Annotated in this window: 97 protein-coding genes, 1 tRNA gene, 1 other RNA gene and 5 pseudogenes (1 of these 104 running past the window's edge); 39 read left to right on the top strand and 65 right to left on the bottom strand. The window is 62.1% G+C overall.

Going from position 1 to position 90,573, the window contains the following annotated elements:
• Positions 1-103: 103 nt before the first annotated feature.
• A complete protein-coding gene (locus AC1RTB_RS11365; protein WP_492882016.1) occupies positions 104-310 on the top strand; it encodes a hypothetical protein in 207 nt (68 codons plus the stop codon).
• A gap of 638 nt (positions 311-948) precedes the next feature.
• Here the strand turns inward: AC1RTB_RS11365 and AC1RTB_RS11360 are convergent.
• A pseudogene (locus AC1RTB_RS11360) lies at positions 949-1,906 on the bottom strand (IS110 family RNA-guided transposase).
• A 190-nt stretch (positions 1,907-2,096) separates the two neighbouring features.
• Between AC1RTB_RS11360 and AC1RTB_RS11355 the strand changes: the two are divergent.
• A pseudogene (locus AC1RTB_RS11355) lies at positions 2,097-2,246 on the top strand (IS110 family transposase); the annotation flags it as partial.
• A gap of 393 nt (positions 2,247-2,639) precedes the next feature.
• Here AC1RTB_RS11355 and AC1RTB_RS11350 read toward each other — a convergent pair.
• The 9 genes and pseudogenes from AC1RTB_RS11350 to AC1RTB_RS11310 all read right to left on the bottom strand — a co-directional run bounded on the left by AC1RTB_RS11350 (position 2,640) and on the right by AC1RTB_RS11310 (position 10,353).
• A pseudogene (locus AC1RTB_RS11350) lies at positions 2,640-3,723 on the bottom strand (IS3 family transposase).
• Between the two features lie 28 nt (positions 3,724-3,751).
• Positions 3,752-3,934 (bottom strand): annotated as a pseudogene (locus AC1RTB_RS11345) (hypothetical protein); the annotation flags it as partial.
• Positions 3,934-4,062, bottom strand: a pseudogene (locus AC1RTB_RS11340) (transposase domain-containing protein); the annotation flags it as partial. The pseudogenes AC1RTB_RS11345 and AC1RTB_RS11340, both read right to left, overlap by 1 nt.
• Positions 4,010-4,681, bottom strand: a complete 672-nt coding sequence (locus AC1RTB_RS11335; protein ID WP_492943814.1) for a class I SAM-dependent methyltransferase — start codon at positions 4,679-4,681, stop codon at positions 4,010-4,012. The gene AC1RTB_RS11335 and the pseudogene AC1RTB_RS11340, both read right to left, overlap by 53 nt.
• Before the next feature lie 120 nt (positions 4,682-4,801).
• Positions 4,802-5,227 carry a GtrA family protein gene (locus AC1RTB_RS11330; RefSeq protein ID WP_492882018.1) on the bottom strand — a complete coding sequence of 142 codons (426 nt, stop codon included), beginning with the start codon at positions 5,225-5,227 and terminating at the stop codon, positions 4,802-4,804.
• A complete protein-coding gene (locus AC1RTB_RS11325; RefSeq protein ID WP_492882019.1) occupies positions 5,227-6,039 on the bottom strand; it encodes a class I SAM-dependent methyltransferase in 813 nt (270 codons plus the stop codon). Before AC1RTB_RS11325 ends, AC1RTB_RS11330 begins: the two co-directional genes overlap by 1 nt.
• Before the next feature lie 60 nt (positions 6,040-6,099).
• Positions 6,100-7,251 carry a glycosyltransferase family 2 protein gene (locus tag AC1RTB_RS11320; protein WP_492882020.1) on the bottom strand — a complete coding sequence of 384 codons (1,152 nt, stop codon included), beginning with the start codon at positions 7,249-7,251 and terminating at the stop codon, positions 6,100-6,102.
• 83 nt (positions 7,252-7,334) lie between these two features.
• On the bottom strand, positions 7,335-9,395 hold the full coding sequence (locus AC1RTB_RS11315; protein WP_492882021.1) for a hypothetical protein: 2,061 nt from the start codon (positions 9,393-9,395) through the stop codon (positions 7,335-7,337).
• A gap of 754 nt (positions 9,396-10,149) precedes the next feature.
• Entirely contained in the window at positions 10,150-10,353 is a 204-nt protein-coding gene (locus AC1RTB_RS11310; protein WP_492882022.1) for a hypothetical protein, read from the bottom strand.
• Between the two features lie 390 nt (positions 10,354-10,743).
• Here AC1RTB_RS11310 and AC1RTB_RS11305 point away from each other — a divergent pair, with 390 nt between their 5' ends.
• Positions 10,744-11,484 (top strand): class I SAM-dependent methyltransferase, encoded by a 741-nt coding sequence (locus tag AC1RTB_RS11305; protein ID WP_492882023.1) that lies wholly within the window; start codon positions 10,744-10,746, stop codon positions 11,482-11,484.
• A gap of 7 nt (positions 11,485-11,491) precedes the next feature.
• On the opposite strand, the gene AC1RTB_RS11300 is transcribed toward AC1RTB_RS11305, so the two are convergent.
• The 3 genes from AC1RTB_RS11300 to AC1RTB_RS11290 all read right to left on the bottom strand — a co-directional run bounded on the left by AC1RTB_RS11300 (position 11,492) and on the right by AC1RTB_RS11290 (position 12,889).
• Entirely contained in the window at positions 11,492-11,740 is a 249-nt protein-coding gene (locus AC1RTB_RS11300; RefSeq protein WP_492882024.1) for a hypothetical protein, read from the bottom strand.
• A 57-nt stretch (positions 11,741-11,797) separates the two neighbouring features.
• Positions 11,798-11,873 (bottom strand) — tRNA-Lys (locus AC1RTB_RS11295).
• A 101-nt stretch (positions 11,874-11,974) separates the two neighbouring features.
• Positions 11,975-12,889 (bottom strand): PhzF family phenazine biosynthesis protein, encoded by a 915-nt coding sequence (locus tag AC1RTB_RS11290; protein ID WP_492882025.1) that lies wholly within the window; start codon positions 12,887-12,889, stop codon positions 11,975-11,977.
• A gap of 181 nt (positions 12,890-13,070) precedes the next feature.
• Between AC1RTB_RS11290 and AC1RTB_RS11285 the strand changes: the two genes are divergently transcribed.
• Genes AC1RTB_RS11285 through AC1RTB_RS11275 form a run of 3 tightly spaced genes read left to right on the top strand, consistent with a single transcriptional unit; the run spans position 13,071 to position 16,296 of the window.
• On the top strand, positions 13,071-14,369 hold the full coding sequence (locus tag AC1RTB_RS11285; protein WP_492882026.1) for an efflux RND transporter periplasmic adaptor subunit: 1,299 nt from the start codon (positions 13,071-13,073) through the stop codon (positions 14,367-14,369).
• Positions 14,370-14,377: 8 nt separating this feature from the next.
• Positions 14,378-15,088: an ABC transporter ATP-binding protein gene (locus AC1RTB_RS11280; RefSeq protein WP_492882027.1), complete on the top strand. Its 711-nt coding sequence runs from the start codon at positions 14,378-14,380 to the stop codon at positions 15,086-15,088.
• Positions 15,085-16,296, top strand: a complete 1,212-nt coding sequence (locus tag AC1RTB_RS11275) for an ABC transporter permease (protein ID WP_492882028.1) — start codon at positions 15,085-15,087, stop codon at positions 16,294-16,296. The genes AC1RTB_RS11280 and AC1RTB_RS11275 overlap by 4 nt, the downstream gene beginning before the upstream one ends.
• A 2-nt stretch (positions 16,297-16,298) precedes the next feature.
• On the opposite strand, the gene AC1RTB_RS11270 is transcribed toward AC1RTB_RS11275, so the two are convergent.
• The 3 genes from AC1RTB_RS11270 to AC1RTB_RS11260 form a co-directional block, all read right to left on the bottom strand.
• On the bottom strand, positions 16,299-16,706 hold the full coding sequence (locus tag AC1RTB_RS11270) for a cupin domain-containing protein (protein WP_492882029.1): 408 nt from the start codon (positions 16,704-16,706) through the stop codon (positions 16,299-16,301).
• A 153-nt stretch (positions 16,707-16,859) separates the two neighbouring features.
• Positions 16,860-17,573: a hypothetical protein gene (locus AC1RTB_RS11265; RefSeq protein WP_492882030.1), complete on the bottom strand. Its 714-nt coding sequence runs from the start codon at positions 17,571-17,573 to the stop codon at positions 16,860-16,862.
• 10 nt (positions 17,574-17,583) lie between these two features.
• Positions 17,584-18,696, bottom strand: a complete 1,113-nt coding sequence (locus AC1RTB_RS11260; protein WP_492882078.1) for an endonuclease/exonuclease/phosphatase family protein — start codon at positions 18,694-18,696, stop codon at positions 17,584-17,586.
• 165 nt (positions 18,697-18,861) lie between these two features.
• Here AC1RTB_RS11260 and AC1RTB_RS11255 point away from each other — a divergent pair, with 165 nt between their 5' ends.
• From AC1RTB_RS11255 to AC1RTB_RS11245, 3 genes are all read left to right on the top strand, one after another.
• Complete coding sequence (locus AC1RTB_RS11255; protein WP_492882031.1) at positions 18,862-19,368, top strand: BA14K family protein; 507 nt, start codon at positions 18,862-18,864, stop codon at positions 19,366-19,368.
• 138 nt (positions 19,369-19,506) lie between these two features.
• The gene (locus AC1RTB_RS11250) at positions 19,507-20,136 is read left to right on the top strand and encodes a BA14K family protein (RefSeq protein WP_492882032.1); all 630 of its coding nucleotides are present in this window, start codon (positions 19,507-19,509) and stop codon (positions 20,134-20,136) included.
• A 103-nt stretch (positions 20,137-20,239) separates the two neighbouring features.
• Positions 20,240-20,530: a PilZ domain-containing protein gene (locus AC1RTB_RS11245; RefSeq protein WP_492882033.1), complete on the top strand. Its 291-nt coding sequence runs from the start codon at positions 20,240-20,242 to the stop codon at positions 20,528-20,530.
• A gap of 308 nt (positions 20,531-20,838) precedes the next feature.
• On the opposite strand, the gene ilvC is transcribed toward AC1RTB_RS11245, so the two are convergent.
• From ilvC to AC1RTB_RS11225, 4 genes are all read right to left on the bottom strand, one after another.
• Complete coding sequence (gene ilvC / locus AC1RTB_RS11240) at positions 20,839-21,858, bottom strand: ketol-acid reductoisomerase (RefSeq protein ID WP_492882034.1); 1,020 nt, start codon at positions 21,856-21,858, stop codon at positions 20,839-20,841.
• A gap of 23 nt (positions 21,859-21,881) precedes the next feature.
• Positions 21,882-22,535: a TetR/AcrR family transcriptional regulator gene (locus tag AC1RTB_RS11235; protein ID WP_492882035.1), complete on the bottom strand. Its 654-nt coding sequence runs from the start codon at positions 22,533-22,535 to the stop codon at positions 21,882-21,884.
• Between the two features lie 269 nt (positions 22,536-22,804).
• Positions 22,805-24,649, bottom strand: a complete 1,845-nt coding sequence (locus AC1RTB_RS11230; RefSeq protein ID WP_492882079.1) for a potassium transporter Kup — start codon at positions 24,647-24,649, stop codon at positions 22,805-22,807.
• A gap of 187 nt (positions 24,650-24,836) precedes the next feature.
• The gene (locus AC1RTB_RS11225; RefSeq protein WP_492882036.1) at positions 24,837-25,577 is read right to left on the bottom strand and encodes a pyridoxine 5'-phosphate synthase; all 741 of its coding nucleotides are present in this window, start codon (positions 25,575-25,577) and stop codon (positions 24,837-24,839) included.
• Positions 25,578-25,708: 131 nt separating this feature from the next.
• Here AC1RTB_RS11225 and AC1RTB_RS11220 point away from each other — a divergent pair, with 131 nt between their 5' ends.
• Entirely contained in the window at positions 25,709-26,098 is a 390-nt protein-coding gene (locus AC1RTB_RS11220) for a SpoIIAA family protein (protein WP_492882037.1), read from the top strand.
• 47 nt (positions 26,099-26,145) lie between these two features.
• Positions 26,146-27,018 carry a hypothetical protein gene (locus AC1RTB_RS11215; protein WP_492882038.1) on the top strand — a complete coding sequence of 291 codons (873 nt, stop codon included), beginning with the start codon at positions 26,146-26,148 and terminating at the stop codon, positions 27,016-27,018.
• A gap of 143 nt (positions 27,019-27,161) precedes the next feature.
• Here the strand turns inward: AC1RTB_RS11215 and AC1RTB_RS11210 are convergent, their stop codons facing one another.
• From AC1RTB_RS11210 to AC1RTB_RS11200, 3 genes are read right to left on the bottom strand one after another with little or no spacing between them, the layout of a single operon-like run.
• Positions 27,162-28,289 (bottom strand): ATP-dependent DNA helicase, encoded by a 1,128-nt coding sequence (locus AC1RTB_RS11210; protein WP_492882039.1) that lies wholly within the window; start codon positions 28,287-28,289, stop codon positions 27,162-27,164.
• Between the two features lie 47 nt (positions 28,290-28,336).
• The gene (locus AC1RTB_RS11205) at positions 28,337-28,723 is read right to left on the bottom strand and encodes a type II toxin-antitoxin system VapC family toxin (protein ID WP_492882040.1); all 387 of its coding nucleotides are present in this window, start codon (positions 28,721-28,723) and stop codon (positions 28,337-28,339) included.
• Positions 28,723-28,986: a type II toxin-antitoxin system VapB family antitoxin gene (locus AC1RTB_RS11200; RefSeq protein ID WP_492882041.1), complete on the bottom strand. Its 264-nt coding sequence runs from the start codon at positions 28,984-28,986 to the stop codon at positions 28,723-28,725. Before AC1RTB_RS11200 ends, AC1RTB_RS11205 begins: the two co-directional genes overlap by 1 nt.
• A 164-nt stretch (positions 28,987-29,150) precedes the next feature.
• Between AC1RTB_RS11200 and AC1RTB_RS11195 the strand changes: the two genes are divergently transcribed.
• Positions 29,151-29,666: a GNAT family N-acetyltransferase gene (locus AC1RTB_RS11195; protein ID WP_492882042.1), complete on the top strand. Its 516-nt coding sequence runs from the start codon at positions 29,151-29,153 to the stop codon at positions 29,664-29,666.
• 23 nt (positions 29,667-29,689) lie between these two features.
• Here AC1RTB_RS11195 and AC1RTB_RS11190 read toward each other — a convergent pair whose 3' ends face one another.
• Genes AC1RTB_RS11190 through AC1RTB_RS11175 form a run of 4 tightly spaced genes read right to left on the bottom strand, consistent with a single transcriptional unit; the run spans position 29,690 to position 31,950 of the window.
• Entirely contained in the window at positions 29,690-30,046 is a 357-nt protein-coding gene (locus AC1RTB_RS11190; protein ID WP_492882043.1) for a nitrile hydratase accessory protein, read from the bottom strand.
• A complete protein-coding gene (gene nthB / locus AC1RTB_RS11185; protein ID WP_492882044.1) occupies positions 30,033-30,692 on the bottom strand; it encodes a nitrile hydratase subunit beta in 660 nt (219 codons plus the stop codon). Before nthB ends, AC1RTB_RS11190 begins: the two co-directional genes overlap by 14 nt.
• On the bottom strand, positions 30,689-31,306 hold the full coding sequence (gene nthA, locus AC1RTB_RS11180) for a nitrile hydratase subunit alpha (protein ID WP_492882045.1): 618 nt from the start codon (positions 31,304-31,306) through the stop codon (positions 30,689-30,691). Before nthA ends, nthB begins: the two co-directional genes overlap by 4 nt.
• Before the next feature lie 47 nt (positions 31,307-31,353).
• Complete coding sequence (locus AC1RTB_RS11175) at positions 31,354-31,950, bottom strand: LysE family translocator (protein ID WP_492882046.1); 597 nt, start codon at positions 31,948-31,950, stop codon at positions 31,354-31,356.
• Positions 31,951-32,177: 227 nt separating this feature from the next.
• On the opposite strand from AC1RTB_RS11175, the gene AC1RTB_RS11170 reads away from it, so the two are divergent.
• Positions 32,178-32,936, top strand: a complete 759-nt coding sequence (locus tag AC1RTB_RS11170; protein ID WP_492882047.1) for a hypothetical protein — start codon at positions 32,178-32,180, stop codon at positions 32,934-32,936.
• A 42-nt stretch (positions 32,937-32,978) separates the two neighbouring features.
• Here the strand turns inward: AC1RTB_RS11170 and ilvN are convergent, their stop codons facing one another.
• Both ilvN and AC1RTB_RS11160 read right to left on the bottom strand, forming a co-directional pair.
• Positions 32,979-33,551, bottom strand: coding sequence for an acetolactate synthase small subunit (ilvN, locus tag AC1RTB_RS11165; protein ID WP_492882048.1), 573 nt, complete (start codon positions 33,549-33,551; stop codon positions 32,979-32,981).
• 76 nt (positions 33,552-33,627) lie between these two features.
• Entirely contained in the window at positions 33,628-35,412 is a 1,785-nt protein-coding gene (locus tag AC1RTB_RS11160; protein ID WP_492882049.1) for an acetolactate synthase 3 large subunit, read from the bottom strand.
• A gap of 365 nt (positions 35,413-35,777) precedes the next feature.
• Here AC1RTB_RS11160 and AC1RTB_RS11155 point away from each other — a divergent pair, with 365 nt between their 5' ends.
• Positions 35,778-37,604: an ATP-binding protein gene (locus tag AC1RTB_RS11155; RefSeq protein ID WP_492882080.1), complete on the top strand. Its 1,827-nt coding sequence runs from the start codon at positions 35,778-35,780 to the stop codon at positions 37,602-37,604.
• Positions 37,605-37,649: 45 nt separating this feature from the next.
• Here the strand turns inward: AC1RTB_RS11155 and AC1RTB_RS11150 are convergent, their stop codons facing one another.
• From AC1RTB_RS11150 to minC, 4 genes are all read right to left on the bottom strand, one after another.
• Positions 37,650-37,961 (bottom strand): hypothetical protein, encoded by a 312-nt coding sequence (locus tag AC1RTB_RS11150; RefSeq protein ID WP_492882050.1) that lies wholly within the window; start codon positions 37,959-37,961, stop codon positions 37,650-37,652.
• 132 nt (positions 37,962-38,093) lie between these two features.
• Complete coding sequence (gene minE, locus AC1RTB_RS11145; RefSeq protein ID WP_492882051.1) at positions 38,094-38,357, bottom strand: cell division topological specificity factor MinE; 264 nt, start codon at positions 38,355-38,357, stop codon at positions 38,094-38,096.
• Positions 38,354-39,169, bottom strand: a complete 816-nt coding sequence (gene minD / locus AC1RTB_RS11140) for a septum site-determining protein MinD (RefSeq protein ID WP_492882052.1) — start codon at positions 39,167-39,169, stop codon at positions 38,354-38,356. The genes minE and minD overlap by 4 nt, the downstream gene beginning before the upstream one ends.
• A 19-nt stretch (positions 39,170-39,188) precedes the next feature.
• The gene (gene minC, locus AC1RTB_RS11135; protein WP_492882053.1) at positions 39,189-39,887 is read right to left on the bottom strand and encodes a septum site-determining protein MinC; all 699 of its coding nucleotides are present in this window, start codon (positions 39,885-39,887) and stop codon (positions 39,189-39,191) included.
• A gap of 361 nt (positions 39,888-40,248) precedes the next feature.
• Between minC and AC1RTB_RS11130 the strand changes: the two genes are divergently transcribed.
• Positions 40,249-40,785: an ATP-binding protein gene (locus tag AC1RTB_RS11130; protein WP_492882081.1), complete on the top strand. Its 537-nt coding sequence runs from the start codon at positions 40,249-40,251 to the stop codon at positions 40,783-40,785.
• Between the two features lie 42 nt (positions 40,786-40,827).
• Here the strand turns inward: AC1RTB_RS11130 and AC1RTB_RS11125 are convergent, their stop codons facing one another.
• Complete coding sequence (locus AC1RTB_RS11125) at positions 40,828-41,619, bottom strand: GGDEF domain-containing protein (RefSeq protein ID WP_492882054.1); 792 nt, start codon at positions 41,617-41,619, stop codon at positions 40,828-40,830.
• Between the two features lie 75 nt (positions 41,620-41,694).
• A complete protein-coding gene (miaA, locus tag AC1RTB_RS11120; RefSeq protein ID WP_492882082.1) occupies positions 41,695-42,642 on the bottom strand; it encodes a tRNA (adenosine(37)-N6)-dimethylallyltransferase MiaA in 948 nt (315 codons plus the stop codon).
• On the opposite strand from miaA, the gene serB reads away from it, so the two are divergent.
• Both serB and AC1RTB_RS11110 read left to right on the top strand, forming a co-directional pair.
• Positions 42,632-43,519: a phosphoserine phosphatase SerB gene (serB, locus tag AC1RTB_RS11115; protein ID WP_492882055.1), complete on the top strand. Its 888-nt coding sequence runs from the start codon at positions 42,632-42,634 to the stop codon at positions 43,517-43,519. The two genes, miaA and serB, sit on opposite strands and share 11 nt — an antisense overlap.
• A complete protein-coding gene (locus tag AC1RTB_RS11110; protein ID WP_492882056.1) occupies positions 43,516-44,088 on the top strand; it encodes a GNAT family N-acetyltransferase in 573 nt (190 codons plus the stop codon). Before serB ends, AC1RTB_RS11110 begins: the two co-directional genes overlap by 4 nt.
• Positions 44,089-44,099: 11 nt before the next feature.
• Here the strand turns inward: AC1RTB_RS11110 and AC1RTB_RS11105 are convergent, their stop codons facing one another.
• From AC1RTB_RS11105 to AC1RTB_RS11065, 9 genes are all read right to left on the bottom strand, one after another.
• Entirely contained in the window at positions 44,100-44,360 is a 261-nt protein-coding gene (locus AC1RTB_RS11105; RefSeq protein ID WP_492882057.1) for a toxin-antitoxin system HicB family antitoxin, read from the bottom strand.
• The gene (locus AC1RTB_RS11100; RefSeq protein WP_492882058.1) at positions 44,357-44,779 is read right to left on the bottom strand and encodes a putative toxin-antitoxin system toxin component, PIN family; all 423 of its coding nucleotides are present in this window, start codon (positions 44,777-44,779) and stop codon (positions 44,357-44,359) included. Before AC1RTB_RS11100 ends, AC1RTB_RS11105 begins: the two co-directional genes overlap by 4 nt.
• A 66-nt stretch (positions 44,780-44,845) precedes the next feature.
• Entirely contained in the window at positions 44,846-46,354 is a 1,509-nt protein-coding gene (locus tag AC1RTB_RS11095; RefSeq protein ID WP_492882059.1) for a DegQ family serine endoprotease, read from the bottom strand.
• Between the two features lie 124 nt (positions 46,355-46,478).
• The gene (locus AC1RTB_RS11090) at positions 46,479-46,664 is read right to left on the bottom strand and encodes a DUF2065 domain-containing protein (protein WP_492882060.1); all 186 of its coding nucleotides are present in this window, start codon (positions 46,662-46,664) and stop codon (positions 46,479-46,481) included.
• Positions 46,665-46,667: 3 nt separating this feature from the next.
• Entirely contained in the window at positions 46,668-47,609 is a 942-nt protein-coding gene (gene hflC / locus AC1RTB_RS11085; RefSeq protein WP_492882061.1) for a protease modulator HflC, read from the bottom strand.
• Complete coding sequence (hflK, locus tag AC1RTB_RS11080; RefSeq protein WP_492882062.1) at positions 47,609-48,712, bottom strand: FtsH protease activity modulator HflK; 1,104 nt, start codon at positions 48,710-48,712, stop codon at positions 47,609-47,611. The genes hflC and hflK overlap by 1 nt, the downstream gene beginning before the upstream one ends.
• A gap of 149 nt (positions 48,713-48,861) precedes the next feature.
• Positions 48,862-49,380: a dihydrofolate reductase gene (locus AC1RTB_RS11075; protein WP_492882063.1), complete on the bottom strand. Its 519-nt coding sequence runs from the start codon at positions 49,378-49,380 to the stop codon at positions 48,862-48,864.
• A 42-nt stretch (positions 49,381-49,422) separates the two neighbouring features.
• Entirely contained in the window at positions 49,423-50,448 is a 1,026-nt protein-coding gene (locus AC1RTB_RS11070; RefSeq protein WP_492882064.1) for a DUF4424 domain-containing protein, read from the bottom strand.
• A 90-nt stretch (positions 50,449-50,538) separates the two neighbouring features.
• A complete protein-coding gene (locus AC1RTB_RS11065) occupies positions 50,539-50,976 on the bottom strand; it encodes an Lrp/AsnC family transcriptional regulator (protein ID WP_476782027.1) in 438 nt (145 codons plus the stop codon).
• A gap of 129 nt (positions 50,977-51,105) precedes the next feature.
• Here AC1RTB_RS11065 and rocF point away from each other — a divergent pair, with 129 nt between their 5' ends.
• Both rocF and ocd read left to right on the top strand, forming a co-directional pair.
• Positions 51,106-52,026: an arginase gene (gene rocF, locus AC1RTB_RS11060; protein ID WP_492882065.1), complete on the top strand. Its 921-nt coding sequence runs from the start codon at positions 51,106-51,108 to the stop codon at positions 52,024-52,026.
• Positions 52,026-53,078, top strand: coding sequence for an ornithine cyclodeaminase (gene ocd / locus AC1RTB_RS11055; RefSeq protein ID WP_492882066.1), 1,053 nt, complete (start codon positions 52,026-52,028; stop codon positions 53,076-53,078). Before rocF ends, ocd begins: the two co-directional genes overlap by 1 nt.
• 4 nt (positions 53,079-53,082) lie before the next feature.
• Here the strand turns inward: ocd and AC1RTB_RS11050 are convergent, their stop codons facing one another.
• Together AC1RTB_RS11050 and AC1RTB_RS11045 are read right to left on the bottom strand one after the other, a co-directional pair.
• Positions 53,083-54,261 (bottom strand): acetate/propionate family kinase, encoded by a 1,179-nt coding sequence (locus tag AC1RTB_RS11050; RefSeq protein ID WP_492882067.1) that lies wholly within the window; start codon positions 54,259-54,261, stop codon positions 53,083-53,085.
• 5 nt (positions 54,262-54,266) lie between these two features.
• Entirely contained in the window at positions 54,267-56,654 is a 2,388-nt protein-coding gene (locus tag AC1RTB_RS11045) for a phosphoketolase family protein (protein WP_492882068.1), read from the bottom strand.
• Between the two features lie 214 nt (positions 56,655-56,868).
• Between AC1RTB_RS11045 and AC1RTB_RS11040 the strand changes: the two genes are divergently transcribed.
• The 4 genes from AC1RTB_RS11040 to AC1RTB_RS11025 are packed head-to-tail and all read left to right on the top strand — an operon-like array spanning position 56,869 to position 61,432.
• Positions 56,869-57,447 carry a hypothetical protein gene (locus AC1RTB_RS11040; RefSeq protein ID WP_492882069.1) on the top strand — a complete coding sequence of 193 codons (579 nt, stop codon included), beginning with the start codon at positions 56,869-56,871 and terminating at the stop codon, positions 57,445-57,447.
• Between the two features lies 1 nt (position 57,448).
• On the top strand, positions 57,449-58,111 hold the full coding sequence (locus AC1RTB_RS11035; RefSeq protein WP_492882070.1) for an ABC transporter ATP-binding protein: 663 nt from the start codon (positions 57,449-57,451) through the stop codon (positions 58,109-58,111).
• Positions 58,104-58,787 carry an ABC transporter ATP-binding protein gene (locus AC1RTB_RS11030; protein WP_492882071.1) on the top strand — a complete coding sequence of 228 codons (684 nt, stop codon included), beginning with the start codon at positions 58,104-58,106 and terminating at the stop codon, positions 58,785-58,787. The genes AC1RTB_RS11035 and AC1RTB_RS11030 overlap by 8 nt, the downstream gene beginning before the upstream one ends.
• Entirely contained in the window at positions 58,784-61,432 is a 2,649-nt protein-coding gene (locus AC1RTB_RS11025) for an FtsX-like permease family protein (RefSeq protein WP_492882072.1), read from the top strand. Before AC1RTB_RS11030 ends, AC1RTB_RS11025 begins: the two co-directional genes overlap by 4 nt.
• 10 nt (positions 61,433-61,442) lie before the next feature.
• Here the strand turns inward: AC1RTB_RS11025 and AC1RTB_RS11020 are convergent, their stop codons facing one another.
• On the bottom strand, positions 61,443-62,237 hold the full coding sequence (locus tag AC1RTB_RS11020) for a thymidylate synthase (RefSeq protein ID WP_492882073.1): 795 nt from the start codon (positions 62,235-62,237) through the stop codon (positions 61,443-61,445).
• A gap of 148 nt (positions 62,238-62,385) precedes the next feature.
• Complete coding sequence (locus AC1RTB_RS11015; RefSeq protein WP_492882074.1) at positions 62,386-62,697, bottom strand: DUF2853 family protein; 312 nt, start codon at positions 62,695-62,697, stop codon at positions 62,386-62,388.
• 183 nt (positions 62,698-62,880) lie between these two features.
• On the opposite strand from AC1RTB_RS11015, the gene ssrA reads away from it, so the two are divergent.
• Positions 62,881-63,240, top strand: a transfer-messenger RNA (tmRNA) gene (gene ssrA, locus AC1RTB_RS11010).
• A gap of 114 nt (positions 63,241-63,354) precedes the next feature.
• The gene (locus AC1RTB_RS11005) at positions 63,355-63,912 is read left to right on the top strand and encodes an AAA family ATPase (protein WP_492882075.1); all 558 of its coding nucleotides are present in this window, start codon (positions 63,355-63,357) and stop codon (positions 63,910-63,912) included.
• Positions 63,913-63,931: 19 nt separating this feature from the next.
• Here AC1RTB_RS11005 and AC1RTB_RS11000 read toward each other — a convergent pair whose 3' ends face one another.
• A complete protein-coding gene (locus AC1RTB_RS11000) occupies positions 63,932-65,074 on the bottom strand; it encodes a GGDEF domain-containing protein (RefSeq protein ID WP_492882076.1) in 1,143 nt (380 codons plus the stop codon).
• A gap of 195 nt (positions 65,075-65,269) precedes the next feature.
• Positions 65,270-66,475, bottom strand: a complete 1,206-nt coding sequence (locus tag AC1RTB_RS10995; protein ID WP_492943812.1) for a multidrug effflux MFS transporter — start codon at positions 66,473-66,475, stop codon at positions 65,270-65,272.
• Between the two features lie 169 nt (positions 66,476-66,644).
• On the opposite strand from AC1RTB_RS10995, the gene AC1RTB_RS10990 reads away from it, so the two are divergent.
• From AC1RTB_RS10990 to AC1RTB_RS10965, 6 genes are all read left to right on the top strand, one after another.
• Complete coding sequence (locus tag AC1RTB_RS10990) at positions 66,645-67,298, top strand: TetR/AcrR family transcriptional regulator C-terminal domain-containing protein (protein ID WP_492881369.1); 654 nt, start codon at positions 66,645-66,647, stop codon at positions 67,296-67,298.
• A 152-nt stretch (positions 67,299-67,450) separates the two neighbouring features.
• Positions 67,451-67,990, top strand: coding sequence for an SspB family protein (locus tag AC1RTB_RS10985; RefSeq protein WP_492881370.1), 540 nt, complete (start codon positions 67,451-67,453; stop codon positions 67,988-67,990).
• Positions 67,991-68,007: 17 nt separating this feature from the next.
• A complete protein-coding gene (locus AC1RTB_RS10980; RefSeq protein ID WP_492881371.1) occupies positions 68,008-68,199 on the top strand; it encodes a DUF4169 family protein in 192 nt (63 codons plus the stop codon).
• Positions 68,196-68,432 (top strand): ribbon-helix-helix domain-containing protein, encoded by a 237-nt coding sequence (locus AC1RTB_RS10975; RefSeq protein ID WP_492881372.1) that lies wholly within the window; start codon positions 68,196-68,198, stop codon positions 68,430-68,432. The genes AC1RTB_RS10980 and AC1RTB_RS10975 overlap by 4 nt, the downstream gene beginning before the upstream one ends.
• 83 nt (positions 68,433-68,515) lie before the next feature.
• The gene (locus AC1RTB_RS10970; RefSeq protein WP_492881373.1) at positions 68,516-68,764 is read left to right on the top strand and encodes a BrnT family toxin; all 249 of its coding nucleotides are present in this window, start codon (positions 68,516-68,518) and stop codon (positions 68,762-68,764) included.
• A complete protein-coding gene (locus AC1RTB_RS10965) occupies positions 68,761-69,066 on the top strand; it encodes a BrnA antitoxin family protein (protein WP_492881374.1) in 306 nt (101 codons plus the stop codon). Before AC1RTB_RS10970 ends, AC1RTB_RS10965 begins: the two co-directional genes overlap by 4 nt.
• 30 nt (positions 69,067-69,096) lie before the next feature.
• Here AC1RTB_RS10965 and AC1RTB_RS10960 read toward each other — a convergent pair whose 3' ends face one another.
• From AC1RTB_RS10960 to AC1RTB_RS10945, 4 genes are all read right to left on the bottom strand, one after another.
• Positions 69,097-72,996, bottom strand: a complete 3,900-nt coding sequence (locus tag AC1RTB_RS10960) for an AsmA family protein (RefSeq protein WP_492881375.1) — start codon at positions 72,994-72,996, stop codon at positions 69,097-69,099.
• Positions 72,997-73,192: 196 nt separating this feature from the next.
• Positions 73,193-73,717 carry a hypothetical protein gene (locus AC1RTB_RS10955; protein ID WP_492881376.1) on the bottom strand — a complete coding sequence of 175 codons (525 nt, stop codon included), beginning with the start codon at positions 73,715-73,717 and terminating at the stop codon, positions 73,193-73,195.
• A 77-nt stretch (positions 73,718-73,794) separates the two neighbouring features.
• Positions 73,795-74,250, bottom strand: coding sequence for a GNAT family N-acetyltransferase (locus tag AC1RTB_RS10950; RefSeq protein ID WP_492881377.1), 456 nt, complete (start codon positions 74,248-74,250; stop codon positions 73,795-73,797).
• Positions 74,251-74,417: 167 nt separating this feature from the next.
• On the bottom strand, positions 74,418-75,833 hold the full coding sequence (locus tag AC1RTB_RS10945) for an FAD-binding oxidoreductase (protein ID WP_492881378.1): 1,416 nt from the start codon (positions 75,831-75,833) through the stop codon (positions 74,418-74,420).
• Positions 75,834-75,944: 111 nt separating this feature from the next.
• Here AC1RTB_RS10945 and AC1RTB_RS10940 point away from each other — a divergent pair, with 111 nt between their 5' ends.
• Together AC1RTB_RS10940 and AC1RTB_RS10935 are read left to right on the top strand one after the other, a co-directional pair.
• Positions 75,945-76,424 carry a thioesterase family protein gene (locus AC1RTB_RS10940; protein ID WP_492881379.1) on the top strand — a complete coding sequence of 160 codons (480 nt, stop codon included), beginning with the start codon at positions 75,945-75,947 and terminating at the stop codon, positions 76,422-76,424.
• 148 nt (positions 76,425-76,572) lie between these two features.
• Positions 76,573-76,770 carry a hypothetical protein gene (locus AC1RTB_RS10935; protein WP_492881380.1) on the top strand — a complete coding sequence of 66 codons (198 nt, stop codon included), beginning with the start codon at positions 76,573-76,575 and terminating at the stop codon, positions 76,768-76,770.
• A 37-nt stretch (positions 76,771-76,807) separates the two neighbouring features.
• Here AC1RTB_RS10935 and AC1RTB_RS10930 read toward each other — a convergent pair whose 3' ends face one another.
• The gene (locus AC1RTB_RS10930; protein ID WP_492881381.1) at positions 76,808-76,930 is read right to left on the bottom strand and encodes a hypothetical protein; all 123 of its coding nucleotides are present in this window, start codon (positions 76,928-76,930) and stop codon (positions 76,808-76,810) included.
• A gap of 85 nt (positions 76,931-77,015) precedes the next feature.
• Here AC1RTB_RS10930 and AC1RTB_RS10925 point away from each other — a divergent pair, with 85 nt between their 5' ends.
• Together AC1RTB_RS10925 and AC1RTB_RS10920 are read left to right on the top strand one after the other, a co-directional pair.
• Positions 77,016-77,708: a hypothetical protein gene (locus tag AC1RTB_RS10925; protein ID WP_492881382.1), complete on the top strand. Its 693-nt coding sequence runs from the start codon at positions 77,016-77,018 to the stop codon at positions 77,706-77,708.
• A gap of 13 nt (positions 77,709-77,721) precedes the next feature.
• The gene (locus tag AC1RTB_RS10920; RefSeq protein WP_492881383.1) at positions 77,722-78,150 is read left to right on the top strand and encodes a hypothetical protein; all 429 of its coding nucleotides are present in this window, start codon (positions 77,722-77,724) and stop codon (positions 78,148-78,150) included.
• A 141-nt stretch (positions 78,151-78,291) separates the two neighbouring features.
• On the opposite strand, the gene AC1RTB_RS10915 is transcribed toward AC1RTB_RS10920, so the two are convergent.
• Both AC1RTB_RS10915 and AC1RTB_RS10910 read right to left on the bottom strand, forming a co-directional pair.
• Positions 78,292-78,933, bottom strand: a complete 642-nt coding sequence (locus tag AC1RTB_RS10915; protein ID WP_492881384.1) for a DapH/DapD/GlmU-related protein — start codon at positions 78,931-78,933, stop codon at positions 78,292-78,294.
• 42 nt (positions 78,934-78,975) lie between these two features.
• Positions 78,976-79,464 carry a CreA family protein gene (locus tag AC1RTB_RS10910; RefSeq protein ID WP_492881385.1) on the bottom strand — a complete coding sequence of 163 codons (489 nt, stop codon included), beginning with the start codon at positions 79,462-79,464 and terminating at the stop codon, positions 78,976-78,978.
• 119 nt (positions 79,465-79,583) lie between these two features.
• Here AC1RTB_RS10910 and AC1RTB_RS10905 point away from each other — a divergent pair, with 119 nt between their 5' ends.
• From AC1RTB_RS10905 to AC1RTB_RS10890, 4 genes are all read left to right on the top strand, one after another.
• Entirely contained in the window at positions 79,584-79,787 is a 204-nt protein-coding gene (locus AC1RTB_RS10905) for a hypothetical protein (protein WP_492943811.1), read from the top strand.
• 38 nt (positions 79,788-79,825) lie between these two features.
• The gene (locus AC1RTB_RS10900) at positions 79,826-80,404 is read left to right on the top strand and encodes an SCO family protein (protein ID WP_492881387.1); all 579 of its coding nucleotides are present in this window, start codon (positions 79,826-79,828) and stop codon (positions 80,402-80,404) included.
• 20 nt (positions 80,405-80,424) lie between these two features.
• Positions 80,425-81,297, top strand: a complete 873-nt coding sequence (locus AC1RTB_RS10895; protein WP_492881388.1) for a 50S ribosomal protein L11 methyltransferase — start codon at positions 80,425-80,427, stop codon at positions 81,295-81,297.
• A 111-nt stretch (positions 81,298-81,408) separates the two neighbouring features.
• Positions 81,409-83,238 (top strand): aminopeptidase P family protein, encoded by a 1,830-nt coding sequence (locus tag AC1RTB_RS10890; protein ID WP_492881389.1) that lies wholly within the window; start codon positions 81,409-81,411, stop codon positions 83,236-83,238.
• A gap of 47 nt (positions 83,239-83,285) precedes the next feature.
• Here AC1RTB_RS10890 and AC1RTB_RS10885 read toward each other — a convergent pair whose 3' ends face one another.
• The 8 genes from AC1RTB_RS10885 to AC1RTB_RS10850 form a co-directional block, all read right to left on the bottom strand.
• Entirely contained in the window at positions 83,286-83,582 is a 297-nt protein-coding gene (locus AC1RTB_RS10885) for an AzlD family protein (RefSeq protein WP_492881390.1), read from the bottom strand.
• Positions 83,579-84,328, bottom strand: coding sequence for an AzlC family ABC transporter permease (locus tag AC1RTB_RS10880; protein WP_492881391.1), 750 nt, complete (start codon positions 84,326-84,328; stop codon positions 83,579-83,581). The genes AC1RTB_RS10885 and AC1RTB_RS10880 overlap by 4 nt, the downstream gene beginning before the upstream one ends.
• A 126-nt stretch (positions 84,329-84,454) precedes the next feature.
• Positions 84,455-85,045: a 3'-5' exonuclease gene (locus tag AC1RTB_RS10875; protein ID WP_492881392.1), complete on the bottom strand. Its 591-nt coding sequence runs from the start codon at positions 85,043-85,045 to the stop codon at positions 84,455-84,457.
• 8 nt (positions 85,046-85,053) lie between these two features.
• The gene (gene ligA, locus AC1RTB_RS10870; RefSeq protein WP_492881393.1) at positions 85,054-87,207 is read right to left on the bottom strand and encodes an NAD-dependent DNA ligase LigA; all 2,154 of its coding nucleotides are present in this window, start codon (positions 87,205-87,207) and stop codon (positions 85,054-85,056) included.
• Positions 87,208-87,337: 130 nt separating this feature from the next.
• Positions 87,338-87,655, bottom strand: a complete 318-nt coding sequence (locus tag AC1RTB_RS10865; protein ID WP_492881394.1) for a HigA family addiction module antitoxin — start codon at positions 87,653-87,655, stop codon at positions 87,338-87,340.
• Between the two features lie 9 nt (positions 87,656-87,664).
• On the bottom strand, positions 87,665-87,955 hold the full coding sequence (locus AC1RTB_RS10860; RefSeq protein ID WP_492881395.1) for a type II toxin-antitoxin system RelE/ParE family toxin: 291 nt from the start codon (positions 87,953-87,955) through the stop codon (positions 87,665-87,667).
• 63 nt (positions 87,956-88,018) lie between these two features.
• The gene (gene recN / locus AC1RTB_RS10855) at positions 88,019-89,695 is read right to left on the bottom strand and encodes a DNA repair protein RecN (protein WP_492881396.1); all 1,677 of its coding nucleotides are present in this window, start codon (positions 89,693-89,695) and stop codon (positions 88,019-88,021) included.
• A 10-nt stretch (positions 89,696-89,705) separates the two neighbouring features.
• Positions 89,706-90,573, bottom strand: partial view of an outer membrane protein assembly factor BamD gene (locus AC1RTB_RS10850; RefSeq protein ID WP_492881397.1) — the 3' portion only. The gene runs 2 nt beyond the window's last position; the window shows 868 of its 870 coding nt (coding positions 3-870); its start codon straddles the right edge of the window (only 1 of its three bases is visible, at position 90,573); its stop codon occupies positions 89,706-89,708.

Genomic DNA, 90,573 nt, shown 5'->3' with positions numbered 1-90,573 from the left:
CCCATGAAGAACCTGGCCCATAGCGCATCCCTTGATTCGAACGATAAGGATGCCCCATCAAAGCCTGGGATCAAACATCTAAGCGGTCCCTCGGCCACCGGACATGCTGGATGACGGCGGTGACGCCGTCCACCAACTCGTGGCGACAACGGTTGACCAGCGTCCCGACGGTCCGGACGCGCTGAAGACAATGGTCTTGGCACGCGACGTTGAGCATGCCCGTTCTATCCAGATCATCAAGGAATTGCAGCATCATCGCATCATCGCTTGGGCCGTCGTGCCTACACTCTGCCGGAAGACCAGCTTCTGAGCTTCTGCCGGGGGCTTGAGGCAGTCCAGCAGATCGAGGCTTCCGAGCAACTTTCGGAAAACCGAGAGCGGACGATGCAGAGGTTTCAATCGGCCGACAGCTCGCAACGCTTCGTATTTCAGCAGTCCGAAATCTCTTCGTTGCATATCGGCCTCACGCCATGGCGCAGTGGAAAGCCGTGACCGGCGCGACGGCCTCATTTCTCAACGCAGACTCTTCTGTGATCGTTGCTGAATAACGAACAACGTGGCATCATGGCAACTCCCCGATCTTGGCGTGCAACGTTTTCACGTCGATCGACGGATCGGACCTTCCCGCCGTGCCGAACACGTTCGCGGCCCATTCCAAAGGCTACTTTCGCCAACACGTGATGTGGTTCGAGTGCACTTGACCTGATATGGTTGTCTAATCGCAGTTGGGACGTCAAGCGAGAAGTTTGTTGAGACGACGCTGCCGGGCGCATGGTTGTCTTCGCGGTCGAAAGAGATCGCCGCATGATGGAGCTTCGCGGGACGAGCCTTCAATGTGGACGATGCACTTGCTGAGACAGCAGTGCAACCGCATCAGCGGAATGGCTCGGCTCACGTCCCGGCAGGGACGTTTCGGGCGTTCAGATTCTGAACGCTATTCGTAAAATCTCACGCTGCGGCTCCTGCATTTGGATCGAAGAACTCACCTGTCTTGAGCATCGCATGCATGATCACCGTTAGTTTGCGCGCCACAGCCACGGCGGCCCGTTTGAAGCCAATCCTCCCCCGGAGCATGAGACCCCATGTGCGCAGGTTGCGGCGGTCGCCGCGCCGGGATATATGGCCGTCATAGTCGACTTCCCCGGATTGGTAGCGCCGAGTGGTCAGGCCGACCCAAGCACCAGCGGACCGGGACTTCCTGAAGTTGTCGGGGTCCTCAATAGCTGCAGTGAAGGAGGTGGCGGTGATCGCTCCGACGCCTGGGATCGACATGAGGATACAGCAGGCCTGGCTCTGGCGCGCCTCTCGGACGAGCTGACGGCCGAGTTCGGCGGCGCGGGTGCGAATACTGCACCATGCTTCCAGCATCGGCAGCACGATGGATGTAAGCCCATGCTGATCGACTAGAAGGCGTCGGACGTTCTTCTCGAAGGTGCTTCCCTTTCCGACCGGACCGACGAGACCGAAGATTTTCATGACACCGCGGATCTGGTTGGAAAGCTCGGTGCTGATCCGAAACAGCCGGGTTCGCGTCGCGACCAGCGTGCGGGTCAGCATGCTGTCGAATCCTTTACCCGCGCCTCCCGAAAGAAACCGACCTCCGCGAGATGCGCCAAACCATCGGCGTCGTTAGCATCCGTCTTGTTCGCCGCCAATCGAGCGCCGCCTTGGCATGGCGGGCATCGATGCAGATGGCCGGCAGCCCCTCCGCACAGAGCGCGTGATAGAACCACACCGGGGCCGTCTCGAACACAACGCGTCTCACCGCCGGTGCCCGCTTGCGGATCTGCTCGGCAATGACCTTGGGATCAGAAGCGCACTTCCCGCGCCAGATGCGTTTGCCTCCACGGCGGATCGAAACTGCCGTCTCTTTCATCGACACGTCCAGACCGATATATTCTTCCATGGCTGTTCTCCATTCGATGCTTGGGCCCGGCGTCCAGTCGTGAGCCCGTATTTCCATCCTATCGGGGAACAGCCACCCTCCAAGTTTATCATTTGCTCTCAGGGCGACGCGGTTTCCGCGATTACGCCATGTGGACGGTCTCCGCTACCTTTTGCGCGCCGATCCAGGGTTCCTATTCCGGGCCGATTGACAGATTCTTGCTTGGCATCGCTCGAATGAAATGAGCCGACGCCTCGAGACAATTCCTGGAATCAGCCCGATCACTGCAAGCGCGATCGCCCCGACCGTGACAGACGTCGTCGCTGTTGCCCTGGCGAATAAAATGGCGCGGATCGTCTAGGCATCGATGACGACGGGCAGGCGCTTTGAAGCTGCCGTCACCCTTTGAGGTGGTCGCAGAGGATGCAGAGATTGGTGAGGTGCTCATGGTGTGATGGCGAACGGTCGAGCCGGGATCGGACAGACCCGATCAGTGGGTGCCGCTTGAAAGCGCGATGACCTGTCTGGGATCCGATCAGCGGACTACATCGGGGCCAGCGGCATGAACGCGCCGCAATCAAGGGCCGTATACATGCCTGCACCCCGACCAATGGTCAGTAGCGCCGAAACGCCCTTGCCACACGGAGGCCCTCCATACATGCCACTGAACTTTCATCCAGCGGCGATAGAGCCTCGGCCGTTGTGATCCGAACCCATTCTTTGGACCGCCGGAAGGTGGAGTTTCCCGGCTATATCACGATGGCGGGCTGGTGGCGCCATCGGGATTGATCAACGAGATCGGGACCTTGTGTCCGATTGCGCCATGTGGGCGCACCTCGTTGTAGTATCTTCGCCAATCCTCCAACTTTTTGGCCGCGTCGGCAAGCGTCAGGAACCAGGGGGCATTCAGGCACTCCGCCCTGAAGCGGCCGTTGAAAGCTTCGATGTAGCGTTGTCCGTTGGCTTTCCCGGTCGCGAGAAGCCGAGCGTGACGCCCTTGGTGTAGGCCCACAGATCGAGGTCGCGGGAGACGAACTCCGTGCCCTGATCGTCTTCGGATAGCCGATCCGCGGGCAGACTTGTTCCAGCGTCCTGACCACGTCCTCTGCTCGGTAACTGAAGCGCGGGTCGAGCACCGGCACGTAGCGCGAGAACGTATCGACGACCGTCAGGACGCGGATTTTCTTACCTGTCGCGAGGTGGTCGTGAACGAAGTCCATCGCCCACACGTCGTTGGGCTCGACGGCCGGCTGGCGATCGTCTCGCGGTTTCGCCTTCACCCGCCTTTTCGGTGTCTTGTTCCTCAGTTGAAGCCCTAAATCCCTGTAAATCCGATAGGTCCGCTTCTGTTGATGTCCCAGCCCTCGCGCGTGACGTGCACACGCCGGTAGCCATAACGAACCCGCGTGGCACAGATGTCTTTGATCCGAGCTTCGATACCGGCCTGATCGCGGCGACGGGACTTGTAGTGATAGGTCGAGGTGTCGAACTCCAGAACCCGGCATGCTCGCCGGATCGACACGTTCCACTCAGTACAAGTGTCCGCCATCAGCTCGCGTCTGCGACCAGGCCTCACAGTTTTCGGCGGATCACGTCCTGCAGCATCTCCTTGTCCAGCGACAGGTCGGCGACCAGCTTCCTCAGCTTGCCGTTCTCATCTTCCAGCTGCTTCAGTCGCTTCATCTCCGTCGGCAGCAGCCCGTCATATTTCTTTTTTCAGTTGAAGTAGGTTGCCTGGCTGATCCTCGCGCGGCGGCAGATCTCCGCCACCGGAATGCCGTCCGCTCCCTGCTTCAGAATGAACGAATTCTGTGCGCCCGCAACTTCGATGCCTTCATCGCTTTCCGCTCCTCTCAGTTCAGATCACAGTTCATCAATGCCATCGTCGGCCCGAGCGGTGTTGGCCTCGTCCGTGCCATCGTAGACGCTGATGATACTGCCGTAGGAGAGATTGTCGTCGTTGCTGGCGATCGCCTGAAGGAGTTCAGGATCCCCACCGAGCAATTTCGCGACGTGGTTGATGAGGAAGACGTAGGTGACCGTAGCCATCAAGTGGCCTTGGCGTAGGTGGCATCGGCAGCCGTCCAATTCCATGGCAACAATTTATCGAGACGGTTGATCTTGTCATCGTGGATGTGGTCGAGCACGTCGGCCAGATAGGCCTGCGGGAAGCCCCCCACTCGTCTTGGTGTCGCGGGACCGCTTGCGGCCCACGAGAATAAGGTTGCTTTTCAGCCCGAACAATCGGGCCGACGCTGCCTCGAAGTCCCAGCCGCCAAGCCCTTTCGCCGCGTTCTCGAGCTCGGAGCGCGACATAAGGTTGAGGTTCTTCTCCTGCGCCAGTTCATGCTGGCCGGCCTTTGCCAATAGTCTCCGGAACCAGGGTTTCGGTAGCCAATGCAGCAACGGCACCTGCGTGTGAAACTCAACCGGAAACCACCGGTTGGGCGTTGTCAGGAAGATGCCTTTCCTGGATACACGGACGCATTCCGAGATCATCCGCTGCTGGTTGTCGAGGTGACCAACATGTTCCAGCACGGCGGAGGAATGGACATAGTCGAACGCTCCGTCCTCGAACGGCAGGTTCAGAGCGTCGGCGGACACGAAGCGGAGACCTGGATAAAGATCTTCCAAGAAGCGCGCGTCGTCGATGCCCGAGGCGGTGATGCGGTGCTTGTGGGGATAGAGCGCCTCGAAATAATTCGACGAGGCATAGGTTTTGTCCGCGGTGACCCCGATGTCGAGCACGGTGTCGCTTTCGCCGGGTTGAAAGGTCGCGAGGAAACGGTCGAACATCCCAAAGCGCGCCCGGTTGGCGATCCGGATCGTAAAGGAATCCGGCGCGGCCAGGTTGTATTGCAGGTTGGGATTGCAAGCCATTCTGTCGCTCCTACGGATCCGGACGGCCTGCTGGCCTTACGGCCGGCCCGCCGGGACTTTCGTTTGTGGGCCCGATTGCGCCGATGGGGCGAATACCCACGTCAGCGAGATGCAGAAGCTCGCGAGGCCCGCCAGCAGCGTCGCGATCAGCGACGGGCCGAACCTACCAAAATCGTTCAGCGGTTTAAGCCAGAGAGTGAGAAAATACACAGCTACCATCCCGGCTAGATGCAGCGCGAAATAGCGGGGAAGCGACCTTCGATGGTTGCCCGTGGCCCGGAACGCGACGTTGCGCTGCAGGAAATAGCCGATGCCGAAGCAGATCGCATAGGTCAAAACCAACGCGGAAAACAGCGGCAGGCCGGCGACATCCAGGAGGGCATAGTTGACGGCGAAAAAGAGAACCGCGCAAAGCGCTCCGACCAGACCGAAACGGAAGAATTTGGCAAGAACCGGATTCATCAGGGTTTCCTGAAGACCGTGATCATATCACCATAAAGGCCAGCTTCATGCTCTTCGCCGGCATCTGTCCATGATGTGACCTGCGAGACGGTCTCAAGACCCGTTTCAGTCATAAACCGCCGAATGTCGTCGACGGTGACGTTGGAGCGCCAGCCGCCGCTGCTCCCGCCTTGCGTACCATGATGGATCACGCCGATGCCTCCGGACTTCAGCACGCGGGCGAACTCCCCGAAATAGGACCTGAACTCGGTGTCGTTGATATGGACGAAGACGTCGAAGGACCAAATGCCGTCGATCGAGGCTGAATCGACGGACTTGAGGTCGAGCCCATTGCCGAGTTCGAATCGCGCATTCGAATGGGACGCGAAGCGCTGCCGGCACTCGGCCACGCAAGTCTCGGAAATGTCGATGCCCACCAAATGCCCGACGCGCCCGACGAGATATTCCGTCCACCGCCCTGCGCCCGGACCGATCTCCAGCACATTCTGCAAGCCGGGGAAGTAGGGATCAATGAAGGTCCTGACGACCGAGTCCTTCCAGCCGGCCGACGGCGTCCATTCATCGCCCTTCGCGCTCCAATCCCAATTCTCCCAGATAAGCTTGTTTGCGGCACGGCTGTTCATGCCGGGGAGCCGCTTTGCCTTGCGCAACTCATCGGATTTCCGGAAGCCGAAGGAGGACAGGCTAGTGCCGAGATAGGAAATTCCGAGAAAAAGGAAATAAAGTGGGCCGTTCTCGCGGATGGAGATCATAATCAGCTTGGACTTCGTACCTAAACCAATCCGCCTGCGGTTTTCGACGATGTCTTTCATCTGATCACTTCTCTTCTCTTGTCTTCTTCAGACCGCCAGTTGCCCGCCATACCACAGAGATCAGCGGGTGGGAATATCCACGATCGCCGACAGGAAAGCAGTGAGCGCAAGCTGGATGCCGATCGCCGTCGCCGTCAGCGAAAGGATCAGGACACGCAGCACATTTGCATATTCGAGCGGTCCGAAGCCGATCGAAGCCCAGCGGACGACGCACCAGCCGAAACCGATCGCGCCGATCAGCGCGAGCGCGCCGCCGGCCAGCAGGAGCCTTTCGAGGGTTGCAGCGTCGAGCATCGACGAAAAGCGACGCGATGGGGGAATAAGCTTGTGCGCGGTCGCGAACTTTCGCGCCGTGACCGCAAACGAAATGCTTTGCACGCCAAGCAGGATCGCGACGCAGGCGACCAGGAAGGTATGGATGTCGAAGCCGACGCCGGCAACGAAGATTGGCCCGGGTAGAAGCAGGAGGGCGCCGGCGATGCCACCGATCAGAAGCGCCAGACCAGGGTACAGGAACAGCCATTTCGGGCTGTACATCAATAGAAAGCTCAGATGGCGCCATCCGTCGCGCCATGTGCGCAGATGCGGCGGTCGGGAACGCCCATCCGGCTTCAGCGTCGTCGCCACCTCGTCGATCCGATAATCGGAAAGGGCAGCGCGCACGACCATCTCGGAAGCGAACTCCATACCTGTGGTGCGCAGATTGAGGGCCTGGATACGGTCCCGGTTGAAGCCGCGGAGGCCGCAATGAAAATCGCCAACCTTGATAGAGAAGAACGTGCGGCCAAGCCAGCTCAGCACAGGATTGCCGAGGTATTTGTGAAGAAATGGCATGGCACCGGGGGCGACGCCTCCCTTGAAGCGGTTCCCGATAACCAGATCGGCGCCATCCCGAAGCTGTTCGACAAAGGGGAGAAGATTGGTGAAGTCGTAGGAGTCGTCGGCATCCCCCATGATGACGAAGCGGCCCCTGGCGGCGGCGATCCCGCCAATCAGGGCCGCGCCATAGCCGCGCATCTCGATGGGAGCGACGCGCGCGCCCTCGGCCGCGGCGATCTCGCGCGATCCGTCGGTCGACCCGTTGTCGGCGATCAACACCTCCCCGCTCACCCCGTGGCCGGCCAAGAACGCCTTCGCCTTGCGGATGCAAACGGCAAGCGTCTCCGCCTCATTGAGACATGGCATGAGGATCGTGAGTTCGAGGTCACCCATGGGGCACTGTATTCCTTAAGCATCTAACCGGCGTTGTTTGATACCGAGCAACGAATCACCTCGGCCACTCAAGAACGAGAAGATCAATCGCCGTCATACGGGACTTCCGTCAATTCGGAGCAGCGTCTCTCCCCGAATATCTTTGCTACGCCATAAATGGAAAGCAGAGCGGCAAACCAGGTCCAATAAACGGTGGGAAGCGAATAATTGAGACCGGTTGCTGGGAAGGAGCTGATATGGATGACGCCTAGAATGGCCGTACGGCTAAGCGCCAGGGTCCAAAGTAGCAGAGCTGCTATCCACAGCGGCTCCAGACCTTTCCTCATTACCGTAAGGGTGAGCAGGAAGAATGCGGCAAGACCTGCGGCAAACACCAATGGCGAGATGACTGAAAACACCGCCGTCAGCACTTTCCGCAGAGATTCCGCAACAACGGTGGCTTCACGATCGGCGCCCGGAGACGCGCCGCCGTCGATAGAGTCGATAGAATCGATGTTGAGGGTGGCGCTTCCGCTTGCGATGTTCATTCCCCGGTCTTTGTCCAGAGCTAAATGAATCGCGGACATGGAAGGCCTTGCGGCTTCGAGCGAGCAAACATTCCCGGGACATTCGTAACGCAGCTCGAAGCGGTTGAAGTCGGCCCCCTCGCCAAATGCAGTTTCGAGGTCGGGACTTGAGTCACGCCGGACAAATGGGAATTCGCGCTTGCTGTCGGGCGTCGTTATACTCAGCGTGGGCCACTCCGCGGACTGAGGATCGTAGAACCACCCCCTGGCGGTCCATGTCTGGGCTGTCGACCACCCGGCATGCAAGGGATAGTTGAGGAAGCGCCAAATTTGCGTGGAGCGCTCGTCTTCCACCGGTCGCCAGCGAGCTCCCTCCGGAGATACGCCGACCAGACTCACTATCTTGCTTAAATCGAAGAGCGTCGCGGGGAGCTCCCGCAGCTGGGAGTTCGTGATACCGGGAACGTAGCTGATGAACTTTTGACGGCATTCGATTTTGCCTACTTCGCATGCCGCGTGGATTTCACTGGCAATGGCTCCGAACCCCTGGGAGGCGGCATCGGGACTTGCGTAGAGGTTCTGAGCGGCGGCGGCGTCGCGCAATGCCCACACGAACCAACCGCCGGCAAACTGACCACATGTCGTGGGATAGAGGCCACAACCGTATTTCTCCCACCGGTACAACGAACGACCGGGAAACAGTTCTGAGAGCACAGGCCTGGCGGTCACGCTTACCGCCGCTGCCTGCTCCAGTGCGGCCATGCTGACCGGAATGAACGGCTGCACCGGGCCGACATCGATCGACTGTAGGGCGTTGAGCGCGGAGACGAAATTCTTTTCCTTGATGTCGACGCCGATGAAAGCATCATAGGCGAGCCAATTACTCGTCAGGTATGCGGTGTGCACCAGCAGGAATGCGCCGGTTGCGAGCGCCGCACGCACGACCACGGGCCTTAATCCACGCCAGTTCCACGGCTGCATCCAGGCGACGGTCAATACGGCAAGGCTTAGAGCGGGCAGGAGCAGGACGCCCTCTTCGCGCGTGAGCCAAGCCCACCCCGTCGCCAGGCCCAGAGCCAGGCTATGCCAGATCCACCATGACCTCGTTTGCGGAACCAGAAAAGTAAGGATGAATTGACTCGCGACGAGCAGCATCAATGCCCAATAAATCTGGTCCCGGATGACGAATTGAACGTGGTCAACGAACGCCGCCGGGTTCAACGACAGCAATGCAAGTGCGGCAGCGGCAAGGACATGTGACCGTGTCAGCCGGTAAACTGCCCATCCAGCCCCCATCAGGCCCAAGCTCTGGAACAAGGCGTGAGCAAGGGAGACCGGAAGACCAGACCAAGAGGCCTGAGCCAGGAAGAATGGATAGCCCGGGCCTTTCGCCAACGTATATTGATCGAAGGCTCCAAGCCACTCTCCGCTGGCGATGGACATGCCGAGACGGATGAAGAGCGCATCGTCGTGGTTCGCATCGACACGCAGCGAGAGCGGTATGTTGACAACCAGCCACAGCCTCAGGACCAGAACCAGGATGAGGCTGGCCGCAAGCAGCAGGTAAAAGTGAAGCCGGCGTTGCCGCTTAAGGTTCGCATCAAACGGAAGCCCGCAATCGGCACTGGATGTCGGCAATCGGCGAAGCCTTTGAGCGTCAAAAATCTACTGAAGCTGACATAAACACCCAGAGAGCCCGATCACCATGTTCAGGCTCAGCAAGAGTTACAACTCCATTTGCCGCTGACTAGTGTGGAAAAGATAAGGTGTCAACGGGATCGGTTTCAAGCCGTTCGCTGGCCGGGTGAGCGCCGTGCTGTTGGCCACCGGTCGGCGACATTTCGCGGACGATTGATACCAGCGAGCTGTTCGTTTGTCCGATGCATCAGCGCCAGGTCCACGGCAGGAACGAGCCGAGGCTGAAAGCGGCTGCTGCTGTTCGCCGTCAGCACCTCTGTCCCAGATTTGAGGTTGTGATTTAAGGAGGGTTTTGGTCTCGTCGTCATGACGAATCCTCAAGTGCCGAAAAGCCTGCCGAGCAGGTGGTAAAAGATATTCGCCAGGCGACCCGTCGGCATTTTTCTGCGGAAGATCCGGATCGTGCTGGACCGTTTACGGGGCGAAGACACCTTCAGCGCTAAGCTGACGGTGACGACCACTAAGCTTGAAGAGACGCAGGACCAATTGCTTTCAAGACTTGATGTACAGCGGACGGAGGTCAGGGCAAATCTCAACGCAACCCGAAAAAGGGTTGGCAACTGGGCGCCGTCTGAAGCAGGCCCTCGTGCCAAGGCATTTGCGAAGGCGCTTTTTGCCACAGTGGCGGGAACCCGGCGCGCCCTTTCCTCAACCTCTGTAGCCGGCATTGGTCGCTGAATTTCAAGATCGGAAGCTAACGACTCGGCCCTCGACTCCCAAAGCTCCGCGCATTCTCGACTGCTTGCAGAGCCGGGGAAGCCCATCCGATCGCCAACCGCTTGCCGAACTCGGTGCAATCGATCTTGCCGGCCATGAAGGCTTCATAGCCACGGCGCTTCAGTAGGTGCAAGGCAAGCAGGTCCTGCAAGTCGGCGTTGAATTCCTGCGCGCCGGACATCGATGAGTGTCGCCCGCATGAACTGCGCGGCACCTGCCGCCGAGGACGCCTTGTCAGAACCGAACTTTTTAGCCAAGCCTTTGTAGACCACGTCTTCTGCGCGTCGATCAGCTGATCAGGTCGCCCAGCGTCATCTTCGTGATGGGTTTGGAAAGGCCGACCTGGCGATTGCCGAAGATCGTCTCGTAGCACTCAGGAGGGGCTTTGCCGGCGTCTGTTCGCTAAATGAAGTCGAGCAGAAGCGCCGCTCCGGCAGGAACGGTGTTGTCCATCGAATTTCCTTCAGCTTGGGAGTAAAATTGACAGCATGGTGGGGGAGACAGTTGCTTAAATGACTGGCACTAGGCGATGTGACGCGTTATGCGTCAGTTGCCTTTGGGAGGGTATCCGGTGCAGCCGCCAGCTAATTCGAAACGCATATTTCCAGGACATTGTCCGATCTGCGAACGCGCAGCGATTTTTACCTGTGACAACGACTGGTATCGCGACTCACTGATATGCAACACATGCCCAGCCGGCTCAGTGCCGCGGGAGCGCGCCCTAGCCCTTGTATTGAACGAGGTTCGACCGGACTGGCGGAATCTCGCCATTCATGAAAGTTCCCCCGCACCCCGTGGCATCTCCAGTAAGCTCGCCAGCGAAGCCCCCGGATACATCGCTTCGCAATACTTCCCGAACCACAAAGCCGGCGAGATGGTTGATGGCTTCCGCAACGAAGACTTGGAAGCATTGACGTTTGGCAACGACATGTTCGACCTGACCGTTAGCCTCGACGTCATGGAGCATGTTTACCACCCAGACAAAGTGCTCAAGGAGATACACCGCACTCTCAAATCTGGCGGCCACTACATCTGCACTTTCCCGGTTCGTAAATGGCAGACTACCGCCACAGAACGGCGCTTTAGACTCCTGCCGGATGGCTCCCGCGATGACCTCAAAGTCCCTGAGATCCATGGCAATCCAGTGAGCGGTGAAGGCTCCATCGTCACTGTGGACTGGGGGTACGATTTACATCAGGAGATCGCAAACTGGGTGCCGATGGACGTCAGGGTTTACCGTTTCAGCGACAAAACCCATGGCATCATGGGCGAGTACACCGAGGTGATTGTTTGCCGCAAGACTGCATCTTAAAAGCTGGCTAACCCCATACCAGCTCAGGCAATTCCGCGATGAACACCTCGATTGTGGGCAGAGGCCGCTGGCCGTGGGTCACCTTGTCGAATTCTGCGTAGGCATACGCCCACACCGCGTCGCGCCGGGCAACGAACCACTCTGCCTCTGCCTTCCAAGCAGGGTAGGTGCTGCCAGCATAGGTTGCGATCGATACCGCACTGTCGTAACTGCGTTCCCCAGCCTTAGCGGCGAGGTGGGCCACGATTGCAGCCATTCCGCGTCTGTTCCAGCGAACCAAACCCGCAACATATTGCAATGTAAGGGGAAAAAGTGGTGGGTGCGACAGGGATCGAACCTGTGACCCGCTGATTAAGAGTCAGCTGCTCTACCAACTGAGCTACGCACCCACACAGTCGTTTCAACGACCGTGGCGGCATATAGCCATACCATTTTTCCCTGTCCACCCCCTCCGGCGCTTTTTCTTCACGTCGGCAAGAATTCCGGCAAATCAGGCGTAAATAGTGCCCTCCGCGGTCTTCACGGCGTGCCCGCCAATGCGTGCGGCGACAAGATTTCCGCCCGAGACGTCCAATTCGAGCCTGATTCGTGACGGCCGGCCCATTTCGATTCCCTGTTCGATCCAGAATCGCGACACGCCATCGGTCGGTTTGTCGAAATGCATGATGGCGCCGGCAAAGGCGGCGGCCGCCGAACCGGTGGCCGGATCTTCATAGGACGGGCTGCCGGGAACGATCATGCGGGCGTGGAAGGCGTTGTCGTGGCCCACGGTCTCGCGGCAATAGATGTAGGCGCTGGCGACCGCGGAGTCGCTCTTGCGCGGCGAAAACGTGAACCAGGCCTCATTGTCGAAACGGATCCGGCTGGCCGCCTTGATGTCGGCTACCGGCACGGTGATGTAGGGAACACCGGCCGACCACAGCGACACGCGGTGGTTTTCGAAACCGATCTCATGCGGCGCAAGGCCAAGGGCTGCGGCAACGGCATCGGCGCTGGCTGCCAGCGGCACCGGCTCGGGCAGCTTGGGCAGATCGAACTCGGCAAACAGGCCATTGCCGACCTTGTTTACGGCACAGCGCACCAGGCCGATATTCTCCTCCAGCACGAAGATGCCGGCCAGATCGCTCCCCTGCCCCATCTCGGTCAGCGCGACCGCCGTGCCAACTGTCGGATGTCCGGCAAAAGGCATCTCGTAGTCGGGGGTGAATATCCGCACCCGCGCCTTATGCTTCGGGTTTTCCGGCGCCAGCACGAAGGAGGTTTCCGAGAGGTTGAATTCCCTGGCGATGGACTGCATGGCGGCGGAGCTCAGCCCTTTGGAGTCGATCACCACGGCGAGCGGATTGCCGGCCAGCCTGTCTTCAGTGAAGACGTCGTAGATAAAATACTTGCGCCCGATGGTCATGTTTACTCCTTCTGCGGCAACATGAGCGAAATTTAATTTGAATTCCGGGTCCATACAGCCGATCTGTGATTCTAATGCATGATCGCGAAAAGTGGGACCGGTTTCGGATAGGATCATGCGCGATTAATCGGGTTAGAGCAGGCTCTAAGCCCAATTTCTGGGACCATCGAAGGGATCTGGCTTGGACCAGCTTGTAAATCGCCCGGAGCAGGCGGGCGTGCCCTCCATCGAGGCAGCACTCGGCCTCGACGGCAATGGTCGTGCCACGCGCCGGCGCAAAAATTGGCGCTGGCTGCTTGTGGCGCTCGTTGCCGCCGCCTGCGCCTACGCGGCCTATTCCTGGTTCGCAACGCCGTCGGAAAAATTGGTCTACACCACCCAGGCTGCCGAGATCGGCGATCTCACCGTCCAGGTTTCAGCCACCGGCAATCTGCAGCCGCTCACCCAGGTCGACATATCGAGCGAACTGTCGGGCGTCGTACGGTCGGTCGCCGTCGTTGAAAACCAGCACGTCAAGAAAGGCGACGTGCTCGCCGCCCTCGACACGACCAGGCTTTCGGCCCAGATCGAGCGTGCTGAGGCCTCGGCCAAGGCAGCAGCCGCCAAGGTCGAGGATACGCGCACCACGCTGTCCCAGAACGCCCAGGCGTTCATCCGCGCCCAGGAGCTGACGCGGCGCGGCATGGCCACCACCCAGGCGCTCGAGGCAGCCACAGCCGAGCGCGACCGTGCCCAGAGCGCGCTCGACATGGCCGAGGCCAACCTCGCCATCGCCCAGGCCGATCTCAAGCTGCAGCAGGCCGACCTGGCCAAGAGCACCATCTATGCGCCCATCGACGGCGTGGTGCTGACGCGCTCGGTCAATCCGGGCCAGACCGTGGCGTCATCCATGCAGGCGCCTGTGCTGTTCGTGCTTGCCGCCGATCTTTCCCAGATGGAACTCAAGGCCGCCGTCGACGAGGCCGACATCGGCTCGGTGGCAAAAGGCCAGAACGCGCGCTTCACCGTCGATGCCTTTCCCGACCGCGGCTTCGACGCCACCATCCGCGATATCGCCTATGCATCGGTCACCACCGACGGCGTGGTCACCTACAATGCCTGGCTCGATGTCGAAAACGACGAGCTTCTGCTGCGGCCGGGCATGACCGCGACTGTGGCGATCGTCACGCGTGAGGCCAAGGGCGTGCTCACCGTGCCCGCCACCGCCTTCCGCTACCGGTCGACGCCAACGGCACGCAACTCCGGCTTCAGCCTCCAGAACCTGTTTTTGGGCCGGCCCAATCGCGGCCCGACCGACCGCAGCCGCCCGACCTCCACGCCCGCCGACGGCTCGCGCACGCTTTACGTGCTCAAGAACGGCGCGCCGGTCGCCGCGCGGGTCAAGACCGGTTCAACCGACGGCGACCGCACCGAGATCGTCTCCGGGCTCACCGCCGGCGATGCAGTCATCACCGCCTCGTCGTCGGCCAAGGCCAATTGAGGACGGTCATGAGCCCGGCGCCGCTCATCGTCTTCGACAAGGTCTGGAAAACCTATGGCCAGGGCGAGGCCGAGGTCCGCGCGCTCGCGGGCATCGACCTTGCGATCGGCCAAGGCGAGTTCGTCGCCATCATGGGCCCGTCTGGTTCGGGAAAGTCGACGGCGATGAACATCGTTGGCTGCCTCGATACGCCGACATCGGGCCGCTACGGCTTCATGGGCACGGATGCGGGCCGCCTCGACCGCAATCGCCGCGCTGCGCTTCGCAATCTGTATATCGGCTTCGTCTTCCAGGGCTACAATCTGCTGCCGCGCACCACGGCTGCTGAAAATGTCGAGCTGCCGCTGATCTATCGCGGCGTGGCCGCCCATGAACGGCGTGCGCTTGCCATGAAAGCGCTTGCCGAAGTTGGCCTTGAAGGCCGCGAACACCACACACCGGCTGAGCTTTCCGGCGGCCAGCAGCAGCGCGTGGCGATCGCGCGCGCCATCGTCACCCGCCCTACTCTGCTTGTCGCTGACGAACCCACCGGCAATCTCGACACCGCCCGCAGCCACGAGATCATGCAACTGCTCACCCGCCTCAACGGGGAATACGGTCTCACCATCGTCATGGTCACCCATGAGGCCGACATCGCCGCCTATGCCGGCCGCACCATCGCCTTCCGTGACGGCCACGTCGCCTCCGACACCCAAAAGCTCGAGGCGGCACAGGCATGATCTGGGAAACCGTCCGCCTTGCCCTTCGCTCGGTCCGCCGCAACGCGCTGCGCTCGTTCCTGACCTTGCTTGGCATCGTCATCGGCGTCGCCGCCGTCATCGCCATGCTGACCATCGGCAGCGGTACAACGGCGAAGGTCAAGGCAGACATCTCGCAGCTTGGCAGCAATCTTTTGATCGTGCGCGCCGGACGTCCTCCCGCCCCCGGTTCAGGCCCGCAGCAGACGATCCGGGCACTCGGCGAAAAGGAAGTGGCGGCACTGACCGCCCATCTCGAAGGTGTCCGCGCGGTCTCTCCCGCGTCGCAGAAACAGGTTCGCGTCGTCTTCGGCACGGAGAGCCTGACCACCTCCGTCACCGGCACCGACAACGCCTATCTCGACGCCCGCGACTGGAAGGTGACGTCGGGCCGTCCCTTCAGCGAATCCGAGGTGCGTGGCGGCATCAATGTCTGCCTGATCGGCGAAACCGTGCGCCAGCAATTCTTCGGCGCCGGCGACCCCGATGGTGCGGCCATCCGCGTCGGCCGCATGAGCTGCAAGGTCATCGGCCTGCTCGAACCCAAGGGTTACTCCGGTTTCGGCCAGGACCAGGACAATGTGGTGCTGATGCCGCTCTCCGCCTTCCAGCGCCGCATCGCCGGCAACCGCGACATCGAAACGATCTATGTCGCCGCCGACGACATAACGCCCACCCAGGTGGTCCAGACGCGCATCGAAGACATCATGCGCGACACGCGCCGCGTCACCGCCGATCGCGAGGACGATTTTTCGGTGCGCGACATGACCCAGATCGCCGACGCCATGGCCAGCGCCACCGCCACTATGACCGGCATGCTGGGGGCTGTCGCCGGCGTCAGCCTGCTTGTCGGCGGCATCGGCATCATGAACATCATGCTGGTGTCGGTCACCGAGCGCACGCGCGAGATCGGCATCAGGCTCGCCATCGGCGCACATGAAAAACACATCCTCGTCCAGTTCCTGGTCGAGGCGACGGTACTGTCGCTGCTTGGCGGGCTGATCGGCATCGCCATCGGCCTAGCCCTGGCCGGGGCCGCGTCGCTAGCGCTCTCGATCCCGTTTGCGCCAAGCCTCGCCGTGGTGCTGCTGGCCGTCGGCTTTTCAGCGCTGATCGGCATGGTCTTCGGCTTCTTCCCCGCCCTGCGCGGCGCCCGGCTCGACCCGATCGAAGCGCTCAGGCACGAATAGCGCTACTGCTTCAGTACGGTATTGGAGGTGCCTTCCTCGACCTGGTCGATCACCAGAAGCTTGACCGGTTCGGCCCCAACATTCGTGCCCTGATGCCACGTACCGATCATCTCGACGATGAAGTCGCCCTTGTTGTAGCTGGTGGCCTTGCCGGTATCGACATTCGTCACCTGCAACTGGCCTTCGAGCACGTAGGCGTAGCGCGCGGACGGGTGCTTGTGCACAGGCAAGGTGGCTCCGGGCGGAATCTCGAAGGACGAGACCAGCACCTGCACATTCTTCTGCGGCAGCAGGATCGGTTGGCCACTGGCGGTCACTGTGGTCGAGGCAAGCGGCGTCACCACCACCTTGGCGGCAGGAGTGCTGTCGAGCGCGCCGGCAGTGCTGCTGTAAGACAGAACTACCAGCATGATGGCGCTGGAAAAAAGACGTGTTCGAGAAATCAGCCTGGCCATAGAATCCCCCCGAAGTGCCGCAATGAAGCTGCGTCAACTTGTGACGCCGCGGCATCCCGGTAGCAAGGGCTTCCATAGAGACTTATTGGCGGCAAGCTGACGGCGATTTCAGCTCTGTGAGAAATGCCACGCCGCCAGCGCGCGCATATGCGGCATCAGCCCTTCCGGCAGATCGTGCATGCCGCGGATGATGACAGGCCCTTCGATCTCCGGCTCGGTCTCGGTGGCGACAAATTCGGTGATCCGAGAAGCCAACTCATCGGCGGTCTCGGCCATGCGATAGCAGCGCACGATCACCGTGCCGCTTTCGGCTGAAAGCGCGTAGCAGCGCTCCTCGCGGTTGGCCTGGCCAAGGTCGAGGCCGGTCTCCTCGCGCACTTCGCGCGCCATGTTGTAGTCGAGGTCGACCTGCCCGTCGGAAAAATCCTCCGGCTCAAATGAGCCCGCAGCGAAGTAGACCTTGCCCGCATTGGCCGTATGCGCGCCCATCCGGATCGCCACCAATGCGTTGTCGCTCGAAATCAGCATGGCATGCGCAAAAGCGTGCTCGGCGCTGGTGACCGGCTTCAGCTTGCGCCACAGCATGAAGGTCGAGAAGCGGATGGCGTGGCAGCGCCCGGTCAGCCGGTTGTCGCGGTAGGCAAGTTCCGAAAGCAGCACCACCGTGCCGTCGAACACCGCAGGTCTTAGCGCCTGCTCGGCCGCCCAGTTGGCTGCAATGGCAGCGGCATTGTCGCGCTCGAACGGATGCGGCTCGGGGTCGAGGCGCACATCGACGACGTCGACAGGCAGGATCTGGTTGCGCGGAATGTCGAAGGCCAAGCGAGCTCTCTCAGGTGATATCGAGGGTGACGGCCACCGGACAATGATCGGAGGCCTTTGGCCTGTCCCAGCCGGCGCGTGGATACCGTTCCACCTCCTGCCCGGGCGGAAAGATGGTGCGCCAGGGCTGGCCGCGACGGACGATATCGGGCACAGCCTGTGCATTCGTGCGCGCCAGTGCCGGCGACAGCAGGATGTAGTCGAGCTGGCACAGATGCCGCTCCTGCGGCCCGCGGGTATGATAAAGCGTCCAGCGCTCCATTTCCGGCCGCCGTTCGACGATGTTTTCAGCAAAGCCGTCGCCAAGCAGCACGTCCAGGCTGGAACCGCTGTCGTTGGCGACAGTGAAATCGTAGCCCTGATAGGCGTCGCCACCGATCACCAGGCGCTGGCGATAGTCGTTCATGTCGCCGCAGATCACCCAGCGCTTTTCGGCCGCATGATCCTTGCCGAAGCGGTCCTCGATGATGCGGCGCACCGCCTTGGCTTCGGCGACGCGGATCGGCATCGTGGCGTCGCGTCCGTTCAGACCGTTGCGCGGTGAACCCATCGATTTGAAGTGCACCGAGTAGATGGTCAGCGGCTTGCCACCGATCTTGACATCGATCTCCAGGCAGTCGCGCCGGAAGATGCGCTCGAACGGCTCCTGCCCGAGTTCGGCAAGCTCGGGCGTATGCAGCCCGAACTCCTCGAAGGTCACATGCGCATGGCTGGTCATGCGCACGAACTCGATCGGCTGGCCGTGCGCGGTCTCGGTTCGCATCATCACCGCGACATCGATGCCGCGCGAGTCATTGCCCGAGGTGGTGTATTTGTGCTGGTAGCCCTGCCCCACCATCTTGAACAGATAGCCATATTCGAAGGCCTTCAGCGCCTCGATATTGTCGACCTCCTGCAGGCAGATGATGTCGGCACGGGTCTCGGCAATCGCCAGCGCCGTCAGCTGGCGCATGTCGTCGGCATGCGCGATGGCGCGGCCCTGCTCGAGCAAGCGGTATTCGGCCTCGCTGTTGATCTCGAACAAGGCCAGTGTTCGGTCCTCGTTGAGCTGATTGCGGTAGCCGGAATAATCGAACCTGTTCATCAGGTTCTCGACATTGAAGGTGGCAAGGCGCAGCGACATGGCCGCGAGCATTGCCTTCATGTCAGCTCAAACACAAGCCCCACCGGGAACCGAAAACGGAACCGGCAGCGTTCATTGCACGTTCAGGGTGAAAGGCGGAAAATCTTCCACCTCCATCGAAACTGTGGGCTGGGGCCCTTGGGATTTGGATATCAGGAGACGAAAATGAAACTCGAACTCTCATCGCTTGCACGCTCGGGGCTTGTTGCTCTCGGCCTTGTGGTGGGCCTGCCCTTGGCTGCTTCGGCCGACCCGGCCGGGTTGGGACGGATGACAACGCCTGCTCCGCACGTAAATACTGACCTGACCCAGGTCCAGTTTTGCGGCGGTTATGGCTGTCGCTATCGCCATGACGGCTGGCGCGGCGATGGCTGGCGCGGAGACGGCTGGCGTGGCGACGGCTGGGGGCGGCGGTACTACCGCCCGAACTATGGCGGCACCGGAATCTACCTGAATTTCGGCATCCCGGCCTACCGCTATTACGAACCGCGCTACTACCGGCCACGCTACTATCAGCCACGTTATTATGAGCCGCGCCGCGTCTATCGCTCCGGCGTGTCGTCGCCACATGCACGGTGGTGCTACAACCGCTACCGTTCGTACCGAGCCTGGGACAACACGTTCCAGCCTTACAACGGCCCGCGCCAGCAGTGCTGGTCGCCCTACCGCTGAGCCCTGAATTTGCGCGACATCGCCCCGCCACAGCGAGGCGAAACAGCCGGAACGTCTGCGCTCGCCACGCGTTTATATGCGCGCCGTAGTGCAGCTCGCTCCGGACCTGCACGGACGCCATTTCCCGTGGAGGTCGCAATGACGTACACCTTCTCAGCAGTTGCGCGCTCGGGACTGTTTGTCCTCGGCGCGCTGGCCGGCACTTCGTTGCCGGCATTCGCCGGCCCCGTTTTGGTGCCGCATTTCAACCTCCAAAACATTGCTGGCGGACCGCCAGACGCGCTTCAGCCCCAAAACGCTGTGCTCCCGGCGGACGGCAGCTTTGACGGCATGGTGCAACTTGTCCGCGATGGTGGCTGGCACGGCGGTGGTGGCGCCATGTTCATGCCTCACAGCGGCTGGCATGGTGGCGGCGGCTGGCATGGCGGTGGTTGGCATGGCGGCGGCTGGCATGGTCGCGGCTGGTATGGCGGTAGCTGGCATGGCGGTTGCTGTTATGGCGGCTGGGGTGGCGGCGCCTTCGCCTTGGGTCTGGGGCTGGGTCTGGCGGCGCCGCTCTACGCCTATGGCCCCTATGACTACTACGGCCCCTATAACTATGACCCAATTTACGTGCAGCCCCGCTATGTCCGGCCGCATTATGCGGTCCGGCTGTCGAGCGCCCACATCCACTGGTGCTACAACCACTACCGTTCGTATTCGGTCTACAACAACACCTTCCAGCCCAATCATGGTCCGCGCCGGCAGTGCTGGTCGCCATATGGCTGACACCGAAGCGCCGAACTGTAGCTACAGCAAACCTGATGTTTACAATGTCTGCGATATGCCTACAGCGGCGTTGCCGAAGCACCGGCACGCCACGGGCTGCACCATGACAGACGACACGAAGAACAAACAGCGCGAACACCGCAACCGCGTGCTCAAGGGCGCGTCGATCATCACCGGCGTCAGCAATTCGGAAATCACCTGCACGATCCGCAACATGCACCAGAGCGGCGCGGAACTGCGCGTCAGCGCCGACGCGCGTATCCCCGAGCGTTTCCTGCTCTATGTGCCGGTCGACGGCATCGGCTACCGCTCGATTGTCCGTTGGCGCCGAGGCGACCGCATCGGCGTGCAATTCGAAGGCACCGAGCCCAAACCGGCCTGGCATTACGGCTGAACCGACCAGTTCAATGTAAAAAGCCGGCGGATCGCCCCGCCGGCTTTTTGATTCAGACGCTACGAATTCCGAAACCAATCCGCCCCACCGAACCTGATGGCATGGCCTTCGAGAACCGGAGAAGGCTGCGGCAGCACACAGCGAGCGTGTAGCAGGTAGGCGCTTGCCCCTCATCCCCTGCCGGACCTTCTCCCCGTAAATGACGGGGAGAAGGAGGATGGCCGCAACGCTTACGCCCCCTCTCCCCGTTGTTCGCGGGGAGAGGGTAAGGGTGAGGGGCAGCGCCCAGCTAAGAAGGCGAACTGCCCTCAGTTCTTGGCCTTGTCGACCAGCTGGTTCTTGGCGATCCACGGCATCATCGCGCGCAGCTTGGCGCCGACTTCCTCGATCTGGTGGCTATCGTTCATGCGGCGGATGCCCTTGAAGCGGGCAGCACCCGAACGGTATTCCTGCATCCACTCGGAGGTGAACTTGCCGGTCTGGATGTCCTTGAGCACGCGCTTCATCTCGGCCTTGGTCTCGGCGGTGATGATACGCGGACCCGAGACATACTCGCCCCACTCGGCAGTGTTCGAGATCGAGTAGTTCATGTTGGCGATGCCGCCTTCATAGATCAGGTCGACGATCAGTTTCACTTCGTGCAGGCATTCGAAATAGGCCATCTCGGGCGCATAGCCGCCTTCGACCAGCGTCTCGAAACCGGCGCGGATCAGCTCGACCAGGCCGCCGCAGAGCACGACCTGCTCACCGAACAGATCGGTTTCGCACTCTTCCTTGAAGTTGGTCTCGATGATGCCCGAACGGCCACCGCCGACGCCGCAGGCGTAGGATAGGCCAAGGTCGAGCGCGTTGCCCGAAGCGTCCTGGTGGACAGCGACCAGGCACGGCACGCCGCCGCCCTTCTGGTATTCGCCGCGCACCGTGTGGCCGGGGCCCTTCGGTGCGATCATGATCACGTCGACGGTCTTCTTCGGCTCGATCAGGCCGAAATGCACGTTGAGGCCATGGGCGAAGGCGATCGCGGCACCATCACGGATATGCGGAGCGATCTCGTCACGGTAGATGTCGGCCTGCAGTTCATCGGGCGTTGCCATCATCATCAGGTCGGCCCACTTGGCGGCTTCCGCGACCGTCATGACCTTGAGGCCGTCGGCCTCGACCTTCTTGGCGGTCGCCGAGCCGGCCTTGAGGCCGACGACGAGTTCCTTGGCGCCCGAATCCTTGAGGTTGAGCGCGTGCGCGCGGCCCTGGCTGCCGTAGCCGATGATGGCGACCTTCTTGCCCTTGATCAGGTTGAGATCGGCATCGCGATCGTAATAGACACGCATGGTGGGTTCCTTCCCGGTTATAGTCAAAGGGCCTTCGGCCCGGTTTTCGCTCCATGAAGAGCAAGAAACTGCTGCGTTGCGCGCGCGGCGTCGCCGTCGATCTCCGCATCAGTCAATTCCAGCCGGTCGCCGAGCAGCAGACGGATCTGCACGTCCCGGGCAACCAGCCCGAAAAAGGTTCGAAACGCCGTTTCTGCGTCGTCGAATTCAAGAAGGCCAGCCTCGCTGCCCGCTTCGAGCACCGGCTTCAGCCGCCGGCCGAGCGCGAAGCGGCCGCGCTCGAGCACGATGGCGCCGAGATCGCGCTTGTCCGATCCGGCATGCACGACCGCAACGCGGTTGAGCGCGATCGAGGTATCGCTTGAGATCACCCTAAGCCAATCCGAGGCGAAGCGCTCGAGGCTTGCTGTCAACGAGACGAGGTCCAGCCCGTTGCGGTCGACAGGCTGCACGCGAACTTTCGACGCCTGCCACTGCACTGTCGCGGTCAGCAGGCCGTCGCGGTCGCCGAACCATTTGTACAGCGTCTCCTTGGAGCAGCTCGCCCGTCGCGCCACCGCCGTCATCGTCAGCCGGTCGCCCTCCTCGACGAGCAGGCGCAGCACCGCATCGAGCACGTCTTGCTGACGTGCCGTCGGCCCCTCGCCTTCCATCATCTCGGTGGTTGTCTGCAACATCGTTCCCGGCCTGCCGCGTGACGCCGGTGCCCTCCAAAGAACCGTACCGTACGTTACGGTTCGGCTTATGACGCAATCAAAGACGCTCCGCAAGACGTCAGGGAAAATTTCTGGCACGAGGCTACGCAGTTGCCTGATCAGGTAGGGATCCTGGCGGCATGGTTCCGCCCGACCAATCCAGACTGCCTCGTTCAGACCTGCCCGCGCGAATGGACCGGCAGGGAACATTGGTGGTGTGGTGGCAATGCTTCACGCAGTCGCAGACAGCCTCAGATCGAAACCTGGGTGCCGACCTCGACAACGCGTCCTGTCGGGATCTGGAAATACTCCGTCGCATCCGCAGCCGTGCGCGCCAGGCCGATGAACAGCCTGTCCTGCCACACCGGCATGCCGGAATTGGGCGACGCCTTCAGCGAGCGCCGCGACAGGAAGAACGACGTCGTCATGATGTCGAACTTCCAGCCCTGCTTGCGGCAGATGGCCAGCGCCTTGGGGATGTTGGGCTGTTCCATGTAGCCGAACTTCAGCTTGACCCGCATGAACAGCTCGTTGACCTGTTCCATCTTCACCCGCTCGCTGTCGGGCACGATCGGCTGCTGCGCCGTCACCACCGACAAGATGACGTTTTGCTCATGCAGCACCTTGTAGTGTTTGAGACTGTGCATCAGGGCGGTCGGCGCGCTGTCGGGATCGCTGGTCAGGAACACGGCCGTGCCGGGCACCAGATGCGGCTTCTTCTTGATCAGGCTCTCGGCCAGGAAGTTGAGCGGAATCTCGTTCTTGCGCGTCTTGTCGAACAGGTAGCGGCTGCCGCGCACCCAGGTCCACATGATGGTGACGATGGTGAAGGCAACCGCCAGAGACGCCCAGCCGCCCTCGAACACCTTGACGATGTTGGAAGCAAAGAAGCCGATATCGATCAGGCCAAAAATCGTGATCGCCACGACGACGGCTGCAACCCGCCAGCGCCAGACACGCAGCATCACCACCGAAAGCAGCAGCGTCGTCACCAGCATGTTGCCGGTAACCGAGATGCCGTAGGCCGAGGCGAGCTTGCTCGATTCCCCAAAACCGACGACCAGAAGCATCACCACCAGTGCCAGCAGCATGTTGACGCGCGGCATGTAGATCTGGCCCAGCGTGGTTTCCGAAGTATGCTGGATCACCAGCCGCGGCAGCATGTTCAGCTGCACCGCCTGGCGCGTCAGCGAATAGGCGCCGGTGATCACCGCCTGGCTGGCGATAACGGTTGCGGCGGTTGCCAGCACCACCATCGGCACCAGCATCCAGCCTTCGTTCATTTCGAAGAACGGATGGCCGACATTGCCACCATGGCTGAGCACGAAGGCGCCCTGGCCGACATAGTTGAGCAGCAGGCACGGAAAGACGATGCAAAGCCAGGCCAATACGATCGGCCGGCGGCCAAAATGGCCGAGATCGGCGTAAAGCGCCTCAGCGCCAGTCACGGCCAGGAAGATGGCGCCGATCGTCACGAACGACACTTCCGGCTGGTTGGCAAGGAACCGCACGATGTAGATCGGGTTCACCGCCCAGAGGATTTCGGGATCCTCGACGATATGCACGACGCCGGAATAACCAATGGCGATGAACCAGATCAGCGTGACCGGACCAAACACGATCGCCACGCTGCCGGTGCCGAAGCGTTGCACCGAAAACAGGATCGCCAGGATGACCAGCGTCAGCGGCACGACATAAGGCTGGAAGGCCGGGGTGACGACATTCATGCCTTCGACCGCCGATAGCACCGAGATCGCCGGGGTGATCACCGCGTCGCCGTAAAACAGCGCTGCACCTACCATGCCGAGCGCCAGGATGATGCCCGAACGCTTGGGCAGCGTGCGCCGCGCCAGCGCCATCAGCGACAGCGTTCCGCCTTCGCCGCGGTTATGGGCCCTGAGCACGAACATGACATATTTGATGGTGACGATGATCGTCAGCGCCCAGATGATGAGCGACAGCACACCGAGGATATCCTCGCGCGAAGCGACCTGCCCGCCCGCCGACGCCACCAGCGCCTCGCGAAACGCGTAGATCGGGCTCGTGCCGATATCGCCGAAAACGACGCCGAGCGCGCCGATCACAAGCAGTCTCATGTCCTGCGAGTGACCGTCCGTCTGGACCGCCTGCCCGCTTTTCCCCGCTTTGTCGGCGCCGGCATCGGTCATAAAACAACTCTCCGTGAAGCCGCGGGGCTCTACGCTTGCCGTGTTGCAAAAGCAACAGATGTTTTACGGCAGCCAATGTCCAGCCCGTGCGGGCCATGCATGACTTGCAAGGATATTACCATCCGCACGCCTTGAGATAGCGCCTAATTGTGCCGGCCATGCCATGTTCCAGCGCGTCGGCCGTCAGGCCGTGGCCTATCGAAACTTCAGCCAGTTTCGGGATGCGGCGCATCAGCTGGGGCAAATTGTCGACGACAAGATCGTGCCCGGCATTGACGGCCAAACCGGCCGTGAATGCCGCCTCCGCCGTTTTTGCCAGCATTTCCAATTCCTTGGCAGCCTTTGGTGAATCATCGAAGCAGGCACCGTAAGGCCCGGTGAACAGCTCGATGCGATCCGCGCCGGTATCGCGGGCGGCACTCACGCCAGCCGGATCGGCATCGGCAAACAGCGAAACGCGGAAGCCGCCTTTCTTGAGCCGTGCCACCACCGGCTTGAGCAGGCTTGCTTGGCCGACAAAGTCCCAGCCATGGTCGGAGGTTGCCTGCGACGGATCGTCCGGCACCAGCGTCACCTGTTCGGGTTGATGTTTTTCGACCAGCTGCAGGAAATCCTCGCTCGGATAGCCCTCGATGTTGAATTCGGCTTTCGGAAACTCATCATCGATCAGTGCCCTTATCTCCGGCAGGTCGGAAAAGCGGATATGGCGCTGGTCGGGGCGCGGATGCACGGTCAGCCCATGCGCGCCAGCGGCAAGCGCTATGCGGCCGAGGCCGGTCACGCTTGGCCAGGGCAGATCGCGGCGGTTGCGCAGCATGGCGATGGCATTGACGTTCACGGAAAGCTTGGCGGGCATAGGCAACTCACAGTAATAATGAGATCAACGCACCTATCACGGCTTGGGTGGGAACAGAGAGCGCTTTTATGTGTTCCAGTGTGGAAGCGGACGAACACACCCCCAATCGTCGAGGAAACGGGATGAACCCCATGGAAACACCACCGCCTTTCCGTCGCATCGACACCGACAACAGCGATGTCTTTGCCTTCGAGATCGCCGGTCATTTCACCCAGGCCGACATCGAAAATGCCTATGGCTTGCTCGACGCCGCTTATGAAGGCCACGACAAGATCGACATTCTGCTGCGTGCCAGCGGCTATGACGGCTTCGACTGGTCGGCTCTGTTCAATCCCTTGACCTTCAAGGGCAAGATGAAGGCGCTGCATCATATCAGGCGCTACGCGCTGGTCGGCGGCCCCGTCTGGATGGGACCGGTGGTCGGGCTGTTCGCGCCGCTGACGTCGATCGAAACCAGACATTTCGCCGACGCCGACGAGGCCGAGGCATGGGAATGGCTCGGCGCCAAGCCGGTCGAATAGCCTGCGGTCACACTCTGGTCACCGGCGCGCGCCAGACAGCGATCATCATGCCAAATATTCGCATCATCGATTCGATCACCGCCCCCGGCTCGCCCTCGCGCCCGAATGAGGATAGTGCCGGCGGCAACGCAAGCTGCGCCTTCGTCATCGATGGCGCCACCGGCCTCGGCGGCAACAGCATCGTTGGCCTGCACGGTTCGGACGCCGCCTGGCTCGCCCGTTTTGCCCAAAGCACCTTCGAGGAGCTGGTACGCAACGGTCGCCCGGTTGCCGATATCGTGCGCGAGCTCAACCAGCGCGCCTTCAATGTCGTGCATGAGGCGGCCAACGCCTTGCCGATCGAGCCGTGGAACATGCCGGTGGCAAGCTTCCAGATGGTTCGCATCGAAGGCGATGTGCTGGTCACGCATGGCCTGGGTGACTGCCGGCTGTTCCTGGTCGACGCTGAAGGCAAAGAGCTCGAAACCAGCGCCATCAAGAGTGCCCATGCCTATGAACGCGACGGCGCCCGCATGGCGATTGCCCAATCCGGCGGCTTCGCCACGCACCAGGCACTCGCCGACGCCCCTGTCGTGCGCGACGAACTGCGCCGGCGCCGCGCCGCCTATAACCGCCCCGGAGGTTTTGTCTGGACGCTGGGCGCCGAACCTGAAGCTGCCGATCATCTCGTCACCGAGCCGCTTGCCGCAGCCCTGCCCGCACGGGGCCTCCTGTGCTCCGACGGCTTCGCCGCCCTTGTCGACCAGTATGGCCGCTATGGCATCGCTGAATTCGTCCGCGCGGCGGTGGACACCGGTCTGGCGCCGCTGTTGCAGGAGCTGCGGCACATCGAGCAGGTCGAAGACCCCGACGGCAAACAATTCCCCCGCTTCAAGGTTTCCGATGACGCGACAGCGGTCTTGTTCGAGATTGTTGCCTGACCGCAAGCAGACCAGCTCAGATTCAGGTCAGGCAGAGCCGAAAACGGCGGATTTCGAGAACCGAAACGGGGCGTACATTCGAGTACGCGAGTATCGGAAGCGCAGAAAGCCACCGTTTGCAGGCCGGCCTCACCTGAATCTCCTTAGCGCACGATGGTCAGCCGCTCGGCTGCTCGTGTAATCGCCGTATAGAGCCAGCGCTGGCGTGTCTCCTTGAAGGCATAGCTTTCATCGAACAACACCACATTGTTCCATTGCGAGCCCTGCGCCTTGTGCACGGTCAGCGCGTAGCCATAGTCGAAATCGTCGTAGCGCTTCTTGGTGCCCCAGGGGATTTCTTCGTCCGGGCTCTCGAACACCTGCTTCAACAGCTTGATCTTGGCGACGCCACGGTCGGGATCGTCCTCTTCCGGCGCCACCAGCAGGTTGATGCCGGGCTTCACCGTCTCGCGCGACGAGGTCATCACCTTCCACAACGACCCGTTGAGCAGGCCCTTGGCCGGGTCGTTGCGCAGGCACACCAGCTTGTCGCCGGCTTGCGGATAACCAGCGGTAAAGCCCTTCAATTCGCGCAGCCGCTGATTGTAACGCTTGCGCGTCCTGTTGGTGCCGACCAGCACCTGGTCGGCATCGAGCACCAGGTCCTGGTTGACGTCTTCCTTGCCGATCACCTGGGCTGTGCCGTAGTCGCCACGCATGAACTCGCGACCCTCGCGCACGTCGAGCGCAAGCCGCAGGATCGGGTTGTCGCGCGCCTGGCGGTGGATTTCGGTCAACAGGAAATCGGGCTCATGCTCGGTGAAGAACCCACCGCCCGAAATCGGCGGCAGCTGCGCGGGATCGCCCAGCACCAGAACCGGCGTGCCGAAGGTCAAGAGATCGCGCCCAAGCTGCTCGTCGACCATCGAGCATTCGTCGATGACCACCAGCTTGGCCTTGGAAATCGGGCTCTGGCGGTTGAGCGAGAATGTCGGCGACATCGACGTCTTGCCGGTCGTCTCGTCGGCAATCGCCTCTTCGCCCTTCGGCCGATAGATCAGCGAATGAATGGTGCGCGCGTTGGTCGCGCCCTTCGAACGCAGCACCTGGGCTGCCTTGCCGGTGAAGGCGGCAAACTGCACCTGGCCGTCGACATGCTCGGCGAAATAGCGCGCCAATGTCGTCTTGCCGGTGCCGGCATAGCCAAACAGGCGGAAAAGCTGGGGCTTTCCGGATTTGAGCCAGCGCGCCACGGCCTGCAGCGCCTCGTCCTGCTGAGGTGAGAATTCCATGGGTTTGACTGACAGGATTCGCGTAAGAAGGGCAAGGGATTTGGGCGTTAAGCCAGATCTGTCCGAGCGAAATCCTTACCTTTGTAGAGCAGCTTCACACCGGCCTGCTTTGCCATTGCATACGAAAAACAATCGCCCAAATTCAACCGCGCAGGGTGGCCGGTACCCTTTCCATAACGATCGCGGGCAATAGCCAACTCAATGAGTATGCTCTGGTCTATTGGGGCGATCCTGATCTTCGCTTCCGAAAGGAACCTTTCGATTTCGCTGAGCGCGGAGGCACAACTTCCCGTCAATGTGCTGATGGAAGTTGCAGTTTCAAAAACCGAAACTGGCGATGTGAAACAGGACTCATCCTGTATTGCGGTTAGAAAATCTCTACGTTCCGGCTCATTGGCCAGAATGCAAACCATGGCCGACGCATCCACATACATTAAGCATCTCCCTCTCCCCAAAGGTCATCGAAAAACGTCTTGTCAGTGCGCAAATTCGTACGAGGCAACCGATCCAGGCGATTAAGCAGAGGCTCCAACCGCTTCTCAAGCGGTCGATCATCCTGTTCGGCGGCTTTCCGACCGTCGGCTTGAAGAGCTTCCCGCACAGCCTCTTTGATCGCCGTCGTGATACCGATACCCCTCCCCTGAGCTAACTTCCTCACCAAGGCATCAGCCTCCTCATCTTTTACGTGTATCACCATGCTATGTACCAATTTAAAGTTGTTATGTAAACCTTATTTTACAATATATAAATTGTGAACACAAGGAGAACAAACGCATCACCTTCAACCTTATCGCGGTTGTCTCGTTGACCGTCTTATGTCCGCACCAAGACTTGACCCGGCAGAGTCGATAGGGTCAGCACATGCAGAACGATCTTGAAGCCCTGCGGATACGCCAACTGGTTGCAGACACTGATGCTCGGGCCGTGCACGCGCTGTATGAGCGCGCCGCTGACTTCGTCGTGCTGGAAACCGGCTCGGAACCGTCGGATACAACGGTTGCGGAGTTCTTCGCGGATTGCCCGCCCGGCGCCGATGTCGCAAGATCGCAGAAGCTCGGGCTGTTCCAGTCTGGTGGTCTGCTCGTTGCGATTGCCGACCTCGCGTTCGGGTACCCCGAAACTGACGATGCCTATATCGGGCTGCTTCTCATTGACGAAAGCTGCCGGGGATTGGGCCTCGGGCGCGTTTTTCTCGAACACCTGACAGGCCTCGCACGGGCGCGCGACGCCAGTCGGCTCCTGATCGCAGTACTGGACAAAAACCCACGCGGGCGCGCCTTTTGGGAACGCGAGGGCTTTCGCCTGCTCGCAAGCTTTCCCGATTTCAAGCTGGGGCGGAAAACGCACGTTCTGCACAGAATGGGACTGCAACTCTAGGCAAGTCGACATAGCTCGCGTCGCTACGAATTGCGATCCCGTTCCGGATCGTTCTCCAGCACGATCGGTTTGCCGTGCGGAGTGGCATGCGCGGCGCGTTCCCAGGCGGCCGCCATGGCGTCGACCTCGTCGTGGCCGGCAAAGCCCTTGTCGGCCAACAGGCGCTCCAGTGCCGCAAGCCAGCGTTCGTAATAGTCACTGCCGTCGCTCGCGGCATCCGGCTTCTTCACCTCGGACGACAGCCGCTCGGCCCACTCCGCCCAGCTGAACAGGCCGCGCTCATGCAGCGCCACCACCATGGCAAAAGCCTCGGCCTGCCATGGCTCGGAAAATACCTGCTCATCACTGATGGCCGGAAGATGCGCTTCATGCCGGCTCAAGATAGCTCTCCCAGGCATCGATGCTGACTTCAAGCGTCGGGTCGGCGCCCTCACCCCACAATTCGCCTGACGTAAACACCACCGTGTAGACCCATTGCGGGTTTTCGCCATGGCCATGCGCGTTGTCGTCGGGAAAGACAAAGCCTTCGCGCACGGCGTCGATCACGCCTTGCTTGCCGCGGGCATAACGCGGCAGCCTTGTGTGGCCGGTAGGGTGAAAATTCTTCGTCCGCACGTGCTGTCCGGCAGTGAACCGCGCCGGCGCAGCAACAGGCCGGTCACAAGGGCCACCCTTGGCAAGCGTCGCCGCCACATTCTCGGCCTTGAGCACTCGCTTGGGTGTTGCCGCAGGGTCGACGGCATCGCCTGCCGCAAGATCGCGCGCGGTGATAAAACCATGGCGCTCGAGCAGGCCCTCCAGCGCCTTGATCCAGATTTCATAGTAGCTCGATCTGTAATAGTCGGCGGGACGCAGGTTTTCGCGCTTGTGCCGGCTTTCATCGATGTTCCACGCGCCCATGGCACCCGCCGTCAGCGTCACGCCTAGCGCGCGTTTTTCCCATTCGGCGTGGAAATAGGGCTCGTCCTTCTCGGGCGCGATCGGCCCAAAGCCCATCTGCCCGCCAAGATCGTGGGGACCGTTCATGCGACCTCCCTGGCAAGGCCAGTGCCGATCATTGAGTCGCGCGTCACCAGATCGGCCAGTTGCGTCTCGCTCCAGCCTTCCGTGCCCTTGGGACGCTGCGGCACGACGAGGTAGCGCAACTCGGCGGTGGAATCCCAGACGCGGATTTTCTGGTCCACCGGCAGCGCGACGCCAAACTCTTCGAGCACGCCGCGCGGGTCGATCACCGCCCTGCTGCGATATGGCGGCGCCTTGTACCAGACCGGCGGCAGGCCGAGCACCGACCACGGATAACAGGAGCACAGCGTGCAAACGACGAGGTTGTGGGTCTCGTCGGTGTTGAACACCGCCTGCATGTGCTCGCCCTGGCGGCCGGTGAAGCCGAGCGAGGCGATGGCCGCTGTTGCATCGCGTTTCAGCCAATCGGCATAATCTGGATCGCTCCACGCTTTCGCCACCACGGCAGCACCGTTGCGCGGGCCGATCTTGGTCTCGTAGGTGTCGACGATGACGTCGATCGCCGCCGGATCGATCAGCCCCTTTTTGGTGAGGATCGTCTCCAGCGCCCGCACCCGTGCGGCCATCGGATCAAGTTCGTTGTCGTGATGGTGGTCGTGGTCATGATCGTGCGACATGGCCGAAAGCTATGCCCGCGCGTGTGGCTGTGCAAGCCAATCGATGCTCACTTCAACATTGGCCACAGCGTCGCGGCAAGCAGCAGACCCATGGCGATGTTGAACCATTTGAGCCGCACCGGATCGGCGAGAAAGCCGCGCAACGCCATCCCGAACCCGGCCCAGGTCGAAACGCTCGGCAGATTGACCAGCGCGAAGGCGCCAGAGATCAGCAGTACCGACAGGAACGGCGCTTCCGGGCTGGTGTAGACCGCCATCGCCGTCACCGCCATCACCCAGGCCTTGGGGTTGATCCACTGGAATGCGGCAGCTTCCAAAAAGGTAATCGGACGCGTCCTGGTGTCACCGTCCTTGCCGAGCGAGCGCGACATGCCGATCCGCCAGGCGAGATAAAGCAGATAGGCCCCGCCGGCGATCTTGAGCACCGTGTGCAGCGCTGGAAAGGCCGTCAGCACGGCCCCCAGGCCGAAGCCAACGCCCAAAAGCAGCGAAAGAAAACCACCGCCGATGCCCAGCATATGCGGAATGGTGCGCACGAAACCGAAATTGACGCCTGAGGCGAGCAGCATGAAGTTGTTCGGCCCCGGCGTGATCGAGGTCACGAAGGCATAGACCAGCAGTGCGAGGAATGCGTCGTACGACATCGTTTGTCGTCCTATTTTAAGTCAGCATTATTGACCCTATTGGCGCATGGTTAAAGAGCACAAATCGGGTCTGTGGGCTAGGCCAGCGGGGGCGTTGTAGCCGAGCAGTCGATGAACGGCGGCCGTTTGATAGCATGCAGCCCCCCAAAAAAGCTTGCTCGACGGACCGATCAGGCCTTATTCCAAAGCATATGGACTGAACAGCAACTGACTCTCGGGGGGAGAAAATGTCAGCAACTGCCAAAGTCGAGGCTGCAAACAGCCTCACCCGGGAACTCATCGATCACGCGATAACGAGCATCGAGGCGTCCGACCGGTTCTCCCTGCCCTTTCCGCACATTTTCTTCCGCGACTTCTTTCCCAGCGATTTCTACGCCGAACTGATCAGGTCGATCCCGACCGAGGGCTACGACCCGATCACCGGCACTGGCACCCGCATGGCGCTGCGTCTCTATGGCGACAATGTCGGCAAGGTCGACGCCGGTGTTCGCGACATGTGGGCGGCGGTGTCGCAGATGCTGACGTCACCCGAAATTGAAGCCGCGATCCGCCATCAGCTTCATGAAGGCCTCGAAATCCGCGCCCGCGGCGACAAGGTCAAGAGCGTCGACGATCTCAGGCTGGTGGCCAAGCCGGTGCTTTACAGCGACAAGGACGGCTACCAGATCAAGCCGCATCCCGATGCGCGCAAGAAGGTCGTGACGATGCAGCTCTACTGTCCCGCCGACGAAACCCAGCGCGACCTTGGAACGACGCTGTATCAGGCTTCACTGAAAGGCCTGTTGAATGTCGGCTCCTATGGGCTGGAGCCGGTCAAGACACTGCCGTTCCTGCCCAATGTCGGCTACGCCTTCGTCGTGCTGAAGGCCTATCACTCGCTGATGAAGATGAGCTGGCATGGCCGCCCGAAAATCCACACGACCATAGAGCAGCCGCGCGTTTCGTTGCTCAACACCTTCTATATCAACGAAAACGTCGGCTTCTGAACAAACACCGCCCGCGCCTTTCGGCTGCGGGCGGTGTATTTTTCACATCCCCTGCGGGCCACGGTTCATCGCCGCAACGCCGGTGCGGCAGACCTCGACCAGGCCGAGCGGCTTCATGATGGCGATGAACTGCTCGATCTTCGACACTTTGCCGGTCAGCTCGAAGATGAAGTGTTCGGTATTGGCGTCGATCACCTTGGCGCGGAAGGCTTCGGCGAGACGTAGCGCCTCGACCCGAGCCTCGCCGGTGCCGGCCACCTTGACCAGTGCCAGTTCCCGCGCCAGCGCGCCACCGGTGCCAAGCTCCTGCGCCATGACGGTCAGGTCGACGACGCGATGCACCGGCACGATGCGCTCGAGCTGGTGCTTGATCTGCTCCAGCACATGCGGTGTGCCGCGCGTCACGATGGTGATGCGCGACAGGTGCTTCTCGTGCTCGGTCTCCGAGACGGTCAGGCTTTCGATGTTGTAGCCTCGGCCGGAAAACAGGCCGATGACGCGGGCGAGCACGCCCGGTTCGTTGTCGACAAGCACCGATAGCGTGTGGTTTTCCGGATTCTCGGTTTCCTTGGCGATGAAATAGGCCGAGCCGGTGGGTTGTAGCTGTGCGTTCATAAGATGAATCTCGATCTTAGGCGGTTGCGCTAACTCGTTGATTGCGCGGCCTTCCGTGAAGGCCGCACGCGATCCGTCACACCAATTCGCGGCCCTTGGCGTCGATGGCGTTGGCCACCGCCTCGTCGGTCGCTTCGTCTGGCAGCAACATCTCGTTATGCGCCTTGCCCGAAGGGATCATCGGGAAGCAATTGGCGAGCGTGGCCACGCGGCAATCGAAGATCACCGGCTTCTTCACCGAAATCATCTCCTTGATTGCATCGTCGAGTTCGTCGGGCTTGTCGCAGCGAATGCCGTGACCGCCATAGGCTTCGGCCAGCTTGACGAAATCGGGCATCGCCTCGGTGTAGGAGTGCGACAGCCGGTTGCCATGCAGCAGCTGCTGCCACTGGCGCACCATGCCCATGTATTGGTTGTTCAGGATGAAGATCTTGATCGGCGCGCCATACTGGATCGCCGTGCTCATCTCCTGGATGCACATCTGCACCGAGGCGTCGCCGGCAATGTCGATGACCAGCGATTCAGGATGCGCGATCTGCACGCCCAGTGCCGCCGGCAGGCCATACCCCATCGTGCCGAGGCCACCTGACGTCATCCAGCGGTTGGGCTTTTCGAAGCCGTAGTGCTGCGCCGCCCACATCTGGTGCTGGCCGACCTCTGTCGTGATGTAGGTGTCGAGATGCTTGGTCAGTTCATAGAGCCGCTGGATGGCGTATTGCGGCATGATCACGTCGTGATTGTGCTTGTAGGCAAAGGAATCGCGGGCCCGCCACTTGGCGATCTGCTCCCACCACGGGTACAGCGCCTTCTTGTCGGCCTTGGCGGTCGCCCGCCACAGCCGCACCATGTCTTCGAGCACCCGGCCGACGTCGCCCAGGATCGGCACGTCGGCGCGCACGTTCTTGTTGATCGACGACGGATCGATGTCGATGTGGATCTTCTTGGAATTCGGCGAGAACGCGTTCAGGCGGCCTGTGATACGGTCGTCGAAACGCGCGCCGATGCAGACCATGACGTCGCAGTCATGCATCACCATGTTGGCTTCATAGCTGCCGTGCATGCCCAGCATGCCGAGCCAGTTCTTGCCCGATTTCGGATAGGCACCCAGTCCCATCAGCGTCGAGGTGATCGGAAAGCCGGTCAGCTCGACGAGTTCGCGCAGCAACTGGCTTGCCTCGGGACCCGAATTGACCACGCCACCGCCGGAATAGATGACCGGGCGCTTGGCACTCGCCATCAGCGCCACTGCTTCCTTGATCTTCTCCAAGTCGCCCTGGACCTTGGGCTGGTAGGAGGTGCGCGGCGCCGTCTGCGGCGGCGTGTAGATGCCCTTGGCAAACTGCACGTCCTTGGGGATGTCGACAACGACGGGACCGGGACGGCCGGTCGTAGCGACATGGAACGCCTCATGCAGGATGCGGGCGAGATCGTTGACGTCCTTTACCAGCCAGTTGTGCTTGGTGCACGGCCGGGTGATGCCAATGGTGTCGCATTCCTGGAAAGCATCGGAGCCGATCAGCGAGGTCGGAACCTGGCCGGTGATGCAGACCAGCGGGATCGAATCCATCAGCGCGTCCTGAAGCGGCGTCACCGCATTGGTGGCGCCGGGACCCGAGGTCACCAGCATCACGCCGGGCTTGCCGGTCGAGCGCGCGTAGCCTTCGGCGGCATGCCCCGCGCCCTGCTCGTGGCGCACCAGGATGTGCTGGACGTCGTCCTGCTGGAACAGCTCGTCATAGATCGGAAGGACGGCGCCGCCGGGATAACCGAAGAGGTGCTTGACGCCATTGTCCTTCAGCGCCTGCACCACCATCTCGGCGCCGGTCATTTCGCGTCGTCCGCTGTCACTGTGTCCGCTCATCGGTCCGTCCCGTCTTTCCTTCGCCGTTTTCGGCGGTTGCTGCTCGTTTAGTCCTGTTTCGGGCAATAAAAAAGGCCCCCGAGGGAGCCTTCACATCTGCGCATGGGGGGATTTCGCCCGGCGGTTACACCGCCTTGCCCACGCGCAATCCTACTACGAGAATGAGTGTCTTGTTCATGGCGCGGACGTTAATGCGCAAGACGGCGAGCTGTCAACCGGACCGGGACAAATTTTCCGCAACGTCACTCAGCTCACCGATAGCTCAAATTGGAGCGATCCTCTTAACCCTGCCTACACCATCCGCCATCACCCCACTTTAACCGCCCTGCGCTATGTCTGGCAAAGGCGATTGGGGAATGAAGCCGATGTACATGGAACGTCAGGCCGCTGGTGGCGAGACCACTCCGCAGGAGCGGCGCGATCCCAAGCAGGACGATGCCCGCATCCTTGGCAATGTCGTGCAGTGCGACGGCGCCCGCGCCGTCATCAGCGCCTATGCCGAGGCCGGTGGCCCAAACACCATCGGTCTGTGGACCGTCGGGCGCATGATCTGCATCAATCTCGGCGAAACGCGCACCATCGGGCTTGTCTATTCCATCGCCAAGTCGGACCGCTCGTGGAGCAGCCAGGGCGACAACCCCATCGAGGTCAATGTCGAGCTGATCGGCGAGGTCCGCGACGCCGGCCCGGACAAGCGCCCGGTCTTCGACCGCGGCATCACCGTTTATCCCTATATTGGCGCTGTCGCCCACCGCATCCGCACCCGCGACCTCCAGGCGGTCTACGACCTTGCCGGGCGCCGCACCGTCACCATCGGGCAGTTGTCGCAGGACGACAGCATCGACGCCTGCATCGCCATCGACGAGACCCTTGCCCGCCACTTCGCCGTTGTCGGTACCACCGGCGTAGGTAAGTCGACCGCCGTGTCGCTTCTGCTGCGCAAGGCGATCGCCGCGCGGCCAGATCTGCGCGTGCTGATCATGGACCCGCACAACGAGTTCGCGGCCTCGCTGCCCGAATATTGCGTCAAGGTCGATTCCAACACGCTCGACCTGCCGTTCTGGCTGTTTCGCCTCGAAGAGTTCGCCGAAGTGCTGTTTCGTGGCCGCGAGACCGACGCCGAGGAGATCGATGTGCTGCGCGACCTCATCCCGGTCGCCAAGAACCTCTATCGAAGCCCGCAAGGCGGCGCCTTCCTGCGCCGTGGTGTCGATGCGCTGACCGCCGACACACCCGTGCCCTACCGCATCGCCGATCTGATCAAGCAGATCGACGAACGCATGGGCATGCTCGAATCGAAGAACGAGCGGCCGATCCTGAAATCGCTGCGCAGCCGCATCGAATCCGCACTTGCTGACCCGCGCTACCGCTTCATGTTCCATTCCAGGCTCATCGAAGACACCATCCACGAAACCATCGGCAACATCTTCCGCGTGCCGACCCACGGCCGCCCGGTCACCTGCTTCGAGATGGCCGGCATGCCCTCGGAAGTGGTGAACTCCGTCTGCTCGGTCCTCGCCCGCCTCGCCTTCGATCTTGCTTTGTGGAGCGAAGGCCGCCTCAAGCTGCTTCTGCTGTGCGAGGAAGCGCACCGCTACATGCCCGCCGACCACCGGCTTGGCTTCGCGCCGACCCGGCATGCGCTGTCGCGCATCGCCAAGGAAGGCCGCAAATATGGCTGCTATCTCGGCGTCGTCACCCAGCGCCCGGGCGAACTCGATCCCACCATCCTGTCGCAATGCTCGACGGTTTTCGCCATGCGCCTTGCCAATGAGCAGGACCAGGCGATCATCCGCTCGGCCATCGCCGACTCTTCGGCCTCGACGCTCTCGTTCCTGTCGTCGATGGGCCAGCGCGAGGCCATCGCCTTTGGCGAAGGCGTTGCCACCACCATGCGGCTGAAATTCGAAAAGCTGTCGGACGAACTCATCCCCGGCGTCGGCAAGCGGGCCACTGAGGCTCCGCTAGGCAATGGCGACGACGTCGACCTCGTCGCCGTGGTCGAGCGCTTGCGCAATGTGCCAAAACCGCAGGCAGCGGCACTCGGCTTCGCCGAGATCGTCGATGCCCAGCGCCAGGCCGGTGACACCGATTTTCGCAAGCCGCCGGCCAAACCGCAGCCCGACGATGACTTCGACACCCGCTTCGGCTTGCGCCCATCGACCTTCGGCGGCCGCCCGCCACAAGGCTGAGACTCTGAAACGAGCAGCGGTTGGCTGTCCGGCAGCACCTGTATCTCAGATGCCGGAACCATCCAGTTGTTCTTCGTCCTCGCCTTCCCAGGGTGTCGGCATGGCGGCTGAGTTCTTGCTCAGATTGGCTTTTGGCAGCGGCATCCAGCACTTCAGTTCCGGGTCGGCATAACCAATCACGCAACCTGGATAGGAGTCGGCAGCGCGCCAGCCTTCGATGCCGGCCGCGTCGGGCCTGGCCCAATACGCCACGTCAACTTCCGCCGGCCCCTGTTCAGACGGCCGCACCGTGACAAGGATTCGGCTGCCATCCCTTGGCGCGCTTGCCATGTGTCGCCAGCGATCGGGATCGTCCATCGCATTCCTCCTCCACGCTTCAACTGGCCGCCGCGCGAAGTGCGGCGTCCGTCACCAGTGTTGCTGCGTTGAAGAAAGACGTCCAGCGGCAAGTTCGCGCGCAGGCCTGTTTTGGCCTCCGCGCGCCGCCGTTCATGACGCGGCTGAGGCACCTGCATTGGGGATGTGGATGTCGATCTCAAGCGTCGATGTCGTTGCACCGCGATCCATGGTTATGCGCACATCGTCCTGATTGACCTGAATGTGCTTGGCGATCACGGCCATGATCTCCTCGCGCAACACGGCAACGAGATCGGGCTGGTTGCGGTTGTTGCGCTCATAGGCAAGCAGGACCTGCAAGCGCTCGCGCGCCACGGGCGCACTGCCGCGACGTTTGAAGAGGTCGAACAGGTTCATGCCACCCTCCTTCCCAAAAGCCGGTTAAGCAGGCCCCTCTTCTCGACCGGCAGGACCACGGGAACGTCCTCGCCCAGCAGTCTTTTCGCCGCGTCGACATAGGCGCGCGCGGCTGCGTTGGTGGGCTCGTTGAGCGTCACCGGCGAGCCGACGTTGGATGCGCGCAAGACACCCTGGTTCTCCGGAATGATGCCCAAAAGCGGCGTCGACAGGATTTCCAGGATATCATCGATGCTGAGCATCTCGCCGCGCGCGGCGCGCCCTGCATCAAAGCGGGTGACGAGAATGTGCTTGATGACGTCCTCGCCCTGCTCGGCCTTCAACGTCTTGGAATCGAGCAAGCCGATGATGCGATCGGAATCGCGGACCGAACTCACTTCGGGATTGGTGACGATGACCGCCTCGTCGGCAAAGCGCATGGCAAGTTGCGCGCCGCGCTCGATGCCGGCCGGGCTGTCGCACAAAACGTAGTCGAATTTTTCGCGCAGCTTGCCGATCACCCGCGCCACACCTTCCTCGGTAAGGGCGTCCTTGTCGCGGGTTTGCGACGCGGGCAACAGGAACAGCGTTTCCAGGCGCTTGTCGCGGATCAAGGCCTGCGAAAGCTTGGCCACCCCTTGCGTCACATTGACGAGATCGAACACCACGCGCCGCTCGGCGCCCATGACCAGGTCGAGATTGCGCAAGCCAACGTCGAAGTCGATGAGAGCGACCCTCTTGCCGGACTGGGCCAAAGCGGCTCCAAGGGCGGCAGTCGAGGTCGTTTTGCCAACGCCTCCCTTGCCTGATGTGACAACCACTACTTTGGCCATGTTCTAATCTCCAATGTTGTCAGTTGAGAGCCGCGACCACGACGCCGCCGTCGTCGAGGAAGGCCTGTATCGGCTTGCCCCGCGAGGATGTTTCCATGTCCTCCGCAGTGCGGTACCAGCCATCCACTGCGAGAAGCTCCGCTTCGTTTTTCCGGCAGAAGATGCGTGCCTTGCGGTTCCCCCAGGCACCGGCGAAAGCCCGCCCGCGCAAGGCACCGTAGACGTGAATTGACCCGCCAGCCATGATTTCGGAACCGGAGCCGGCCGAGCCAAGCACGATCACATCGCCATCTGGATGAAAGATCGACTGGCCCGAGCGGATCGGCGCTTCGACGATCAGCGTGGTGGATGGCAGCGGCTCTTCCGGCTTGGCCGGCTCGGCGGGCGCTTCCTCGATGACGGCCTCCCTGGCGCCGATCAGCAGCGGTGGCAGGTCGGGGTCCAGGGCATCGACGCCTTTGTTTTCGATCGCGTAGATTCGTATGCCGCGCTCGGTGAGTTGCGACACCAGGCCTGCGATGTCGTCCAGTTCCGGCTTGAGCACGTTCAGGTCAAGCACCACGGGGCGGCCTGCAAAGAAGCCGGGAGAGTTTGCGATCCAGCCATCCAGGCTTTGCAGCCACTCTTCCAGGGGAGCTTCCGGCACCAATGCGAAGACGACAAACGAGCGCGCACGAAAGCGTATGGACTTCTTCTGGTCGGCGGCAACGCTGTTCACGGGGGCAGGTCCTTGCGAGGTGAATCGCGGGTGTAGGCGATGGTGAACAAAACGTAAATCGCATTTCGTACGCCTACAGCAACTCGCCTCCGCCGGTTTTCTCACCTTGTTGCCTAGCCGTAACGGCCGGAATTTCAGCACCGAAAAGGCCTGAGGCACGCCCGGTCAGGTTCACTTCGCCGGGCGAATTTTAGCTGTGGAAAATATTTGGCGTGTCGGCAATCGGCACTGAATTGCCTGTTTGGATCGACAGCTTGAGCGCGACTTTCCAAACTCTGCCGGGACCGATGGTGTGTTGCGTCGTTGAAGAAGGACGTCCAGCATCGAGGCAGATTCGCGGATGGCCCAGAGGCGGCACATGATCGATCTTGCAGGCGAAATTCTCATCCTGACCGGCACGCCGGGGTCCGGGAAAACGACGACAGCACAGGCCCTCGCCAATGAGCCAGGGTCGAGAAAGGTGCATCTTCACGCCGACGATTTCTGGCATTTCATCAAGCATGGCGCGGTCGCGCCCTATCTGCCCGAGGCCCATGACCAGAACAGGGTCGTGGTAGACGTTCTGGCGAAAGTGGCGGAAGGATATGCCGAGGGTGGCTATTTCGTCATCGTGGACGGCATTATAGGCCCGTGGTTCCTGCCGCCCTTCAAGGCGCTGACCGTGCCGCTGCACTACATCGTGCTTCGCCCGCCGCTCGATGTCGCCATCCAGCGATGCCGTGATCGTGGCGGTGACACGCTGTCCGATCCCGAACCCATCACCGCACTTCACCAGCAATTTTCATCGCTGGGAGAGCTTGAAAGGCATACCCTCCCGACGGAGGGCCTCGGTCGGGAAGAAACACTTAGCAAGGTGATGAGCGCCACGCACAGTGGAGCATTTCGCCTGCGGCCATGACGGCCTCAGGCGAGCCAGCACCACAAACTCAGCGACATTAATTCAGGCGCAGACGCGATTGCGGCCCTGCCGTTTGGCTTCGTAGAGTTGCTTGTCGGCGCGGCGATAGAACTCTTCGGCGGTCTCTTCCCTGTCCCACAAGGCAAGGCCAACACTGGAAGTGACATTGAGCTGGGACCCGGCCGTCTCGATGGCCAGCGCGGCAATCGCCTTGCGCATCCTGTCGGCAACGCGCTGCAACAGTTCGAGATCCATGTTGGGCGCAACGACTGCGAATTCCTCGCCGCCGAGCCGCGCCACCACGTCGTGATACCTGGTCATGCTTTTCAGGCACTTGGCGACAGACCGCAGCACCTCATCGCCGGCGTCGTGGCCGTAGGTGTCGTTGACCAGCTTGAAATGGTCGAGGTCGAGGATCATCAGCCCGACCGGCCTGTCGATGCGACGAAATTCGTGAAGGTATTCCTTCAGCGCATCGTCGAAATAGCGCCGGTTCTGCATCCCGGTCAGCCCGTCGGTAAGTGCCGCCTGTTCGAGGTTGCGCGAACGCGCGCTCAGCGAGGCCGTCATTTCGCGCAACTCGCCGCCTTCCTTCACCTGCGTGCGTATCTGCGGAAAGATGAAGAACAGCCCATACACCAGCGTGCCGGTCAAAAGCAGCGCGATCACCAGCAGCAGCGTCTGAAGGGTTTGGATGCTCGCCACGCGCCCGGGCATATACAGTGCGTCGGCCGGACCTTCGACCAGGCTCCAGGCATAGAAAATCGCCAGCGCTGCGGTCAAAATCAGCGCAATGAACACAAAAAACGCAGTTTCAGCCTTGTGAAAGCGCATGGCGACCCAGGTTAAACCCCAGTAGGCGTTATGCCATGCCGCGCCTTACGGAGGGTTAATCATTGCCAGCGTTTCCTATGCATCTGCCGCATCAGAGCCTCTTCCGGCCTCACCGCTGATCCGCTGCCATTCCGGCCCGAACTGGTTGCGGAACCATGTCGATTGCCGCTTGGAATACTGACGCGTTGCGATCTTCGCCCGCTCGATCGCTTCGTCAAAGCTCATCTCGCCGGCCATGGCGCTGGCCAGCTCGCGCACGCCGATCGCCTTCATCGCCGGCAGCTCCGGAGCGAGCCGCATGGCGGTGATCGCCTTCACCTCGTCGAGCGCGCCAAGCTCGATCATCTTGTCGAATCGCGCGTCGATACGCTTGATCAGCAGCTCGCGCTCGGGCTCGATGACGATGAAGCGCGCCGTGGCGAGGTCGATCATCGGGTGCCCCTTGTCGGCCTGCCATTTCAGGATCGAACGGCCCGACGCCTCCAGCACCTCCAGCGCGCGCACGATGCGCTGGCCGTCGCTGGCCTTGAGGCGCATGGCCACCGCACTGTCCACATTCATCAGCACCCGGTGCAGCCTGGGCGCACCCTCCTCATTGAGCCGCCAACGCCAACGGTCACGGATTTCGGTGGGGATTTCGGGCATTTCCGAAATGCCCTCCGCCAGCGCCCGAAAATAGAGCCCGGTCCCACCAACGAAGATCGGCGGCTTTTCGACAAACAGCCCGCTGTCGGCCAGCACCGCCACGTCGCGCAGCCAGGTGCCGGTCGAATAGGCCGTCGCCGGCGACATATGGCCGTAGAGGAAGTGGCGTACGCGCGTCAGGTCGTCAGCACCCGGCCGCGCGGTCAGCACGTTGAGCACACTGTAGACCTGCATCGAATCGGCGTTGACGATCACCCCGCCGTCGCCCGCGGCAAGGCTGAGCGCCAGCGCCGACTTGCCGCTGGCGGTCGGCCCGGCTATCAGGGTCGCGTTCTTGATGCGCCCCTCGCTTGTTCCGGAATTTTCGATGCCGCTGATCGCCACGCTGATTTCCCATCCGGACCGCGCTCTGCTGGCTCCGTCCCTTGCCGATAAGGCCTCTCGCGCCCTTGGTGCAAGCGGCTTTGTTTGGCTCGGCGAGGCTGTCGCCTGCGACATTACGCTGCCATCAGCGCTTTCCGCCGACGATGCCCATGCGGCGCTTGCTTCCGTCCTTGCCGGCGAGGCCATCGATTTCGCCGTTCAGGACAACGCAACACGTAGGAAAAAGATCCTGATCGCCGACATGGATTCGACCATGATCGACCAGGAGTGCATCGACGAACTCGCCGACGAGATCGGCGTCAAGGATCGCGTCGCCGACATCACCGCACGCTCGATGAATGGCGAGATCGCCTTCGAGCCGGCCCTGCGCGAGCGCGTGGCACTACTCGCCGGGCTCGATGCCTCGGTCATCAATCGCATCATCGACAGCCGCCTGACCCTTGCCTCCGGCGGCAAGACACTGGTCGCCACGATGAAGGCGCATGGCGCCTACACCGCGCTGGTCTCGGGCGGCTTCGACGTCTTCACCTCGCGCATCGCCAAGATGTTTGGCTTCGACGAAAATCGCGCCAATCACCTGATCGAGGCTGACGGCCGCCTGACCGGCAAGGTCTCCGAGCCGATTCTCGGCCGCGCCGCCAAGGCCGACGCATTGAACGAGATTTCCGCACGCCTCGGCCTCACCCCGGCCGATGCCATCGCTGTCGGTGACGGTGCCAACGACCTCGACATGATCCGCCTCGCCGGCTCGGGCGTCGCGCTTCACGCCAAGCCGTCGGTGGCAGCGCAAGCAAAGATCCGCATCGACAATGCCGACCTCACCGCCCTGCTCTACCTCCAGGGCTACACCAGCAGCGAGTTCACGCAATGAAAGAGATCCGCACCGAACGCCTGATCCTGCGCAACTGGGAAGAACGCGACCGCGCGCTCTTCCACCGCATCAATTCGGACGAGCAGGTGATGGAGTTCTTCGGGATGCGCCGCACCAGGGCGGAGAGCGACGAACTGTTCGACAAGCTTCGCGGCAACATCGACCGCGACGGCTTTGGCTTCAGCGCTGCCGAGATCGCAGCCACAGGCGAATGCATCGGCTTCGTCGGCATCAACCGCACCGACCTCGCGCCTTTCATCCCCCAGGGCACGATGGAGATCGGCTGGCGGCTCGCGCCCGAATTCTGGGGCAAGGGCTACGTCACCGAAGCCTCGGAAGCCTTGCTCGCCTATTGCTTCGAGACGCTGAAGCTCGACGAGGTCGTCTCGTTTGCGGTTGCGAACAACAACCGCTCGACCGCCGTCATGCAGCGTCTCGGCATGAGACACGACGCCTCAGGCGACTTCGATCATCCGCGCGTGCCCGACACGCATCCCGAACTCAAGCGCCACGTGTTTTACCGGCTGTCGAAAGCCGAATGGCAAAAGCAAAAAAAGGCGGCTACCTAGCCGCGCTAAAGCTATTTGCGTTCGCCCGGAAGTTCGTCGCCTGCTTCCACCGATCCGCTGGGCACCTTGTCAAGGATCGCCGAGAAGTCGTTGGCCGATGCCACTCCGGCACGCCGCCGCAAGAAATCGGCGGCTGTCTCGACGGCGCCGACCTTCTGGGCCACGGCCGATGCGATCCACTGATTGAGCGAGACACCGTCAGCTTTGGCCAGACGCGCAGCAGCCTCCTTTACCGACTGAGGAAGCTTGAGTGGATAAGTTGCCTTGCTCATCGCCTTAATCCTTGGAGCAATTCAGCGGGTCTGACTACTTTCAGTTCGAAGCGTTCCGAGACTTTTTCAAAATCCCGCATATTGTGTGTCACGAGAGCGTCCGCACGACCATTTACCGCGGCCTCGAGCACCATCTCGTCTTTTGGGTCCGACAATTGCGGGCGCCACCGAAAGTGAACCTCGACTGGCTCAGCCAACGCCGCAAGACCTGATAGAAAGCGATCAATATCCGCGTTCGACAGGCCGTGCGCTGCGCGGTGTTCCGTCCGACGCAACACCGCCTCGTACTCAAGAAACAATGCCGTCGTCACCAGAGGGCGCAGCCGAGCCTCAGCGACATGGCTAAGGATCACAAAAGATGCGCCGCTCCGGCTCCGCAAGCCGGCCGCGAGTACATTGGTATCGAGAACGACACGCATCGGAGCCAATGTAGCACATCCTATAGGATGTCACCAATGGCTCCGTTCGTGGTCGGTCTCGTGGACTCAGTCCATGCGCAGCGTTACGAACCGCAGCTCGCCGGTCTTGGACGCCAGCATCAGCAACGCGTTCTTGCGGCCCTGTTCCTTGAGCGCGGCGATACGGTCCGTCACCTCTTTCGGCGTCGCCACCGATTCCTGGGCGATTTCGGTGATCACCTCGCCGGCAACGATGCCGCGCTCGGCTGCGGCCGAGTCCTTTGCAACTGATGTCACCACGACACCGGAAACTTCGGCGGCAATGCCAAACTTGGCGCGGGTGTCGTCGTTGAGGTCGCCGATGGTCATGCCGAGCACGCTGGCCGCCGCAACCACTGCCCCCTTGTCGGCACCTTCGGCCGGCTTGGTGGCTTCGCCCTCGGCCAGCTTCTCGCCGTCCTCGAGCCTGCCGAGCGTTATCTTGACTGTCTGCTCGACGCCCTTGCGCACGATCACCACGTCGACAGCCTTGCCCACCGGGCTTTCGGCAACAACGCGCGGCAGGTCGCGCATCTCTACGATATCCTTGCCGTCGAACTTGATCACCACGTCGCCAGGCAGGATCTGGCCCTTGTCGACCGGCCCACCCTTGATGATGCCGGCAATCAGCGCGCCCTTGGCGGTGGCCATGCCGAGACTCTCGGCGATGTCGTCGGTGACCGGCTGGATGCGCACGCCGAGCCAACCGCGACGCGTCTCGCCGAATTGCTTGAGCTGATCGACAACGCCGGCCGCGATCTCAGACGGGATCGAGAAACCGATACCGATCGAACCGCCCGACGGCGAAATGATCGCCGTGTTGATACCGATGACCTCGCCAAACATGTTGAACAACGGTCCGCCCGAATTGCCGCGATTGATCGCGGCGTCGGTCTGGATGAAGTCGTCATATGGGCCTGAATTGATGTCGCGGTTGCGCGCCGACACGATGCCCAGGGTCACCGTGCCGCCAAGGCCGAAAGGATTGCCGATCGCCATCACCCAGTCGCCGATCCGCATCTTGTTGGAATCGCCAAACTTCACCGCCGTCAGCTTCTTGGCCTTCGGATCGATCTTCAGCACCGCGATATCGGTCTTGGTGTCGGTGCCGACCAGCGTGGCTTTCAGCTTCGAGCCGTCGGAGAAGTTCACCTCGATCTCGTCGGCGTCGGCTATGACGTGGTTGTTGGTGACAACGATGCCCTGCTCGGCATCGACGATGAAGCCGGAACCGAGCGACTGCACCTTCTGCGAGCCGCCATTGTCCTGGCCTCCGCGGTTCTTGAAGAACTCATCGAAGAAATCCTGGAACGGCGAGCCTTCCGGCAGCTGCGGCATCGGAACGGCGTTCTCGCCCTCCCCGCCCTTCACCGTCTGTGACGTCGAGATGTTGACGACTGCGCCAAGCAGGCCTTCGGCGAGGTTGGCGACCGATTCCGGCCCTTGCGCCAAGGCAGGCGTGACGAAGGATGGCACGACGATGGCACCGATCATCAGCGCTGTCGTGGCGGCCAGAGAGGCCTTTCGCATGGCGCGCAAAAGGGGCGTGGAAATCATCAGGGAAGCCTCCCGGGGCTGTCTTGTCATTGATCGCGCCGGGCCGTCCGAGCGCGAAGCGTCATGATGAAAACAAATAAGGCCTGTTTGCGGCCATTGCTACCGGCACGGAATAAATCGTCCGTTATCCCCGGATGAGCCAGACGACGCCGACACCGATGACGATCGCGGCAAGGCCCACAGTCCTGAGCAGGGCGTCAGGCATTTCAGTCACCTGCGCCGCCATCTTCTTGGCGGCGGAAGGAAAGCCGCCATAGACCAGGCCCTCGAAAACGAGAACCAGGCCTATGGCGACGATAAAGTCCTGCACTGCTTAGTTGCTGGTGCTGGGGGTTGCGACGCCGGCCGCGGGGGCTGGCGTTGCCTTGGCTGCCGGCGCTTTGCCGCTGTCGCGGAAGTAGCGGAAGAACTCCGATTCCGGCGACAGCACCATTGTCGTGCCGTCGGCATTCAATGCGGTGCCGTAGGCGCTCATCGACCGGTAGAAGTCGAAGAACTCAGGATCGCGGTTGAAGGCATCGGCGAACACGGCGGAGCGCTGGGCTTCGCCTTCACCGCGCAGGATTTCCGATTCCTTCTGCGCTTCGGCGACAGTCTCGACCACTTCGCGGTCGGCACGGGCGCGGATGCGCTGTGCCGCTTCGCGTCCGCGTGCCCTCAGCCTTTCGGCCTCGGCCAGACGTTCGGCCTTCATGCGGTCGTAGGTCTGCTGCGACACCTCGGCGGTCAGATCCGTACGGCGGATGCGGACATCCTGGATCTCAAGGCCAAGCGATGTCGCGTCAGGCTGTAGCTGGTCGCGAACTTCGCGCATCATCGCGGCACGCTCTTCCGAGAGCGCCGCTTCGAAGCCGCGCACGCCGTATACCCGGCGCAGGGCCGCGTCGAAGCGGGTACGCAGACGCTGTTCGGCCAGTTCCACGCTGCCCGACACGGTCTGCCGGAACTTGCGCGCATCGTTGATACGATAGGCGATGAAGGCATCGACATCGTAGAACTTGCCGCCCGAGACCTGGACGCGGATATCGTCGAGGTCGAGCCGCATGACGCGGTCCTCAATGACCTGCACATTGTCAGCCTCAAACATCGAGAACGGTGCCTTGAAGTAGATGCCGGGCTCGGTTTTGACGTCGACGATTTCGCCGAAGCGCAGCACGATGACCTGCTGGCGTTCATTGACCACGAAGATCGACGACCAGATCAGAATCAGGACGATGACGGCGAAGACGCCGATAATGGGGAGACGATTTGACATTACTTGCCTCCCGCCGCTGCCGGAGCGCGCTTCTGTAGTTCAGGTAGCGGGAGATAGGGCACCACGCCCTGCCCGTTGCCTTGCTCGACGATCACCTTGCTGGAGCCCTGAAGCACCTTTTCCATGGTCTCGAGATAGAGGCGCTTGCGGGTCACGTCAGGCGCCTTGGCATATTCGTCATAGACCGAGATGAAGCGCTGGGCCTCACCTTCGGCTTCCTGGACAACGCGGTTCTTGTAGGCTGCCGCGTCTTCACGGACCTGAGCCGCTTCACCGCGCGCCTGGCCGAGCTTCTGGTTGGAATACTGGTTGGATTCCTCGACGAAGCGGTCCTCGTCCTGTTCGGCACGCTGCACTTCATCAAATGCATCGGCCACTTCGCGCGGCGGTGCTGCGTCCTCGATCGAAATCGCGTTGACCGAAAGGCCTGCGCCATAGTCGTCGAGCGTCGCCTGGATGATGTCGCGCACGCCCGCAGCGATGCCCTGGCGGTCGTCGCGGAAGATGTCTTGCGCTGGCCGGCGCCCGACCACTTCGCGCATGGCGCTTTCAGCGATCTGGCGAACCATGATGTCGGGTTCGGAGACGTTGAACAGATAGGCCTCCGGGTTGGAGACCTGATAGGCGACGGAGAATTTCACATCGACGATGTTCTGGTCGCCCGAAAGCATCAGGCCAGACGACGTGTTGCCACGCACCTCGCCGATATCGACAAGCTTTTCAGCCGTGTTGACCTTCTCGACCGTCTCGATCGGCCACCAATGGAAGTGCAGACCCGGCTGCGACAGTTCCTGCTTGGGCTTGCCGAAACGCAGTTCGACGGCGAGTTCGTCAGGCTGCACGGTGTAGATCGACTGGAACGCCCAGAACGCGATCAATCCCGCTCCGATAAGGCCGAATAGCACGGCACTCGAACCGCCGCCGCCCGGAAGCGCGCGCTTCAGCTTGTCCTGGCCCCGGCGAATGATGTCTTCGAGATCGGGAGGAGAACCCTGCGGTCCACTTGGTCGAGGTCCTTGCCCCCATGGGCCACCGCCGCCTCCGCCACCGCTGCCGCCGCCCCATGGGCCGCCGCCGCCTCCACTTTGATTGTTCCAGGGCATGAATGTCCTTTCAACTACGAAACAATGGCGGCCGCGCCTGAGACGGCCGCTTAATTACTGACACCATCTATAGTGATACGAGCAAGCGCTTTCAACGCGACGGCCCGTAAGTGCCTCTGATTTCACTACATATGTATGAAGCCGTGCCCTCAATGCACCTCGCGGCGCTTCTCGTAAACTGTGTAGCGTGTCGCATGGCTGTCTTTCTCGCCTGCGGGAAAGTCCTGCGAGCTTGCGACAGCCCAGATGTTCGGCTCGATCGCGGGAAAGCGCGTGTCGCCGTCGAGGCTGGCCAGCACATGGGTGACATGCAGCCGATCGGCGAGCGGCAGCGCCTGGCGGTAGATCTCGCCACCGCCGATCACGCAGATTTCATTGGCGCCCGGCATGCAGCGCCCCTTGGCTATGGCCAAAGTAATGGCGTCTTCGACCGACTGCACCGTTTCCGCACCATCGATTCGGTAGCTTGGATCGCGGCTGACGACGATGTTGAGCCGGCCCGGCAACGGCTTGCCGATACTCTCATAGGTCTTGCGCCCCATGATGATCGGCTTGCCCATGGTGTCGGCCTTGAAGCGCTTGAGATCGCTCGACAGCTTCCATGGCAGGCCATTATCGCGCCCGATCACGCCGTTTTCGGCAATCGCCACATAGATCGCAACGTCCATCCGCCGCCCTTCCCGTTCCAGACGAATCTCCCGCCCGGCCTGTCATCTCTGGGTATCGTAAGGCTGCAGGATCAGAATATCGACATCGCGCTCTGGATAATAATCCTCGGCGGTCATCTCGAAGATCGTTGGACCCGTCTTCTTCACCCCAGTCCCGCAAAAGCTGACGATGTTGGCTGGACCGCCCTTGTCGATGGTCAGCTTGAATTTGCCGATGGTGCCGAGCGCCCAATTGCCACCGGTCGTCAGCACATACGAAACCCGGCTCTCGCTATAGGGCGGATAGCCGTCGGTGGACACCTTCGCCGCCTTGGCCACCGCACGCTCGAACCCTTCGTCGAGGCAGTACTTGGCTTTATAGCCGTCATATTCGCCCTGGAATTTGCCATCCGTGAAAAAGCTGACGCCAGCCGTGCCGCCAACGCTCGGCTTGTAGCTATGCGCCACCTTCACCGGCTTCCCCGCAGGAAACGTCGCCTTCCACCAATAGGCCGAGCGCAGCTTCCAGAACGGCTCGCGCACGCGTTTCATGCCCGTGCCGTCGTCATATTCGCTGATGGTGATGATGCCGCGGTTCTGCCAATCGTCGGTAACCTCGTCCTTGAGCTTTTCCAGTGCCTTGTAGGTCGCCTCGCCAAACGGCAGGAACGGTATGCCATTGGCTACCAGATCGGCTGAGATATCCACCTCTGCGGCGAATGCGTTGTGCTGGAGTTCGGGCTTTATGTCGTTGCCGTCGATCGAAACCGAAAAGCCGAGAAAATTGTCGCTGGTCTCATCGGGCACGCCGGTCATCCAATCCGGACTGCCATCGATGTCGGGCATCGGAAACGCCACGACTGTTTCGATATCCTTGTCCGAATTGTTGCGGAAGACATAGTCGACCTTGACCTTGTCCATCGAGATGAACAGGTCCTCGCTCTCCATGGCGATCTGGTCGGTGCGACCGAGGATCAGCCCGCCGGTGCCGAGTTCGGCCGTCGAGTCGTTGGCCGATGCTGGTGCCGCCAAAAACAACCCTGCGGCAACGAACCAGGACCGCAGGCACATTGAGCTAATCGCCGACATTCGCCCTTCTCCTCCAAGCCAAACCCGCTCCGCGCAAAACAGTTTTATTTTGACGAGGGAGCGCAGTCCAGACCGGCCATCTCGCCGATACTAGAGCTTGGCCTTGGTGCTGCGTGGCGTGGCCAGCAAAATGCTGGTCTCGCTGCCGGTAATTCCGGGGATGAGCCTGATCCGGCGCAACACGGCATCGAAATCCGTCAGCGTCGACGTCCCCAGCTCGACCACGAGATCCCAGCGCCCGTTGGTCGTGTGGATCTGCGACACCTCCGAAAAACCGCCCAGCACCCGGATCACCCGGTCGGAAACGTGCCCTTCGATTTCGATCAGCATGATGCCGCGAACAGCCTGGCCAACAGCCTCGGCACGCAGGATGACGGTATAGCCGATAATGTCGCCGGACTTCTCCAGACGCTCCATGCGCGTGCGCACCGTGGCGCGCGAAACGCCAAGGTCAACGGCCAGATCGGAAATGCTTCGCCGCCCCTGATGGCGGAGCAGTGTCACCAGCCTTTTGTCCAAATCGTCCATCTTGGTTCCATTTTGCGCAATATGGCCTTCATATTGCACAATTCTCATATCGGATGTGTCACTTCAAGCGCTTCATTTTGCCAGGCCATGGCTGTTCAATGCGTGTTCATTTCACATGGGCGGCAACGAATGCACTGCAAGATTCTGGGAGCACCGGTTCAAGATGGAGCCGGCCGCATGGGCTGCGAGATGGGGCCAAGCGCGCTGCGCACGGCGGGCCTTGCAGCCGCTTTGACCGAACTGGGCCATAGCCTGACCGATCTCGGGACAGTGGTTCCGCAGCCAGTCCATGTCGCCGAACACAAGAACCAGGCGCTCAAGTCGCTGCCGGAGATTGTCGCCTGGACGGCAGCCATCGCGGACGCCGCCTATGCCGCCAGTGCTGAAGGCATGCCCATTTTCTTGGGCGGCGACCACAGCATGAGCGCCGGCACGCTTTCCGGTGTGGCGCGCCGCGCAGCAGAACTGGGACGGCCGCTTTTTGTGCTCTGGCTCGACGCGCATCCGGATTTCCACACGCTCGACACGACCGCCAGCGGCAATCTGCATGGCGTGCCGCTCGCCTATGCCAGCGGGCTTCCGGGATTCGACGGCTATTTCCCCGCCCTTTCTGCCAAGGTCGACCCCAAGCGCATCTGCACGCTCGGCATTCGCAGCGTCGACCCCGCCGAGCGCCAGGCGCTGATACAGGCAGGCGTCACCGTTCATGACATGCGCACGATCGACGAATATGGCATCGCCCCACTGCTGCGGGCTTTCCTCGAACGCGTCGCGGCTGAAAACGGGCTGCTGCATGTCAGCCTCGACGTCGATTTCCTCGACCCTTCGATCGCACCCGCTGTCGGCACCACCGTGCCAGGCGGCGCCACGTTCCGCGAAGCCCATCTGGCGATGGAGATGCTGCACGATAGTGGCCTCGTCTCCAGCCTCGACCTCGTCGAACTCAATCCATTCCTCGACGAACGCGGGCGCACCGCCAGCCTGATGGTCGACCTCACCGCCTCGCTGATGGGTCGCCGCATCATGGACCGCCCGACAAGGAGCTTCTGATGACAATCGCCAACCTCAACATCGTTCCCTTTGTCAGCGTCGACAACATGATGAAGCTGGTCCTGGAAATCGGCGTCGACCGTTTCCTCACCGAACTCGCCGGCTATATCGAAGAGGATTTCAAGCGCTGGGAGCTGTTCGACAAGACGCCCCGGCTGGCCTCGCACAGCCATGACGGCGTCATCGAACTGATGCCGACCAGCGACGGCCAGCTCTACGGCTTCAAATATGTCAACGGCCACCCCAAGAACACGCGCCAGGGCCGCCAGACAGTCACCGCCTTCGGCGTGCTCGCCGATGTCGGCTCGGGCTACCCGATGCTGCTGACCGAAATGACCATCCTGACCGCCTTGCGCACTGCCGCCACCTCGGCGGTCGCGGCGAAATATCTGGCGCCGAAAGGCTCAGACACCATGGCGATCATCGGCAACGGCGCCCAGTCGGAATTTCAGGCACTGGCCTTCAAGGCGCTGCTCGGCGTCAACAAGCTGCGGCTTTACGACATCGACATCGAGGCAAGCCGCAAATGCGCCCGCAATCTCGACGGCCTGGGCTTCGAGATCACCATCTGCGCCAACGGCCAGGAGGCGGTCGAAGGATCGCAGATCATCACCACTGTCACCGCAGACAAGCAGAATGCGACGATCCTCACCGACAACATGGTCGGCACCGGCGTCCACATCAACGCGGTCGGCGGTGACTGCCCGGGCAAGACCGAACTGCACCGCGACATTCTTTTGCGCTCGCAAATCGTTGTCGAGTACCCGCCGCAGACCCGCATCGAAGGCGAAATCCAGCAACTCGACGCCGACCACCCCGTCACCGAACTCTGGCAGGTCATCTCAGGGCAGACGGCGGGCCGCAACGACGAGCGGCAGATCACGCTGTTTGATTCGGTCGGTTTTGCGATCGAGGATTTTTCGGCACTGCGTTATGTCCGCGACCAGCTTCGCACGACCAAACGCTACGAGGAACTTGACCTCCTAGCCGACCCGGACGAACCTCGCGACCTGTTCGGCATGCTATTGCGCCATCAAAAGACGCTGGCGTAGGCGCTTACCCGGCCGCCATCTCGCCGATCAGCGCGCTGGTCTGGCGGGCGATCGTCATCTCTTCATTGGTGGCGATCACCCTGATTTCCACCTTGCTGTCATCCCAGCTGATGACATCGCCAGTCTTCGACGGGTCAAGCCTCACGCCCAGCCAGCCAAGACGGTCGCAGATCGCTTTTCTGATGCCGCCGGCATGCTCGCCGACGCCGCCGGTGAAGACCAGAAGCTCGAGGCCCTGGAGCGTATTGGCCATCGCCGCGATGTTGCGCGCGACACTGAAGACAAACAGCTCGAGTGCCTCGGCGGCACGCGGATCGTCGCTGGCAAGCAGCACGCGTGTATCTCCCGAAATCCCCGACACACCGAGCAAGCCCGAACGGCGGTAGAGCAGTTGCTCGACCTCTTGCACTGACAATCCCAGTGCCTGCTGAAGATACAAGATAATGCCCGGATCGATCGCCCCGGACCGCGTCGCCATCATCAGCCCGTCCAGTGCGGTGAAGCCCATTGTCGTATCCCGGCTTTTGCCGTCGACCATCGCGCACAGGCTGCAACCGCTGCCTAGATGCGCAACGACAGTTTTCTTCGCCAGCAGCCCCGGAGCTATTTCCCTGAGATGACGGGCAATGAACTCGTAGGACAGGCCGTGAAAGCCGTAGCGCCGCAGTCCCATCTCTTCATATTCGCGCGGAATGGCGTAGCGGCTGGCCGGTGGCGCGAGCGTGCTGTGAAACGCCGTGTCGAAACAGCCGACCTGCAACAAGTCCGGCCGCAGCTTGGCCAGCGCCCTGACTGGGCCGAGACTCGCCGGCTGATGCAGGGGCGCAATCGGCGTGAGCGCGTCTAGCGCCTCGATGACCTCATTCGTCAGGTGAACGGGAGCTATGAAGCGGCTACCGCCATGGACGATTCTATGCCCGACGGCCTCGATCTGTGCGCCAGTGAGCAGAGGAGCGAGAAAGCCGAAAAGCTCCCGCAGCAATGCGCCAGTCGACCGGTCGGTCGCGCTCAACGGGCTGTCGGCGAGAACGCGCCCGGCTGCGTCCTTGGCCGAAAATCGCGGCGTGTCGGCAAGTCCGTCGAAGCCACCCCGCATCAGCGGCTCGACCTCGCCTTTCGACACAGCCTTGAACACGCCAAACTTGAGGCTGGACGAGCCGGCGTTGAGGGCCAGAACGACCATCGGCGCTAGTTTCGCCAGGCCCAGTCGCGCACCTCGGGCATGTCTTCGCCATGCTCGCGCACGTAGCGCCAGTGTTCGGCCAGCTTGTCTTCGAAGCCGCGCTTGGCTTTCGCCCCGTCCGCTCCCAGGTCGCCGATCCTGTCGATCGCCTCGATGGCGAGATGATAGCGGTCCATCTCGTTGAGCACCGCCATGTCGAAGGGCGTGGTCGTGGTGCCCTCTTCCTTGAAGCCGCGAACGTGGAAATTGTCGTGGTTGTGGCGCCGATAGGTCAGGCGGTGGATGAGATATGGATAGCCGTGATAGGCAAAGATCACCGGCCTGTTGCGCGTGAACAAGGCGTCGAACGCATCGTCTGTCAGGCCGTGCGGATGCTCGCTGTCCGGCTGCAGACTCATCAGGTCGACTACATTGACGACGCGTATCCGCAAATCCGGCAGCGTGGTCCGAAGCAGGTCCACCGCCGCCATCGTTTCAAGTGTCGGCACGTCTCCCGCGCAGGCCATGGTCACGTCGGGCTCGCCATCGTCGCCCTCCGTCCCGGCCCAATGCCATATGCCGGCACTCGCCTCGCAATGGGCAATCGCCTCAGGCATGGCAAGCCATTGCGGCTGCGGCTGCTTGCCGGCAACAATGACGTTGATGCGGTCATAAGTGCGCAGGCAGTGATCGGTGACCCAAAGCAGCGTGTTCGCATCCGGCGGCAGATAGATGCGCACGATATCCGCCTTCTTGTTGGCGACCAGATCGACAAAGCCCGGATCCTGATGGCTGAAGCCGTTGTGATCCTGCCGCCAGACATGGGAGGTCAAAAGATAGTTCAGCGAGGCGACCGGCCGCCGCCAGGCCAGCCCGCGTGAAACCTTGAGCCATTTGGCGTGCTGGTTGAACATCGAATCGACGATGTGGATGAAGGCCTCGTAGCAGGAAAAGAAGCCGTGCCGGCCGGTCAGCAGATAGCCCTCGAGCCAGCCCTGGCAAAGGTTCTCGCTCAGCACCTCCATCACCCGGCCGTCATGTGCCAGATGTTCGTCATAAGGCTCGATGCCTTCCATCCACACCCGGTTGGTCACATCGAAAACGTCATCGAGACGGTTGGAGGCGGTTTCGTCAGGCCCCATCAGCCGGAAATTGCGCGTCTCGGCATTCAGCGTCATCACCTGCCGGAGCAGGCGCCCCATGGCGCGCGTTGCTTCTGAGGTGACGCCGCCGGGTGTTGCGACCTCGACGCCCAGCGAACGAAAATCCGGGAGCACGAGGTCGCGCTTGAGCAATCCGCCATTGGCGTGCGGGTTGGCGCCCATCCGACGCTTGCCCTTCGGCGACAGCGCCTGCAGGTCCTCGTTCAACCGTCCCTCTTCGTCGAACAGCTTTTCGGGTTTGTAGCTGCGCATCCACGCTTCGAGCAGCTTGAGATGACCGGCATCCTTTCTCGGGTCGGAAATCGGCACCTGATGCGCGCGCCAGAAGCCCTCGACCTTCTTGCCGTCGACCTCCTTCGGCCCGGTCCAGCCCTTCGGGCTGCGCAGCACGATCATCGGCCAGTGCGGCCGATCGGAGTTGCCGCCACTGCGCGCCCTCGCCTGAATCTCGGTGATCCGCTTGAGCGCGAAATCGAGCGTCGCCGACATCTGCCGATGCATGTCTTCGGGATCATCGCCTTCGACAAACAGCGGCTCATGGCCATAGCCACGCAGCAGGCTGTCCAGTTCAGACTTATCCATCCGCGCAAGGATGGTGGGATTGGCGATCTTGTAGCCATTGAGATGCAGGATCGGCAGCACGGCGCCATCATGCACCGGGTTCAGGAACTTGTTCGAATGCCAGGAGGCCGCAAGCGTTCCGGTTTCGGCTTCGCCATCGCCGATGACACAGGCAACGACGAGATCGGGATTGTCGAACGCCGCGCCATAGGCATGGACAAGCGCATAACCGAGCTCGCCGCCCTCATGAATGGAGCCGGGCGTCTCAGGCGCCACATGGCTCGGAATACCGCCAGGAAAGGAGAACTGGCGGAAAAGCTTGCGCACGCCGTCGATATCGCGGCCGATCTCCGGATAAATCTCGCTGTAGGAGCCTTCGAGATAGGTATTGGCGACCATGCCCGGCCCGCCGTGACCGGGGCCGCAGACATAGATCATGTCGAGGTCGCGCGCCTTGATGACCCGGTTGAGATGGGCATAGATGAAGTTGAGGCCGGGCGTCGTGCCCCAATGTCCGAGCAGCCTGGGCTTGATGTGCTCGGGTTTCAGCGGCTCGCGCAGCAACGGATTGTCGAGCAGGTAGATCTGGCCGACCGAGAGATAATTCGCCGCCTGCCAGTAGCGGTGGATCAACTCCAGCTCTTTGGCTTCGATTGTGTCTTGTCCACGGCCCGGAGCAAACTGTCCCATTCCAATCCCCTTGCATGCATTTAGGAGGCGTAAAACGAATGTTTCCAAACGATAGGGCATCGACGGCGAGACGTCATGTCAATTGTCCCCGCCTCGTCGATTGCCTCTCGGCAACCTTACGAAAGCGTATTGCACCCGCGAAGCGCCGGTAATCTGCCGATGTCATCTTGACTTGGGCGGTGGCCGCCGTCGAAGTGCAAGGAGACCTCTCGATATGATTCGGACCGCAATCCTGTCGAGCCTGCTTGCCTCGTTTACGACGGCGGCCTGCACTTTTGCCGCCGTGCCCTTTGCCATCGTCGCGGAACAACCGGTCCAGGCCGAGAAAAACCCGCCGGGCGACATTCCCGACACCCAGGTCTTCATCGATTACAAGTCCAAGGACGGTTACACGCTCAAGGTGCCGGAGGGCTGGGCGCGAACCGACATGACGGCGGGTGCGCGTTTCGTCGACAAGCTCGATGGCGTCGTGGTCACACTGTCCGACACAGGCGTGCCCCCCACGGTCGACAGCGTGCGCACGGATTATCTGCCGCAGCTGGAAAAGAAGGAGCGCGCCGTCAAGATCGACGACATCAAGGCGGTCAAGTTGCCTGCGGGCAATGCCATCCGCATCGCCTACAGCTCGAACTCCGAGCCAAACCAGGTGACCTCCAAGCAGGTCCGCCTCGAAAACCAGCGTTTTCTCTATTTCAAGGACGGCAAGCTTGTCGCGCTCGAGCTTTATGCGCCGCTTGGCGCCGACAATGCCGACCAGTGGAAGCTGATGTCGGAATCGTTCCAGTGGCGCTGAGATGAGCGTCCTGGCCGCCCACGAACTCTACCGCTTCTATCATGTCGGCGACGATGAGACCGCGGCCCTTCGCGGTGTCAGCCTTTTCCTGTCGCCCGGCGAGATGGTGTCGGTCGTCGGCCCATCGGGCAGTGGAAAGTCGACGCTCCTGGCCTGCCTGACCGGTCTCGACGAGCCGGACGGTGGCTATGTCATGATCGGCGAGCAGCGCCTGACACGCCGTCCCGAAGCCGAACGGGCGGCCATCAGGGCGGCGAATTTCGGTATCCTGCAGCAGTCCGGCAATCTGTTCCAGCACCTGACGGTCCGCGAAAACATCTGGCTGTCGATGCTTCTGGCCGGCAAGACCGACCAGCGGCGGCTCGACGCGTTGTTGCAGGCAGTCGGGCTTGCCCAGCGCGCGCAAAACTATCCGTCGCAACTCTCCGGCGGTGAAACCGCCCGCGCTGGCCTTGCTGCGGCACTCGCCGCCGACCCGCCCGTACTGGTCGCCGACGAACCGACGGCCGAGATCGACCGCGACACCGAAGAGCGCTTGCTTGAGCATTTCGAGGCCCGGCGGGTAGCCGGCAAGGCGACGCTGATCGCGACGCACAGCGCAGCCCTTGCCGCGCGCGCCGACCGCATCATCCATCTTGCCGACGGGCGGATCGACAATGGTTGAGCCGCTCGTCGTCACCTCCGCCATCTCCAGAAGCTTCGCCGACGGCGCGCATGACAAGCTTGTGGTTCTGTACGACGTCAGCTGCCGGATCGATGCAGGCGACCGCATCGCGCTCGTCGGCGCTTCGGGTAGCGGCAAGACAACGCTTCTGCACCTCCTGGGTGGGCTCGACGCGCCTTCTTCCGGCACGATCATGTGGCCGGCACTTGGCACGCGCGCCATGCTGCGCCCAGGCAAGGTGGCGTTCGTGTTCCAGACACCCAGCCTGTTTCCGGCGCTGACGGTCTTGCAGAATGTCGGCCTGCCGCTGGTCCTGATGGAAAGCAACGACGACGTCGATGCCAGGGCAGCCACGGTCCTCGAACGGTTCGAGCTGTCTGAGCTTGCCCAAAAGCTGCCCGAGGAGCTTTCCGGAGGTCAGGCCCAGCGGGTCGCCATGGCGCGCGCGCTCGTCACCGGCCCGCGCCTGGTGCTCGCCGACGAGCCGACCGGCCAGCTCGACAGTGCCACAGCGCAGCATTTCATCGATCTCACCATAGGTTTTATCCGCAACACCGGTGCCGCGCTGGTGATTGCGACCCATGACGAGGCGGTGGCGGAACGGATGAGCCTGCGCTGGTCGATCGATCGCGGCCAGCTTTCGCATCCAGCCGAGCCGCAGCGGAGGCGTGCGTGAACCGCCTCTGGCTCCTTGGCCTGCTGCGCCGGCGCTACGGGCGCCTTTTAGGTGCCGCGGCAGGCATCGCAGTGACCGTGGCGCTACTTGCTGCCTTGTCGACCTTCCTCGCCCAAAGCAGCAGCTCGATGACGCGTCGCGCGGCATCTGGCGTGCCGATCGACTGGCAGGTCGAAGCGGTGCCCGGCGCAGATCTCAACTCGATCCGCGACGCTATCGGCAAATCCGCTGCTGTCTCTGCTATCAGGCCAGTGCTTTATGCCGGCACGGACGGGCTCGAAGCCAGTGCTGGTGGCACGGTGCAAACGACCGGTCCCGGCAAGGTGATCGCCTTTGACGAAGGCTACCTCACGGATTTTCCGCAAGAAGTCCGGCTGCTGTCGGGCAGTGCCAGCGGCGTGTTGGCCGCACAGCAGACCGCCGCTAACCTGCATGTCCGTCCCGGCGACATGATCACCATCAAGCGGGTGGCGCTGCCGCCAGTCACAGTCCGGCTCGATGGCGTGATCGAACTGCCCGATGCCGACGCGCTATTTCAGGGTGTGGGCCTGCCGCCGCAGGCAGCTCCGCAGGCGCCACCCGACAATGTGCTCATCCTGCCCGTCGCCGAATGGCAGCGCATATTTGCACCGCAACAAGTCGCGCGGCCCGACACGACGCGCACGCAGCTTCACGTCCGGCTGGACCATAGCCACCTGCCCGCGAGGCCGGCCGACGCCTGGACGACGGTGACAGGGGCCGCCCGAAACCTTGAAGCAGCCGTGGCGGGACAGGCGCTTGTTGCCAACAATCTCGGCGCACGCCTTGATGCGGTACGCGGCGATTCGCTTTATGCGACTGTGCTGTTCTTGTTTCTCGGCGTGCCCGGCATAGCCCTGGCTTGCCTGCTGACCTTCGCTGTTACCTCGACCGGAGCGGGTCACCGCAGGGCGGAACAAGCCCTGCTCAGGGCCCGTGGCGCAAGCGTGCGCCGCATCTTGTTGCTCACCTCGGCCGAAGCGCTTCTTGTCGCAGTGGTCGGGACAACGTTCGGGCTGGTCATGGCACAGCTCTTCGCCAGGCTGCGCTTTGGCGGTGACGCCCGGCTTGGTGTCTGGGCCATTGCGCTGTCGGTGGCGGTCGGCCTCGTGCTCGCACTCGTTGCCTTCCTCACCCCGGCCTGGCGCGACAGCCGCGGCCTGAGCGTCAGTGCCTCGCGGCGCGCCATCGGCCGCGCCGGCGTGCCGTTGTGGAAACGCCTTTGGCTCGATGTTTTGCTGCTTTTAGGCGCGTTGCTGTTTTTCTGGCAGTCAGCCAGCACCGGCTACCAGGTCGTGCTGGCGCCTGAAGGCGTCGCCGCCACATCGGTCGACTACAACGCCTTCATCGCGCCGGCCTTGTTCTGGATCGGCTCGGCACTGCTGGCGATCCGCATCTCGGCGCGGATCATCGGCGGCAATGGCACGATGCTGAAACTTCTGCTCCGGCCGGTGGCGGGCAGGTTGTCGAGCGTCGTTGCGGCGGCACTTTCGCATCAGTCTCGGCGGATCACCTATGGCATCGCCATGACCGCGCTCGCCGTCTCGTTTGCTGTGTCGACGGCGGTTTTCAACACCACCTACAACGCCCAGGCCCGCGTCGACGCCGAACTGACAAATGGCTCCGATGTCACCGTCTTCGGCACGGCCACCCACCCGGCCGGCGCCAGGCTGACACAGCTCGCCGCTTTGCCCGACGTGGTGGCGGCAGCACCGATGCAGCACCGCTTTGCCTATGTCGGTGCCGACCTGCAGGATCTCTACGGCATCGATCCGGTGGCGATCGACGACGCCACCGACTTCCCCGACGCCTATTTCGCCAGCGGCAGGGCCGCCAATATGCTGGCAAACCTTGCCGAAACGCCCAACGGCGTGCTGGTCTCGCAAGAAACAGTGCAGGATTTCCAGCTCTCGGTCGGCGACACGATCAAGCTGAGGTTGCTGAACGCCACTGACCATCAATATCATCCGGTGCCATTCATCTTCATCGGCGTGACGCGCGAGTTCCCGACCGCACCGAAGGACTCTTTCCTCGTCGCCAATGCCGCCTACATCGCCAGGATGACCGGCTCGGACACCAGCGAATATGTGTTGATGCGAGCGAAAGGCGACCCCGCGGCCCTCGCCCGCGCCGCCTCGGCAGCACTGGCCGACGATCCCGCGTTGCAGGTCAAGGATGTCGGTTCGGCCGCCCACATCATCGGCTCCAGCCTGACAGCCGTCGACCTGTCCGGCCTCACCGCGATCGAACTCGCTTTTGCGCTGGGCATGGCGGTTGCCGCGGCCGGCCTGATGCTGGGGCTCGGCTTCCTCGACCGGCGGCGCAGCTTCGCGATCCTGTCGGCAATCGGGGCAAAACCGCACCAGCTTGCGGCATTCCTGTGGGGCGAAGGCCTGCTGGTGGCCGTGGGCGGGCTCGTCTTTGGCCTGCTCTCCGGCCTGACCATGGCCTGGATGCTGGTCAAGCTGCTGACTGGCGTGTTCGACCCGGCACCGGAAGCCTTGGCTATCCCGGCAACCTATCTGGCATTGGTACTGGTGCTATTGCTGGCGTCGATCGCCGCAGCCGTTCTGATGACCCGCAATGTCGGCCGGGCCAAGGCCGCGGAACTGCTGCGCGACCTCTAAAAGCCGCGCACTACACCGCAATCGGCGCGCGGATCGTCGCGTCGGCGACATAGTTTTCGAGCCGGAAATCCTCGAAGCGGAAGGCAAACAGGTCCTTCACCTCGGGATTGATCCACATCGTCGGCAGCGCCTTGGGCGTGCGGGCCAGCTGCTCGCGCGCCTGGTCGAAATGATTGTGGTAGATATGCGCGTCGCCCAGCGTGTGGACAAAATCGCCAGGCTTGAGCCCCGTCACCTGCGCCACCATCATCGTTAAAAGCGCATATGAAGCGATGTTGAACGGCACGCCCAGGAAGATGTCGGCCGAGCGCTGGTAGAGCTGGCATGACAGCTTGCCATCCGAGACGTAGAACTGGAACAGGCAGTGGCACGGCGGCAGCGCCATCGCGTCCACCTCCTCGGGGTTCCACGCCGAAACGATCAGCCGCCGCGAATTCGGGTTCTTGCGGATCTGGTTCAGGAGAATCGCGATCTGGTCGATCTCGCCGCCATCGCGCGTCGGCCACGAGCGCCACTGCTTGCCGTAGACCGGGCCGAGGTCGCCGTTCTCGTCGGCCCACTCGTCCCAGATCGTCACCCCATTGTCGTTGAGGTACTTGATGTTGGTGTCGCCGGCGAGAAACCACAAAAGCTCATAGATGATCGACTTGAGATGCAGCTTCTTGGTCGTAGCGACCGGAAAGCCTTGCGCCAGGTCGAAACGCAACTGGTGGCCGAATACCGAGCGCGTGCCTGTGCCCGTGCGATCGCCACGGTCGGTGCCGTTTTCGAGGACGTGGCTGAGAAGGTCGAGATACTGGCGCATCGGTCGGGCTCGATTCGGGAGTTCCCCGATCATAGCTGACCAGTACAGCCTGAGGCAATGAAGGCCCGGCTATCCCCAACCGCGTCAAGCGAAAACGCCGGGCTTGGGGCCCGGCGCTAGCACATTTGAAAGCTATCGGCGCTGCTGCTTACAGCGCACCGAGCTTTCCGAGTTCCTTGGCCACCAGATAATAGAAGGTGACGCGGTTCTTGGTATTGTCCGCCGACATCGCCTTGCAGACCTTTTCCAGCGCGCCGTCGGCCTTCTTTGAGTCTTCGATGCCAAGCTTCTTGGCGATCCAGCCGGCCTTGACGCGATCAAGCTCCTTGGGGTCGGTGCAGGAAACCAGCGAGGAATCGCGGTTCCTGAGCGCGATGCCCAAATGCTTGACGATCTTGGTCACCACCTCTTCCTTGGCGCCCGCATCGTATTTCTTCACGTCTGCAAGATAGTCGGTCATGTGAATTCCCCTCGTCGACGAATTGAAGTCATCTCCCGTGGGGATTGCCGGCCTTGACCGGTTCACGCGCAATGCAGGCACCCCAGCGGCCGAAGCTTCGGTTCGCACTCGACGCGAGTCAACCCTGCGTCTTCGCGTGGTCTCATAAATCTGTTGCAGATGGCTGCCACGACTTGCCGTTCCGACCTTTCTTTTTGCGCCCAGCCTCCTTATATCAGGGTCGTCAGCTTGTCTGACTATGGCGATAAACTGCCGATGAAATAAGCCATTCGGACCCGGGGGCGGTACCCGGCGCCTCCACCAAAAGCTGCCGTGCCATGAGCGACGGTTTTTGCTGGGGGCGAAATAGGATCGACGAGGGTGTAAAGATCGGACTTTTGCTCGGCATTGTACCACCGTTATCGGGCTAAACTTGTAGTTGCAAACGACAACTATGCGGAAGCACGTCTCGCAGCGTAAGCTGTGCGATAGCTTCAAATTAAGCCCTAGAGGTTCGCACTTCTAGGCGGGGTTCGGAGGTACCTGGCAACAGAAACCTCCACTTCTCCCCCTCCCCAGATCTTCATTGCCGGCTAACGCTGGCCTTGCCGTTGCTAGGCTTCTGCCCTGCACCGTCGGCTTGCCCATGGCCGGTCCCGTTTCATCCGGAGACCTTTCATGTCCCAGACTTCCAACCGTTTCTTTGTACTGACCGGCGGCCCCGGCTCGGGCAAGACCACATTGATCGAACGCCTCGCGGCAGCAGGCTTTGCCACCTCGGTCGAGGCCGGACGCGGCATCATCAGGGATCAGGTGGCGATTTCGGGAACCGCCCTGCCCTGGCACGATGCCGCACTCTTCGCCGAACTCATGCTGTCATGGGAGATGCGTTCACACGCCATCGCCACAGCCGTGTCCGGGCCGGTCTTTTTCGACCGTGGCGTGCCCGATATCATCGGCTACCTCAAGCTTGTCGGCCTGCCGGTATCGGCGCATGTCGACAAGGCCGCCCAGGAGTTCCGCTACAACTCCAAGGTGTTCATCCTACCGCACTGGTCCGAGATCTTCGCCCAGGACAACGAACGCAAGCAGGACGAGGACGAGGCCCGGCGCACCCATGCCAGCATGGTCGCGACCTACGCCGCCTGCGGCTATGAGCTTGTCGAGGTCCCCAAGACCTCCGTCGAGGAACGGCTGGCCTTCATGCTCGAAAATACCGGTCTCGCTTTGGCCTGACGAATTCGGGCCTGACGAATCAGGCGGCGTTCGGCAGTTGCAGCCCTTCGGCGAAGGTGCGGTTGCGGCCGGCGCGCTTGGCGGCATAGAGGATCTTGTCGGCGCGGCCGATGGCATCCCAAAGCCCTTCGCCGCGGTGGAGCTCCGCGATGCCGAAGCTGCAGGTGACGACGAAGTCCGTCGGCAAGCTGGCAAAACGCACGCTCGCGATCTCGTGGCGCAGTCGCTCAGTCAGGCTGAAGGCATCGTCGACCGTGTTGTTCAGCACCATGATGAACTCCTCGCCACCGGTGCGCGCCGCGACGTCGCCTGCCCTGAGTTTCTTCCTGATAACGCCGGCGAAGCTCGCCAGCACCATATCGCCAGTGGCATGGCCGAAGCGGTCGTTGATCGTCTTGAAGCGGTCGATGTCGCAGGCAACGATGCTCAACGGCTTGCGCCGTCCCAACGCCAGCAGCCGCAACGCCTTGCCCTGCAGGCCCCGGCGATTGAGCAGACCGGTCAATGGATCGCTGTCACGCTCGGCCTTGAGCGCCAGGATGACGTCGGCACAGGCAACGACCAGAAGCCCAAGGCCCATGGCAACGCCAATCACCGACATAGTGAACTGCGCCCAGATCCAGAACTCGGACTCGAAAAACTCCGGAATATTGTCCTTCGGAACAGAGCCGCCGGTAAGCAGCGTGCGCACGATGAAGGTGGTGGCCAGGCCGAGCAACAGCCAGAACACCGCCCGGTCGAGGATGCCGCCGCGCACCAGGTGCCTGATCTTCCACACCCCGCTCAGGAAGATGAACGCCATGCCGAGATTGAGCACGTAGACCCTGATCTGGAGGTCGTTTTCGACATAGTAGAAATAGCACAATGTGCCGACGATCCCGGTGAACCAGGCAACGTGCTCGACAAGCGGCATCGACTTGCCCGAGCGCGCGAGCACGCCCTCGACCAAAAGCAGCGGACCGGCCGCATAGAGCACGGACGTTGCCACCGTATTGAAGCCGATGTCGGAGGGCCACAGGGCCAACTGCATGAATGTGGCGATGGCGAACGCCAGAAACGACAGTGCAAACAGCATGAGCTGCCGACGCTGGCGCTCGATCAGCCAAACGCAGAAAAACGTCACCGCAAACAGCGACAGCAAGGCGGAAGGGATGAACTGCAATTTCTTCGCTGGCCTCGGCGTCGTCGCTCTACTTCAGGTGGTCTTGGTGGACTTACCTGCCCGAAGGTAAATAAGACGATATCAAGGACGTATGAAGGTGGCCGCGACATTTCGCCATGATCCATGCAAACCGTTCACTGAAGCGATCGAGGCTTGCAATTGCGGGGCCGGACATATGCCCGGCCCCGCCTGATTTCATTCCGCCGGCGCCTCGACAGCCACCTGGCTGCGGCCGAGCGTTAGCTGGGCCAGCACGAAAGCGATCACAGCCGAAATGGTGATGCCAAAGACCATCGGCAGCGGCGTGCCGTCGAAGAACAGACCTGCCACCGCCATGGCGACAGCGCCGGTGGCAAAGTGCAGCGTCCCCATCAGCGCGGACGCCGTGCCGGCAATCTCGCCATGCTCTTCCATCGCCAGCACCGAAGTGGTGGGGATGACGAGGCCGAGGAAGCCGTAGCCGATGAACAGCAGCGTTGCGAGCACGTCGAGGCGATCGACGCCCGAGGCAAACACGGCAAGCAACACCACCATCATCGTGGCGTAGCCGACCACAGCAACCCGCACTACGCGCCGCAGCCCGAAGCGCTCGGTCAGCAATCCGGTCAGCTGCGACATGCCGATGAAGGCCACCGCATTGATCGAGAAAAACACGCTGTAGACCGACGGCGACAGGCCATAATGGTCGATCAGGATGAAGGACGAATTGGCGAGATAGACAAAGAAGCTGGCGATACCAAAGCCGCCGATGAAGGTCAGGCCAAGGAAGTTGCGGTCGCCGAGCAGGAAACGGTAGCCGCTGAGCGCGCTGCGCACCGAGCTTTCGGCGCGATGTTCGGCCGGCCGCGTTTCCTTGAGCGACGTCGACAACAGCACAAGCGCAAGCACCGCCGCAGCAGTGACGACCCAGAACACGGCGCGCCAGCCGAAGCCCTCGATCACCAGGGAACCTGTCAACGGCGCCAGGATCGGCGAAACGGAAAACACCAGCATCAGCAGCGACATCAGGCGCGCTGCCTCGGTACCTGTATGCAGGTCGCGCACGATGGCGCGCGGCACCACCATGCCGGCCGATGCACCAAGGCCCTGGATAACGCGGAAGAAGATGAGCCAATCGATGTTGGGCGCAAGTGCTGCACCGACGCCGCCGATGGCAAACAGCACCAGGCCGATATAGAGCGGCGCCTTGCGGCCGATCATGTCGGAGATCGGGCCAACGACGATCTGCGCCAGGCCCATGGCCAGGAAGAAGACGAGCAGGCTCATCTGCACGGCGGCAGTGCTGGCATTGAGGTCGGCGCCGATCGTCGGCAGCGCGGGAAGATACATATCGATTGCAAACGGGCCGATGGCCGACAAAAGGCCGAGCACGACCGCTACGCGGAGAAATTGGGGTGTCATGGCGTGATTCTTTCGGATCTGGTTTCCGCCGCGAAAACACGGCGACGTGTAATCCAATGACGTTCAGCAACCCGAGATCCCGACTCCTCCCGAACCGGCATCTCAGTGTTACGTCCATATTTTTAGACAGGCTTGTCCAAATCGTCAATCACCTGTATATAAAATTTCCATGACACCTGCCATTGCTCCTGACATTGCGGTCGCCCGCAGCCACACCGCCAAGCGTCATTCGATCCTCGATGCCGCCGCTGGCGTCTTTTGTCGTGAAGGCTTTGCCGGCGCCAACATCGACCTCATCGCCGCGGAAGCCGGCGTGTCGCGCCAGACCGTCTACAATCATCACGGTGATAAGGAGAATCTGCTGGTCGCAGTAGTCCGAGAAATCACCGAACGCATCAACGCCAGCATTTTCGACACCCTCGCCACCTTCCCCGACAAGCCCGTCGACCTGGAAGCGGAACTGATCGATTTCGCGGTGCGGCTCAACCAGAACTGCCTGTGCAATCGCGACGGCAAGTTCCTGCGCAAGCTCTTGCAGACCGAAGGCGAGCGCTACCCTGAGCTTTTCGCCGGCTGGCGCGAACACGGCCCTGCCAAGACCTGGGCAGCCCTTGCCGCGCGTTTTGCCCGCCTCGCCCTCGCCGGCTGGCTCGATCTGGACGACCCCGACGTCGCCGCCCGCCAGTTTTTGGCCCTCGTCAATGCCGACCTGCAGATGGCGATGATCTTCGGCGATGCCGTCTCGGAAGAGCAACTGCGTGCAGCGGCAACCAACGCCGTCCGCTGCTTCCTGCGCGCCTACGGCAAGGCACGACCAACATAATTCGGGCTGCGGGAACGATCATGTCGGCTTGCAGCGAGCAAGCAGGCAAAGGCTGAAATCCCAAACATTCAATAGGGCGCTATATCCGGTTTACGGCGGCCTCAAGCTTGATTACAGGTAAGGGGACGATTCAATCGGACCCGCAGTTACATATGGCCGAAGACCAAATCCGCTATGACATTCTCGCCCAGGAGGCACTGCGTGGCGTCATGCGCAAGGTCCTGGCGGAAGTCGCGCGCACGGGCTTGCCGGGCAACCACCATTTTTTCATCACCTTCATGACCGGCGCGCCGGGCGTGCGCATCTCTTCGCGCCTGCATGAGCGTTATCCCGAGCAAATGACCATCGTCGTCCAGTTCCAGTATTGGGACCTCAAGGTGACAGACACCGGCTTCGAGATTGGCCTGTCCTTCTCCGATGTTCCGGAAAAGCTCGAAATCCCCTTCTCTGCCGTGCGCGGCTTCTACGACCCCTCGGTCAACTTCGAGCTCGAATTCGAAGTCAAGGCCGATCCGGCAACCGCATCTGAAGAAGCGCCGTCCAATCCGGAGCCCATCGCCGTGGTCAAGCCGGCGGAGCGCAAGGCGGCACCAAAGAAGAAGGCTGGCGCCACTGAGAAGGAAACGCCCGAAGAGCCTGCCCACGGCAAAGGCGCCGAAGTCGTTTCGCTCGACGCTTTCCGCAAGAAATAACCCAGCGGCGAGGTCGCATGGCCGACATCGTCAATCTACGCCAGTTCAAGAAGCACAAGGCACGCGCCGAGCGCGAGACGCATGCCGACCAGAATCGCGCGCTGCATGGCCGCACCAAGGCCGAGAAGGCGCGCGACCAGCTGAGCGCCGAGCGCGCTGAAAAATTCGTCGACGGCCACCGCCGCGATCCCGAAAAGTCCGACCAGTGAGCCTGGTCGAAAAACGCTCGGTGACGATTCGCGGCCATCGCACCAGCTATTCGCTGGAGAAGCCATTTTACGACGACCTTGTCGCCATAGCAGCCGCGCGCAACATCACCCTTGCCGCCCTCGTTGCCGAAGTCGATGCCCAACGCCCGCGCGAAGCCAACCTCTCCTCCGCGCTCAGGCTGTTCGTGCTGGAGCAGGCAAAGCTCGGTGTGGCGGGCGAAAGCGACGGCTAGCAGCACAGCCTTTCGCCCGTTGCCAGATCCATTTTTCGTAATACACTTATTCTTGACAGAAGCCATTAAACGTAATACATTTAATGAAGATCGTCTGGGACGAACCAAAGCGGCTGGCCAACATCGAAAAGCACGGCTTCGACTTTGCCCTGCTCGACGAGGATTTTTTCATGGGCGCGATCGTGCACCCGGCAAAAACCTATCGCTTCAAGGCGATCGGCCGGTTTGCGGATGGTTCGATTGCGGTGATCTTCGCAAGGCTTGGCCACGAAGGCGTGTCGGTCATATCGATGCGCCGCGCCAGCCCACAGGAACGGAGGCTGCTCAAATGACCGGAAAACCCACCAGGACAGAATTCGAGCCCGGACGCGGTTATACCAAGGAAGATTGGGACGAAGTTTCCGACAGTCCTGAATGGACAGAAGAAGAGTTCAGGACCGCAAAGCCGTTCGCCGAAGTGTTTCCAGAATGGGCGGAAAGCATTCGCCGCGCCCGTGGCCGCCCCACGATCGAAGCGCCCAAACAAGTTGTGTCGATCCGGCTCGATCCTGATGTGATCGCCAAGTTCAAGGCCACCGGCAAAGGCTGGCAGAGCCGTATCAACGACGTGTTGAAGAAAGCCAAGGTCGGCTGACGCGACCGCGCGGGTGGCGAAAGACCCCGCCTACTGGCTCTGCAGCGACTTGAAAAAATCGTCCAGGCTGAGCGGATCGAGCTTCTTTGCTGGCCCTGCGTCCAGCGGCGGCGCGGCTTCGGACGGCTCGCTCGGCGTCATCATCGGACGCGCTTCCGGCAACGGTGCCCGTTGAACCTCCGGCGTGGATTTCGCAGCCTCCGCCTCAAGCTTCGCCCTCTCCTCAGCCTCAAGCCGCGCCTTTTCCTCGGCCGCCTGCCGTGCCTGTTCCGCCTCGTGAAGCGCCTTTTCCTTGACTGCCCGCGCGTCGGCTTCGGCCTTGGCCGCGGCTTCCGCCGCGCGCGCCTCGTCCTCGGCCTTCAGCCGCGCGGCTTCGGCTTGCGCCTTGGCCTCTTCTTCGGCTCTTATTCGCGCTTCTTCGGCAAGCCTAGCCTCTTCGGCGATGCGCTCGCGCTCGGCCTGCAGGGCCACGAAGTGGCGCGTCTCACGCCGCAGCCGCTGCTTTTCCAGCAACACGGCCTGCATCGCCTCGACCCGTGCCTGTTCCTTTTCCAGCGCCCGCTGGGTCAGGAACTGCGCCATCGGCGCGCTGTCCAGGTACAATACTGTTGCTCCCGGCTTGCCATCAACCTGGAAGGCCAGCATAGGCTCTGAACCGACCAGGGCTTCCTTACCAGGATCGTAAGCGATGCCACCTGCGGCCTCCAGGACACCGGCTTTCGAGTCGAAATACAGTCCGGTTGTCAGCGTCGCAGCAGAATTCTTCAGCGTTAGCGGTGGCACACGCAAAACGCCGCCGGCGACCGTGAAGGCAACATCCGCCTTGTCGGCGGCAAAGCTGCCCTCGCCTGCGATCTTGGGCGCGAACTCCGCGACACGCGCCGCATTGATGTCGCGGCCCAAGGCGTCGGCCTTGGTGATCAATGGCCCGAACGCATCGGGGTTGAAGCCAGGGATTGTCAGCCCGTTGACCACAGCCGTGCCCGAGCCGGACAGCGAGGCGACAAGTCCTTCAACCGATTTGCCGCTTCCCGACAGCGTGGCCGAAAAATCGCCCTTGCCGCTGAGACCGCCCGCCCCCGGCAGCGCCGCCACATCGGAACCCACGAGCTTCAGCTGGCTCGAAAGCAGCGCCGAACCTGCATTGTTCTTGAGTTCGATCAGACCTTCGAGGTTGCCGCCCAAAAGCTTGGCCTTGATGTTGGAAAGCCTGAGCACCTGGCTGTCCATCTGCAGCCCAAGCACGGCGTCGGTGGCCGTAGCCAAAGGCTCCGCCAGAAGCGCACCCGCAACGATTTCGAGGTCGGCGCTGAAAGGCGCGGTCGGCTTCGGCGCAAAAGGTGCCGCCGGCCAGCCCCCGTTGCCACCCTCCAGCGCATTGACGCCAAGCATCATCTCGGCAAAAGGCCTGAGGTCGAGCTCATCGAGCGTCAGAGAGCCGCTGAGATGCGGCATGCCTTCATGCAACTCCGCCTTGAGATTGCCGATCACAGCCCCTTGGTTGACGGTACCGCCCAGTCTGTCGAGCACCAGAGGCCCACCGTCAAAGCTCGTATCGGCGGCAAGCTCAACCTGGGTGCCGGTGCCCATGCTCGGCAAGGTAAAGCCAGATGTCATCAGCCATGGCTCGATGTCGGCTGCTTGCAGCTTAACCCGGCCATTGAGGCTCGGAACATCGTCCCGCAGTGCGACCGTGCCGGCAAAGCCGGCGGAGGCGTCGTCGCCTTTCAGGCTGGCGGTGACTTCAAGGCCGTTTTGCACCGCACCGTTCGCCGTCAGTTGCAGCTCACCCGGCCCGGTCACACCGAGCGGCAGCACCGGCAGACCTGCCAGTGCCATGAGGCTGGTGGCATCTTCATTGCGGGCCGAAAAATCGAGCTTGAGCTGCGAGCTTGCCAGTGCGCCCGGAATCGCCTGCGCCGACAGTGTCGCCAAAAGGTCCGATCCGCCCGCGACACCCTGCCCGCTGAGCGCAACACCGGTCGAGCCGTCACCATTTGCCACCGCACTGGCGACGAAATCGATCCGGGCATCCTCCAAAAGGCTGGGATATGCCGCCGCGCGTGCCGCAAGTCCTGCGAGCAAAAGGTTGTCTGGCGACTGCTTCGCGGCAAGCGCGACCAGCGGCGCCAGGTCTACTGCCACCACCGAGGCATCGAGATTGCCCGTTGGCGCTGCGGGAAAGTCCTTGATCCGTCCGGTGGCGCTGAGCGACGCGCCGGCCAACCCGCCGAGCGACAGCTTGTCGATCTCCAGCACGCCTTCGCGCAGGCGAAGTGCTGTATCGACCGTGTCGGCGCTGATGCCGGCAAAGTTGACCGGCCCCGCCTTCACGGCAATGTCGAGGTCGCTGTCGGTGAAACGGTTGGCGCCCTGGTCGGTGACAAACAGCGAGGCGAAGGCACGCAGGCCTTCGAGGTCGAGTTCGCCGCCATCGAGCTTCATCGTCACCGACGCTCGCGCATCGTCAGGCAACATGCTGTCCAGCTCGCCGGTGAACTTGGCCTTGCCGAGGATCAGCTCGATGTCGTCAAATTTCTGCTGCTCGTGTGTCAGTGCCACTTTAGCCTTGAAGCCCGCAGCCGGTAGCCGCCGCACGGCCTCATCGACATCTTTGGACACCCAGGCGGCAAAACCCGAGGGCTGGCCCACGGCCAAAAGCAGTTGGCCGTCGAAACCCAGATTGTCGTTGGTGCGCAGGAAGCCGTCGGCTTCAAGCCGTGTGCGGCCGGGCAGTGTCGCCGCCAGCGACTTCAGCTTCCAGCCGCCCTCTCCCGGCTCGGCTGACAGTTTGACGTCGCGCACCGTGGTGTCGCCTGCGACAATCGCCGGCAGGTCAACGTCGACAGTGCCTGGAATGGTCGGGCGCGGCAGCTTGACCAGCACGTTTTGCAACGCCGTAAGACGCTGCGAAATCGAAAATCCCGCACCCGTTTTTTCGCCGCCGACCGCGTCGTCGAAACGCACCTGCGCGCCCTTGGCCGAGATCATGAAATGCGGTGCAGCCCCCAGATCGATCTCGGCTGTGCCATCGGCGGTGTAGGGATCGTCGAGCGGCCCGCTTTCGAAACGGAACTCTTCGACACCGAGCTTGGCATGGTTGAGCGCGAACTTGCCTTTCAGCCGCAAGCCCGGCTCGGATGGCTTGGGCGCCTTGGGCTTTTCGCCATCAGCCGGGGTCAGCTGTTCGGGCTGAGCCTCGACCACGCTGAACCCGCCAGAATAAAGCGCCCGGCCCTTGTCCATGCTGGCATTGCCGTCGCTTTCGAGCGTGAAGCCATAGCGTTCCGGCGTAGCACGCACCCTGAGACGCATCTGGCCGGTGGGATCGACGGAACCGGTCGAGGCCGACAGCTGCGTTTTCATGTTGTCGACGCGCAGCGAGCCGTCGACGCGCCATGGCCCGGCAAGCGACTTTGCCGACACTGTCGTATTGATCTCCGACAAAAGATGCTCGCGTCCACTCGCGGCGTGGCGCAGCGTGACCTGTCCCTCGGTGATCGTCAGCTTTTCGATCGAGATTTGTTTTGGATCGAACGGTGCGGATGGCCGGATCGCCCAGTCGACAGTGCCGTCGCTGGCCACATCGATCACCGCCTTGGGCCGCACCAGCCGCATGTCGTAGATCAGGAATTCGCCACGCAGGACGGGCGCAAGCTCGGCATCCATCGAGAATGTCTCGACGGTCATCGCATTGTCGCCGCCAGCACCGCCACCGACGGTCACATCAGAAAATGTCACAGAGGGAAACGGCAGGATGCGCGCCGTCACATCGCCCTGCACTGTGACCTTGCGCCCGAGGATCGTGCTGGCCTCACGCTCGAAATCGGCCTTGTAGCCCGACCAGTCAATAAAATACGGCCCCACCAGCGCAGCACACAGCGCCAGCACGAACAGTCCACCAAATATCACAAACAGGCGAGCGAGCATTGCCTTGGGGCAAATCTTTCATGCGTCCCAGGCGTCTAACCGCAGGAGCGTGGTCATTTGGTGGCATGTTGGGCTGCGCGTCGCCGCACGTCAACGCCGCGCGGCAGCCTGTCCCGCGAAAAGCTGTTCCCTTGAACGCATAAGCACGTCTGTCGAGACAAGCGGGCGCTGAGATTCAGTTCCGCCCGACCCCTCCCTATTTGGCGTCGCGCTTGGCTTGCGAAACCGCCGCCGCCTTGCGCAGCCGTCCGCGCTCCATCGGCCGCACCAGGCTGTTGGCCCTGGCGTTTTCCACCGCCCGCATGCCCATATGTGCTTGCCGCGTGTTGAAATCGGCGGCGCGCGCCGGTTTTTTCTGTTTGGTCAGCGCCAGCGCATGGCGTGCGTTCTCGACGAGGTCGATCCGGGCTGCAAGCTGGCGCCGGCGTTCAAGCTCGCCGTTGAGCCGGCGCATGCTCATCGCCAGAACTTCCAGCTTGGCCTTGCTGCCGGCGTCCATTTTCGATGGCTGCGCACCCTTGGGCGCGGCTTTGCCACGCATTTCGCGCCGCCTGCGGTGGGCTTCCGTCTGCGCCTTGTCGCGCTTTTCGCGCACCGTCTTGACCAACTGATGAAGCTCGGCGTCGGAGAGAGCCTGCACTTCCGGATGATGCGACTTCTGCACCAGCTCGCGCTCGTCATCGCTCAACGCCCGAGCCTCATGTTTACGCGACATCGCCATAATCTAGCCCTCGCTTCGCCAATCCGGCCGCCCCATCGGGTGGGGCGACCGAACTGTCCGACCAAAGTGCCGCAGGGTCAAGCCGGGCGGCGCATCCGGATCACTTCGTGCGGCAGGCCCTCGTCATCTTGCGGTCTGCGTAAAACCTCGACGAAGCCGATGCGGCTGTAGAAGGCCGTGGCGGCTTCGTTTTCGGCATAAACCTCGACGTCGAGCGAGCCTTTCAGCTGAGCCGCATGCGCCACCAGCGCCTTGCCGAGCCCATGCCCATGGGCTGCCGGATCGACGAACAGCCCGCCGATGAAGCTGTCGATCAGGCCGATGAATCCGGCTGGCTGGCCGTCGAGTTCAACCACCCAGTTTTCGGCCTGCGGCAGATAGATGTCCCGCACTTTGATCTGCTGGTCGAGCAGATCCGCCTCGGTCAGGAACGGATGGCCGACGCGCGAAGCCTCGAGCCAGATGTCGGCCAGGCGGTTGCGGTCGGTCGTGTCGGAATAGGCGCGAATCTTCGCGCCGTGAGCGTGTTTCATGGAATTATCCTGGAATTTGCGTATTCAGAGAAAGGCGCGCAAGCGCCCGCTTTGGCCTTTCAGCCCGGTCAGCTCTTTGGCTAACGCTTCAGCGATGGAAGTCTCTGCGCATAAAATCCCTTGTTGGACGGCGCCGAATTAGCAGCACCGCACCCGCCCGTCAACGCTTACTCGGCAATGGGCAGGATCTTGCCCGGATTGAGAATATTCAGCGGATCGAGCGCCGTCTTGATCGCCCGCATCACGGCAACACCATGGCCGTGCTCGCGCTGCATCAGCCCCATCTTGCCCTGGCCGATGCCGTGCTCGCCCGTCGAAGTACCGTCCATTGATATCGCCCGCTCGGCCAGCCTTTTGACGAACTCCTCGGCCCGGCCGATGTCGGCGGGATCGTTGGGGTCCATCAGCACCAGCGTGTGGAAATTGCCGTCGCCGACATGGCCGACAATCGGCGCGATCAGCCCCAGCCGCTCGATGTCGGCCTCGGTCTCAGCGATGCATTCGGCGAGCCGCGAGATCGGCACGCAGGCATCGGTCGACAGCGCCCGCGCGCCTGGCCTGAGCGTCAGCGACGCCCAATAGGCGTCATGCCGCGCCTTCCACAATTTCGCTCGCTCTTCGGCAACCGTGGTCCACAGGAACGGCCCGCCGCCATACTCAGTGGCGATCTCGCCAAAACTCTCGGCCTGCTCGGCAACGCCGGCATCGGAACCATGGAATTCGAGGAAAAGGCACGGGCTTTCGGGATAATCGAGCTTGGAATAATTCTTCATCGCCCGCATCTGCAGCGCGTTGACCAGTTCGATCCGCGCCACCGGAATGCCCATCTGGATCGTCGTGATGACAGCCTGGCACGCCGCCTCGACGCTCGGGAACGGACAGACCCCGCCCGAAATCGCCTGCGGAATGCCCTGCAGCTTGAGCGTCACTTCGGTGATGATGCCGAGCGTGCCTTCCGACCCCACAAGCAGCCGCGTCAGGTCGTAGCCGGCCGAGCTTTTCCGCGCCCGGTGCGACGTAACCACCTCGCTGCCGTCAGCCATCACGGCCCTGAGCGCCAGCACGTTTTCGCGCATCGTGCCGTAGCGCACAGCATTGGTGCCCGACGCGCGTGTCGCCGCCATGCCGCCAAGGCTGGCGTTGGCACCGGGATCGATCGGGAAAAACAGCCCGGTGTCGCGCAGATAGGTGTTCAGCGCCTCTCGCGTCACGCCCGCTTGGACCGTGCAATCGAGGTCGTCGGCATTGACCGAAATCACCTTGTCCATGCGTGAGGTATCGAGCGAAATGCCCCCCGCTGGCGCATTCACATGGCCTTCGAGCGAGGTGCCGGTGCCAAAGGCGATGACCGGCACGCGGTGTTCCGCGCAGACCCGCACCACATCTTGCACATCGGCGGTGCTTTCAACGAAAACCACGCCATCTGGCGCCTGATTGGGCAGATAGGTGGTGGTGTGGCCGTGCTGTTCGCGGATCGCCTGGCCGGTCTGGAAGCGCTCGCCGAATGACTGCTTGAGAATGCCGAGTACGGCTTGGATCCCCACCTCGTTGCGCGCCATCGCCTTCAGGTCGCTCAAAGCCATCATTTCCTCCGCGAATGGAACAGCTTGGTGCCTTGCCGGCACCTTATGCTTGGGTAATCTGCCAGCCCTAGCGCTTTGTCCAGCGCTACCAAAGCCAAAGAGGTTTGAGCCATGTCAGTGCCGTTCGTGTCCAGCGTCATGGAGATCGAGAAAGGCTGGATCGACTATAACGGCCACCTCAACATGGCCTATTACAACGTGCTGTTCGACCGCTGCAGCGACGAGGCGCTCGATCTGCTCGGCATGGGCACTGCTTACGTCCGTGACCGCAAGCTCACCATCTATACCGCAGAGGTGCACGTCTGCTACGTCAGGGAATTGCATCTCGACCATCGCGTCACTGCCAGCTTCCAGCTGCTCGATCATGATGACAAGCGCCTGCGTGTTTACCAGGAATTGCGCCATATCGACGGCTGGCTGGCGGCGACCTCCGAATATCTCGCGCTGCATGTCGACATGACCGGCCCGAAAGTTACCCCCTTCCCTCTAGATATCCTGGCCAAAGTCGAGGCGATGCGCATGGCCCATGCTTCGTTGCCGATGCCCGAACGGGCGGGCCGCGCGATTGGCATCAAGCGCAAGCCGGCATAGTGGCGCTATGGCCACAGGCGATTAACCTTACCTGTTTATAACCTGCATCACAGCCTGCGGTTCGTTGATCGCCCCTCGCTGGCCTCCGACAATCCCACGCAGCGAAGTTGAGTCGCGGCGGCGGGCACCGGACGGCTTGAGGCAAGGTATGCACACTGACATCGAAGCGACAGCCAACAAGCTCGCCTGCGATCCGCGCATCAGCGACTATGATTTCTGGCGTTCGCTCCGCAATATCAACAACGAGCTTTTCGCGATCGCCAACAATAACGGGCCGATCCCGATCGAGATGCTGCGCTGGCGCGTCATCCTGCGCCAGGCCCGCTCCAAGCGCGGCGTGGCCTGAATCCTTACGCCGCACCGGCGCAAATCTGTCCAGAATATTAAATTTCCGTCATGTGACGCGGCCTCGATAGTGCCGCCACAATCAAGGCGAAGCTGACACTTGCTGGCTTCGCCTTGCTTGCAGCGTCTTCGCCGAGTTCTTCGGCGATCCACTGGCGCATTCCGATGCCTCCATGAGCACGTTTCTGGTCGGGACGAATGGTTCGTTCCCGGGAGGGCGTAGCTATGTCCCGCGAGGAGGATGAAATGAGCTTCTCCAGACTTGTATCCGCATTTGCATTCGGGTTGACCGGCGTTGCTTTCGTTGCGCTTGCCACGCCTGGCTTCGCCGCCAGCGCCACGGCGGCGCAATCGACCACCAAGGCGTGCAGCCTGCAATATCAGGCTGCCAAGAAGGCCAACACGCTCAATGGCGAGAAGTGGCCGCAGTTCTTGTCGAAGTGCAGCGCGGCGATGGACAATACGGCAGCGCCCGCGACGGCACCTGCCGCCAAGACGACCACCAACGCATTGGCGCCAGCCACCCCCGCCAAGCCGGCGACAAAAACCACCGCCATGGCCCCTGCTGCCGCTGCCGCTGGCCATCAGACCACCCAGCAGATTTGCAGCGACCAATATCAGGCTGCCAAGAAGGCCAACACACTCAACGGCCAGAAATGGCCAACCTTCCTCTCCAGCTGCAGCGCCAGCATCAAGAACGACAAGTCGGATGCGACAGTCGTTCCGCCCGATCCGAGCGTCGCTTCGGCCAAGGCGGTACTGCCCGCGACATCGGCCAACGGCAAGCCGCTTTCGCCAGGCGAGGCTGCTTTCCGTCAGCGCATCCATGAATGCTCGACCGAATGGCAGAGCCAAAAGGCGGCAGGCAAGCTGCCAGCCGGCGCCAAGTGGCCGCAGTTCTGGAGCCAGTGCAACACCAAGCTGAAGGCCCAGGGCTGAGGAGCAGCGAACGATGAATGCACAGGATATCGTCAATACCGTCTCGACCAGGCTGAAGCTCGACCCGGCGGTCGCCGAAAAGGCCGTCGGCACCATCTTTTCGGTGCTTGAGCATGAGTCCGGCGGTGTCGCCAGCGCCGGCATCTTCACCAAGATCGCCGGCGCGGACGACCTCGCCCACAGTTACGATGTGATGGCCGGAGCCAGCAGCGCCGGCGGGCTTGTCGGCTCGCTGAGTTCGCTGCTCGGCGGCGCGCTTGGCGAGAAAGCCGGTGCCATGGTCAACGGCTTTTCGCAACTGCGCTCGCTCGGCCTGGACATGACCCAGATCGAGCTGGCCGGCGAAACGCTGCTACAGGAAGCCAAAGGTGCCGCCGGCCCCCAGGCCGTCAGCGGTCTGGTTGACGCGGTTCCGGCGCTGAGGGGCCATTTCGGGCTCTAAGCCCTGGCCATCGCAGCCGGTGGACGCGCCCATGCAGGGCTTGGGCGTGGGCGCGTCCTTCAATTCAAGCGTTCGAACTCTTTGAGGCTGTGCATCGTATTTTTCGAAAATCGATTCCGATTTTCGGGGTCATGCGCCAGGCTAGCCCGCACGCGCTTCCCAGCGGTCCAGAAATGCCTCGATCGGCAGGCTCTGCATGTCGGGGATCGCCTCGAAAAGGCGCTCGGCCGGCCAGTCCCACCAGGCAAGCGCTTCGATGCGCGCGGCAATCTCGGGGGCAAAGCGCAGCTTCAATCGCTTGGCCGGCACGCCGGCGAAAATCTCGAAGGGCGCGACATCGCGCGTCACCACGGCATTCGCCCCGACCACCGCACCATTGCCGATGGTCACGCCAGGCATGATGACGGCGCCATGGCCGATCCACACGTCGTGGCCGATGCTCACCGGCTTGGCCCGCCGGCGCTCGCGAAAGCCGCTGTCGACGCCGAGATAGCGGAAATACTCGTTGGGCCGGTAGCTCACCTTGTGGGTGGTCAGCCGCTCCATCGGGTGTTCGAGCGCGTTGATGCGGCTATTGGCGGCGATCGAGCAGAACTTGCCGATGGTGGTGTAGATCGCCTCGGAATGGCGCTCGAAGTAGGAATAGTCGCCGACATTCACCTCGCGCAGCACCACGCGCTCGCCAACGGCGACATGGCGGCCGAGCCGGCAGCCCTTCAACTCGGCGGTCGGGTGGATGCGCGGCTCGTCATCCTTAAAACGAAGGTCGGCAGGTGTGTCCATCAGGCCGATTTACGCCCGCGGTGCGGCCCTCGCAAGCGGCCTTTACTGCGGCGTACCCTTCGACCAGACGACCTCCTGGCCATAGAGCGGGATTGTCGTCATCGACATCTTGGCCGAGCCGTTCTGGACCTGGCGCGAATGGGCGAGATAGATCAGCGTCTGGTTCTGCTTGTCGTAGATGCGGTTCACCACCTGCTCCTTCCAGATCAAGCTGATGCCTTGCTTGAACACCTCCTCGCCACCCTTGCTCAGGTCGATCGCGCCGATGGTGATCGGCCCGGTCTGGCGGCAGGAAATGGCGGTGTCGGACGGGTTCTCGAACCAGTTGCCCTTCTGCAAGCGGTCGATCACGCCGCGATCGAAATAGGAAACGTGGCAGGTGATGCCCTCGACCTTGGGATCCTTGATCGCCTCGACGACGATGTCGTTGCCGAGCCAGTCGACGCCGACCTCGCCCACCTTCTGGGCCATGGCTGGTGCCGTGGCACCCAGCGCGACAGTGGTTGCAAGGACTGAAAGGGCAAGCCGCATGAAAACCTCCTGAAAATCCCGACGTCGCCAACACTTGGGTCAGCCATGCGCCCGTTGCAAGGCACCAGCCGGCATGGTTCTCGCGAAATGGTGTTTTGTGGACAAAGGGCGGCGTCAACATGTCCCTTTTGGCAAAGCGCTGGGCGCGCTATGTAGGAACCATGAAACTGGCTCAACCCATATCGCTCGCAAGGACCGCGTGGATCGCGCTCGGTCTTGCAGCGTTTGCGGCGGCCACGGGCCTCGCCTTCGCTTCCTGGCTGGACAAGGAGGCCGGGATATTCACGTCGCTTGTCGAAGCCGGCATGTCCTGGTGCTTCTGAAGCCTGCCTAACAACTCGACCCACGAAAGCTTTTCTCGATGATGCGCACGATCCTAGCCGGCATTTTGATCCTCATGGCTGCCGGCGTCGGCTGGCTGACCTTCGACTGGTACCGCAACCAGAACGCCTCCCAGGCTTTCGGCGCACCGTTCGTGCTCGTCGACCAGAAGGGTGCCGCGATCACCGAGGCCGCCTTCCGCGGCCAGCCGAGTGCGGTGTTCTTCGGCTTCACCCATTGCCCCGAGGTCTGCCCGACCACCTTGTTCGAGCTCGACGGCTGGCTCAAGCAGCTCGGCGACGACGGCAAGAACATCCGCGCCTATTTCGTCTCCATCGATCCCGAGCGCGACACGCCCGAGGTGATGAATGCCTATGTCACCAACGTCTCCGAGCGCATCATGGGCATCACCGGCGAGCCGGCCAAGGTCCAGGCCATGGCCAAGTCGTTCGGCATCTACTCGAAGAAAGTCGAGACCGAAGGCGGCGACTACACGATGGACCACACCGCGTCGGTCCTGCTGCTCAACTCCAAGGGTGATTTCTTCGGCACCATCGCCTATGAGGAGAACCCCACGGCAGCGCTCGCCAAGCTCAAGCGGCTCGCGAACCAAGGCTGACACTCTCGCCCGGATCCGACATGACCCAGACACGGCTCTATTTCACCACCGGCCGCGAAGCTGCGAACCGCATCTTCGCCACGCTTGACGCTATCTTCGAAGAAGATGGCTGGCCGATTTCGGTGATCGAGATCGACGAGGACCGCGACATCCACGAAGTGTCGCTCTATGCCGACGGCGAGGTCGAAGACATCGCGCGCCGTATGGCCGAGGCTGTTGCGGAAGCCGGCCACACCGGCCCGATCGAGCGTGAAGTCCTGCCCGACATCGACTGGGTCGCCAAGTCGCTGGAGGGGCTGAAGCCGGTACGGGCCGGACGTTTCCTGGTCCATGGCGGCCATGACCGTGACGAACGCCGCCCCGACCAGATCACCATCGAGATCGAGGCCGGCCTTGCCTTCGGCACCGGCCACCACGGCACGACCGCCGGCTGCCTCGAGATGATCGAAAAGGTCGTGACATCGGAGAAGCCGGCCAACGCGCTCGACCTCGGCACCGGCAGTGCCGTGCTCGCCATCGCCATCGCCAAGCTGGCACAGATCCCAGTGCTCGCCACCGACATCGACCCGGTCGCGACGGAAGTTGCAGCTGCCAATGTGCGGCTCAACGAGGTCAGCGCCTATGTCGAGACAGCGACCGCCGGCGGGTTCGACGATCCGATCTTTGCGGCGCGCGGGCCTTTTGACCTGATCGTCGCCAACATCCTGGCGCAGCCGCTGATGCAGATGGCGCCCGACATGGCCAAGCACGTCGTGCCGGGCAACTCGCTGATCCTGTCTGGCATCCTCGACCGCCAGCACGACGCGGTGCTTGAGGCATACACGGTTGCGCAATTCCACCATGTGGAAACCTTCCATCGCGAAGGCTGGGTGACGATCCACCTCAAGCGCTAAGCTTCAGCAGCGCAAGGCGTCCTGAATGACGCGGCGCTGGGGGGCGGTAGCCGTTGCCAGCATCGGCCCGCCCGGATACGGTTCCCGAAAGCATATTTTCGGGAAATCACCATGTTCCAGTCCTTCGATTCCGCCGGCGATCCCTCCGTCGGCAAGCCGCGCGTAGCGCTTCTCAGGCAGTGGCTTTTGGAGAACGGGCTCGACGGCTTCATCGTGCCGCGCGCCGACGAGCATCAGGGCGAGTATGTCGCCCCACGTTCGAATCGACTGCGCTGGCTGACCGGATTCAGCGGCTCGGCCGGCGTGGCGATCGTGCTTGCCAAGAGCGCTTTCGTCTTTGTCGACGGCCGCTATACGCTGCAGGTGCGCGATGAGGTCGATCTCGACATCTTCACCGTCGAAAGCCTGATCGACAACCCGCCGGCAAGCTGGATCAAGGAAACACTTCCCAAGGGCGCGCGGCTTGGCTTCGACCCGTGGCTGCACACGATGGGCGACGTCAAGGCGCTCACCGCCTCGGCCGAAAAAGTCGGCGCCGTGCTCGTGCCCCTCACCCAAAATCCCGTTGACGCCATCTGGGCAGACCAGCCCGACGCGCCATTGGCGCCAGTGGAAATCCACCCCGAGGCCTTTGCCGGCGAACTCGCCAAGGACAAGCTGAAGCGGCTGGCGGCGGCGATTTCTGATGAAGGCGCAACTCACACTGTCCTGACCGACCCGTCTTCGCTCGCCTGGAGCTTCAACATCCGCGGCGGCGATGTGCCCCACACGCCCCTCGCGCTTGGCTTTGCCATTCTGGCTGCCGACGGCTCGCATGCCGTCTTTATGGACAAGCGTAAGCTCGGCCGCACCGAAGAGGCCTATCTCACCCAACTCGCCGACATCAAGGCGCCCCCTGAGCTTGAGGCAGCAGTCGCTGAACTTGCCAAATCAGGCGCCAAGATCGCGCTCGACCCGGTGCTTGCCGCTGACAGGTTGCGCGCATTGATCGAGGACAATGGCGGCACCGTCGTTTCCGCGCCCGATCCGGCACGCTTGCCGCGCGCCACAAAAAACAGCGCCGAAATCGCCGGCTCCCGCGCCGCCCACCGCCGCGATGGCGCAGCCGTCGCCAAGCTCCTGTGCTGGCTCGACCGACAGAAAGCCGGCCAGATCGACGAGATCGCTGTCGTCACCAAGCTTGAGGAATGCCGGCGGACAACCGGCGAAGAAACCCAGATGCCGCTGCGCGATGTGTCGTTCGACACGATCTCGGGCGCTGGCCCCAATGGCGCGATCATGCACTACCGCGTCTCGCGCGCGACCAGCCGCGTGCTTGGCGACGGCGAATTGTTCCTGCTTGATTCGGGCGCGCAATATCAGGACGGCACCACCGACATTACCCGCACAGTGCCTGTCGGCACACCTACCGAGGAGATGCGCGAGCGCTTCACGCTGGTGCTCAAGGGCATGATCGCCCTTTCGGCGGCACGGTTCCCTGCTGGCACACGCGGCGCCGACATCGACGCGCTGGCGCGCATGGCCTTGTGGAAGCATGGCCTCGACTACGCTCATGGCACCGGCCACGGCGTCGGCTCCTATCTCGCCGTGCATGAAGGCCCGCAGCGCATCGCCAAGACCGGCATGGAGAAGTTGCTCGCCGGTATGATCCTGTCAAACGAGCCCGGCTACTACAAGGAAGGCCATTACGGCATCCGGCTTGAAAACCTGATCCTGGTGACACCCACGGCGGCACTGCCGGGCGGCGACATCGCCATGCACGGCTTCGAGACGCTGACGCTGGCACCCTTCGACCAGCGCCTGCTGCGCACCGATTTGCTGACCCGCGAAGAGCTCGATTGGCTCAATGCCTATCATGCCCGCGTGCTCGCCGAGATCGGTCCGATGCTCGACGGCGAGACGCTGGCGTGGCTGGAGAAGGCAACTGCAGCGATCGCCTGATCGCCACTTGGATGGGATCCCCGTCGCCATAGGGCGGCGGGTATCGCTCAGCCGATGAAATGTCTGAGAACAATCAGTACGGCAGCACCAGCGAGGAACATGGTCATCAGCCCGCCGCGCAGCGACACCAGGGCTGCCACTGCAAGGGCCGCCAATTCTGCCGGCCCGGCCGACAGTGCAGCAGGCGCCACAAGCGTGGTCAAAACGGCCGCGGGCACGGCATTGAGCCCAGCTTCGACGCGCGGATGGATGCGCTCGAAGCGCGAAATGACCAGATGCCCGCCGATACGGGTCAGATAGGTCGCAATAGCGCCGGCGATGATGATCCACAGCGTCGTGCTCATGACACCACCTCCACGGTCTCTTCGTCATTGACCGCATTGTCGGCTCGCACCGGCATTGCCGCTGCAAACAGCACGCCGGCCAAAGCGCCAATCGAGACATGCCACGGCGAGCCCACAGTCTTGTAGGCGATCATCGAAGCGACGGCACTGGCTACAACGATCGGCAGCCAGCGCGGGCGCTTGCGGAAGCTCATGACAAGGCCGAGGAAATAGATCGGCAGCAGGAAGTCGAGGCCGATGGCGTGCGGGTTGGGAATCAGCCGCCCGAACAACGCGCCCAGCGCGCTCTCGGCGACCCAGAACACATAGATCGGCAGCGCCATGCCCATGTACCAGGCGAAGGTAACCTCTTCGCCGCTCTCGCCCTTGCGCTCGGCCTCGGCATATTGCGGATCGACAAGGAAAAAGTAGCCAATGGCCTGTTTCAGCACCGGCCAATGATTGATGCGTTTGCCGACAGCCGCCGAATAAAGCACGTGGCGGAAGTTCACCGCGAAGATCGACAGCACGACGAGCCAAGGCGCGACATGCTGGCCAAACAGCTCGATACCGACGAGCTGGCTGGCGCCGCCATAGATGGTCGCGCTCATCAGCGTTGCCTCGGCCACACTGAAGCCGTTGTCGATGGCGAGCGCCCCAAACAGAATGGCAAAAGGCGCCGACGCGACCACCACCGGCACGCTCAAGCGCACGCCCTGCCAGAATTCGCGCATTTTTCTGCTGTCCGACATTGTTACCGACGACATGGAAACTCCCTGGGAAAAGCCGTCCTAAGTCAGCAGGTCCGTCGAGTCACATCAATTCGCTTGAGCCAACGATCAATGGGCCAGCCCACGTCGCAGGGTTTCGCCGGTAACGTCACCTCCGAAAATTCACCCGCGCTTCATCGAACAGGGCGAGTAGCCCCTGGCATGGATCCGACCCGGTGTCATGTCGAGCCGGATCGGCAGGTCGCGCATTGCCGACACATTGAAGTGCCGCGCGACAGCCAGTGCCACCTCGCCGCAGGCATGCGCATCCTCGGCCGCATTGTGGTGCGTGAAAGAAAAGTTGATGTGGGGCGACACCTCGTTGAGGCGGTGCGACCCCAGATTTTGCCACACCTTCTGCGCCATCTTGAGGGTGCAGGCATAGTCGATATCAGGGCACGCGACACCGTAAAGCGCGTATGTCGCCCTGATAACACTCATGTCGAAGGCGGCGTTGTGGGCAATCACCAGCGCATCGCCGAGATCGTCCTCGAATTCCGCCATGACCTCAGGAAATTCAGCCGCGTCCTCGACGTCACCGGGGCGAATTCCGTGGATGGCAATGTTGAAACGCGAAAAGCGCATGTCTTTCGGCCGGATCAGCCGCTCCTCGACGCGGACGACAGCGCCGTCCTCGATCCAGGCCAGGCCGACGGAACACGGGCTGCTGCGCTGCTCGTTGGCAGTTTCAAAGTCGATGGCAATGGCACGCATGAATTCAGTCAGCCCGCCTGCTTGACCAGAGCGAACCAGCCGTCCTCGTCGATCACTTCGATGCCGAGCTCGCTGGCAAGCTTGAGCTTGGACCCGGCGCCGGGGCCCGCCACCACGAGATCGGTCTTCTTCGACACCGAGCCTGCGACCTTGGCGCCGAGCTTTTCGGCCATCGCCTTGGCCTCGTCGCGCGACATCTGTTCGAGCGAGCCGGTGAAGACCACGGTCTTGCCCGACACCGGCGAAGAGACGTCGCCGATGCGCTCCTCATCGAGTGGTGTAACCTCCGCCAGCAGCGCATCGAGCACCTGCCTGTTGTGTTCTTCGGCGAAGAACTCGACCACCGCCTCGGCAACGATGGCGCCGATCCCGTTGACACCGGTCAGTTCCTGCCAGGCGGCATTGCCCTTGTCGCCCTTGCCCTCAGGCATGACGGCAGCGGTACCGGCAGCGCGGAATGCCTCGAAGCTGATGTAGTGGCGGGCGAGCCGCTTGGCGTTGGTTTCACCGATGTGGCGGATGCCGAGCGCAAACAGGAAGCGCGAAAACTCGACCTGCCGCCGGTCATCGATGGCACCGAATAGCTTGCGCGCCGAGGTGACGCCAAAACCATCGATGTTCTCGAGCTTGGTCAGCGAGCCCTCTTGCCGGCGCTTCAGCGTGAAGATGTCGGCGGGCGAACCGATATGCAGTGCCGGGTCCTGCGACTGGAAGAAGAACTCGATCTGCTTTTCGCCCAGGCCCTCGATGTCGAAGGCGTTGCGCGAGACGAAATGGCGAAGCCGCTCGACCGCTTGCGCCGGGCAGATCAGGCCGCCGGTGCAGCGGCGCACCACCTCGCCTTCCTCGCGCACGGCATGGCTGTCACAAGCCGGGCAGCGCGTCGGAAATGCGTAAGGCTGAGCATCCGCCGGGCGCTTTTCCAGCACCACGTCCAGTATCTGCGGAATGACGTCCCCTGCCCGCTGGACGATGACCGTGTCGCCGACGCGGATGTCGCGGCCTTCGCGAATCGGCTGGCCGCTGTTGCCGATGCCCTTGATGTAGTCCTCGTTGTGCAGCGTGGCGTTGGTCACCACCACACCGCCCACCGTCACCGGCTGCAGCCGCGCCACCGGCGTCAGTGAGCCGGTGCGGCCGACCTGGATATCGATGCCGGTGAGGATCGTCGTGGCCTTTTCGGCCGGGAATTTGTGGGCGATTGCCCAGCGCGGCGAACGCGACACGAAGCCGAGACGCAGCTGCAGGTCGAGCCGATCAACCTTGTAGACGACGCCGTCGATGTCGTAGCCGAGCGTCGCGCGGTTGGCCTCTATCATCCGGTATTGCGACAACAGCCCCTCGACGCTGTCGAAGACCTTCATCAGCGGGTTGGTCTTGAAGCCGTAGCGCCCGAACGCGCCGACCATGCCCATTTGCGTGTCCGCCGGCATTTCGCTCACCTCGCCCCAGGCGTAGGCGAAGAAGCGCAGCGGCCGGCTGGCAGTGATCGACGTGTCGAGCTGGCGCAGCGATCCCGCAGCCGCGTTGCGCGGATTGGCGAAGATCGGCTTGCCCGCCTCTTCGTTGCGGCGATTGAGCTCGGCGAAGTCGGCGTGGCTCATATAGACCTCGCCGCGCACTTCGAGCACATCTGGGAAATCGCCCGAGAGCACATTGGGAATGTCTGCGATGGTGCGTGCGTTGGCGGTGACGTTTTCGCCGACCTGGCCGTCCCCGCGCGTCGCCGCCGTCACCAGACGCCCGGCCTCGTAGCGAATCGAAAGTGACAGGCCGTCGATCTTGGGCTCGGCGGTGATCGCCACCGGCTCGGTCGCGCCGAGCCTCAAGAACCGCCTGATACGGCCGACGAATTCGCTCACATCCTCGTCGGCGAAGGCATTGTCGAGCGACAGCATCGGCACGACATGAGTGACCTTGCCGAACTTTTCCGAGACGGCGGCACCGACCGACTTCGACGGCGAATCCTCGCGCACCAGCTGCGGGAAACGCTGCTCGATGGCCAGGTTGCGCCGGCGCAACGCGTCATAATCGGCATCCGAGATCGTCGGCGCGTCCTCGGCATGGTAGCGCAGGTCATGGCCGGCGATTTCTTCGGCCAGCCGCGCAAGCTCGGCTACCGCTTCTGCCTCGCTGAGCGAATCGACTGATTTTTCGGACATGGTACGGCTCCGGCCAAATGCGCGGCCACCATAAATCAGGAAGCATTTGCAAGGGAGCGGGTTTTACCAATAGCCCACGCAAATCAGCAGGATCGCGCAGGCTCCTGACATCCAGCCTGGCCGCGATAAATCACTGATGCGGCGGCTTCGGCTCATAGCGCGCTATCTTGATCTCGCCTTCGCGCTTGCGAGCCTGCGCAATATCGTAGCTGTTTTGCATCCGCATCAGCGTTTCCATGCTGACGCCGAACGCCTTTTCGATACGCAGCCCCATCTCCGGCGACAACGACGAACGCCCGTTGATGAAGGCCGACAGCGCCGCGCGGGTCACGCCAAGCGCCTCCGCCGCAGCCGTCACCGACAATTCCATAGGCTCGATGATCTCGGTGCGAACGAAGCCGCCCGGATGAGGCGGGCTTTTCAGCCTGAAACCCTGCGTTTCGGTCATGGCCACCTCCTAGTGGTAATCCTCGTAGTCGAGGTCGACGATCTCGACTTCCGCCTTGTCGATGAAAAAGGTCAGGCGCCAGTTCCGCGTGACGAACAGGCTCCAGGTACCCTTGCGCTCTCCGGCAAGCTGATGAGCCTTCCAGCTCGGAACCGAGCGCAGCTCTTCTTCTTGTTCCATGTCCTGCAGAAAGGCGAGGATATTACGGATTTTATCGACGAACTGCGCCGGAAGCCCGCTCGCATCGTCGTTTTCGAAAAGTCGGCGCAAGCCTTTGTGCTTCACGCTGCGGATTTTCATCCGTCGGAAGATAGGTCAGCCAGGATGAGTTGTAAAGCGACACGCTACACTTTACGTAGGTTCTCAGACAGCAGCAGACGTATTCTCGCGCAGCAGACGTTCGGCGGCGGCGCGGGCCTCGTCGGTGATGGATGCGCCCGAGAGCATGCGGGCGATCTCTTCCTGGCGTGCCGGGCGGTCCATCTCGTGGATGCCGGTGGCGACGCGGTCGGTGTTGCCCTGCTTGGAGATCAGGAAATGTGTTGCAGCGCGCGCGGCGACCTGCGGCGCGTGCGTGACCGACAGCACCTGGACCCGGTTGGCGAGACGCGCCAGCCGCTGGCCGATGGCATCGGCGACGGCACCGCCAACACCGGTGTCGATTTCGTCGAAGACCAGCGTCGGTGCCGAGCCACGGTCGGCCAATGCGACCTTGAGCGCCAGCAGGAAGCGCGACAGCTCACCGCCGGACGCCACCTTCATCATCGGTCCCGGCCGGGTGCCCGGATTGGTGCGCACCCAGAACTCGACCTGATCGATGCCTTCGAGCATGCGGTTGTCGGCTTCGCTTGATATCTCAACGAGGAATTCTGCCCGCTCCAGCTTGAGTGCCGGCAGCTCGGCCATGACAGTCTTGCGCAGGCCCTCGGCGGCAGTCTTGCGCAGTCCAGACAGGCCCGAAGCGATGCGGTCGTATGCCTCACGCGTGGTGCGCCCCTGCTGCTCCAGCGCCTGCAGCCGTTCCTCGCCAGCATCGAGATCGGCAAGATCGGCAACCATCGTGTCGCGTAGCTGCGCCAGACTGTCGACGGCTACATTGTGCTTGCGCGCGGCGGCACGCAGCGCAAACAGCCGCTCTTCGGCCTTTTCAAGCCGCTGCGGATCGTATTCGGTGGCCCGAAGTGCCGCATCGACGCCCGATTGCGCCGCATCGAGCGAAATCATTGCCTCGTCGAGCGACTTCACCACCTCGTCGAGCAGGCCGGGCACTTCGGATGCCTTGCGCTGCAGGCGCCTGAGCAGGCTTGCCAGTTGCGGCAGCGGCGAGGATGAGCCCGAGAGCACATCCTGCGCATCCTGGATTTCCGAAGCGATCTTTTCGACGCGCATCATCGAGGCGCGCAGCTCGGCAAGCTCGCTCTCCTCGCCTGGCTGCGGGTCGAGCTTGGTCAATTCCTTCACCGAGGCGCGCAGATATTCGGCTTCGCGGGCGGCGGCCTCAACACGGGCGCGGTGGCGCGAGAGCTCCTGCTCGGCGGCGCGCCAGATCTTCCAGGCCTCGGCGGTGGCTCGCGCCTCACCGACATGGCCGCCAAACGAATCGAGCACCTCGCGATGCGCCCCGCCATCGACAAGCGCGCGGTCGTCGTGCTGGCCATGGATCTCGACCAAGGCGCGGCCGACGTCGCGCATCAGCGTGACGCTGGATGGCTGGTCGTTGACGAAGACACGGGTGCGGCCATCGGCGGTCTGCACGCGTCGCAGGATGATGTCGCCGTCGTCGTCGATGGCATTGTCGGCGAGCAGTGTGCGTGCCGGGTGGTTGCGCGGCACGTCGAAGACGGCAGTCACCTGCCCCTGGGCGGCACCATGGCGGACAAGCGAAGCATCGCCGCGCGCGCCGAGCGCGAGCGACAATGCGTCGAGAAGGATGGATTTGCCGGCACCGGTTTCACCGGTCAGCACCGAAAGGCCCGGCGTGAAATCGATGTCCAGCCGTTCGATCAGGACGATATCGCGGATCGAAAGGCGTGAGAGCATCTAATGTTGATCAGGCGCCAGAGAACATCTTTCCGGCCTTGGAAATCCAGGAGCCGGCATTTTCGCGAGGCTCAAGTCCGCCGGACTGCAGCAGCTTGTACGAATCCTTGTACCACTGGCTGTCAGGATAATTCTGTCCAAGCACGGCCGCCGCCGTCTGCGCTTCCGAGGTCAGGCCCATCGCGTAATAGGTCTCGACCAGGCGCGCGAGCGCTTCTTCGACGTGGCGCGTGTTCGAATAGTTTTCGACCACGTTGCGGAAGCGCTTTGCCGAAGCGATGAATTCGCGGCGCTCGAGATAATAGCGGCCGATCTGCATTTCTTTGCCGGCGAGCTGGTCGCGGGCAAAGCGAATCTTGGCATTGGCGTCGTCGACATATTCCGACGTCGGCCAGCGCTGGACCACTTCGGTCATTGCTTCGATGGTGCGGCGGGCATCCTTCTGATCCTGCGTCACGTCGCGAATCTGGCGGAAATAGCTCAAGCCGATGATGTACTGCGCATAGGCTGCGTCGTCGGTTGAGGGATAGAGCGCGAGGTAGCGCTTGGCCGAGCCGATGGCTTCTTCATAAGCGCCCTGGCGATAGCTGGCGAAGGCGCCCATCACCATCGATTTGCGTGCGAACTCCGAATAGGGGTGCTGACGATCAACAGCCTCGAACTTGCGGCTGGCTTCCTTGAGACGACCGGCATTGAGGTTGGCGAGACCCTGATTATAGAGAACATCGGCCGGTTCGGTCTGCTCGACATAGGTCGCGAGATCGACATCAGCTTCGCCCGACATGCAACCGGAGAGTGCAAGCGTCGGAGCGATGAGCGAAAGCGCCACAACCAGAGGCGTCACGCGCAATTTCGATCGACCGGCTCGTATCAATGAC

The organism is Aminobacter sp. GW821-FHT11F06, from assembly GCF_058808215.1.
Note: the sequence above shows the minus strand (reverse complement) of the source record. Positions and strands in the feature narration are given on the sequence as shown.

Bases quoted from the DNA above. Each gene is read 5' to 3' on its own strand.
- AC1RTB_RS11365 (WP_492882016.1), top strand. From the start codon at position 104: ATGCTGGATGACGGCGGTGACGCCGTCCACCAACTCGTGGCGACAACG.
- AC1RTB_RS11335 (WP_492943814.1), bottom strand. From the start codon at position 4,681: ATGTTCGACCGTTTCCTCGCGACCTTTCAACCCGGCGAAAGCGACACC.
- AC1RTB_RS11330 (WP_492882018.1), bottom strand. From the start codon at position 5,227: ATGAATCCGGTTCTTGCCAAATTCTTCCGTTTCGGTCTGGTCGGAGCG.
- AC1RTB_RS11325 (WP_492882019.1), bottom strand. From the start codon at position 6,039: ATGAAAGACATCGTCGAAAACCGCAGGCGGATTGGTTTAGGTACGAAG.
- AC1RTB_RS11320 (WP_492882020.1), bottom strand. From the start codon at position 7,251: ATGGGTGACCTCGAACTCACGATCCTCATGCCATGTCTCAATGAGGCG.
- AC1RTB_RS11310 (WP_492882022.1), bottom strand. From the start codon at position 10,353: ATGTCCGGCGCGCAGGAATTCAACGCCGACTTGCAGGACCTGCTTGCC.
- AC1RTB_RS11300 (WP_492882024.1), bottom strand. From the start codon at position 11,740: ATGGCTGCAATCGTGGCCCACCTCGCCGCTAAGGCTGGGGAACGCAGT.
- AC1RTB_RS11290 (WP_492882025.1), bottom strand. From the start codon at position 12,889: ATGACCATCGGGCGCAAGTATTTTATCTACGACGTCTTCACTGAAGAC.
- AC1RTB_RS11280 (WP_492882027.1), top strand. From the start codon at position 14,378: ATGAGCCCGGCGCCGCTCATCGTCTTCGACAAGGTCTGGAAAACCTAT.
- AC1RTB_RS11275 (WP_492882028.1), top strand. From the start codon at position 15,085: ATGATCTGGGAAACCGTCCGCCTTGCCCTTCGCTCGGTCCGCCGCAAC.
- AC1RTB_RS11270 (WP_492882029.1), bottom strand. From the start codon at position 16,706: ATGCTGGTAGTTCTGTCTTACAGCAGCACTGCCGGCGCGCTCGACAGC.
- AC1RTB_RS11260 (WP_492882078.1), bottom strand. From the start codon at position 18,696: ATGTCGCTGCGCCTTGCCACCTTCAATGTCGAGAACCTGATGAACAGG.
- AC1RTB_RS11255 (WP_492882031.1), top strand. From the start codon at position 18,862: ATGAAACTCGAACTCTCATCGCTTGCACGCTCGGGGCTTGTTGCTCTC.
- AC1RTB_RS11250 (WP_492882032.1), top strand. From the start codon at position 19,507: ATGACGTACACCTTCTCAGCAGTTGCGCGCTCGGGACTGTTTGTCCTC.
- AC1RTB_RS11245 (WP_492882033.1), top strand. From the start codon at position 20,240: ATGACAGACGACACGAAGAACAAACAGCGCGAACACCGCAACCGCGTG.
- ilvC (WP_492882034.1), bottom strand. From the start codon at position 21,858: ATGCGTGTCTATTACGATCGCGATGCCGATCTCAACCTGATCAAGGGC.
- AC1RTB_RS11235 (WP_492882035.1), bottom strand. From the start codon at position 22,535: ATGTTGCAGACAACCACCGAGATGATGGAAGGCGAGGGGCCGACGGCA.
- AC1RTB_RS11230 (WP_492882079.1), bottom strand. From the start codon at position 24,649: ATGAGACTGCTTGTGATCGGCGCGCTCGGCGTCGTTTTCGGCGATATC.
- AC1RTB_RS11225 (WP_492882036.1), bottom strand. From the start codon at position 25,577: ATGCCCGCCAAGCTTTCCGTGAACGTCAATGCCATCGCCATGCTGCGC.
- AC1RTB_RS11220 (WP_492882037.1), top strand. From the start codon at position 25,709: ATGGAAACACCACCGCCTTTCCGTCGCATCGACACCGACAACAGCGAT.
- AC1RTB_RS11215 (WP_492882038.1), top strand. From the start codon at position 26,146: ATGCCAAATATTCGCATCATCGATTCGATCACCGCCCCCGGCTCGCCC.
- AC1RTB_RS11210 (WP_492882039.1), bottom strand. From the start codon at position 28,289: ATGGAATTCTCACCTCAGCAGGACGAGGCGCTGCAGGCCGTGGCGCGC.
- AC1RTB_RS11205 (WP_492882040.1), bottom strand. From the start codon at position 28,723: ATGTATGTGGATGCGTCGGCCATGGTTTGCATTCTGGCCAATGAGCCG.
- AC1RTB_RS11200 (WP_492882041.1), bottom strand. From the start codon at position 28,986: ATGGTGATACACGTAAAAGATGAGGAGGCTGATGCCTTGGTGAGGAAG.
- AC1RTB_RS11195 (WP_492882042.1), top strand. From the start codon at position 29,151: ATGCAGAACGATCTTGAAGCCCTGCGGATACGCCAACTGGTTGCAGAC.
- nthB (WP_492882044.1), bottom strand. From the start codon at position 30,692: ATGAACGGTCCCCACGATCTTGGCGGGCAGATGGGCTTTGGGCCGATC.
- nthA (WP_492882045.1), bottom strand. From the start codon at position 31,306: ATGTCGCACGATCATGACCACGACCACCATCACGACAACGAACTTGAT.
- AC1RTB_RS11175 (WP_492882046.1), bottom strand. From the start codon at position 31,950: ATGTCGTACGACGCATTCCTCGCACTGCTGGTCTATGCCTTCGTGACC.
- AC1RTB_RS11170 (WP_492882047.1), top strand. From the start codon at position 32,178: ATGTCAGCAACTGCCAAAGTCGAGGCTGCAAACAGCCTCACCCGGGAA.
- ilvN (WP_492882048.1), bottom strand. From the start codon at position 33,551: ATGAACGCACAGCTACAACCCACCGGCTCGGCCTATTTCATCGCCAAG.
- AC1RTB_RS11160 (WP_492882049.1), bottom strand. From the start codon at position 35,412: ATGAGCGGACACAGTGACAGCGGACGACGCGAAATGACCGGCGCCGAG.
- AC1RTB_RS11155 (WP_492882080.1), top strand. From the start codon at position 35,778: ATGTACATGGAACGTCAGGCCGCTGGTGGCGAGACCACTCCGCAGGAG.
- AC1RTB_RS11150 (WP_492882050.1), bottom strand. From the start codon at position 37,961: ATGGACGATCCCGATCGCTGGCGACACATGGCAAGCGCGCCAAGGGAT.
- minE (WP_492882051.1), bottom strand. From the start codon at position 38,357: ATGAACCTGTTCGACCTCTTCAAACGTCGCGGCAGTGCGCCCGTGGCG.
- minD (WP_492882052.1), bottom strand. From the start codon at position 39,169: ATGGCCAAAGTAGTGGTTGTCACATCAGGCAAGGGAGGCGTTGGCAAA.
- AC1RTB_RS11125 (WP_492882054.1), bottom strand. From the start codon at position 41,619: ATGCGCTTTCACAAGGCTGAAACTGCGTTTTTTGTGTTCATTGCGCTG.
- serB (WP_492882055.1), top strand. From the start codon at position 42,632: ATGCCGCTGATCGCCACGCTGATTTCCCATCCGGACCGCGCTCTGCTG.
- AC1RTB_RS11110 (WP_492882056.1), top strand. From the start codon at position 43,516: ATGAAAGAGATCCGCACCGAACGCCTGATCCTGCGCAACTGGGAAGAA.
- AC1RTB_RS11105 (WP_492882057.1), bottom strand. From the start codon at position 44,360: ATGAGCAAGGCAACTTATCCACTCAAGCTTCCTCAGTCGGTAAAGGAG.
- AC1RTB_RS11100 (WP_492882058.1), bottom strand. From the start codon at position 44,779: ATGCGTGTCGTTCTCGATACCAATGTACTCGCGGCCGGCTTGCGGAGC.
- AC1RTB_RS11095 (WP_492882059.1), bottom strand. From the start codon at position 46,354: ATGATTTCCACGCCCCTTTTGCGCGCCATGCGAAAGGCCTCTCTGGCC.
- hflC (WP_492882061.1), bottom strand. From the start codon at position 47,609: ATGTCAAATCGTCTCCCCATTATCGGCGTCTTCGCCGTCATCGTCCTG.
- hflK (WP_492882062.1), bottom strand. From the start codon at position 48,712: ATGCCCTGGAACAATCAAAGTGGAGGCGGCGGCGGCCCATGGGGCGGC.
- AC1RTB_RS11075 (WP_492882063.1), bottom strand. From the start codon at position 49,380: ATGGACGTTGCGATCTATGTGGCGATTGCCGAAAACGGCGTGATCGGG.
- AC1RTB_RS11070 (WP_492882064.1), bottom strand. From the start codon at position 50,448: ATGTCGGCGATTAGCTCAATGTGCCTGCGGTCCTGGTTCGTTGCCGCA.
- AC1RTB_RS11065 (WP_476782027.1), bottom strand. From the start codon at position 50,976: ATGGACGATTTGGACAAAAGGCTGGTGACACTGCTCCGCCATCAGGGG.
- rocF (WP_492882065.1), top strand. From the start codon at position 51,106: ATGCACTGCAAGATTCTGGGAGCACCGGTTCAAGATGGAGCCGGCCGC.
- ocd (WP_492882066.1), top strand. From the start codon at position 52,026: ATGACAATCGCCAACCTCAACATCGTTCCCTTTGTCAGCGTCGACAAC.
- AC1RTB_RS11050 (WP_492882067.1), bottom strand. From the start codon at position 54,261: ATGGTCGTTCTGGCCCTCAACGCCGGCTCGTCCAGCCTCAAGTTTGGC.
- AC1RTB_RS11045 (WP_492882068.1), bottom strand. From the start codon at position 56,654: ATGGGACAGTTTGCTCCGGGCCGTGGACAAGACACAATCGAAGCCAAA.
- AC1RTB_RS11040 (WP_492882069.1), top strand. From the start codon at position 56,869: ATGATTCGGACCGCAATCCTGTCGAGCCTGCTTGCCTCGTTTACGACG.
- AC1RTB_RS11035 (WP_492882070.1), top strand. From the start codon at position 57,449: ATGAGCGTCCTGGCCGCCCACGAACTCTACCGCTTCTATCATGTCGGC.
- AC1RTB_RS11030 (WP_492882071.1), top strand. From the start codon at position 58,104: ATGGTTGAGCCGCTCGTCGTCACCTCCGCCATCTCCAGAAGCTTCGCC.
- AC1RTB_RS11020 (WP_492882073.1), bottom strand. From the start codon at position 62,237: ATGCGCCAGTATCTCGACCTTCTCAGCCACGTCCTCGAAAACGGCACC.
- AC1RTB_RS11015 (WP_492882074.1), bottom strand. From the start codon at position 62,697: ATGACCGACTATCTTGCAGACGTGAAGAAATACGATGCGGGCGCCAAG.
- AC1RTB_RS11005 (WP_492882075.1), top strand. From the start codon at position 63,355: ATGTCCCAGACTTCCAACCGTTTCTTTGTACTGACCGGCGGCCCCGGC.
- AC1RTB_RS10995 (WP_492943812.1), bottom strand. From the start codon at position 66,475: ATGACACCCCAATTTCTCCGCGTAGCGGTCGTGCTCGGCCTTTTGTCG.
- AC1RTB_RS10990 (WP_492881369.1), top strand. From the start codon at position 66,645: ATGACACCTGCCATTGCTCCTGACATTGCGGTCGCCCGCAGCCACACC.
- AC1RTB_RS10985 (WP_492881370.1), top strand. From the start codon at position 67,451: ATGGCCGAAGACCAAATCCGCTATGACATTCTCGCCCAGGAGGCACTG.
- AC1RTB_RS10980 (WP_492881371.1), top strand. From the start codon at position 68,008: ATGGCCGACATCGTCAATCTACGCCAGTTCAAGAAGCACAAGGCACGC.
- AC1RTB_RS10970 (WP_492881373.1), top strand. From the start codon at position 68,516: ATGAAGATCGTCTGGGACGAACCAAAGCGGCTGGCCAACATCGAAAAG.
- AC1RTB_RS10965 (WP_492881374.1), top strand. From the start codon at position 68,761: ATGACCGGAAAACCCACCAGGACAGAATTCGAGCCCGGACGCGGTTAT.
- AC1RTB_RS10960 (WP_492881375.1), bottom strand. From the start codon at position 72,996: ATGCTCGCTCGCCTGTTTGTGATATTTGGTGGACTGTTCGTGCTGGCG.
- AC1RTB_RS10955 (WP_492881376.1), bottom strand. From the start codon at position 73,717: ATGGCGATGTCGCGTAAACATGAGGCTCGGGCGTTGAGCGATGACGAG.
- AC1RTB_RS10950 (WP_492881377.1), bottom strand. From the start codon at position 74,250: ATGAAACACGCTCACGGCGCGAAGATTCGCGCCTATTCCGACACGACC.
- AC1RTB_RS10945 (WP_492881378.1), bottom strand. From the start codon at position 75,833: ATGGCTTTGAGCGACCTGAAGGCGATGGCGCGCAACGAGGTGGGGATC.
- AC1RTB_RS10940 (WP_492881379.1), top strand. From the start codon at position 75,945: ATGTCAGTGCCGTTCGTGTCCAGCGTCATGGAGATCGAGAAAGGCTGG.
- AC1RTB_RS10935 (WP_492881380.1), top strand. From the start codon at position 76,573: ATGCACACTGACATCGAAGCGACAGCCAACAAGCTCGCCTGCGATCCG.
- AC1RTB_RS10930 (WP_492881381.1), bottom strand. From the start codon at position 76,930: ATGCGCCAGTGGATCGCCGAAGAACTCGGCGAAGACGCTGCAAGCAAG.
- AC1RTB_RS10925 (WP_492881382.1), top strand. From the start codon at position 77,016: ATGAGCTTCTCCAGACTTGTATCCGCATTTGCATTCGGGTTGACCGGC.
- AC1RTB_RS10920 (WP_492881383.1), top strand. From the start codon at position 77,722: ATGAATGCACAGGATATCGTCAATACCGTCTCGACCAGGCTGAAGCTC.
- AC1RTB_RS10915 (WP_492881384.1), bottom strand. From the start codon at position 78,933: ATGGACACACCTGCCGACCTTCGTTTTAAGGATGACGAGCCGCGCATC.
- AC1RTB_RS10910 (WP_492881385.1), bottom strand. From the start codon at position 79,464: ATGCGGCTTGCCCTTTCAGTCCTTGCAACCACTGTCGCGCTGGGTGCC.
- AC1RTB_RS10905 (WP_492943811.1), top strand. From the start codon at position 79,584: ATGTCCCTTTTGGCAAAGCGCTGGGCGCGCTATGTAGGAACCATGAAA.
- AC1RTB_RS10900 (WP_492881387.1), top strand. From the start codon at position 79,826: ATGATGCGCACGATCCTAGCCGGCATTTTGATCCTCATGGCTGCCGGC.
- AC1RTB_RS10895 (WP_492881388.1), top strand. From the start codon at position 80,425: ATGACCCAGACACGGCTCTATTTCACCACCGGCCGCGAAGCTGCGAAC.
- AC1RTB_RS10890 (WP_492881389.1), top strand. From the start codon at position 81,409: ATGTTCCAGTCCTTCGATTCCGCCGGCGATCCCTCCGTCGGCAAGCCG.
- AC1RTB_RS10885 (WP_492881390.1), bottom strand. From the start codon at position 83,582: ATGAGCACGACGCTGTGGATCATCATCGCCGGCGCTATTGCGACCTAT.
- AC1RTB_RS10880 (WP_492881391.1), bottom strand. From the start codon at position 84,328: ATGTCGTCGGTAACAATGTCGGACAGCAGAAAAATGCGCGAATTCTGG.
- AC1RTB_RS10875 (WP_492881392.1), bottom strand. From the start codon at position 85,045: ATGCGTGCCATTGCCATCGACTTTGAAACTGCCAACGAGCAGCGCAGC.
- ligA (WP_492881393.1), bottom strand. From the start codon at position 87,207: ATGTCCGAAAAATCAGTCGATTCGCTCAGCGAGGCAGAAGCGGTAGCC.
- AC1RTB_RS10865 (WP_492881394.1), bottom strand. From the start codon at position 87,655: ATGACCGAAACGCAGGGTTTCAGGCTGAAAAGCCCGCCTCATCCGGGC.
- AC1RTB_RS10860 (WP_492881395.1), bottom strand. From the start codon at position 87,955: ATGAAAATCCGCAGCGTGAAGCACAAAGGCTTGCGCCGACTTTTCGAA.
- recN (WP_492881396.1), bottom strand. From the start codon at position 89,695: ATGCTCTCACGCCTTTCGATCCGCGATATCGTCCTGATCGAACGGCTG.